General features: G+C 49.4%; 88 protein-coding genes (2 of these 88 only partly in view). 42 read left to right on the top strand and 46 right to left on the bottom strand.

Annotation, left to right across the window (positions count from 1 at the left end; all coding sequences use genetic code 11):
• Positions 1-1,001, bottom strand: the 5' portion of a protein-coding gene (locus BLR73_RS12000; protein WP_091862308.1) for a glutamate synthase subunit beta. The gene continues 406 nt to the left of window position 1, outside the view; 1,001 of the gene's 1,407 nt are visible here — the first part of the coding sequence; its start codon is at positions 999-1,001; the stop codon falls past the left edge of the window.
• A 91-nt stretch (positions 1,002-1,092) separates the two neighbouring features.
• Positions 1,093-5,586: a glutamate synthase large subunit gene (gene gltB / locus BLR73_RS11995; protein WP_091862305.1), complete on the bottom strand. Its 4,494-nt coding sequence runs from the start codon at positions 5,584-5,586 to the stop codon at positions 1,093-1,095.
• Positions 5,587-6,352: 766 nt separating this feature from the next.
• Here gltB and BLR73_RS11990 point away from each other — a divergent pair.
• Both BLR73_RS11990 and BLR73_RS11985 read left to right on the top strand, forming a co-directional pair.
• Positions 6,353-7,981, top strand: coding sequence for a CTP synthase (locus BLR73_RS11990; protein ID WP_091862302.1), 1,629 nt, complete (start codon positions 6,353-6,355; stop codon positions 7,979-7,981).
• Between the two features lie 48 nt (positions 7,982-8,029).
• Positions 8,030-9,778, top strand: coding sequence for an amidophosphoribosyltransferase (locus BLR73_RS11985; RefSeq protein WP_091862299.1), 1,749 nt, complete (start codon positions 8,030-8,032; stop codon positions 9,776-9,778).
• A 14-nt stretch (positions 9,779-9,792) separates the two neighbouring features.
• Here the strand turns inward: BLR73_RS11985 and BLR73_RS11980 are convergent, their stop codons facing one another.
• Positions 9,793-11,025, bottom strand: coding sequence for an LL-diaminopimelate aminotransferase (locus BLR73_RS11980; RefSeq protein ID WP_028907010.1), 1,233 nt, complete (start codon positions 11,023-11,025; stop codon positions 9,793-9,795).
• Positions 11,026-11,339: 314 nt separating this feature from the next.
• Between BLR73_RS11980 and BLR73_RS11975 the strand changes: the two genes are divergently transcribed.
• The 4 genes from BLR73_RS11975 (at position 11,340) to asnB (ending at position 15,571) form a co-directional block, all read left to right on the top strand.
• The gene (locus tag BLR73_RS11975; protein WP_013065263.1) at positions 11,340-11,687 is read left to right on the top strand and encodes a P-II family nitrogen regulator; all 348 of its coding nucleotides are present in this window, start codon (positions 11,340-11,342) and stop codon (positions 11,685-11,687) included.
• A 74-nt stretch (positions 11,688-11,761) separates the two neighbouring features.
• On the top strand, positions 11,762-13,018 hold the full coding sequence (locus BLR73_RS11970; RefSeq protein ID WP_091862296.1) for an ammonium transporter: 1,257 nt from the start codon (positions 11,762-11,764) through the stop codon (positions 13,016-13,018).
• Between the two features lie 93 nt (positions 13,019-13,111).
• Complete coding sequence (locus tag BLR73_RS11965; protein ID WP_091862293.1) at positions 13,112-13,849, top strand: hypothetical protein; 738 nt, start codon at positions 13,112-13,114, stop codon at positions 13,847-13,849.
• A gap of 57 nt (positions 13,850-13,906) precedes the next feature.
• Positions 13,907-15,571: an asparagine synthase B gene (gene asnB / locus BLR73_RS11960; RefSeq protein WP_091862290.1), complete on the top strand. Its 1,665-nt coding sequence runs from the start codon at positions 13,907-13,909 to the stop codon at positions 15,569-15,571.
• Positions 15,572-15,676: 105 nt separating this feature from the next.
• Here the strand turns inward: asnB and BLR73_RS11955 are convergent, their stop codons facing one another.
• The 8 genes from BLR73_RS11955 to BLR73_RS11920 form a co-directional block, all read right to left on the bottom strand.
• Positions 15,677-16,351 carry an ABC transporter ATP-binding protein gene (locus BLR73_RS11955; protein WP_073047159.1) on the bottom strand — a complete coding sequence of 225 codons (675 nt, stop codon included), beginning with the start codon at positions 16,349-16,351 and terminating at the stop codon, positions 15,677-15,679.
• A gap of 39 nt (positions 16,352-16,390) precedes the next feature.
• Positions 16,391-18,748, bottom strand: coding sequence for an ABC transporter permease (locus BLR73_RS11950; RefSeq protein ID WP_091862287.1), 2,358 nt, complete (start codon positions 18,746-18,748; stop codon positions 16,391-16,393).
• 129 nt (positions 18,749-18,877) lie between these two features.
• Complete coding sequence (locus BLR73_RS11945; protein ID WP_091862285.1) at positions 18,878-21,241, bottom strand: ABC transporter permease; 2,364 nt, start codon at positions 21,239-21,241, stop codon at positions 18,878-18,880.
• Between the two features lie 18 nt (positions 21,242-21,259).
• Positions 21,260-21,814, bottom strand: coding sequence for a DUF3836 domain-containing protein (locus tag BLR73_RS11940; RefSeq protein ID WP_041386096.1), 555 nt, complete (start codon positions 21,812-21,814; stop codon positions 21,260-21,262).
• Between the two features lie 154 nt (positions 21,815-21,968).
• On the bottom strand, positions 21,969-24,323 hold the full coding sequence (locus BLR73_RS11935) for an ABC transporter permease (protein WP_091862282.1): 2,355 nt from the start codon (positions 24,321-24,323) through the stop codon (positions 21,969-21,971).
• Positions 24,324-24,336: 13 nt separating this feature from the next.
• On the bottom strand, positions 24,337-26,715 hold the full coding sequence (locus BLR73_RS11930; RefSeq protein ID WP_091862279.1) for an ABC transporter permease: 2,379 nt from the start codon (positions 26,713-26,715) through the stop codon (positions 24,337-24,339).
• Positions 26,716-26,721: 6 nt separating this feature from the next.
• Positions 26,722-27,975 (bottom strand): efflux RND transporter periplasmic adaptor subunit, encoded by a 1,254-nt coding sequence (locus tag BLR73_RS11925; protein WP_033149573.1) that lies wholly within the window; start codon positions 27,973-27,975, stop codon positions 26,722-26,724.
• Complete coding sequence (locus tag BLR73_RS11920) at positions 27,963-29,333, bottom strand: TolC family protein (RefSeq protein WP_091862276.1); 1,371 nt, start codon at positions 29,331-29,333, stop codon at positions 27,963-27,965. Before BLR73_RS11920 ends, BLR73_RS11925 begins: the two co-directional genes overlap by 13 nt.
• A gap of 171 nt (positions 29,334-29,504) precedes the next feature.
• On the opposite strand from BLR73_RS11920, the gene BLR73_RS11915 reads away from it, so the two are divergent.
• Together BLR73_RS11915 and BLR73_RS11910 are read left to right on the top strand one after the other, a co-directional pair.
• The gene (locus BLR73_RS11915; protein WP_028906997.1) at positions 29,505-30,029 is read left to right on the top strand and encodes a response regulator transcription factor; all 525 of its coding nucleotides are present in this window, start codon (positions 29,505-29,507) and stop codon (positions 30,027-30,029) included.
• Between the two features lie 41 nt (positions 30,030-30,070).
• On the top strand, positions 30,071-30,949 hold the full coding sequence (locus BLR73_RS11910; RefSeq protein ID WP_091862273.1) for a sensor histidine kinase: 879 nt from the start codon (positions 30,071-30,073) through the stop codon (positions 30,947-30,949).
• Here the strand turns inward: BLR73_RS11910 and BLR73_RS11905 are convergent.
• Positions 30,919-32,343, bottom strand: coding sequence for an ATP-dependent DNA helicase (locus BLR73_RS11905; RefSeq protein WP_091862270.1), 1,425 nt, complete (start codon positions 32,341-32,343; stop codon positions 30,919-30,921). The two genes, BLR73_RS11910 and BLR73_RS11905, sit on opposite strands and share 31 nt — an antisense overlap.
• A gap of 172 nt (positions 32,344-32,515) precedes the next feature.
• On the opposite strand from BLR73_RS11905, the gene BLR73_RS11900 reads away from it, so the two are divergent.
• Together BLR73_RS11900 and BLR73_RS11895 are read left to right on the top strand one after the other, a co-directional pair.
• A complete protein-coding gene (locus tag BLR73_RS11900) occupies positions 32,516-33,316 on the top strand; it encodes a DUF3822 family protein (protein ID WP_013064599.1) in 801 nt (266 codons plus the stop codon).
• The gene (locus BLR73_RS11895) at positions 33,313-33,864 is read left to right on the top strand and encodes an RsmD family RNA methyltransferase (RefSeq protein ID WP_013065358.1); all 552 of its coding nucleotides are present in this window, start codon (positions 33,313-33,315) and stop codon (positions 33,862-33,864) included. Before BLR73_RS11900 ends, BLR73_RS11895 begins: the two co-directional genes overlap by 4 nt.
• Here BLR73_RS11895 and cls read toward each other — a convergent pair.
• From cls to nadB, 3 genes are read right to left on the bottom strand one after another with little or no spacing between them, the layout of a single operon-like run.
• Positions 33,836-35,254 carry a cardiolipin synthase gene (cls, locus tag BLR73_RS11890; protein WP_073047130.1) on the bottom strand — a complete coding sequence of 473 codons (1,419 nt, stop codon included), beginning with the start codon at positions 35,252-35,254 and terminating at the stop codon, positions 33,836-33,838. The two genes, BLR73_RS11895 and cls, sit on opposite strands and share 29 nt — an antisense overlap.
• A complete protein-coding gene (gene dnaG, locus BLR73_RS11885; protein ID WP_091862267.1) occupies positions 35,251-37,182 on the bottom strand; it encodes a DNA primase in 1,932 nt (643 codons plus the stop codon). Before dnaG ends, cls begins: the two co-directional genes overlap by 4 nt.
• A 1-nt stretch (position 37,183) precedes the next feature.
• Complete coding sequence (nadB, locus tag BLR73_RS11880) at positions 37,184-38,770, bottom strand: L-aspartate oxidase (protein ID WP_013063265.1); 1,587 nt, start codon at positions 38,768-38,770, stop codon at positions 37,184-37,186.
• Positions 38,771-38,891: 121 nt separating this feature from the next.
• Between nadB and BLR73_RS11875 the strand changes: the two genes are divergently transcribed.
• The 4 genes from BLR73_RS11875 to mutY are packed head-to-tail and all read left to right on the top strand — an operon-like array spanning position 38,892 to position 43,663.
• Positions 38,892-40,106, top strand: coding sequence for a carboxypeptidase-like regulatory domain-containing protein (locus BLR73_RS11875; protein WP_091862265.1), 1,215 nt, complete (start codon positions 38,892-38,894; stop codon positions 40,104-40,106).
• A 17-nt stretch (positions 40,107-40,123) separates the two neighbouring features.
• Positions 40,124-41,353, top strand: a complete 1,230-nt coding sequence (gene dacB / locus BLR73_RS11870; RefSeq protein ID WP_091862262.1) for a D-alanyl-D-alanine carboxypeptidase/D-alanyl-D-alanine endopeptidase — start codon at positions 40,124-40,126, stop codon at positions 41,351-41,353.
• 57 nt (positions 41,354-41,410) lie between these two features.
• Positions 41,411-42,640, top strand: a complete 1,230-nt coding sequence (serB, locus tag BLR73_RS11865; RefSeq protein WP_033149564.1) for a phosphoserine phosphatase SerB — start codon at positions 41,411-41,413, stop codon at positions 42,638-42,640.
• Positions 42,641-43,663, top strand: coding sequence for an A/G-specific adenine glycosylase (gene mutY / locus BLR73_RS11860; RefSeq protein ID WP_091862259.1), 1,023 nt, complete (start codon positions 42,641-42,643; stop codon positions 43,661-43,663).
• On the opposite strand, the gene BLR73_RS11855 is transcribed toward mutY, so the two are convergent.
• From BLR73_RS11855 to BLR73_RS11835, 6 genes are all read right to left on the bottom strand, one after another.
• The gene (locus BLR73_RS11855) at positions 43,635-44,114 is read right to left on the bottom strand and encodes a C-GCAxxG-C-C family protein (protein WP_091862256.1); all 480 of its coding nucleotides are present in this window, start codon (positions 44,112-44,114) and stop codon (positions 43,635-43,637) included. The two genes, mutY and BLR73_RS11855, sit on opposite strands and share 29 nt — an antisense overlap.
• Before the next feature lie 71 nt (positions 44,115-44,185).
• Positions 44,186-44,560 carry an A1S_2505 family phage non-structural protein gene (locus BLR73_RS11850; RefSeq protein ID WP_091862253.1) on the bottom strand — a complete coding sequence of 125 codons (375 nt, stop codon included), beginning with the start codon at positions 44,558-44,560 and terminating at the stop codon, positions 44,186-44,188.
• 164 nt (positions 44,561-44,724) lie between these two features.
• On the bottom strand, positions 44,725-45,093 hold the full coding sequence (locus BLR73_RS11845; protein ID WP_091862250.1) for a HepT-like ribonuclease domain-containing protein: 369 nt from the start codon (positions 45,091-45,093) through the stop codon (positions 44,725-44,727).
• Complete coding sequence (locus BLR73_RS11840; RefSeq protein WP_091862247.1) at positions 45,086-45,379, bottom strand: nucleotidyltransferase family protein; 294 nt, start codon at positions 45,377-45,379, stop codon at positions 45,086-45,088. The genes BLR73_RS11845 and BLR73_RS11840 overlap by 8 nt, the downstream gene beginning before the upstream one ends.
• 122 nt (positions 45,380-45,501) lie before the next feature.
• The gene (locus BLR73_RS14400; RefSeq protein ID WP_013064575.1) at positions 45,502-45,603 is read right to left on the bottom strand and encodes a smalltalk protein; all 102 of its coding nucleotides are present in this window, start codon (positions 45,601-45,603) and stop codon (positions 45,502-45,504) included.
• Positions 45,604-45,672: 69 nt separating this feature from the next.
• Entirely contained in the window at positions 45,673-46,224 is a 552-nt protein-coding gene (locus BLR73_RS11835) for an HU family DNA-binding protein (RefSeq protein ID WP_013063062.1), read from the bottom strand.
• 452 nt (positions 46,225-46,676) lie between these two features.
• Here BLR73_RS11835 and BLR73_RS11830 point away from each other — a divergent pair, with 452 nt between their 5' ends.
• From BLR73_RS11830 to BLR73_RS11800, 7 genes are all read left to right on the top strand, one after another.
• A complete protein-coding gene (locus BLR73_RS11830; RefSeq protein WP_091862244.1) occupies positions 46,677-47,567 on the top strand; it encodes a hypothetical protein in 891 nt (296 codons plus the stop codon).
• A 191-nt stretch (positions 47,568-47,758) separates the two neighbouring features.
• The gene (locus BLR73_RS11825) at positions 47,759-48,406 is read left to right on the top strand and encodes a hypothetical protein (protein WP_091862242.1); all 648 of its coding nucleotides are present in this window, start codon (positions 47,759-47,761) and stop codon (positions 48,404-48,406) included.
• A 122-nt stretch (positions 48,407-48,528) separates the two neighbouring features.
• Entirely contained in the window at positions 48,529-48,855 is a 327-nt protein-coding gene (locus BLR73_RS11820) for a hypothetical protein (RefSeq protein ID WP_013064224.1), read from the top strand.
• Positions 48,797-49,132, top strand: a complete 336-nt coding sequence (locus tag BLR73_RS11815) for a hypothetical protein (RefSeq protein WP_143010949.1) — start codon at positions 48,797-48,799, stop codon at positions 49,130-49,132. Before BLR73_RS11820 ends, BLR73_RS11815 begins: the two co-directional genes overlap by 59 nt.
• Positions 49,133-49,139: 7 nt before the next feature.
• The gene (locus BLR73_RS11810) at positions 49,140-49,484 is read left to right on the top strand and encodes a hypothetical protein (protein WP_091862236.1); all 345 of its coding nucleotides are present in this window, start codon (positions 49,140-49,142) and stop codon (positions 49,482-49,484) included.
• 44 nt (positions 49,485-49,528) lie between these two features.
• Complete coding sequence (locus BLR73_RS11805; RefSeq protein WP_176763685.1) at positions 49,529-51,925, top strand: BT4734/BF3469 family protein; 2,397 nt, start codon at positions 49,529-49,531, stop codon at positions 51,923-51,925.
• A gap of 69 nt (positions 51,926-51,994) precedes the next feature.
• On the top strand, positions 51,995-52,447 hold the full coding sequence (locus BLR73_RS11800) for a D-Ala-D-Ala carboxypeptidase family metallohydrolase (protein WP_091862233.1): 453 nt from the start codon (positions 51,995-51,997) through the stop codon (positions 52,445-52,447).
• Here BLR73_RS11800 and BLR73_RS11795 read toward each other — a convergent pair.
• The 5 genes from BLR73_RS11795 to BLR73_RS11775 all read right to left on the bottom strand — a co-directional run bounded on the left by BLR73_RS11795 (position 52,440) and on the right by BLR73_RS11775 (position 57,639).
• On the bottom strand, positions 52,440-53,654 hold the full coding sequence (locus BLR73_RS11795) for an alpha/beta hydrolase (RefSeq protein ID WP_091862230.1): 1,215 nt from the start codon (positions 53,652-53,654) through the stop codon (positions 52,440-52,442). The genes BLR73_RS11800 and BLR73_RS11795 overlap by 8 nt on opposite strands.
• Before the next feature lie 160 nt (positions 53,655-53,814).
• Entirely contained in the window at positions 53,815-55,542 is a 1,728-nt protein-coding gene (locus BLR73_RS11790; protein ID WP_091862227.1) for an acyl-CoA dehydrogenase family protein, read from the bottom strand.
• Between the two features lie 2 nt (positions 55,543-55,544).
• Positions 55,545-55,733, bottom strand: a complete 189-nt coding sequence (locus tag BLR73_RS11785; RefSeq protein ID WP_033149530.1) for a hypothetical protein — start codon at positions 55,731-55,733, stop codon at positions 55,545-55,547.
• A gap of 1 nt (position 55,734) precedes the next feature.
• Positions 55,735-56,760: an electron transfer flavoprotein subunit alpha/FixB family protein gene (locus BLR73_RS11780; RefSeq protein WP_091862225.1), complete on the bottom strand. Its 1,026-nt coding sequence runs from the start codon at positions 56,758-56,760 to the stop codon at positions 55,735-55,737.
• Positions 56,761-56,766: 6 nt separating this feature from the next.
• The gene (locus BLR73_RS11775; protein WP_013064028.1) at positions 56,767-57,639 is read right to left on the bottom strand and encodes an electron transfer flavoprotein subunit beta/FixA family protein; all 873 of its coding nucleotides are present in this window, start codon (positions 57,637-57,639) and stop codon (positions 56,767-56,769) included.
• Between the two features lie 181 nt (positions 57,640-57,820).
• On the opposite strand from BLR73_RS11775, the gene BLR73_RS11770 reads away from it, so the two are divergent.
• Positions 57,821-58,543 (top strand): TorF family putative porin, encoded by a 723-nt coding sequence (locus BLR73_RS11770; protein WP_091862222.1) that lies wholly within the window; start codon positions 57,821-57,823, stop codon positions 58,541-58,543.
• 6 nt (positions 58,544-58,549) lie between these two features.
• Entirely contained in the window at positions 58,550-58,924 is a 375-nt protein-coding gene (locus BLR73_RS11765) for a DMT family protein (RefSeq protein ID WP_013065301.1), read from the top strand.
• 6 nt (positions 58,925-58,930) lie between these two features.
• Here the strand turns inward: BLR73_RS11765 and sprA are convergent, their stop codons facing one another.
• Together sprA and ruvA are read right to left on the bottom strand one after the other, a co-directional pair.
• Positions 58,931-65,776 (bottom strand): T9SS outer membrane translocon Sov/SprA, encoded by a 6,846-nt coding sequence (sprA, locus tag BLR73_RS11760; protein ID WP_091862220.1) that lies wholly within the window; start codon positions 65,774-65,776, stop codon positions 58,931-58,933.
• A gap of 123 nt (positions 65,777-65,899) precedes the next feature.
• Positions 65,900-66,502: a Holliday junction branch migration protein RuvA gene (ruvA, locus tag BLR73_RS11755; RefSeq protein WP_028906969.1), complete on the bottom strand. Its 603-nt coding sequence runs from the start codon at positions 66,500-66,502 to the stop codon at positions 65,900-65,902.
• A gap of 202 nt (positions 66,503-66,704) precedes the next feature.
• Between ruvA and BLR73_RS11750 the strand changes: the two genes are divergently transcribed.
• Entirely contained in the window at positions 66,705-67,604 is a 900-nt protein-coding gene (locus tag BLR73_RS11750; protein ID WP_013064713.1) for a diaminopimelate dehydrogenase, read from the top strand.
• Entirely contained in the window at positions 67,605-68,171 is a 567-nt protein-coding gene (locus tag BLR73_RS11745) for a phosphoribosylglycinamide formyltransferase (RefSeq protein WP_091862218.1), read from the top strand.
• A 17-nt stretch (positions 68,172-68,188) separates the two neighbouring features.
• On the opposite strand, the gene BLR73_RS11740 is transcribed toward BLR73_RS11745, so the two are convergent.
• The 7 genes from BLR73_RS11740 to BLR73_RS11710 form a co-directional block, all read right to left on the bottom strand.
• Positions 68,189-69,442 carry a dihydrolipoyl dehydrogenase family protein gene (locus tag BLR73_RS11740; protein WP_091862215.1) on the bottom strand — a complete coding sequence of 418 codons (1,254 nt, stop codon included), beginning with the start codon at positions 69,440-69,442 and terminating at the stop codon, positions 68,189-68,191.
• A gap of 20 nt (positions 69,443-69,462) precedes the next feature.
• Entirely contained in the window at positions 69,463-70,872 is a 1,410-nt protein-coding gene (gene gcvPB, locus BLR73_RS11735; protein WP_091862212.1) for an aminomethyl-transferring glycine dehydrogenase subunit GcvPB, read from the bottom strand.
• Entirely contained in the window at positions 70,869-72,185 is a 1,317-nt protein-coding gene (gene gcvPA / locus BLR73_RS11730) for an aminomethyl-transferring glycine dehydrogenase subunit GcvPA (RefSeq protein ID WP_091862209.1), read from the bottom strand. The genes gcvPB and gcvPA overlap by 4 nt, the downstream gene beginning before the upstream one ends.
• A gap of 112 nt (positions 72,186-72,297) precedes the next feature.
• Positions 72,298-72,678 (bottom strand): glycine cleavage system protein GcvH, encoded by a 381-nt coding sequence (gene gcvH, locus BLR73_RS11725; protein ID WP_013064567.1) that lies wholly within the window; start codon positions 72,676-72,678, stop codon positions 72,298-72,300.
• Between the two features lie 5 nt (positions 72,679-72,683).
• Entirely contained in the window at positions 72,684-73,793 is a 1,110-nt protein-coding gene (gene gcvT, locus BLR73_RS11720) for a glycine cleavage system aminomethyltransferase GcvT (RefSeq protein ID WP_013063972.1), read from the bottom strand.
• A gap of 14 nt (positions 73,794-73,807) precedes the next feature.
• Positions 73,808-74,497, bottom strand: a complete 690-nt coding sequence (locus BLR73_RS11715; RefSeq protein WP_013064063.1) for a lipoate--protein ligase family protein — start codon at positions 74,495-74,497, stop codon at positions 73,808-73,810.
• A 91-nt stretch (positions 74,498-74,588) separates the two neighbouring features.
• The gene (locus tag BLR73_RS11710; protein ID WP_233456394.1) at positions 74,589-75,551 is read right to left on the bottom strand and encodes a YqiA/YcfP family alpha/beta fold hydrolase; all 963 of its coding nucleotides are present in this window, start codon (positions 75,549-75,551) and stop codon (positions 74,589-74,591) included.
• Positions 75,552-75,661: 110 nt separating this feature from the next.
• Between BLR73_RS11710 and BLR73_RS11705 the strand changes: the two genes are divergently transcribed.
• Together BLR73_RS11705 and BLR73_RS11700 are read left to right on the top strand one after the other, a co-directional pair.
• Positions 75,662-76,336 carry an MIP/aquaporin family protein gene (locus BLR73_RS11705; RefSeq protein ID WP_013064759.1) on the top strand — a complete coding sequence of 225 codons (675 nt, stop codon included), beginning with the start codon at positions 75,662-75,664 and terminating at the stop codon, positions 76,334-76,336.
• Positions 76,337-76,361: 25 nt separating this feature from the next.
• Complete coding sequence (locus BLR73_RS11700) at positions 76,362-77,588, top strand: sugar MFS transporter (protein WP_033149520.1); 1,227 nt, start codon at positions 76,362-76,364, stop codon at positions 77,586-77,588.
• 19 nt (positions 77,589-77,607) lie between these two features.
• Here the strand turns inward: BLR73_RS11700 and BLR73_RS11695 are convergent, their stop codons facing one another.
• From BLR73_RS11695 to BLR73_RS11685, 3 genes are all read right to left on the bottom strand, one after another.
• Complete coding sequence (locus tag BLR73_RS11695; RefSeq protein ID WP_091862203.1) at positions 77,608-79,068, bottom strand: TlpA family protein disulfide reductase; 1,461 nt, start codon at positions 79,066-79,068, stop codon at positions 77,608-77,610.
• Between the two features lie 9 nt (positions 79,069-79,077).
• A complete protein-coding gene (locus BLR73_RS11690; RefSeq protein WP_176763684.1) occupies positions 79,078-79,863 on the bottom strand; it encodes a TlpA family protein disulfide reductase in 786 nt (261 codons plus the stop codon).
• A gap of 163 nt (positions 79,864-80,026) precedes the next feature.
• Complete coding sequence (locus BLR73_RS11685) at positions 80,027-81,121, bottom strand: hypothetical protein (protein WP_143010948.1); 1,095 nt, start codon at positions 81,119-81,121, stop codon at positions 80,027-80,029.
• 450 nt (positions 81,122-81,571) lie between these two features.
• On the opposite strand from BLR73_RS11685, the gene BLR73_RS11680 reads away from it, so the two are divergent.
• From BLR73_RS11680 to tsaA, 11 genes are all read left to right on the top strand, one after another.
• Positions 81,572-83,035 (top strand): hypothetical protein, encoded by a 1,464-nt coding sequence (locus tag BLR73_RS11680; protein WP_143010947.1) that lies wholly within the window; start codon positions 81,572-81,574, stop codon positions 83,033-83,035.
• A 78-nt stretch (positions 83,036-83,113) separates the two neighbouring features.
• Positions 83,114-84,787: a DUF6377 domain-containing protein gene (locus BLR73_RS11675; RefSeq protein WP_013064973.1), complete on the top strand. Its 1,674-nt coding sequence runs from the start codon at positions 83,114-83,116 to the stop codon at positions 84,785-84,787.
• A 149-nt stretch (positions 84,788-84,936) separates the two neighbouring features.
• Positions 84,937-86,268: a TolC family protein gene (locus BLR73_RS11670; protein ID WP_091862191.1), complete on the top strand. Its 1,332-nt coding sequence runs from the start codon at positions 84,937-84,939 to the stop codon at positions 86,266-86,268.
• A 41-nt stretch (positions 86,269-86,309) separates the two neighbouring features.
• Positions 86,310-87,539 (top strand): efflux RND transporter periplasmic adaptor subunit, encoded by a 1,230-nt coding sequence (locus tag BLR73_RS11665; protein ID WP_091862188.1) that lies wholly within the window; start codon positions 86,310-86,312, stop codon positions 87,537-87,539.
• A gap of 5 nt (positions 87,540-87,544) precedes the next feature.
• Positions 87,545-88,300, top strand: coding sequence for an ABC transporter ATP-binding protein (locus BLR73_RS11660; protein ID WP_013064549.1), 756 nt, complete (start codon positions 87,545-87,547; stop codon positions 88,298-88,300).
• A 27-nt stretch (positions 88,301-88,327) separates the two neighbouring features.
• Positions 88,328-89,545: an ABC transporter permease gene (locus BLR73_RS11655; RefSeq protein ID WP_013065353.1), complete on the top strand. Its 1,218-nt coding sequence runs from the start codon at positions 88,328-88,330 to the stop codon at positions 89,543-89,545.
• A complete protein-coding gene (locus BLR73_RS11650; protein WP_041386128.1) occupies positions 89,538-90,560 on the top strand; it encodes a sensor histidine kinase in 1,023 nt (340 codons plus the stop codon). The genes BLR73_RS11655 and BLR73_RS11650 overlap by 8 nt, the downstream gene beginning before the upstream one ends.
• A complete protein-coding gene (locus BLR73_RS11645; protein ID WP_013065081.1) occupies positions 90,557-91,267 on the top strand; it encodes a LytR/AlgR family response regulator transcription factor in 711 nt (236 codons plus the stop codon). The genes BLR73_RS11650 and BLR73_RS11645 overlap by 4 nt, the downstream gene beginning before the upstream one ends.
• Positions 91,268-91,441: 174 nt before the next feature.
• Complete coding sequence (locus BLR73_RS11640) at positions 91,442-92,443, top strand: class II fructose-bisphosphate aldolase (RefSeq protein ID WP_091862186.1); 1,002 nt, start codon at positions 91,442-91,444, stop codon at positions 92,441-92,443.
• Between the two features lie 98 nt (positions 92,444-92,541).
• Positions 92,542-94,206 carry a family 43 glycosylhydrolase gene (locus BLR73_RS11635; RefSeq protein ID WP_091862466.1) on the top strand — a complete coding sequence of 555 codons (1,665 nt, stop codon included), beginning with the start codon at positions 92,542-92,544 and terminating at the stop codon, positions 94,204-94,206.
• A gap of 3 nt (positions 94,207-94,209) precedes the next feature.
• Positions 94,210-94,881, top strand: a complete 672-nt coding sequence (tsaA, locus tag BLR73_RS11630) for a tRNA (N6-threonylcarbamoyladenosine(37)-N6)-methyltransferase TrmO (protein WP_091862182.1) — start codon at positions 94,210-94,212, stop codon at positions 94,879-94,881.
• A gap of 82 nt (positions 94,882-94,963) precedes the next feature.
• Here the strand turns inward: tsaA and BLR73_RS11625 are convergent, their stop codons facing one another.
• Together BLR73_RS11625 and BLR73_RS11620 are read right to left on the bottom strand one after the other, a co-directional pair.
• Positions 94,964-96,472, bottom strand: coding sequence for a C10 family peptidase (locus BLR73_RS11625; RefSeq protein WP_091862179.1), 1,509 nt, complete (start codon positions 96,470-96,472; stop codon positions 94,964-94,966).
• Between the two features lie 14 nt (positions 96,473-96,486).
• A complete protein-coding gene (locus tag BLR73_RS11620) occupies positions 96,487-97,353 on the bottom strand; it encodes a prohibitin family protein (RefSeq protein ID WP_143010946.1) in 867 nt (288 codons plus the stop codon).
• 136 nt (positions 97,354-97,489) lie between these two features.
• On the opposite strand from BLR73_RS11620, the gene ald reads away from it, so the two are divergent.
• From ald to BLR73_RS11600, 4 genes are all read left to right on the top strand, one after another.
• The gene (gene ald / locus BLR73_RS11615; RefSeq protein ID WP_073046990.1) at positions 97,490-98,593 is read left to right on the top strand and encodes an alanine dehydrogenase; all 1,104 of its coding nucleotides are present in this window, start codon (positions 97,490-97,492) and stop codon (positions 98,591-98,593) included.
• 81 nt (positions 98,594-98,674) lie between these two features.
• Positions 98,675-101,665 (top strand): PEP/pyruvate-binding domain-containing protein, encoded by a 2,991-nt coding sequence (locus BLR73_RS11610; RefSeq protein ID WP_091862176.1) that lies wholly within the window; start codon positions 98,675-98,677, stop codon positions 101,663-101,665.
• Between the two features lie 144 nt (positions 101,666-101,809).
• Positions 101,810-103,318, top strand: a complete 1,509-nt coding sequence (locus BLR73_RS11605) for a PDC sensor domain-containing protein (RefSeq protein ID WP_091862173.1) — start codon at positions 101,810-101,812, stop codon at positions 103,316-103,318.
• Entirely contained in the window at positions 103,315-105,231 is a 1,917-nt protein-coding gene (locus BLR73_RS11600) for an ATP-binding protein (RefSeq protein ID WP_233456393.1), read from the top strand. Before BLR73_RS11605 ends, BLR73_RS11600 begins: the two co-directional genes overlap by 4 nt.
• 2 nt (positions 105,232-105,233) lie before the next feature.
• On the opposite strand, the gene BLR73_RS11595 is transcribed toward BLR73_RS11600, so the two are convergent.
• The 6 genes from BLR73_RS11595 to BLR73_RS11570 all read right to left on the bottom strand — a co-directional run.
• Positions 105,234-106,739 (bottom strand): glutamine synthetase family protein, encoded by a 1,506-nt coding sequence (locus BLR73_RS11595; protein ID WP_091862461.1) that lies wholly within the window; start codon positions 106,737-106,739, stop codon positions 105,234-105,236.
• Between the two features lie 151 nt (positions 106,740-106,890).
• Positions 106,891-107,916 (bottom strand): family 43 glycosylhydrolase, encoded by a 1,026-nt coding sequence (locus BLR73_RS11590; protein WP_232221034.1) that lies wholly within the window; start codon positions 107,914-107,916, stop codon positions 106,891-106,893.
• 28 nt (positions 107,917-107,944) lie between these two features.
• Complete coding sequence (locus BLR73_RS11585; RefSeq protein ID WP_091862170.1) at positions 107,945-109,792, bottom strand: RagB/SusD family nutrient uptake outer membrane protein; 1,848 nt, start codon at positions 109,790-109,792, stop codon at positions 107,945-107,947.
• A 22-nt stretch (positions 109,793-109,814) separates the two neighbouring features.
• Positions 109,815-113,129, bottom strand: coding sequence for a SusC/RagA family TonB-linked outer membrane protein (locus tag BLR73_RS11580; RefSeq protein WP_233456392.1), 3,315 nt, complete (start codon positions 113,127-113,129; stop codon positions 109,815-109,817).
• 30 nt (positions 113,130-113,159) lie between these two features.
• The gene (locus BLR73_RS11575; protein WP_091862166.1) at positions 113,160-115,169 is read right to left on the bottom strand and encodes a hypothetical protein; all 2,010 of its coding nucleotides are present in this window, start codon (positions 115,167-115,169) and stop codon (positions 113,160-113,162) included.
• A gap of 33 nt (positions 115,170-115,202) precedes the next feature.
• A protein-coding gene (locus BLR73_RS11570) for a glycoside hydrolase family 43 protein (protein WP_233456391.1) crosses the window boundary here: on the bottom strand, positions 115,203-115,343 show its 3' end. The gene runs 828 nt beyond the window's last position; the window shows 141 of its 969 coding nt (coding positions 829-969); its start codon lies off the right edge, out of view — the gene reads right to left on this strand; its stop codon occupies positions 115,203-115,205.

The following is a 115,343-nucleotide window of genomic DNA, read 5'->3' as shown; positions in this document are numbered from 1 at the left end:
GGCTTAGGCATAATCTCAATCTGGGTAACGCTCTTACAACCCTGACGATGGGCTGTACCAATGCAGTCGCTACCTGTATCACCACCACCTATTACCAGCACGTCCTTGCCTTTGGCTGTTACGCGCTCGTCCTTACTGAACTCCATGCCTGCCAGCACGCGGTTCTGCTGCGACAGCATGTCGAGAGCAAAGTGTACGCCCTTGAGTTCGCGGCCAGGGGCTTTCAGATCGCGGGCTGTTGGAGTACCTGATGCAATCACGATTGCATCAAATTGAGAATTGATAATTGATAATTGAGAATTATCGATGGTAGAGCAATTGTCAATTTTCAATTTTCCATTATCAATTGATACGGCACAGCCGTATACAAACTCGATACCCTCCTGCTCCAGCAGGGCGATACGACGGTCGATAACGGCCTTGTTCAGTTTAAAGTTAGGGATACCGTAGCGCAGCAATCCGCCTGCAGCTTCGTTTTTCTCAAACACGGTAACGGTATATCCCATGTGGTTCAGGTCGTTGGCAGCAGCCAGTCCGGCAGGGCCGGCACCAATCACAGCCACCTTCTTACCGTTGCGAACGATGTCGGTCTTAGGCTGGATAAAGCCCTCCTGAAATGCCATCTCGGTGATGGCAGCCTCGTCCTCACGGTTGGTGGTTGGCTCGTGGTTAAAGCGGTTCAGCACGCAAGCCTTCTCGCACAGTGCAGGACAGATACGACCTGTGAACTCGGGGAAGGGGTTGGTGGTGTTCAGCAACTGATAGGCCAACTCAAAGTCGCCTTTGTACAGGGCGTCGTTCCACTCGGGTGCTTTGTTGCCCAGCGGACAGGCCCAGTGGCAGAAGGGCACGCCGCAATCCATACAGCGGCTGGCCTGCAGTTTGCGTTCGCGAGTGCTGAGCGTCTGCTCTACCTCGCCAAAATCGTGGATTCTATCGTGAATCGGACGGTAACCCGCCTCCTGGCGGTGTATCTCTAAAAATGCTTTTGGATTTCCCATTGTGTAAAATTTAAAAATTTAAGAATTTAAAAATTTAAAAATGAAATGCGACAACTTTTACATTATTACATTTTCTAATTTTTACATTTTACTAATAGTCGCGCTGGATGTCGGCGATTTTTTCGTGCAGGCGCGCCATCTTCTCTTCTTCGAGCACGCGTTTGTACTCGATAGGCACAACCTGGATAAAGTCCTCGATGTAGCGGTGCCAGTCGTCGAGCATACGTCCTGCCTGGGCCGAGCCTGTGTGCAGATAGTGCTCACGAATCAGCTCCAACAGTTCTTTGCGCGATACGCTGTCCTCAACCAGCGAGAGTTCAACCATATCCATGTTGCAGAAGTAGTCGAATGTGTGATCGGGGTCGTAAACATAGGCCACACCACCACTCATACCGGCAGCAAAGTTTCGGCCTGTCTTACCCAGCACTACCACACGTCCGCCAGTCATATACTCGCAGCAGTGGTCGCCGGCACCTTCAATCACAGCGATGGCTCCTGAGTTACGCACTCCGAAGCGCTCGCCTACCTTACCATTTATATAGAGTTCGCCCGATGTAGCACCGTAAAGTCCGGTGTTACCTGCGATAATATTTTCTTCAGCCTTAAAGTCGTCGCTGCGGCGAGCTGGAGGCAGAATAGAGATACGACCACCCGAAAGACCCTTACCAAAGTAGTCGTTGGTCTCACCCTCGAGGCGCAAATCCAGTCCCTTCACGGCAAAGGCACCGAAACTCTGACCAGCCGAGCCCTTGAACTTAATCTTGATGGTTCCGTCGGGCAGTCCTTCCTCGCCGTACTTCTGGGCTATCACACCACTCAGCATGGTACCCACGGCGCGGTCGGTATTCTTGATGGCATAGTCGAGTGTTACCTCTTCCTGGTTCTCGATAGCCTTCTGTGCAGCCTTAATCATCTCCTCGTCCTTCACACCTGTCACCTTGGTGTAGGCACCGCGATCCCAGTACAGAGCCTTGTCGGTTGCAGGCTTGTGCAGCAAGCGGGCAAAGTCGATGGTCTTCTGCTTGTCGGTAGCGTTCTCGGTGTTCACCTCAATCAGTTCGGTGTGTCCGATAATCTCCTTCAGACTCTTCACGCCGATTTCACTCAGGTATTCGCGCACCTGCTCGGCCAGGAAGGTAAAGAAGTTAACCACGTACTCGGCTCTACCCTCAAAGTGCTTACGCAGCTCGGGGTTCTGGGTAGCCACACCCATGGGGCAGGTATTGGTGTTACACTTACGCATCATCACACAGCCCAGAACAATCAGGGGCAGTGTTCCGAACGAGAACTCGTCGGCACCAAGCATAGCCATGATAATCACGTCCTTGGCAGTCTTCAGCTGTCCGTCGGTCTGCAGGCGAACCTGGTTACGCAGGCCGTTCATCACCAGTGTCTGCTGGGTCTCGGCCAGTCCGATCTCAGGACTGATACCTGCAAATCGCATACTTGAAGCAGGGCTGGCACCTGTACCACCCTCGGCACCACTGATAACAATCAGGTCGGCCTTGGCCTTTGCCACACCAGCGGCAATGGTTCCTACACCGCTCTCGGCCACCAGTTTTACGCTGACGGCAGCTGTGGGGTTGATATTCTTCAGGTCGAAGATGAGCTGTGCCAGGTCCTCGATACTGTAGATATCGTGATGAGGTGGAGGCGAGATGAGCGAGATACCGGGGATGGCGTTACGTGTCTTGGCGATAATCTCGTTAACCTTAAAGCCAGGCAGCTGTCCGCCCTCACCAGGTTTTGCTCCTTGTGCCACCTTAATCTGTATCTCCTCGGCATTCACCAGGTACTCGGCGGTTACACCAAAGCGGCCACTGGCAATCTGCTTGGTCTTCGAGCTCAAGCTTACACCGTCAACCTCCGAGTGGTAGCGGGCGTTGTCCTCACCACCCTCACCGGTGTTACTGCGGGCGCCCAGTTTGTTCATGGCCAGTGCCAGTGCCTCGTGGGCCTCGATGCTCAGGGCACCGAAACTCATGGCACCTGTAACAAAATGCTTAACAATGCTCTCTACGCTCTCAACCTCGTCAATTGGGGTTGGCTTAGCAGCCTTCTTGAATCCGAAGAAGTCACGGATAAAGATGGGCGATTCTTTCTCATCGACCAGCCGCGACCACTGCTTGAACTTTTCGTAGTTACCCTGACGGGTAGCCAACTGCAGTTTAGCGATGGTCTCGGGGTTCCAGGCATGCTTGATACCATCCTTGCGCCATGCAAACTGGCCCTGGTTCTGCAGCAGTGTCTGCTCCTTGGCAGCCTCATGTAAGGCAATGGCATCACGGGCAATCTCCTTCAGGCCCACACCACCAATGGTGCTCACCTCGGTACCGAAGTAGCGGCGCAGCAGATCCTCGCTCAGTCCGATGCTCTCAAAGATCTTGGCACCGCGGTAGCTGCGGATGGTGCTGATACCCATCTTACTCATAATCTTCTTCAGACCCTTATCCACGGCCTTGATGTAGTTCTTCTCGGCAGTGGCGTACTCCTCCTGAATCTTGTGGTGCTTCACCAGATCGTCGAGTACCGCAAATGTCATGTATGGGCACAGGGCGCTGGCTCCGTAACCCAGCAGCAGGGCTGCGTGCATTACCTCGCGAATCTCACCGCTCTCAACAATCAGAGCTGTCTGCACACGCTTACCTACGCTAATCAGGTAGTGGTGAACAGCACTAACGGCCAACAGCGATGGGATGGCGGCATGGGTATCGTCCAAGTCGCGGTCGCTCAGGATAATGTAGTTCACACCCTCATCTACACTGGCTTCGGCCTGGTGGCACAGGTCGTCAAGAGCCTGGCGCAAGCCTTCCTCACCCTTGGCCATCTCAAACACGATAGGCAACTTCTTGGTGTTGAAGCCCTTGTAGCGGATGTTACAAAGTATATCAAGTTGTGTGTTGGTTAAAACTGGTTGTGGCAGGCGCACCATCTTACAGTTAGATGCGTCGGGTGTTAGAATGTTGGTGCCTACAGCGCCGATATACTCGGTTAGACTCATCACCAGTTCCTCGCGGATAGGGTCGATGGCAGGGTTGGTAACCTGTGCAAACTGCTGACGGAAGTAGTTGAACAGCACCTGTGGGCGGTCGCTGATAACGGCCAGCGGTGTGTCGTTACCCATGGCAGCTACAGGCTCCTGTCCGGCTGTGGCCATAGGGATAATTGTCTTGTCGATATCCTCCTGACCGAATCCGAAGGTAACCAGCTTCTGCTGCAAGTCGCTCACACCGTTATCCACCTTACGTCCGCTCTTCAGTTTCTCAAGCTGCACGCGGTTCTCGGCCAGCCACTCGCGGTAAGGATGCGCCTTGGCCAGCTTCTCCTTAATCTCGCCATCGTAGTAAATCTTGCCTTCCTGCGTATCAATCAGCAGAATCTTTCCTGGCTGCAGGCGTCCCTTCGAAACCACGTCGCCGGGCTCAAAGTCCATTACGCCAACCTCAGAGGCTACCACCATCATACCTTGCTTGGTGATGGTGTAGCGGCTGGGGCGCAGTCCGTTGCGGTCCAGCATACCGCCTGCGTAGCGACCATCGCTAAACAGCAGTGCGGCAGGACCGTCCCACGGCTCCATCAGGATAGAGTGATATTCGTAGAAGGCTTTCAAATCTTCTGAAATAGGGTTCTTATCGTTAAAGCTCTCGGGCACCAGGATGGCCATGGCCTGTGGCAACGAGAGTCCGCTCATCATCAGGAACTCGAATACGTTGTCCAAGCTGGCCGAGTCGCTCATGCCGTCCTGCACAATCGGGCGCAAGTCCTTGATATCGCCCAGCGCCTCGCTGCTCAGCACACTCTCTCTTGCCTTCATCCAGCCGCGGTTACCACGAATGGTGTTAATCTCACCGTTGTGGGCCAGCAGACGGAAAGGCTGTGCCAGCTTCCATTTTGGGAATGTATTAGTCGAGAAACGCGAGTGAACCAAGGCCAGACCGCTCGTAAAGTAATCGTTCGAAAGATCAGGGAAATAGCGACGCAGCTGTCCGCTGGTAAGCATTCCCTTGTAGATAATATTCTTGCTTGATAGCGAGCACAAGTAGAAGTCCTCATCATCAATGCGGTTCTCGATGCGCTTGCGTACCTTATATAATATACGCTCAAACACGGGCACGTTATCCTCCGACACGCCCGTTACAAATATCTGCTTAATGTCGGGTTCCACCTCGCGGGCAGCCACACCCAGCACCTCGGGGTTGGTGGGCACCGTGCGCAGGTGCATCAGCTGCAGGCCCTCGCGCTCAATCTCCTCAATCATCACGCTCAGAATCTGCTGCTGGGCCTTCTCGTCCTTAGGCAGAAAAACCAGACCTGTGCCGTACTTACCTTTCTCGGGCACAGGGATACCCTGTAACAAAATAAACTCGTGGGGTATCTGTACCATGATACCCGCACCATCACCGGTCTTGTCGCGTGTCTCGGCGCCACGGTGTTCCATGTTCTCAAGCACCTTCAGTGCATTGTCAACCAGATCATGACTTTTTCCGCCGTGTATGTTAACCACCATACCCACGCCGCAAGCATCATGCTCATAGTCAGATTGGTAGAGTCCTTTTTTGGGTTGAGTTTGCTTTCTTTTTGTCATATTATCCTTTGTTAATCTTACATTTTGTCCGATTTCGACCGCAAAGGTATAACGTTTTGCTATCAAACAAGCCAAAACGCTGACGTTTTTATCTACATTTTTATCGAAAATAACAATCTGTAAGCAAATCGCATTGAAATGCTTACAGATTGAAACTAATTTTTCTTTTTCTTATTAACATTTAACGGTGTACTATGCGGAAAGGCTACGCTATAGGCACTGTCGATGGGGGCAAATCGCACGCTACGCGCTACAGTGCTACAGTGCTACAGTTAGAAATCATGCCATCCAACACTCAACGTAAGTCCCTATATTAATATATAATATATATAAATATAGAAGTATTTTTGTGTGTGCGATGGGGCGAAAAACAACTGTAGCGCTGTAGCGCGTAGCAACAGGATGATCCGTTTCTATTAATAGAAGCAATTGTTACCATTAATAGTAGCAACTGTTACCATTAATAGCAGCAACTGTTACCATTAATAGCAGCAACCTGCATAATAAAAACCATGTCCGAACACATCGAGCACTGGGGACAACCAGCTGCATGGGCATGTGAACGAAGCGGCATGGGCATGTGAACGGAGCGGCCATCAATCAATGAGATTGGTGGTCGTTTTTGTTTTAATCTGTAAGCAAAATAAAAGCGATTGCTTTCAGGTTGATAGTTGGAGCCAAAATGAAGATTTAAAATTATGCCCTAATATTGACTGGAAACGGGAAAATGCTTACCTTTGCAGTCCATAAAAAGGATAAGGTTTTTATGGAAACAAAGTACATTTTCGTAACAGGTGGCGTGGTTTCCTCATTAGGCAAGGGAATTATATCGGCCAGCATTGGAAAGTTGCTGCAGGCACGCGGCTACAAAGTAACTATACAGAAATTCGACCCGTACATTAACATCGACCCGGGCACGCTGAACCCCTACGAGCACGGCGAGTGCTACGTAACAGCCGACGGCTTTGAGACCGACCTGGACCTGGGACACTACGAGCGATTTACAGGCATACACACAACACGAAACAACAGCATAACAACAGGACGCATTTATAAAACGGTAATCGACCGTGAGCGTCGCGGCGACTACCTGGGTAAAACGATCCAGGTAGTGCCACACATCACAGATGAGATTAAGCACCGCATGCTTAGAGAAGACCTGAACGAGGGCTTCGACTTTATCATTACCGAGGTGGGCGGCACCATCGGCGACATTGAGAGTGCCCCATTTATGGAGGCTATCCGACAGCTGCGTTACCAGTTGGGCCGCAATGCCGTATGCGTACACCTTACGTACGTACCTTACTTAAAAGCCGCCGACGAGTTGAAGACCAAGCCCACACAGCACAGCGTAAAGGAGCTGCAGGGTATGGGTATTCAGCCCGATATTCTGGTACTGCGCACCGAGCGCCATCTTGACGACGGCATGCGCATGAAGGTGGCATCGTTCTGCAACGTGGATCTGGAGTGCGTGGTGCAGAGCGAGGACCTGCCCAGCATTTACGAGGTGCCCGTGAACATGCAGCACCAGGGACTGGACGCAGCCATTATGCGTAAGATTGGTATCCCCGTAGGCGAGACACCTGCCATGAAGCCCTGGCGCGATTTCCTTGACAAGCAGCGCCGTGCCACCAACGAGGTACACATCGGACTGGTAGGAAAATACGACCTGCAGGATGCTTACAAGAGTATTCGCGAGAGCCTGAACCTGGCTGGTATCTACAACGATGTGAAGGTAAAAATGCACTTTGTGAACAGCGAGGAGATTACCAAAGCCAATGTGGCCGAGAAGCTGAAGGGTCTGGCCGGCATCGTGGTTTGTCCGGGATTCGGTCAGCGTGGCATCGAAGGTAAGATCATTGCCGCCGAATACACCCGCACCAACGATATCCCCACATTCGGTATCTGTCTGGGTATGCAGATGATGGTGATTGAGTTTGCACGCAACGTGCTGGGCTACAAGGATGCCAACAGCATGGAGATGGACGAGAAGACGCCACACAACGTGATAGACATTATGGAGGAGCAGAAGAATATTACCGAGATGGGCGGCACCATGCGCCTGGGCGCTTACGAGTGCGAGCTGGTAAAGGGCAGCCGCGTGTACGAGGCTTACGGCGAGGAAGGGCTACGGGTAGGCGACGGAACGTCGGGGATGACACTCATCAAGGAGCGCCACCGCCACCGCTACGAGTTTAACAACAAGTACCAGGAGGAGTACGAGGCCAAGGGCATGAAGTGCGTAGGTATCAACCCCGATGCCAACCTGGTAGAAATCGTTGAGATTCCCGAGAAGCGCTGGTACATCGGTACCCAGTTCCACCCCGAATACTCATCTACGGTACTGAACCCACACCCACTGTTTATGAGCTTCATTGCAGAATGCAAACATTAAGCATTAAACATTAAACATTAAAGATTAAACATTAAAGATTAAACATTAATGGAGCAACTGAAGCATGAGTGCGGAGTGGCGATGATTCGCCTGCTGAAGCCGCTGGATTACTACGAGAAGAAATACGGTACCTGGGCCTACGGTTTTAACAAGCTGTACCTGATGATGGAGAAACAGCACAACCGCGGACAGGAGGGCGCCGGTATAGCCAGCGTAAACCTGAACAACAAGCCCGGCACCGAGTATATGTTCCGCGAAAAGGCGGAGGGCAAGAATGCCATTACCGAGATATTCAGTCGCGTTACCGAGGAGATGAAGGGCGAGCTGTTGATGGGCCACCTACGCTACTCGACTACCGGCAAGAGCGGGCTGACGTTTGTACATCCCTTCCTGCGCCGAAACAACTGGCGCGCCAAGAACCTCTGCCTTTGCGGTAACTTTAACATGACCAACATCGACGAGGTGTTCGACTTCCTGACCGCCCAGGGACAGAGTCCACGTATCTACGGCGACTCGTATATCACCCTGGAACTGATGGGACACCGACTGGACCGCGAGGTGGAACGCCTGTATCAGGAGGCCACCGCACAGGGTCTGACAGGCATCGACATTACCAACTATATCGACAACCACATTGAGATGGCCAACGTACTGCGCACCACCATGCAGCACTACGACGGCGGTTTTGTGATGTGCGGACTCACGGGTAGTGGCGAGATGTTCAGCGTACGCGACCCCTGGGGCATACGACCCGCATTCTACTACCGCGACGACGAGATTATAGCCCTGGCCAGCGAGCGCCCCGTGCTGCAAACCACATTTGATATTGATAGTAACGACGTGCATGAGCTGCTGCCAGGTCAGGCACTGATAGTACATAAAAACGGCGAAAGCCGACTGGAGCAGATTATGCCTGCCCAGAAACTGAGCGCCTGCTCGTTCGAGCGCATCTACTTTAGTCGCGGTTCCGACTGCGACATCTACCAGGAGCGCAAACGACTGGGCGAACAGCTGACTCAACCCATCTTAAAGGCCATCGACGGCGATGTAACCCATTCAGTTTTTTCCTATATCCCTAACACCGCCGAGGTGGCCTTTTATGGGATGACAGACGGATTCCGTAAGCTGCACGGCGACGTGCGCACCGAGAAGGTGGTGTGGAAGGATATTAAACTGCGCACCTTTATTACCGACAACAGCGAGCGCAACGATCTGGCTGCCCACGTTTACGACATCAGCTACGGCAGCTTGCAGGCCGGTGTGGATAACCTGGTGATTATCGACGACTCGATTGTGCGCGGCACCACCCTGAAGGAGAGCATCTTTAAGATTCTGGACCGCCTGCACCCCAAGAAGATTGTGATGGTATCGAGCTCGCCACAGATCCGTTACCCCGACTACTATGGTATCGACATGGCCCGACTGGAGGAGTTCTGCGCCTTCCGTGCCACCATGGCCCTGATTGAGGAGCGCGGCATGTGGCAGCTGGTAAACGACACTTACCTGGCCTGCAAACGCGAGCTGCAGAAGCCCAAGGAGGAGATGCAGAACTGCGTGCGCGCCGTGTACGAGCCGTTTACAGTAGATGAGATTAATAAGAAAATTGTTGAGATGTTGCGACCAGCCGACATGCAGGCACCCATCGAACTGGTTTTCCAGAGTATCGAGGGCCTGCACAAGGCTTGCCCCAACCACCCAGGCGACTGGTACTTTACAGGCCACTACCCCACTCCGGGTGGCGTAAGACTGGTAAACCAGGCGTTTATAAATTACGTAGACAAGGTAACAAAAAAATAGGTTCCGATTGGAACCTATTTTTTTAACCAATTCTCGATGCGGTGCAGCGCCTCGTCGGTTTGTTCGTGACTGCCGAAGGCAGTGAATCGTACGTAACCTTCGCCCGATGGACCGAAGCCCACACCTGGCGTACAAACCACATGGGCACCGTACAGCATCTCTTCGAAGAACTTCCACGATCCCGAAATACCTGGTGTCTTGGCCCAGATGTAAGGGGCATTCTCGCCACCGTAACACTCAAAGCCTAAGCCACGCAGGGTGGTAAGCATCTTCTTGGCGTTCTGCATGTAGTAGTTGATAGTTTCCTTAACCTGCTGCTTACCCTCGGGGGTATAGATGGCCTCGGCAGCACGCTGCGAAATGTAGCTGGTACCATTAAACTTGGTACACTGGCGACGGTTCCACAGGGGGTTAAGAGGGATGCGCTCGCCATCGAGCGTGGCAGCCGTAACCTCCTTAGGCACGATGGTGTAGCCGCAGCGCACACCGGTAAAGCCTGCCGTCTTGGAGTACGAATGGAACTCGATAGCGCACTTGCGGGCACCACGAATCTCGTAGATGCTATGGGGAATCTCATCGTCCTGGATGTAAGCCTGATAAGCAGCATCGTAGAAGATGAGTGTATCGTTCTTAAGCGCGTAGTTTACCCACTTGCGCAGCTCGGCCTTAGAGATAACGGTACCTGTGGGGTTGTTAGGATAGCACAGGTAGATCACATCAACGCGGCGGTCGGGCAGCTGGGGCACAAAACCGTTCTCGGCATTGCAAGGCATATACAGCACATTAGACCAACGACCATTCTCCTGAACTCCCGCACGACCAATCATCACGTTCGAATCGATGTAAACAGGATAGATAGGATCGGTAACGCCGATAGAGTTATCCCAGCGCACCAGTTCCTGAATGTTACCCGTATCGCTCTTGGCGCCATCGTTGATAAACACCTCGTCGCGATCCAGATGGATACCACGTGGCAGGAAATCGTTCTTCAAGATAGCATCGCGCAAGAAATCGTAGCCCTGCTCAGGTCCGTAGCCACGGAACCCTTGACGGGTGGCCATTTCGTCGGCAGCCTTGTGGATAGCCTCGATAACGGCTGGTGCCAGTGGTTGCGTTACATCGCCTATGCCCAGTGAGATGACATCCACCTTGGGATGCATGGCCTTAAAGGCGTTTACCTTTTTTGCAATGTCGGCGAACAGATAATTGTTCGGCAGCTTCAAGAAGTGGTCGTTTACTAATGCCATATAATATAAACCTATTTAATTTCGGGTGCAAAGGTAGCACTTTTTGAAAGAAAATTCAAAAAATACTTAGCATAATCACCTTCGATTTAATGAAAAGTAACAATTTGTAAGCATTGATAGTTGTTTTGCTTACAATTTAAAAGTAAAACACTGTTAACGCTAACAAAAAGATAACGACACAAAATCTTTTATAACAAAATGAAACGAAAAACACTTGTTTTACTTACAAAATGCATTAACTTTGCACCCAAGAAATGACAAAGTGTCATCAATTTAACAGTTTATTATAATAATTAGGTAAAAGTTTAAGAGGTATGAAAAAGATTGAAGCGATTATCCGAAAGACTAAGTTCGAGGAGGTGAAAGCTGCTTTGCTATCATCCGACATCGACTGGTTTGAGTACCACGACGTTCACGGCATTGGTCAGAGCCGTCAGGAGCGCATCTATCGTGGTGTACAGTACAGTACCGACGTGATCGAGCGTGTGGCCATCACCATTGTGTGCCGCGACATATTCCTCGATCCAACCGTAAAGGTTATTCTGCAGGTAGCTCACACAGGTGAAATCGGCGACGGTCGTATCTTTGTAAGCGATGTGATTGACACTTGGAGCATTCGCACAGGCGAGAACGGCGACACCGTATTGAGAGATAAGAAATAGTTCAATATTAAACATTAAACATTAAACATTAAATATTGAACATTAAAAATTAAACATTAAACATTTTCAGGATTATGAACGAAATTGGAATTTCACTCGATACCGTATGGATGCTATTGGCAGCTATGTTGGTTTTCTGGATGCAGCCAGGTTTTGCGCTGTGTGAAGCTGGATTTACACGCAGTAAGAACACCGCTAACATCCTGATGAAGAACTTTGTAGATTTTATGTTCGGCTCGCTGCTGTTCTTCTTCCTTGGCTTCGGCTTTATGTTTGGTGGCGACGTGCTGGGCGGTTTTATCGGTATGCCTAACTGGGGCGACCTGAGCTTTTACGAGAGCGACCTGCCTGTAGAGGGTTTCCTGATTTTCGAAACCGTATTCTGTGCCACTGCCGCAACCATCGTTAGTGGTGCTATGGCCGAGCGCACAAAGTTCTCGATGTATCTGGTTTACAGTGCAGTTATCTCACTGATTATCTACCCTGTAGAGGGTCACTGGACATGGGGTGGCGGCTGGCTTTGCAACGATGCTGCCGATAGCTTTATGATGACTACCTTTGGTGATGTGTTCCACGACTTTGCCGGTTCGGCTATCGTACACAGCGTAGGTGGTGTGCTGGCCCTGGTAGGTGCTATCGCCCTTGGTCCCCGTGTAGGCAAGTATGGTGAGGACGGCAAGAGCCGCGCTATTCCTGGTCACAACCTGGCCATGGCTGCTCTGGGCGTATTCATCCTGTGGTTGGGATGGTTCGGATTCAACCCCGGTTCACAGCTGGCTGCCAGCGGCGAGGTTAACCGCATTGCCATCAGCCACGTATTCCTTACCACTAACCTGGCTGCTGTAGCTGGTGGAACTGCTACCATGTTCCTTACCTATATCAAGTATGGCAAACCATCACTCTCACTCACCCTTAACGGTGTGCTGGCAGGATTGGTAGGTATCACCGCCGGTTGCGACCTGGTATCACCCTTCGGCGCAGTTGTCATCGGTCTTGTTTGCGGTATCGTACTGGTTTACGCCATCGAGTTTATCGATCACAAGCTGCACATCGACGACCCTGTAGGTGCTTCGTCAGTACACGGTGTTTGCGGTATCCTGGGTACCCTGATGACCGGTCTGCTGTCAACCTCAAACGGTGCTTTCTACGGTCACGGTTTCGGTTTCTTCGGTGCTGAGCTGTTCGGTGTTCTGGTTATCGACCTCTGGGCTGCTGCCTGTGGTGTAGTATTGTTCTACAGCATTAAGAAGATTCACGGTCTGCGTGTTAGCAAGCGTATCGAGGAAGAGGGCTTGGATATCTACGAGCACGGAGAAATGTGCTACAACTAATTGAGAATTGACAATTGAGAATTGACAATTGAGAGAGAAACAAATTAAAGAGAGAGATTTTACCATTAGTTAAAAATTAAAAGAGAACGAATTATGAAAAAGATTGTTTTAATGGCGCTTATGTTCGCCGCAGGAATGGGTGCTTCGGCACAGGATGAAGTTGAAAGGCTACGGGTAGGCGAGCGCAGCTCGGGAATGACAACAGTAGCTGCAGATGTAGTAAGTTCGTATATCTGGCGTGGCCAGGATTGCGGAAGTGCAGCCATCCAGCCTACACTGGGCATTGGCTACAAAGGCCTCTCGCTCACAGCATGGGGCAGCTACGGACTAGTTGACACCAACGATGCCAAGGAGTTCGACCTGACACTGGCCTACACTGCAGGTGGTTTCAACATCGGTTTGACCGACTACTGGTTCAACGCCGGACTGGATCCTGAGGGTCGCTACTTTAAGTACGATGCCCATGGCACCAACCATATCTTCGAGGCAAACATCGGTTACGACTTTGGTGCCGCTAGCATCCAGTGGTTTACCAACCTCTCTGGTAACGACGGTGTGAACAAGGATGGTAAGCGTGCCTACAGCTCGTACGTAGAGCTGGGCGTGCCCTTCAAGGTAGCCGCAGTAGATTGGAGCGCCACCGTAGGTGTTGTGCCTTACGCCACCAGTTTCTATGGTACCGATGGCTTTGCCATCACCAACCTGGCACTCAAAGCTACAAAGGATATTAAAGTAACCGATTCGTTTAGCATCCCAGTGTTCGCCCAGGTGGCTGCTAACCCCTGTGCCCAAAAGGCATACTTCGTCTTTGGATTCACGCTTCAGCCGTGAGTCCAAGGACTCTTTAAAAAAAGCAAACATTCAAAACAACTAAAAAACAATAATATTATGTGTGGAATAGTAGGTATTTTCAACGTAAAAGAGCAGTCGCAGCAAATGCGACAGAAGGCTTTGAAGATGAGTCAGAAAATTCGCCATCGTGGTCCCGATTGGAGTGGTATCTACTGTGGCGGCTCGGCTATCTTAGCCCACGAGCGATTAAGTATTGTTGATCCAGAGTCGGGTGGTCAGCCCCTGTTCTCGCCCGACCACAAACAGGTGCTTGCCGTTAACGGCGAGATTTACAACCATCAGGAGATACGTCGCCGCTATGCCGGTAAGTACGATTTCCAGACGGGTAGCGACTGCGAGGTAATCCTGGCCTTGTACCGCGAAAAAGGTATCGACTTCCTGGAAGACCTGAGCGGTATCTTTGCCTTTGCCCTTTACGACCAAGAAGCCGACGAATTCCTGATTGCTCGCGACCCTATTGGCGTTATCCCACTGTACATTGGTTGCGATGCCGACGGAAAGGTGTACGTAGCCTCGGAGCTGAAAGCCCTCGAGGGCCAGTGCGAGCACTACGAGCCTTTCTTGCCCGGCCATTACTACTGGAGTGCCGACCCAGGACAGAAGCGTTACTACAAGCGCGACTGGATGGAGTACGATGCCGTGAAGGACAACCCCGCATCGGTAGAGGCTATCCACGACGCACTCGAAGGTGCCGTTAAGCGCCAGCTGATGAGCGACGTGCCTTACGGTGTACTGCTGTCGGGCGGACTCGACTCGAGTGTAATCTCGGCCATCGCCGAGAAATACAGCGAGATGCGTATCGAGGACGACTCGAAAACCAAAGCCTACTGGCCCCGCCTGCACTCGTTTGCCGTAGGACTGAAGGGTGCACCCGATCTGGCCAAGGCCAAGCTGGTGGCCGACCACATCGGTACCGTTCACCACGAAATCAACTACACCATACAGGAAGGTCTGGATGCCATCCGCGACGTAATCTACTTTATCGAGACCTACGACGTGACCACCGTACGTGCCTCAACACCTATGTATCTGCTGGCGCGTGTCATCAAGTCGATGGGTATCAAGATGGTGCTGAGCGGCGAAGGTGCCGACGAGATTTTCGGTGGCTACCTGTACTTCCACAAAGCCCCAACGGCCAAGGACTTCCACGAGGAAACCGTTCGTAAGCTCTCTAAGCTGCACCTCTACGACTGCCTGCGTGCCAACAAGAGTCTTTCGGCATGGGGTGTTGAGGGTCGTGTGCCATTCCTCGACAAGGAGTTCCTGGATGTGGCCATGCGCACCAACCCCGAAGCCAAGATGTGCCCAGGCAAAACCGTTGAGAAGAAGATTGTACGCGAGGCCTTTGCCGACATGCTGCCCGAAGCCGTAGCCTGGCGCCAGAAGGAGCAGTTCAGCGATGGTGTAGGCTACTCGTGGATCGACACCCTGAAGCAGATAACCGCCAAGGCCGTTACCGACGAGCAGATGGCCCACGCCGCCGAGCGATTCCCAATAAACCCACCCAAAAATAAAGAGGAGTATTACTACCGCTCTATCTTTGCCGAGCACTTCCCCAGCGATTCAGCTGCCCTGAGTGTGCCCAGCGAGGCCAGCGTAGCATGCTCTACCGCCATCGCCCTGGAATGGGACGAGGCCTTCAAGAACTTAAACGACCCCAGCGGTCGTGCCGTTAAAGGCGTGCATGAGCAGGCCTATTAACGGAACGCCTTCACGTTCCAAAGGCGTGCATGAGCAGGCCTATTAAAAAAAGCGGCCCTTCCTTTTCGGAGGAAGGGTCGTTTTTCTGTTATGACAATGCGGCGCTTACAGCGTAACCTCGGGCACAACCTGACCATCAAGCAGATTAATCACACGCTGGGCATAACCGGCATCGCGCTCCGAGTGGGTTACCATTACCACGGTGGTACCCTCCTGATTCAGCTGGGTAAGAAGCTGCATCACCTCAAGACCGTTCTTTGAGTCGAGGTTACCAGTGGGCTCATCGGCGAGGATAATCTTAGGATTCATCACTACGGCACGGGCGATGGCCACACGCTGTTGCTGACCTCCTGACAACTGCTGGGGGAAGTGGTGGGCACGATGACTGATGGCCATGCGGCGCAGTACCTCCTCGACCCTTGCCTTGCGTTCCTTCTTGGGCACACCCAGATAAGTAAGAGGCAACTCTACATTCTCTTCAACATTCAATTCATCAATCAGGTTAAAGCTCTGGAACACGAAACCAATCTGGCCCTTGCGAACCTTGGTACGCTGACTCTCCTTGAGCGAGCCCACATCCTGACCATCCAGCAGATACTGACCACTGGTAGGATTATCGAGCAAACCCAGAATGTTAAGTAAGGTTGATTTACCACAGCCCGATGGACCCATGATGGCCACGAACTCGCCTTTCTTTACTTCGAGCGATACACCGCCCAATGCAACGGTCTCCACCTCTTCGGTACGGAACACCTTCTGAATGTTTTCTAACTTAATCATAAGCTTATTGTACTATTTGACTATTTACTATTTCACTATTTATTCGTTCTTAAGATAATCAACCGGGTTGCTGCTGGCCACACGATAACAGCCGATGCAAACCACCGAGAGGATAACCACCACTACTGCCAGGGCACAAAGGCCGAAGAGTACTGGCGACAGAACAGCCTTCTCGCTGAACTGCTCTAACCACAAGCGCGACACATACCAGCCACCGATGGCACCGATAACCACTGCAGGCAAGGCCAGGCGCAGAATGTCGGTGATAAACAGCTGCAGCACGTCGATGATATGGGCACCGTTCACCTTGCGCACGGCAATCTCCTTCTGTCGGCGAGCCATCTCACCTGCCAGATAACCAATCAGTCCGATCAGGGCAATAATCAAAGCTACCATTCCACCAATCATCACCGTACTGCGGAAACGCTGCGCGTCGGTATAAAGCTGCGTCATCAACATGGTATAGGGGCGCATGACTACATCGGGATTCTCGGGAATCAGCTCGTGCAAACGCTTGTTGGCGGCATCGAGCGCACCCATATCGTGGAAACGCACGGTGATATGGTGGGTGTATCTCATATGCTGGTCGTAGAAACAGATGCTGGGACGCGTGTCGGGATGGGTGATACTACCGATACGGGGATCGTCGAACACACCCACGATGGTGTAAGGACCTTCGTAAGAGGTACAGATTACCTGCTTGCCAACAGCCTGATCCCAACCAGCCAACTGCTTCATCTTCTCCTCGAACTTACGACTTACCATCGCCTCGCGCATGGTGTCGGTCTGCTGCGTAAAGGTACGACCAGCAATCACGGGTATGCCCATCACCTCGAAGTAATCATCGCCTACATCAAACAGGTCGGCCACATTCATGTATTCCTTGTCATCGCCTGGCAGGAAGATATTATCGCCACTCTGCATCTCAGGCAGGTAGGCATAAGATGTGGTAACACCTTTCACACCCGACAGCTTTTTGAGCTCACTAACCACCAATCGTTTCTGTGTCAACGAGAGCTCGTCGGTATTGAGATCGGCCAGGGTCGAATAGTCGTAACCTGGATTATCGTTCACCATCAGCTGATACTGGCGACCTACCACCAGCAGCAGTACAAAGAGGAAGGTGGCCGAACCGAACTGCAATCCCAGCAACAGTAGCTTCCACACGCGGTGCGAATGATTGTAGTGCTTAAAGGCGGCAGTCATGGGGATGTGGGTATAAGCCCAACCAGGCACCAGACCTGTGATAACCAGCACCACCAAACAAGTAAGGACGATGAACCCGATGTTATGACCTGTAGTAAGGATGACCGGTAGTGGCGTGCCCGTAAGTTCCTGGATGGTATCCTGGAAGATGAACAGCATGCCAGCGGCCAGTGCCAGCGATAACAGCAGGTGCAGCACACTCTCGAACATTACGCGACCGTAGATGTTACATGCCTCGGCACCATAGCAACGGTGTACAGCCATCTCGCGGGCTCGGCGACTAATGCCACCAATCACCAGCAACAGATAGTTCATCACCGCACAGCCAATCAGCACCATGGCCAGCAACGATACAATCCAAATCATGCGACGTGTAGCATCGTCCTGTGTATGATAGTCGGCCAATGGGCGCAGCGAGTAGTCGAGATCCACACCAGCCTTCTTCAGTTCGTCGGCAGGCAGGTTATCATGGCGCATCTTCGCAATCTGTGCTTTCAAATCGTCGGGGGTAACGCCCTTAGCCAATCGCACATAGCCAAAGTAGCGGTCGTTACCCACCCAGTTGTCGCGACCGTCCCAGGTTATCTGGGGCAGTGTAGGCATCGATACCAGCACCTCCAAGTCGTGCAGTCGGGTATTCAGGGGGATATCCTCGTAGATACCGCCAATAGTGAGTGCCAGATTGCCACGCTTATTATAATACACCTTCTTACCAATCACGTCGCCACCCAGTTTCTCGGCTATCGACTGCGGAATCATGCAGTAGTTAGGCTGGCTGAGCGTCTTCTTAGGATTACCTGCCAGAATACGGTAGGGAAACACATCGAAGAAACAGCTATCGGTAAAGAAGAAATTGGTACGTATGCGCTTATCGTCTTCGGTAACTAGTGGCAGGTCCCAACCAAAGCCTGTATAGCGGGTAGCGGCCTCAACCTGCGGGCAGTAGCGCTTCAAGCCGTGAGCGATAGCACCCGAGGTTTGTGAGTAATGCTGATATTCACCATCGCGGATGATATCCTCATAGAGCACATAGATGCGGTCGCTCGTATCAAAGTCCTTATCCCACGACTGTTCGAAACCAGCCTTGCCAATTAATACGATACCCGTAGCCAGACCAACAGCCAGACAGAGAATCTTAATCCAGTTGTGCTGACCACGCTGATTGAGAGATTTGATTACGTTCATGTTCATTATTTGTTGATGTTTACGCTGCAAAGATACGGCTATTAACCTATATCTGCAAGCTTTTTGCACGGCCCGTAGGCGGTATGTCTAAACATTATACGGTTCACTGTATGATTTTTATACACTTGCCACCAGTTACTCGGTTTTAATGCTCTCAACCGGGTTGGTACGCACGGCTTTGATTATCTGGATGCTAACCGAGAGTACAGCTACCAGCAGGGCAAAAGCACAGGTAACGGCGAATATCCAAGGACTCAGGCTGATGCGATAGCTGAAGTTGCTCAACCAGTCGGTCATCACGTACCACGACAGCGGGATGGCGATGACAAACGATACCAGCAATGGTGCACAGAAGGTGCGCAGCATGAGCGTCATCACCTCGTGCGAGGTTGAACCCATAATCTTGCGGATACCAATCTCCTTCTGTCGCTGACGGATAAAGAAGAGCGACATGCCGATGAAGCCCATCACCGAAATTACAATCGCCACAATGGTAAAGAGCGAGATGATTTTCAATGTATTCTGCTGATCCTCGAAGGTGTTGGCAATGTTTTCCTCGAGCGACTGCACATACCACTCCATATCGGCCTCGGGCACACCTTGTTCCTTCAGCATATCAATAAAGGCGGCCTTGGCCTGCTTGTCGCCATTGGTCTTCACCAAGTACGAAGGATAGTTGAATGTATCCGTAATTCGGATGGCGAACGGATCAACACCTTTCAGCACGTTGACACGATGGACATCGTAAAGCACACCCGCGATAGGATTCTTATTCTCTCCGCCCCAGGAAATCTCTTTGGTGCTGTCGGCATATTCCATCTGGCGCATGGTTTCCTCCGTCAGATAGTAACCGTCGCTGGTTAATCCATAGTCTTTTTTCTTCTTAAAGCCATAAAGGTCGTAGGCGGTTTTGTCAAGGTCGATCAGGTAGATGGTGACGAGTTTTTCGTCGCGCCTGATACTGCGCATGCTACTGCTACCACCTGCCAGCGAGGTATGCGAGAACGTACCTATCTTCTCAACAAAAGGCATCTTCTCCAGAAGGTTTCTTACCGTCTGATCCTTACCGTCGGGCGCGTTTATTACAAACATATTCTCAGTATTGTAACCCAGCGGTGCATGAATCAGATGGTTGAGTTGCAACCAAATCACAAGCGCCGAGGTAAGCATCACTACCGTAACTACATTCTGCAGAATGATAAATATTTTGCCCAGCACCATCTTGGAACGGAAACGGAAACTGCCCTTCACGATGTCGATAGGCTGGAAGCGTGAGATCTGCCACGAAGGCATGATGCCCGAGATGATACCCACCAACAGGATGAAAGCGATGCTAACACTAACGGTACCCAGACTGATATCGCCAGCAAGGTCGATCTTACCCTTAAACAAATCGATAGCCTCATCCTGCAAGGCAAAGGCTAAAGCCAGACCGATGGCAAACGATACGGCTACCATCAGGGTTGATTCGGCAATCAGCTTCAGCGAGATATCTTTCTGACTACTACCGAAGAGTTTTCGGGTGGCCATCTCCTTGGCACGGAAGCCCGTATTGGCAACAGTCAGGTTGATATAGTTGCTGATGGCAAAGAACAGGATGGCCAACACGGCAGCAAGCAGGATGTGAAGTCGCGTCTTATCGCCTTTCAGCATGCCCGTGCCATTGTTCTGCGGTGCAAACATCACGTCCTTGAGCGGCGTAAAAGTCAGAGGATTCTCATCCCACTTACCATAGTAATTCTTTGACATATAATCGGCGATGATAGCTTTCTTGCTGTCGAGGTTTGCACCTGGGCGCAGCATCAAGAACACCTTACTACAACCATGGGGGCCGTAGGCCATTGTATAGTTCTCGAGCTTGTAGCCCATCACCTGTGGATAGCGCTGCATGTTAACGATAATCTGCGTTTCGTTAGGCAGTACCGTATGATCAAAGTCCTTTGCTATCGCACTAACGGTATATACCAGTGTACTGTCGTAAGGGTCGTCGTGTCCGATACGTACATGGCGTTCGCCGGTAATCTGCACCGACTCGCCAATGGGGTTCTTATCGCCAAACAGGCGCTTGGCCAGTCGCTCTGTAATCACGCACTTATCGGGTTTATCAAGTGCATAACGCTTGTTACCCTGTGTCAACTCATAGTCGAAGATGTTGAAGAAAGTAGAGTCGGCCAGCATGATCGTACTCTTGTCGTCGCCATCTTCCACCACGCGGTCGCCATACTTGATTTTTCCACTCTGACTCATCACACAGCAAGTCTGCTCCACCTCAGGGCACATCGCTTTGATATCGGTGGCAGCCTGAGGCCACATAAAGAAATTATCCTGACTACCTATCAGAACAATCTGGTCGGCATGCTTGTGCCACGAGTCGATAGTAAACTGGCGCCAGGTGTAGTCGCCCAGCAGGATGATAAACATGAGTGACACTACAAGCCCTACCACATTGATTAATGTGTAGAGCTTGTTGCGTGAGAGGAAACGGAAATAACTCTTCATCTTTTATTCTTTATTTTTTTATTTCTGTGTAAGATAATAATCCATGTTCAGTGTATGACTCTCAACAGGTGCCTGCCACTCCAGTTGCAAATCGGTTTTGCTGCGCTGACGGGTGTAACAAGCCACGCTGGCGATGCTTTCATCGGGCATCAGGGTATAGGTAATCTTACCTACGGGCTCGTCGAAGTCGGCCTTCTTCTTGTTCCAGCGACTATAGGTGGCGGTGTAGAATCCGGCATCCAGCGAGTAGCTGTGGCGACCTGCGCACTGCCACTGGTTCTTGCGCCATACATACTTAGTACGACTGGTAAGCATGCCATCGGCAGCATAGTTGTACTGGTAGCGGTAGATGGGCTTCAGGGTGAAGTTACCCTTGCGCTGGGGCTGTTCCTGATATACCACCATCGTAGCAATCTTACCATCGGCATCACGATCAGCATTGTAAACAAACTCTGCGTCGGAGGCTTGAGAGACTGTGTCGAAAATCTTATCGACTGTTGCAGATGTCATTACTTGTGCATTTGAGGTCAGAGCCATCAGGCACATCATCGAGCTAATCATAAACTTTTTCATAATCGTACTTTTTTATTGTTATTACTTTGTTTTTTAATTTTCACATTGCAAAGTTACGATCATTTTATATGATATGCAAGCTTTTTTGAGTGTCCGGAGGGCGTTCGTCTAATCTTTATACACACTATCGTATGATTTATTTACACCACCCTGATTATTCGGTTTTGATACTCTCAACAGGGTTGGTACGCACAGCCTTCATAATCTGAATGCTGACAGAAAGGACAGCCACCAAAAGGGAGAAAGCACAAGTGGCGACGAATATCCATGGACTGAGACTGATGCGATAACTGAAGTTCGAGAGCCAATCGTTCATCACATACCACGACAGGGGGATGGCCATCACAAACGATACCAGCAACGGCACACAGAAAGTGCGCAGCATCAGCATCATCACCTCGCTTGAGGTGCTACCCATAATTTTACGAATACCGATATCCTTCTGTCGCTGACGGATGAAGAAGAGCGACATGCCGATAAAGCCCAAGACAGACACCACGATGGCAATGAGCGTAAAGAGCGTGATGAGCTTCAGCGTATGTTGTTGATCCTTGAATGTCTCAGCAATGCTTTCCTCAATACTCTGCACTCTATTTTCTGCAGATCCATTCAGTTTTTTCATCATCTCATCAAAGGCAGCCTTTGCCTGCTTATCACCATTTGTTTTTACCAGAAACATTGGGAACTCTTTGTCCTTCTGTACTCGGATAGCAAATGGTTGTATAGGCGAAAGAACATTGACAGAATGGAACTCTTCGAGTACTCCAGCAACCGGTTCTTTTCCCCCATCATACCAACCTAATTCTCGGGCATCGATTTTATTGTCTAACTGCCGTAGTGCCTCTTCATTCAGATAAATACCGTCATTACTGGTTCCATGATTATGCTTGATTTGCAGTCCCAACAATTCGAAAGTAGTCTTGTCCATATCCGTCTCAAACATAGATACAAACTTGTCGTCACGGACAATGATATAAACACCTGTATGAAACTGATTGAATGTGCACCCGTTAAAGGTTCCTATTCTCTCTACAAAAGGCATCTTCTCCAGCTTACTTCTGACAACCTGCTCCTTCCCTTCGGGACTGATGATATAGAAGAGATTTTCTGTATTAAAGCCAAGGGGGGCATGGATAAGATGGTGCAACTGAAGCCAGATAACCAAACTGGCCGTGAGCATCGTAACAGTAATAACATTCTGTAGGATGATGAACACCTTACCAAGTACCATTTTGGAACGAAAGCGGAAATTACCTTTCACGATATCGATGGGCTGATAGCGGGTCATCTGCCATGAGGGCAAAAGACCTGAAACAATACCAACCAGGAAGATACCTCCAAGACAGAGGCTCACACTCACAATATTGATATCATCTGTGATGGCTATCTTACCTTTAAACAGACTGATGGCATCATCCTGGAAGCACAGCGCCAAAGCCAATCCTATAGCAAAAGCAAGTGCTACCATCAATGTCGATTCGGCTATCAGCTTCCACGCAATCATTCGTTGACTACTACCGAAGAGCCGTCGGGTAGCCATTTCTTTGGATCGGAATCCCGTATTGGCTACAGTTAGATTGATATAGTTGGTGATGGCAAAGAATAGCAGAGCAAGCACGGCTGTAATCAAAATATGCAGGCGTGTTTTGTCGCCTTTCTGCAGTCCCTTTCCATCATTCTGAGGTGCAAACATCACTTCTTTGAGCGGCGTTACACTCACCTTATATTCTCCGAAAGGAATGAAATAGTTATTGACTATATAGTTATCAATGGTTTTCTTCTTGTTATCGAGAGTCATCCCTGGACGGAGCATGAAGAACACCTTGCAGGCACCTGCATTACTGAATGCATAGGAGTAGCTAGGAAACTCTGCACTCAGCATCTGTGGATAGCGTTTCATATTAGCGATGATCTGCGTCTCGTTAGGCAGCACTGTATGGTCGAAGTCCTTTGCAACGGCACTGACGGTATATACCAACGTGCTGTCGTAAACGGTATTGCCAGGCTCCACATCATACTCGCCTACAATCTGTACTGATTCGCCAATAGGATTCTTATCTCCAAACATTCGGTGAGCCAGTCGTTCTGTGATGACACATTTATCTGGGGAGTTTAAGGCTGTTTGACGACTTCCTGTCTCCAACTCAAAGTCGAAGAACTGGAAAAAAGTGGAGTCTGCCACCATGATGATGCCATTTTCGTTTTCGCCGTCCTTCACCTCCTGCCGACCATACTTGATTTTTCCCCTCACACTCATCACACAGCATTTCTGCTCTATCTCAGGACACATCTCCTTAATCCTATCTCCAGCCTGAGGCCACATGGAGAAACTTGTCTGGTCCCCCACCAGATAAATACGATCGGCATTCTTGTGCCACGAGTCGATGCTGTACTGGCGCCAGGTGTAGTCGCCCAGCAGGATGATAAACATTAACGACACGACAAGCCCTACCACATTGATTAATGTGTAGAGCTTGTTGCGCGATAGGAAGCGGAAGTAACTTTTCATACGGTTTTATGGTTTATTCGTTCTTAATGTTGTTGATAGGATTCTCGGTTGCGGCGCGCCATCCCTGCAGGGCGGCAGTAAGCACATTTACTACCAGCACGATGATCAGCGAGAGTACCAACGGCGTGAACTGCATCTCTACATGCAAACCTGATATACTGCCTGCCGTAGGTGCCAGCCAGTAAGCCAACGGGATAGCAATGATGGCGGCTACCAGCGACTGTACAAACACCGTTCGTAACAAGTGCAGGGTGATACTGCTTACTTCGGCACCAAACACTCGACGCACAGCAATCTCACGCCTACGCTGACCTACGAAGTAACTGTTCATCGCCATCAGTCCCAGGATAGCTATCAGCAAAGCCACAAACGTAAACACGGTAAGCACACTCAGGAACCGCTCGTAATCCTCGTACCATTCCTGATGTTTCTGACTCAGCGAATGAACCTCGGAAGCCTCATGACCAGTCAGCTCCTGGAACAAGGTTTTCATCTTTGCCTCTACCCGCTCGCGATTACCATGATATTTCACGATTGCCATACGTGGCGAGCCGTACATACGCTGCACAAAACTGGTGGTGTCGTTAACATATTCATCCGTTTTCAACATCATGATAGGTGTGGGATGCATCTCCTCGTTCATCACGGTCTGATAAATAATATCGGGATAAACAGCCGAAATAGTCATATTGAAGTGACCACTGGTGCTCACTATCTCTCGGGTATCATCACTCTTACCAAACTGGCGCAGTAACTGGTGGTTCACACCTACTCCATTATCCGAATAAGTCTTCTCAGGATGCAGGTTCAGGATATTGAAGAAACAGCTGTCGCCCATCAGGTAGCGCATACTTACCACTGTACCATCGTCGGCCTGGGTAGTGTTGTTCTCCAAGAAATCGAGCGGTGTACCATAGCCAAAGCCCACAGCATCAACCTCAGGCAGTTGCAACAGCTGCTGGCGGTAGCTCTGACGCTGTGTCAGACTCAGGTTATGAAGTCCCCAGGTTTCCAGAATATTCTCGTAATCGTAACCCAGAGGCTGATGCATCTTTTCGCGGATATTGCTACTGAGCAACAAGGTTACAGTGAGCATCACGATGGCAAACACAGCCTGAATCACCATCAGCACATGACTCCAGCGCTGGCGCACACGGCGACGGAAGGTGCCACGAACGATATCGATAGGCTGATAGCCACTGAGTATCGAGGCGGGCACAAAACCTGCCAACGCACCTACCACAGCAATGATGAGCACAAAGCCGATGATTGTAACGATGCCAGTATCCTTCAACAGATCCATCGGACAGGCGGCCATCTCGATAGCCTTATCCTGCAGGGCAAGGGCAACCAGATAGGCCACAGCAAAGGCGATAGCAGTAAAGAAGATGCTCTCGCCTATCAGCTTCAGGAACACCTGCAAACGCGAGAGACCTAACAATCGGCGTGTGGCCATCTCCTTCGAACGCTCTGTGGTGAGCGACACACTCAGGTTGACATAATTAAAGATGGCGAACACCAGCACCAACAGAGCTATCACCACATAGAGGTGAGCCATATCGCGATTGCCATGCTCGAGGTCGCCCGACTGGAATGAGCATTCCTTGGCATCGTAATACAGATTGGTCAGCGATGTAAGCACCACCTGCTTTACTGCATCCATACGATAGAGCCAGAAGAAGGTTTTCATGTAGTCGCGCATCGCGTCGGCCTTGCTGCGCAGGTCGCAACCCTCTTTCTCCATCAGAAACAGTACCGTACTGCCGGCATTGGTCATCTCCTCGGTATAAGCCGAATAGTTAAAATGCTTATGACTCTCGAGGTTGACCACACACTCATGACTGCTGGGGATGACAGAGCGGTCGAAATCGTCCATGATGCCGCTGATGGTATAGGTAACATGCCCGTCGGGATCGTTCTTATCACCCAGCACCACCTCCTTACCTACCGCATCGCCCTCGGGCCAATAGCGCTCGGCAAACTTCTTGCTCACCACCATCTGATTGGGGGCTTCGAGCACTTTATGCTTGTCGCCAGTCAGCAACTGGTAGTCGAAGAACTCAAAGAAGTTAGGCGCCACCACCAGGATTTTGGTTTTGGCCTCCATGCCTCGGATATCGAAGGAGGCATCATAACCAGAGACAGAGCACCACGCCTCTATTTCAGGGAAACGGTCCTGCAATTTCTGACCCACACGGAAGTGCGACATGGTGAACTCCTCGTTACCAAGGGCGAAGATACTCTCGCCACGGGTCTGGTAGTTCTCTACTGATGTCTGACGATAGATGAGATCGCCCAACAGCAACAGGAAGGCCATCGACAGGCACAGGCCCACAATATTAATAATGGTAAACAGGCGATGGCGACCCAGGAACTTAAAATAGCTTTTCATAACGCTTTACTTAATCACTAACACTTCGTTATCCTTAAATGCTTCGTAACCACTGGTAACCACGCGCTCGCCTGGCTCCAAACCTTCGAGAATCTCGTAGTACTGAGGGTTCTGGCGACCTACACGGATGTTACGACGATAAGCCTTAGAGCCACTCTTGTCGAGTACAAATATCCACTGTCCACCTGTGGTCTGGAAGAAGGTACCACGAGGAATGATGATGGCCTGCTCGGGCTGACCCAGTTCAAGGTCGATATAATAGGTCTGACCAGAACGGATGTTCTCAGGACGCTCGCCTTTGAATACGAAATCACAACGGAACTTACCATCGCGCACCTCGGGATACACCTTGCGCACCTGCAACTGGTACTGCTTGTCGCCACGGGTAAAGGTAGCCGAAAGACCTGGACGAACGCGGTCGATATAATGCTCGTCGATGCTGGCCTGCACCTTGTAGTCAGAGAGGTCGTTCAACTGACCAATCTTCTGTCCAGGCTGAATGCTCTGTCCTAACTCCACATCCAGCAATCCCAGTTCGCCATCGATAGCCGAACGTATCTCGAGCTTATCCTTACGCTGGCGCACCAGCACCACGTTCTTACGCATGTTCTGCAGGTTGTCCTCCATCTGGTCCATCTGAACAGTGCGATAGATAGAGTCCTGCTTCAGGCGCTTGGTAATGAGCGAGCGCTTCTTGGCAGAGAGCTGGTAATCCTCCTGCGACTTGATGTAATCCTCCTTGCTAATCAGTTTCTCGGCATACAGGCGCTTGTTCTGATCGTAGGTACGCTGTTTGCGATGGGTGTCCATATCCAACTGAGCCTGTTCGGTCTGGTTGTTCAGACGGTCCTGTTGCATAGCCACCTGGGTGTTACGCAGCAGGTTCTGCTTCTCGGCCAGTTCGGCCTCGGCATTCAGAATCTGCAGGTCGAGGTTCGAGTTGCTCAATCGAACAATCACATCGCCCTTGTGCACCATCGTACCTTCCTCAACCACCTTCTCCATCACGATACCACCTTCTTCGGGCGAAATCTGTACTATCTGGATGGGCAGCACCTGTCCGTTGGTACGTACATAGTCCTTAAACTCAGCACGCTGTGCTTCGCTGATGGTCATCTCGTCCTTGCTCACCTTGAGCGTCGAGGCATGGTTGCCAAAAATCAGCCAAGCTAACATAACTAACAACAAGCTACCGCCTGCTGCGTATGGCCAATACTTCTTCAGTTGCTGACTCTTAGTTTTTTCGATTACTCTGTCCATATTGTTTCTCCTTTATAATATCTTACTAATTGTTCCTTTACCATAGCCATGAGCTGACATTGCAGCAGAGTGGCTTTTGAGTTGAGTAGCTGTGCCGATGTAGTGTGCAGATCGATGGCTGTTGCAAGTCCCTCTTCGAACTGTCGACGGGTAAGCTGATAGGCGATGCTATCGGCCTCAACCTTCTTCTCCATCTGTATGGTCTGCTTCTGATAGCCCTGCCAGTCCTGCCAAGCCTCGCTACTCAGTTTGGCCAATTCCAGTTGTTTCTGGTCGTAAGCCTCCTGGGCAATCTTGTAGTTATTCTTGGCCTTGCGGATGCTGGTAAGGGTTTGCAAACGGTTGAACAGGGGGATGTTGACTGATACGCCAAAGTATTCACCCATATTATTCTTCATCTGGTTGCGGAATGTCTCCGCAGCATCGTTATGTAGCGTTTTGTAATAAGTGGTGCTCAGACCCGCACTGAGAGAGAGTGATGGATAAAGAGAAGCGCGAGCCTGATGCCACTCATGTTTCGATGCCTGCATGCGATAACGGGCCACCTGAAGTTCTGGATGGCGCTCGTTATCCAGATTTTTTTCTTGCGTCCCGTTGGTAGCAAGCGGCGAGCCGATTTCCCACGTTGGGAATGAATTGTTCCCACACTGGGAATCAAACATTCCCACGTTGGGAATATATTCCAGGCTCAGACTATCACCCAAGGGATAGTTCATGGCCTTTTTCAGTTCCAATATAGCCGAGGCATAAAGGTTCTGCTGGCGTGTCAGTTCGTAATCGGCCTCAGCCTGTTGCGATTCCACCTGAGCCACATCAGCAGCACTCTTTCGCCCCACCTCTTCAAGCACTTTTACCTGCTTGAGCAACAACAACGTCTCTTCAACTTTCTCCGCGGCCATTTTTACTAATCCATCGTAATAAGCCACGCTGGTATAGGCCTGCAGTACATCGAGTGCCTTCTGATCCTGACGCTGGCGCAGACTGGCGCGTCCCATCAACTCGCTGGCCTTAGCGGCCTTGAGGGCATGCAGACGACTGAATCCGTCGAATACTGGCAACGATGCCGAGAGTTGATAGCCATTATAAAAGGTACTCACATCGGTATAGCCGTTGGTCTCTGGGTCGATGGCACGTCCAAAGTTATACTGGGCACCGATGTATCCATCCACAGAAGGCAGGAAATTACCGATAGCACCGGTCTTCGATGCCTTATAGTTGTCGAGTTCCAACTCGGCCTGTTTCACCTCGTGATTATGCTGCACCGCATACTGCATGCATTGCTGCATGGTCATCTGTTGCGCCTGAACCGAATTCAAACACAGAGATACAGAGATACAGAGGATGATCGACTTTTTCATATCGCGTTATTTTTAAATTTTGGTTCTCGCAATTTTTATTGCAAAGATAGGGTAATAAATATTACCTGCCAAGCAAAAATAGGGCTCCAAAGGCTGATTGTCTAAAATTTATACACCCTTTTGTATGACTTTTATACAATTCTTCGTATCTTTGCACACAAAAATTACATTATGAACAAGTACGGAACCATATTAATCGTTGATGATAACGCGGCCATCCTTACCGCTATGCGTTATCTGCTTGACGGCACTTTCGAACAGGTGCTGACCTCGACCAACCCCGATGACATTCTGAAACTGATGGCCCAGCAAACCATCGACATCGTAGTACTCGACATGAACTTTACCCTTGGTGTAAACAATGGTAACGAGGGCCTTTTCTGGCTTCGCACCATCCGCAAACAACACCCAGAGACACCTGTGGTACTGCTCACAGCCTATGCCGACATTAACCTGGCGGTAAAGGGATTGAAGAACGGCGCCGCCGACTTTATCACCAAGCCTTGGGACAACGACGAACTGCTACGCAAACTGAAGGATGTGCTGGACATGCAGAACGAAATCGTCAGTCTCGACGAGGTAGAACAGGAGCATATCCGTCGCACCATCGACCACTGTCATGGTAATCTCACTCAAGCCGCCCAGTTATTGGGCATCACCCGTCAGACTCTTTACAACAAGATGAAGCGACTTTAGATAATTGACAATTGATAATTGACAATTGATAATTGACAGTTATGGTTACCTTGTGTATTATTATAGGTGTGGTACTGGTAGTGTTGGTGATAGCCATTGTGCACCACCAGCATAAGTTGCGATTGCGTGCCCACCTGATGAAAGAGGCCATACGCAATCAGGACTTCTCGTTTCGCCTGCCCACCAACAATCTGTTACCTGGCGAGCGTGCCATGCAGGAGGCGCTCAACGAGCTAGGCGAGAATATCCGTCAACAGATGAACAAGAACGAGGTAGAATCGTGGGAGCGATTAACCCGTGTGCTTACCCACGAGATGATGAACGCCACTGCACCTATCACCAGCATCAGTCAGTCGTTACTGAGCCGTCCCGACGTAAAGGGCACACTCCTCGAAGATGGTATCAAAGCCATCTACGACACCTCGCGCCATCTGAGCGATTTCGTAACCAATTATCGTAAGATGTCGGAGCTCGAAAAGCCTGTCCTTTCCGAAGTGCCCTTGCGCCCTATGCTGGACGAGCTTTGCAAAACCTATCAGCAGTTGGCTTGGACCATCGATGTGCCTGCCGATACTATCTTAAAAGCCGATAAGGGCATGCTGCGACAGATATTGATGAACCTCATCAAGAACGCCATCGAGGCCGAAGCCACCAAGATTATCATTGAACTCACCAACCAGCCTTCACCTAACACCCAACACCCATCACCTATCACCCTACTTATCGGCAACGATGGCAGTCCTATCCCTGCCGAAAACCGCCAGTCGCTGTTTGTGCCATTCTTTACCACCAAGCGCACAGGTAGCGGTATCGGCTTGTCGTTAAGCCGACGAATGATGATACAACAAGGTGGCATGCTGGATCTGGCAGAAAAGAATCTACCAGGTTGTCATGTTACGTTTGTACTCTCCTCTATCTGAGTGGTAGGCCAGTTTACCAAAAACAGTTTTTCGGTAGCACGTGTAAAAGCGGTGTAAAGCCAGTGGATATAGTCGGGCGTCAACATATCGTCCGTCATATAACCTTGGTCGATATACACATGCGCCCATTGTCCGCCCTGCGCCTTATGACAGGTAACGGCATAGGCAAACTTTATCTGCAGGGCATTAAAGTATTTATCTTTCTTCAGTTGCTTAATGCGGTCGGCCTTCAGGGGAATATCGGCATAATCTTCCATTACCGCATTATACAGTTGTTCCTGTTGTTCACGAGAGAGAGCAGGCGATTCGGTAGTCAGCGAATCAAGAATCACGGTAGCAGTGAGTTCGTAGCTATCGTAATCGGGTAGCGTCATCGTCACATCAGCAAAGCGGAACCCGAACAGTTCTTGTACATTGCGTACACGCTGCACCACAGCGATGTCGCCGTTGGCCAGGAACGATATCTCCTTGGATTGTTCAGTCCAGTAATAGTTGTTCTTCACAATCATCAGTTGGTCGCCACGACACAGTTCGTCTTCGCGATCCAACACCGTATTGCGGATACCCTGATTGTAGATGTTAGCGCGTTTGTTACTACGGGTAATCACCATCGTCTCGTCCATCCCCACTCGACTATAGCTGGTGGCCAACGATTCTATCAGCTCATCGCCTGGCACACGCACAATATCAGCAAAACCCTGGAATCGGATTTTGGGCAGAATCCAATCGTCAATCAGCGTTCTGATACGGGTAGCATTCCAAAGAATACCCGAATCCTCTGATTGTCTCAGCACCTGGTTCAGGTCGCACTCGTACACTTTCATACCGTAGGCACGTAGCACATCGCTCATCAGCGCCGGACTCTCATCCTCGCCCACAGGTGGCAACTGGGCCTTATCACCTACCAGCACCATACGACAGTTCTGTCCACTATACACAAACTGCATCAGGTCGTCCAACAGGCATCCGCTACCAAACGCGCTCTCGCCATAGCCTTGGTTGGCAATCATCGATGCCTCATCTATCATAAACAAGGTATCGCGGTTATTGTTGAAGTTCAGATTAAAGGCCGAGATATCGCCAGCCGATTTCTGACGATAGATACGACGATGGATGGTGTAAGCCGGATGACCAGCGTTGAGTGCAAACACCTTTGCTGCACGGCCTGTTGGGGCCAACAGAATCATCTTCTGTTTCAACACATTCATCGCCCTTACGATGGCACCCGCCAAGGTGGTTTTACCCGTACCTGCCGAACCACGCAGAATCATCACCACGTGGTCGTCGCGGTCGGTCATAAAAAGCGAGAACACGTCGATGGCGTGCTCTTGTTCGGCCGTAGGCACCATGCCCATAGCCTCCCGAATGCGGAATTTAAACTCGTCGCTAATCATTTCGGCCACAAAGTTACACTTTTTTAGGCACGAATTACACGAATTACACGAATTTTTATTAATTTTGCACCCAGATATGCATATCAACAACAAATTAGTGAATATTGTGCTGGCTGTGATAGCTGCGTGCTTGCTTGCGCTGTGCGTGGCCAGTGTGATGAACGTGAAGTAGATGGACGCGAAGACAACAATCATACGCATAGGGCGCAACACGCTCTCATTCACCGCACTCGATGTTGCCAACACCGTGCACCCCATCGACTATCGTCCGTACGTGGTTCGTGGCGGTATCTCGATGTCGGCCAATCTGCGCGAGGCATTCAAGACAGGCGACTATGTAGACGAGGATACTGCCAAGGTTTTTATCATGGTAGATACCCCTTCGTTGCTGGTACCCATCGAGCAGTTCGACGAGAACGATATGGAGGCGCTCTTTTCGTATTCGTACCCTCCTGGTCAGGAAAAGCGTGTAATACTGTACAACGTATTGCCCGACCTGAAGGCCGTTTGCGTCTTCGCCATCAACAAGAATCTGGATACGGTTATCAAGGACCGTTTTGAGAGTGGCTACAACTTTGTGCATGCCCTTACACCTGTTTGGCGCCAACTGCATCAGCGTAGCTTTACTGGTCATCGCAACAAGTTGTATGGCTACTTCAACAGCAAGAAGCTTCATATCTTCAGTTTCCAGCAGAACCGCTTTAAGTTCTGCAACACGTTTGATGCTGCCCATGCACACGATGCTCTTTACTATCTGATGTACGTGTGGAAGCAACTGCGACTGGAACCTGAGCACGACGAACTGCATATCCTAGGCAACATACCCGAAGAAGAGTGGTTGCTGCAGGAGTTAAAGCGATTCCTGCACAACGCCTACCTGATTAATGCTACGGCCGAATTCCCCGATTCGCCCGCTACCGGCATCAAGGGTATGCCCTACGATTTAATAACCTTTATATCACGCGGACGATGAGAATTATTACAGGTATCTATAAGGGGCGACATTTTGATATCCCCCGCTCGTTCAAGGCACGCCCTACCACCGATTTTGCCAAGGAGAACATTTTTAATGTACTGAACAGCTATATCGATTTCGAAGGTATCAACGCCCTCGACCTGTTTTCGGGTACTGGTAGTATCTCGCTCGAGCTGGTATCGCGTGGTTGCGAACATGTGGTAAGCGTTGAGATGGACCGCGACCATCACAAGTTTATTACCGAATGTCTGAAAAAGCTTGATACCGACGTTTGCCTGCCCTTGCGCGGCGATGTGTTCCGCTATATCAAATCGTGCAAACAGCAGTTCGACTTTATTTTTGCCGATCCCCCTTACGCACTCAAGGAACTGCCCACCATCCCTGGACTGATTTTCGAGAAGAACCTGCTGAAGGATGGCGGTATCCTGGTGTTCGAGCATGGTAAGGAGCACGATTTTTCTAACGCCCCACACTTTGTAGAGCATCGCAGCTATGGTAGCGTAAACTTTTCGATTTTCAGAAAAGAGGCGACAGCATCCTTGTAACACTCTCCCACAGGCGTACCAGGAAATTGTTACGCATGCGTTTCTTCAGGTCCTTCAGCAGTACACTCTGCTCAAGGTCGCGTAAGAAAATGGTTTTCATTCGCATAGCCACACCTTCGTCGAAGAAGAAGATGTTGGCTTCGAAGTTATTCTCGAAACTACGGAAATCGAGATTGGTTGATCCACAGGTGGTGATCGCATCATCGCACACCAGCATTTTTGAGTGCAGGAAACCTGCCTCGTACAAGCTAACCTGTACACCTGCCTCAAGTACCTCGCGCAGATAGCTCCTGCTGGCCCACTCCACAAACTTGGCATCGCTGCGACGCGGACAAATCACTCGCACATCCACACCACCCAAAGCGGCTGTTTTCAGAGCAAACAGCACCGAATCGTTTGGCAGGAAATAAGGCGTTTCGAGATACAGATAACGCTTGGCACCTAAGATAATGCGCACATAACCCTGCATAATCTCAGGGTAAGGCGTGGTAGGACCGCTGGTAACCACCTGTGCCAGACAGTTGTTGTTGATATCCTCGCATCGTGGATAGTACTTTTTATCCGACAACAAGGTACGATCCACAAAATACCAGTCAACCAGGAACGCACGCTGTAAGGCATGCACACCACCTCCGCTAACCCTCAGCATGGTGTCGCGCCAAGGCATATCGCCAGTACCTTTTACGTAGCGCTGGGCAATATTCATACCACCGATATAGCCCACCAGACCATCAATCACAATAATCTTGCGGTGGTTACGATAGTTCACCTTACTGGTAAACGACGGGAATCGCACAGGCATAAACGAGCGCACCTCGATACCCGCCTCGCGCATCCGTTCAAAAAAGCGATGGTGCACATTCCAACAACCCACATCATCGTAAATCACCTTTACCTCAACACCCTCACGGGCCTTGTCAATCAAGGCATCAGCCACCAACATGCCCAAGGCATCGTCGGCAAAGATATACATATCCAAATGTATGTGGTCCTTGGCCTTGCCGATATCCTCCATCAGCTCGGCTATAAACTGATAGCCATCGGTACAGATATCCACCAGGTTATCCTTAAAAGGCAGCGACAGGTTCTGGTTAATAAACAAGTCGATCAATGGTTTGTGGCGCTCGGGCAGTCGCAGGTTCTGTTGCTCAGCAAACTCCAGCATCGAACGCTTGGTAAGCTGGTTCATCGAACGTTCGCTCACATAGCGCTCCTTGCGATGGTTAATGCCAAAAAACAAATAAAAGACGATGCCCACCACTGGCACAAAATAAATCACCAGCGCCCAAGCCATCGTCTTTGCAGGTTGACGGTTGTCCATAATCACGTGTACCACCGCCATGATAGCAATGATCTGGTACACTATGAATATGATATTCAGCCAACTCATCGTCCTAATTTCTTTGCTACTTCCTTATATATCAAGTCAACATGTTGATACTCGGCCAGCGTTGCCATCACATCGCCCTCGCCTTTCTTGATAGAGGCCAACAGTTCCTTCACCTTGGCACCCAGGCAGTAATAACGGAAGTCGAGCACAATATGCTCCACATGCGACCGCAAACCGCCCTCACGTTCTTTCAGTTGGAATCCCTTACCCAGCTGATATGAATCCACAGCCATGCTGGCCGCTATCGAACTGATTTCGTAATCGGTATGGCGCGTCAGGTATTCCTCGGCCTTAAAACCTTCTTCGCCGCAATGAGCCACCACCTCTTGCAGAATCTTGTTATATACAGGCTTACTGAAACTCAGTCCGTCCTCGCCCATATCGTAGCTGATAAACTGTGCTACCGAGAGGTTGATGGTTTGCCCGTCTTCGGTCTGAAGGTTTTCGTAGATAATCTTCTCGCCATCGCGAACAATGGTTTTTATCAACAGGTCCTCTACCTGCTGAATCTGGTCGCTGATGGTATGCAGACCGATAGCCATGGGCTTGCCCTGCGCCTCGCGCTCCTGTTGGATGGCGTTCTGTGCCTGCTCGCGATTGTATTCCTTTTCCTTCTCCTCGCGGTCGCGACTAATCATGCCGTTCATCGATTGGAGCAGGGTTTCCTCCTTGATGCCCAATCGACGCGACAACTGGGTCAGATACTCATCGCGCAACAGGTTATCATCTACCACCGAGATACTCTTCACGATACCACCGATAGCCTCCGAACGCTTCACGGGGTCGCTCACGTTCTCAACCGTCAGTTTGGTTTTGAACGAGATAAAGTCCTCGGCATGCTCTTCGATATACGCCTTAAACTCCTGGGCGGTATGCTTACGTGAGAACGAATCCGGGTCGTCGCCATCGGGCAGTAACAGCACTTTTACCTTCAAGCCTTCGGCCAACAGCATATCTGTTCCTCGCATGGCGGCATGGATACCGGCCTCGTCGCCATCATACAGCAGGATGATGTTAGGCGTAAATCGTCGCAGAAGTTTTATCTGATATTTCGAGAGAGCCGTACCACTGTTGGCTACCACATTCTCCAGTCCGCACTGGTGCATGGCAATCACATCGGTATAGCCCTCAACCATATACACACAGTCTTCCTTGGCAATGGCTTTCTTACCTTGGTACAAACCATACAGCTCGCGCTCCTTGTGGTAGATTTCCGAGTCGGGCGAGTTCACGTATTTCTGTTGCACACCCTTGGTACGCGCATCCAGCAGTCGTCCACCAAAGGCCACCACCTTTCCACTTACGTTGAACCAGGGGAAGATAACACGACCCGCATAGCGATCGTACACACCCTTCTCGCCTTTGATACACAAGCCCGTCTTAATCAGGAACTCCTCCTGATAGCCCGCTTTCTTAGCGGCAATATCAAGCGCATCGCGCTTTGAAAGCGAGAAACCCAGGTTGAACTTCTCCACAATATCATCGCGGATACCACGACTACGGAAGTACTGGCGACCGATGGCCACACCGTCGGGATCGTTGTTCAGCACATCCTTAAAGTAGTTCATGGCCCACTCGTTAACAATGAACATCGACTCGCGGTCGCTCTGCTCACGTTTCTCCTCCTCGGTCAGTTCCTTTTCCTGTATCTCGATATTGTATTTCTTGGCCAGCCAGCGCAGAGCCTCGGGATAGGTAATCTGCTCGTGCTTCATCAGGAAGTTAATGGCCGTTCCGCCCTCACCACACGAGAAGCACTTGCATATCTGCTTGGTTGGCGACACCATGAACGATGGCGTTTTATCGTCGTGGAACGGGCACAAGCCTTTATAGTTAACGCCCGATTTTCGCAGCGTTACAAACTCGCCCACCACGTCAACGATGTTCGTGGCATCAAGTATCTTGTCTATCGTTTGTCTGTCAATCATCCTACTTATCGTAAGCGTGTACAGGATAATCAGTAGTATAGTGCAAACCGCGACACTCCTTGCGCTCCAAAGCCCAACGTGTAATCAGATAGCCCACGTTAATCATGTTACGCAATTCGCAGATATCCTTCGAGGCCTTTACACGCTTAAACAGGCGCTCGGTCTCCTCGTAAAGCATATCCAGACGGTCCCAGGCACGATGCAAACGCAGGTCGCTACGCACAATACCTACGTAGTTCGACATAATCAGGTTTACCTCCTTCACGCTCTGGGTAATCAGCACCTTCTCCTCGTTGGTCAGTGTACCCTCGTCGTTCCACTCAGGCACCTTCTCGTTGAAGTCGTAGAAATCCACATGCTCCAGCGAGTGCTTTGCGGCCGTCTCGGCATAAACCACTGCCTCAATCAGCGAGTTGCTGGCCAAGCGGTTACCACCGTGCAAACCAGTGCACGAGCACTCACCAAGGGCATACAGCTGTTCTATGCTGGTTTGTCCGTTCAGGTCCACCTTGATACCACCGCACATATAGTGGGCGGCAGGACGAACGGGGATATAATCGGTAGTGATATCGATACCCATCGACAGGCACTTCTGGTAGATATTGGGGAAGTGCTTGCGTGTCTCGGCGGGATCCTTATGGGTCACATCCAGACATACGTGATCCAAGCCGTGAATCTTCATCTCCTTATCGATGGCACGCGCCACGATATCACGTGGTGCCAGCGACAGACGCTCGTCGTACTTCTCCATAAACGTCTCGCCATTAGGCAACTTCAGTATGCCACCATAACCACGCATAGCCTCGGTAATCAGGAAGGCGGGGTGCGTTTCGTTAGGGTTATGCAGCACGGTGGGGTGGAACTGTACAAACTCCATATCGGCCACCGTACCCTTGGCACGATACACCATAGCAATACCATCGCCTGTAGCAATCACGGGGTTCGATGTGGTCAGATACACAGCACCGCAACCACCGGTACACATCACGGTCATCTTAGCCAGATAGGTATCCACCTTCTGGGTATCAGGATTCAGCACGTAGGCACCATAGCAGTTAATGTATGGCGAACGACGTGTAATTCTGGCACCTAAGTGGTGCTGGGTGATAATCTCCACCGCAAAGTGGTTCTCCTTAATGTCGATATTGGGATTGTTGCGCACAGCCTCCATCAGTCCGCGCTGTATCTCGGCACCCGTATCATCCTTGTGGTGCAGAATACGGAACTCAGAGTGTCCGCCCTCGCGATGCAAATCAAATTTGCCATCGTGGTTCTTATCAAAGTTCACGCCCCAGTTTACCAGTTCTTTAATCTGTTCGGGCGCCATTCTTACTACTTGTTCTACGGCTTTGGGGTCGCTGATGTAGTCGCCCGCAATCATCGTGTCTTCTATGTGTTTCTCGAAGTTATCCAGTTCGAGATTGGTAACCGATGCCACGCCACCCTGAGCAAACGATGTGTTGGCCTCATCCAGCGAGGTCTTGCATATCATACACACCCTACCCTTGTTGGCGCGAGCCACCTTCAGTGCGTAGCTCATACCGGCCACGCCAGCTCCTATCACCAGGAAATCATATTTGTATACCATGTGCTGATGTTATATTTTGTCACAAATCTGCTGCAAAATTACTTAAAATTTCCAATATTCTTTGCATCTTATCAATTTTTTTGTAACTTTGCAGCAAATAGACACCAAACTCATTACAACAATGAAACAACTAGCGCTTATATTCATGCTGATGGTTCCGATGGTGGCACTGGCACAACAGACTACCGTAGGTGGAACCATTATCGACGAGAAATCGGGGCGCCCATTGCCCCAGGTGAGTGTTGCTGCTGGCCGCATCTCTGTGGTCACAAACGAGGATGGTGCCTTCCTTCTAAAACTGGGCGATAAGCCCGCAAACATCACGGTATCGCACTTAGGTTACAAAACCAAGAAGGTGGCATTACGCGCAGGCGAGACCGAGAACCTGAAGATAAAACTTCAACCCACCACCATACAACTGCGCGAGGTGGTGATACGTACTGGTAATCCACGCGACATTGTAGAGATCGCCATCAAGAAGATTCCCGAGAACTACAGTCGCCAGCCCGAGTTGCTCAAGGCGTTCTATCGCGAAACAGCCATGAAGCGCAAGCACTTCATCTATGTGGCCGAGGGCGTGGAGGACATGTACAAAACCAGCTACACACGCGGTGTAGGTCGCGACAGAGTGGCTATCATCAAAGGTCGCCGACTGCTCAGTCAGAAACAGGGCGACACCCTGGGCTTAAAGGTCATGGGCGGTCCGGTACTGCCTGTACAGCTCGATGTGGTAAAGAACACCGAGTTACTGCTCAACCAGGAGGACATGGATGCCTACAGCTACAGCTGGGGCACACCAGAGATGATCAACGACCGCCTGCAGATGGTGGTTCTGATAGAGCCTCTCTTCAGCAAGGAGTATGCGCTGTATCATGGCAAACTGTATATCGACAACGAGCGCCTGGCATTTACCCGCATCGAACTCAGTCTCGACATGAGCGATAAGGAGAAAGCCACCCGTACCATGCTGGTACGCAAGCCGTTCGGTGTGAAGTTCAAGCCACGCGAGCTGTCGTGTGTAGTCGATTATCGCTATACCGACGGTATTACACGCATCAGCTATCTGCGTAACACCTTTAAGTTCAACTGCGACTGGAAGAAACGTCTGTTCAGCACATCGTTTACCGCCACCTGCGAGATGGCTGTCACCGATAGTCAGTCGGAAGGTGTACAGCCCATCGTCAGTCGCAACTCGTTCGACTCGCACGATGCCTATTACGACAAGGTAGAATATTTTATGGATCCAGAATACTGGAACAACTACAACATTATAGAACCCTCAGAATCGCTGGATAAAGCGATACGCAAACTGGTATCAACTTACCAGCGCAATTGATTAGGTAGTAATTTAAAATGAAGCAGAATATAAGGAATTGGATTTTTTCACTCTTATTGGCAGGTACGGTAGGCAGTTTGCAGGCGCAAACGGTCGATACACTCGTAGTAGATACCTGCGCCACAGATACCATCGTTGAACTGCCCTGGCCACAGAACCTGCAGGCCCGGTTAGACACGCTTACCAGCGATAAGATGTTCGACTATACCCAACTGGGCCTGATGGTTTACGATATCACTGCCGACTCAACCCTTTACACTTATGGTGCCAAACAGATACTGCGCCCAGCCTCAACCATGAAGCTGCTCACAGCCATCACCGCACTCGATCAGTTAGGCATTAAGCACAAGTTCCGCACCTCACTGTATTACACTGGCGAGGTAGTGGATAGCGTGCTGGTAGGCGATCTGTATTGTGTGGGCGGTATGGATCCCTTGTTCGACACTACCGATATGCAGGCTTTCTCGGCCAGTGTCAAGGCATTAGGCATCCATACGCTGAAAGGCAAACTGGTAGATGTAAATACCTTTAAGGATCAGGACCTGCTTGGCGAAGGCTGGTGTTGGGATGATGATAACCCATCGCTCAGCTCACTGCTCATCAATGACAAGGACGATTTCATCAGTCAGTTCGCACAACAGCTCGATAAGGACAGCATCTTCCCCGATGGCCCTGCCGAAAATGCAGCCCTGCCAAAGGATGCCGTTCTGCTATGCCAGCGTAGCCACTCGTTAGAGGATGTGCTGGTACCGATGATGAAGGACAGCAACAACCTCTATGCCGAGTCGGTATTCTATCAGCTTGGTGCCGCTACAGGTGCACGCCCAGCCAAGTCGTCGCATGCCCGCAACGCCATCAAGCGCACCCTGCATAAGGCCGGCATCACAGGTTCGCATTATAAGATAGCCGATGGTAGCGGACTCTCGCTTTACAACTATGTAACCCCCGAGTTGCTCACCAAACTGCTGGTTTATGCCTATCGCCACCCCAGCATCTATCGCTACCTGTACGTATCGCTACCCGTAGCAGGCGAGGATGGCACTCTGAAGAAACGCATGAAGGATACCCCTGCACAAATCAGCGTGCGTGCCAAAACGGGTACCCTCACTGGTATATCATCGTTGGCAGGCTATGCTGTAGCCACCAACAACCATGTGTTGGCATTTGCCATCATCAATCAAGGCGTTATGAAGAACGATCAAGGACGTAACTTTCAGGATAAAGTATGCACAGCGATGTGCAAATGACATTAAACATGAAACATTAAAAATTAAAGATTAAACATTAAAAGATTAACGATTATCATGAAGAAAGAACAGATACTAGTTAGAATTACAGGTCAGGATCGCCCAGGCCTTACCGCCTCAGTAATGGGCATCCTCGCAAAATACGATGCACAGATTCTCGACATCGGCCAGGCCGATATCCACTCTACCCTGTCGCTGGGTATCCTCATCCGTATGGACGAGACCAACTCAGGTCAGGTAATGAAGGAGTTGCTTTTCAAGGCCACCGAGCTGGGTGTGCAGATAGGTTTCTCGCCTATTAGCGACAATGAGTATGAGGACTGGGTAGGTCATCAGGGTAAGAACCGTTACATTCTCACCGTGATGGGTCGCCAGTTAGAGGCACGCCAGATTGAGGCCGCAACCTCGGTGATTGCCGAGCAGGGGTTAAATATCGACTCTATCATCCGTCTTACCGGTCGTAAGAGCATCAAGAACCCCGCCAAGCACACCCGTGCCTGCATCGAGTTCTCGCTGCGTGGCGAGCCCAAGGACCGTCAGGAAATGCAGTCGAAACTGATGAAGCTGTCGAGCGAGATGGAGATCGACTTCTCGTTCCAGCTCGATGACATGTTCCGTCGCATGCGCCGTCTGATTTGTTTCGATATGGACTCTACACTGATTCAGACCGAGTGTATCGACGAGCTGGCCGAGCGCAATGGCGTTGGTGCACAGGTACGCGCCATCACCGAGAGTGCCATGCGTGGCGAGATCGACTTTAAGGAGAGTTTCACCCGTCGTGTCAGTCTGCTCAAGGGTCTCGACGTGAGCGTGATGCAGGAGATAGCCGAGAAACTACCTATCACCGAGGGTGTAGATCGTTTGATGACTACCCTGAAACGCTATGGATATAAAATTGCCATTCTCTCAGGAGGATTCACTTACTTTGGCGAATACCTGCAGCGCCGTTATGGTATTGATTATGTATATGCTAACGAACTGGAGATTGGCCCCGATGGCAAGCTCACAGGTCGTTATGTGGGCGAGATAGTAGATGGCCATCGCAAGGCCGAACTGCTGAAGTTGATTGCCCAGGTTGAGAAGGTGAACCTGGCACAGACCATTGCCGTGGGCGATGGTGCCAACGACCTGCCTATGATCTCAGAGGCCGGTCTGGGTATCGCTTTCCACGCCAAGCCCCGTGTGGTGGCCAATGCCGAACAGAGCATTAACACCATCGGTCTTGATGGCGTACTCTATTTCTTAGGATTCAAGGATTCGTATCTTGGCGACCAAGGTGTGATGTAAATGAACGCGGATTTTTCTACTACACTACTTAATTGGTACAAGGAATACGGTCGTGATTTGCCCTGGCGGCAAACTCACGATCCATACGCCATCTGGCTCTCCGAAATCATCCTACAGCAAACGCAGGTAAAGCAGGGCTGGGATTACTGGACCCGCTTTATGCATCGCTGGCCCACCGTAGAGGCGCTGGCGTCGGCTACCGAGGATGAGGTGCTACGCGAGTGGCAGGGTCTGGGCTACTACAGTCGTGCCCGCAACCTGCACTTTGCCGCTAAGCAGATTGTGGCCATGGGGCATTTCCCTGATACGTTAGAGGATATCAAGAAGCTGAAAGGCGTTGGCGATTACACTGCCGCGGCCATTGCCAGCTTTGCCTTCGGCATCCCTGCAGCAGTGGTAGATGGCAACGTTTATCGTGTGCTCGCCCGCCACTTCGGCATCGACACTCCCATCAACACCACCGAAGGCAAAAAGGTGTTTGCAGCGCTGGCCCAGGAGCTACTCCCAACTGTCAATTGTCAATTATCAACTGTCAATTCTGAATATAATCAGGCCATCATGGACTTCGGTGCCATCCAGTGTACCCCCGCATCGCCCAACTGCATGTTTTGTCCGCTCGTAGAGTCGTGTGTTGCCTTCCGTTCAGGTACGGTTGCCGAACTCCCTGTAAAACTCAAAACGCTCAAAGTTACCGAGCGTCATCTGGCCTATGTCTATATCAGTTGCAATGGTCAAACCGCCATCCATCGCCGTGGTCCCGGCGACATCTGGCAAGGGTTGTGGGAACCCTGGCTGGTAGAATCACCAACCCAAATCCCTCATGATACTGTGATACTGCGTAAGAATGTGAAGCACGTGCTGACCCATCGGGTGCTCTATGCCGACTTCTATCTTTTAGAAGTAGATGAGCGCCCGAAGCTACCAGCTGATTATATATGGATAAAAGAATCGGAGCTCGACGATTACGCCAAGCCCCGACTTATTGAGAAACTGCTCAGCAGCCTTTTGCCTTCAGATAATTAGCAAATATCCTTGCTGCACTCTCCACCTTCGCAGCACAAGGACGCGACTTGTAATATTCCGCAGTACGCTCCGAAGCCACATAATTGTTGTGTGCTTTCTCGTAGCCTTTCAGTCCGAGAATCTCCGCACAGATGATACTGCCATTCTCCTCCTTCGATTTGTCCAGCAAATCCTGCACCACCTTGTAGCAGGCGCTCTTGCCCTCGCGGTCGCTACCTTCAGTCTGTCCACAGTCCAGACCTACCAGCATCACAATCCCCGATACGGCACCGCACATCATACGCAGGCGTCCCACGCCACCGCCAAATCCTGCGGCTATCTTCTTAGCCAGGGTATCGTCAAGCCCATACAGGTCGGCAAATGCCGCCACCACACTTTGGCAACAGCCATACCCCTGCATAAAATTATCTACTGCACGATTTACTCTCTCGTCTAATTCTTTATCTGTCATCATTAATATATTGCTTTAAAATTCTTTGTATCCATCAGGTGCTTGTCGGTCATCTTGATGTATTAAAAGTTTTACCACCCTGATGGCAGCACGATGTTCTCCACTTCGTGAGCCTTAGCAAACAGGGGCGATATATCCTCGTTGGTAAAACCTGCGATACCGCACCCCACACGAGTTACCAGGAACGTAAGGTCAGGTCGCGTTTTAGCAAACTCTATGAACTCATCCACATAGGGTTTGATGGCATCTACACCGCCATGCATGGTGGGGATGCCATAGCTCTGTCCTTGTAGACCTACGCCCTGGCCCCAGATGGCACCAAACTTACGATAAGCCAACAAGGCGGCCCCGCCACCATGCGCCCCAGCCAGGTTACTACCAAACACAAACACCTCGTTCTCACCAAGCTCCGTTATCCGCTCCGGCGTCACTCTTTTCTGTTCCATATACTTGTATTTAGAAAGTCATCGCTGCAAAGATACAACTTTTTCTGAAATAGAATATTTTTTTTGTAAAAAAAGTGCATTCCACAAGGCTTGTGGAAAAGAAAAACGCCATCACTCCACTCAGCAGGGAGTAATGGCGTGTATTGTAGAATAATGAAATTCGATTAATATTTCTTCAGTAAATCTTCTATAGCTTCCTTTAATGGTTGCAAGTCATCATTAATTACGGATACGATTATCTCTTCGTCGATGTTAGCATATTCGTGAGATATTATATTACGCAGGCCATAAATGGCGTTCCATGGGATAGAAGGGAAAGAATCCAGTGGTTTATCTTCGCTTTTTAGGAGTTTACCCACATGTTCGCCAATAACCTGGAATCTCATTACGCATGCATTGAATGCCATAACTCCCGTTGATGACTCCATGAAGTCATTTACATTTGTACGACCATTGCTCCATTCTTGGATAAGATTGATGGAGTCCAAGATGTCTTCGAGTCTATCGTGTATCGTTAAGAGATTATCAGACATAAATTACATCTTTTTGGATGTTGGACTTGAATAGGGGACGTAGTGAATCGCGGAATCTTACAAGATCAACCTCGCAATTAAATAGTTGCTTCAGGGCTTCTTTGAGCTCATACATTAACTGCAAAGAGGGCTTCTGAACTTCGACCACAATGTCAATGTCACTATCCTCGGTATTCTCTTTTCTGGCTACAGAACCAAAAATACCGAGTTTTGTTATGCCAAATTTCTGTGCGAATGCACTCTTGAAACCAGCTAACTTGTTAATGCAGTCTTGAAGTTCCAACATCTTAATACAACTTTATTCGTCTGCAAAGATACAACTTTTTCTGGAATATAAACAAAAAAGACAAAAAAAAATCGCAACAGGTTTTTGGCCTATTGCGATTCGTTACGTTGGGGTTAGATTCTCTACGAACCTACACAGCTGGTGGCGCCGAGGGCGGTTACGATGGCTGTAGCGATGGATGCAATCATCTGGACGATGAACTTCAGTGTTTCTTTCTTTGTCATAATGGTTTAGGTTATATGGTTAATACTTTGTGTTTCATGGTAAAAATGGTGGGGCTTGTGCCCCAACCATTAGTCGCCAATGGGCTCGTGGCCACCGCCGCCGGTATTGCCGCCACCGCCAGTGTTTCCACCGCCGCCGGTATTGCCACCCTGAGTGCCGCCACCGGTATTACCTGGCTTATCATCCTCGATAAGCTGGCCAGCAAACGCCTCGGCATTTACAAACTCGGCCTTCTTGATGAACTCACGGCTTGAGATGTTGGTCTCGGCCTCCTGATCGGGCAGGAATCGGATGTGGAGGGCCTTCAGGTTCTTCTGAGGTGAGAAGTCCTCCTTCTTCAGAGCACCACCCTTCTCGTTCTCCAAGGTGGTAAAGAAGATGCCCAGACCGTCGATCTTGACGCGCTTGGAGTTCAGGAGCATCTCCAACAGACAACTACGGAACTTCTCCAGCACTCCGAACACCACGTCGGGAGTGTAGATACTGCCGTGCTCGGCGATGTGGTTGGCCATCTTACGAGTGTTCAGCGTCTCGACGGTCTTGCTGTGGGCAAACCACTTACCGAAAATCTTCGAATTCTTGATGTTGTTTTGCTTCAACAGATAAAAGATCTTTGCCATAATGTGTAAAAGGTTTTAAATGGGTTAATTATTAAGTTTGACGATGCAAAGGTACTACTATAGAATGTAATCTACAAACTTTTTAGGCCTCCACTTAGTTAAACAGTGTTAACAAAAATCAGCTACCACTTCATCGTTCACAATCCGTAACTTCGTGATTTACGATCTAACGGATATCGATGAGATAAGTGCCACCTCGTTCCAGGCACGCAGTATCACAGTAACATAACCGATTTTGCCTATTCTGTAGAAAAACTGGCTATATTGAATATTATATATATTAAATATATATAATATTTATAATACTATAATTATATATATTACTACCTATCGCCGCCTAACCTACTCGCAGTATCGTAATGTTACTGTGATACTGCGTGGAAACAGATACATCAGAACAAAAATTGCGCATAAATCTTGTATATCTAAGAATTTTGCAATACCTTTGCAATATGGAATATTACATATGCCCATTCAGGATAGCAAGCAGCGAGAAATGGTACGCCCAGCCCGATGGGTTTCAACCACAGGAAGTCCTGGCGACAGTGACGCGAGATGACTTCCTACGACAAAACAAAAAATTACTATTCACTGACAAAAGCGGCAACCACATCTATTCGCACAAATACATATACCAACCCAAGGATGGCATAGCCGTACTTAAACTAGCAAATAGGTACGTAGATAGTGATGATGAAGAATTCTGGAGAAAGCGACCTTGGGAAGACCGGTTCTTTACAGTTATCGTCATAGTCAGTAGAAAGGATGGTACTTGTTTCTATGTTGAGGATAACGAGCGTGCATTTGATAGGGTTGAAGACGTGGTGAAGATACTGTGCAGAGGGCTTAACCATAGTCTGTCGAGTCATCAATTATTTATAGGTTCTGATTACAACTTCATCAAGCAAACCGATAACTTTGCCCTGATGTCGGCTTGTGCTATTATCAACCAGCAACTTGAAGACTCACTCAACCTTCAGTTTGGTACATGCGACGCGATGAAACATGAGTATGACGAGAATGCCCTATTAGCAGCACAACTGTTTACCAGCGCCTTAACCGACCAACGTAAAGCCAGCATGGTGATATCGTTGCTCTACGAACTTACCAAAGGCAGGAAAGACAGGAAAGCGCTGATGTGCGGACTACGAGCGGCTATGGATGCAGGGGTGATTATAAGACCAAGCTACAACGATTTTATAACGGTGTTTAACTGTGGCCATCTGGTATCAAAAGAGCAGTATAGCACTTATACCAACCCGAATTATAACGGATACAAGAAATACGAACTCTACAAAAACGCCTACATCAGATTCAAACAAATAAAGGAGTCAGCCATCTAAATACTCCAAAACGCTTAACTTTTCTGAACTTATCACAACTATTCTGGTCAAATCGGCACTCGGCCGAAATAATCAGTTTTTTTATTTGCGCATATCAGCCGGATGCTATATTTTTGCGGCCGCTGAGCACAACAATAATTAAAAACCTGAGACAGGCATGGGCCCATTCTGTTTCTTAAACTTTAACAACAATGAAGCAGAACAACAATGAAGTGCAGTACATTTGGCACGACGGGGCTACTATCCCCGAAGACCTGCTGATTAGCATGGCTAAAACAGCAGGATGTTACGAATCGGCTAAGCCTTATCTATTTTCGTTGATGGCGCATGGCCTTAACCATGGTATCCGCAACTATATATATAAGGTAAACGAGATACGTGATTATTACCACGTGGTACCTATCCCCATAGCCAAGGAGATGGGACAGGCCACTACCTGCAACCAAACCCATCACGCCGATGTGGCAAGAAAGCTATACAAAGCCATGAACCAGGAAGGTCGGGAACTGGTAGTAACCAACAGTCTGAAGCTACTGCTAACCAATCACCGCAACCTATTCTGCTCGAAAACCGATTGGGCGGGTATCTACCTGGTAATCAAGGACAGGCTGAATGGACGAATAAGCAAAACCCGATTTACACGACTGATGATGAACCTTACCCGCGACTGGTGGCCCAAGGAACTGCAGATAGGCGCACGAACACTGAGCAACTTTGGTAGATGTGTGACCTACAAAGACCGACTGGAAGCTTACTACGACATGGAAGAGAACCCATGGAGCGAGCTTTGTGATACCTATTGGAATATACTGATGCAACAGATTCTGACGCATAACTGACGCTGTTTATCGCCCATCGACGCAAATAACGACGCGATTCTGACGCACTGACGCATCAGCCCCACCACCTATTTATTTCATCATATCTTTGCATCGTCAAAAAGAAATTAAAGCAAACAAGTATGAGAAAAATTGAAGAAAAAATCACGGTTACAACCAAGCCCAACGGCTATGCGTTGACAGTAAACGAGAAGGAGTATTTATACTTTAACACGTTAGATCTGGTAAAGGGTGTTTGCATTCACGTGGGATTGGGACGAAAGAGTCCGACCACCAAGTATGGACGCGATGCGATACTGAAGGCTATGGGCGATGGAAGTCTGGAGCGCAAGCTACAGAAAGAGGTAAACGAACTGAAATCACAAGTGTTTAATTTAAAGAACGCGCTGCATGAAAGCAAAGAAGAACAAAAGGGGAATAACGGTCAAGAAGGGCTGTATCTCATGTAAGTGGAAGATGTACGATGGTGAGGGCAACCGCATCTGTACCCTGTTCAGAAACAACGAGAAAGGTTACTGCAACAAATGGCGCATGACCCAAGCCCTAAGGAATGCCGGTACACCATATGGCGACATCCACACCAAGCCCTATCTGCGCTATGCCATGGAGATAGCACAGGACGAGCAAAGGTGGATAGCCCAAGGTTACAACATCACCCCCACCCCGATCGAAGAGATGCAAAATAACTATTTAAAAGAACATAAAACTTATAACATCGATTTTTAACTAACTTATGAAAAAGAAACTTATCAACATTCAGGACATCACCGTAGTTATGAACCGTGCATCGAGAGGCCTTACCATTGAGGGCGTTATGTTTATCGACAAGCACACACACCATCTGACGTTCAAGCCTTACAACCTGGCCAAGTATCAACCCGGCTACTACCAACGAACCAAACCCAAACTGATTAAGAAACTGCCATGGGGAGCACTTAAACAGAGTATTCGCAACAACATTCTACGACTGAGTGTGCCACAGGTGTTGGGAACAGCGCAAACCATAGCCATCTTTAACGACCATGTAGCCCAGGCCAACGATGCGCTGATTGACATGGAGCTGAAAGAGTTTTGCTAGACATTGACCATTGACCATTGAACATTGAACATTGAAAATTAATTATGGGATTTTGTTATCAGAAGAACTTTAGTAATCCTACGTTGCCGGTTGACGAGGCCCAGTTCTGGGCCCTCGTCAGGGCAGAAAAATGGAACGAGAACATTGATAAGTATCGTGAAACTGGTGATGCTGCGTTGAAGCGAAAACTGCCTGCGTTTATCTTCCAGGCTACGTTCGACGAGACCACATCGAAAGCGGGCAAAACGGGTGCCTGGCGCAAACAGGCGGCTACCCAACTAACGGGCTTAGTGGTGATGGATATCGACCATGTCGAAAAACCTCGTGAGGTATTTGACCAATGGGGATTAGGCACGGATGAACACGGCTTTATAAATAAAGACGCGGCTGGGAGAATACTTTTGGTGTATATAACGCCTAGCGGAAAAGGGCTGAAAGTTGTGTTTAAAGCTGATGTGGCAGTAGGCAACCTCATCGACAACCAACATGCCATGGCCAAGGTGCTTGGGGTGGAGGTTGATGAGAGTTGCAAGGATGCCAGTCGTATGAGCTTCATCTGTAAGGAATCGGATATTTTGTATTTAAACAAAGAACTTTTTACGTATGAGAACAAGGAATTTGCTGAGCGATATACTGCTCTATATCGAGACGGTCATAGCCAGGCTACGAGAGAGGATGAATTAGGCACGAATTACGCGAATTTACGCGAAGAAAATAAAATTCGTGATAATTCGTGTAATTCGTGCCAAAAACAATTCAAGGGGGTTGCGTACTCGGAGATTATTGATGAGTGGTGGCGGCAGAATGGAGGGGTGCCACAGGAGGGCGAAAGGAATGTAAAACTGTACCAGTTGGCGGTGAGTTTGAGGGCCATTTGCGACAACAACCGACAGTTGCTGATGGAGATTATGCCACGCCTGGGACTGAGCGAAGAGGAGGTTCGCAGCATTGTGGAGAGTGCCTGCAAGGAAACGCCAAAAGGTCTTTCAAAAGCCATGCGGAGTGTACTGGAGGGGAATAAGAATCCGTCTGAACAATCAGAACACGATATCGACCAATGGCTGTGGGATTGGGGAGAGCAGATAGAGAAATTATTTGACGACTTTCCGATACTACGCGATGTGTGCAAAGGACTTAAACGCAACCAGTATGCTTCGGCCTTGTTTGTGAGTGGTGGATTTATGATGACGTTGATGACGCGATGCCGATACAGCTTTTATCATCGACCAGAAGAATTGCGACGCCTGAACTGCGAGGTGATGGTGATTGGTGATCCTGCCAGCGGAAAGAGTTTTGCTACCCGGTTGTACAAACTGCTGATAGCTCCGATTATCGCCGCCGACCGTATAGGTAAGGATGCCATCAACGCTTATCGCGAACAGATGAAAATCAAGGGTGCCAACAAGGAGAAACCGAAGAAACCCAAAGTGGTGGTACGTGTGCATCCTGCCCGCACCAGTAATGCCCAGTTTATTCAGGACATGGTGAATGCGGTTGAAGAGGTGGATGGCGAGCCCATGCAGTTGCACATGCTCACTTTTGATACTGAGCTGGACAATACCCTCTCGATTCAGAAAGGTGGTAGTTGGATTGACAAGCAATCGCTGGAGTTGAAAGCTTTCCACAACGAGGAGGACGGTCAGGCTTATTCGAACATGGACTCGGTGATTGAGAACTTCTGCGTAACCTGGAACTTTATATATACCGGCACGCCACTGGCCCTGAAGGCAAAAATAAACGAACGCAACTTTGGATCGGGATTGGCCACACGATTAACCTGTATCCCCTTGCCTCCCACTAACTTTGAGATGATGACCCGCGAAAGCGTGGTTGACCGTGAGAGCGACCATCGACTAAAGGAATGGGGTGAGAAGTTGGACCGTATGAAGGGTGTGCTGAGTGTAGAGAAGATTGTGGATGAGCTGTACGACTGGACGGCACGTCGCATGGCCGATGCCAAGGAGAACAACTCGAAAGCCGAAGAGATGCTGCTGAAGCGTTGTGCCTACCACGGACTAAACTTTGCCGCCCCGTTTATTGTGATGCGCCATTGGGAACAGATGCATCAGGATGGTGCCTACTACTGCGGAGAGTTTGAGACCGACGAGGTGGATTGGAAGTTGGCTGAGCTAATCGTCAACATACAGTACGCCTGTCAGCGCCACTTCTTTCTGGCTATGGCTGAGAAATACTTCGACGACCAGCAACGCGATGTTTTAACTACCACTCACCGAAGACAGAAAACGTACGATGGGTTTAACCGATTACCCGAGGAGTTTGCGGTTGACGACGTGATGACTTGCTTTGCCATCTCGAACCCCACGGTGGCACGTGTAAAGATCAGCAGACTGATGAAAGACCATCTGATTGAGAAGACAGACGAGTTTGTCGACAACGGCACCACCAAAGCCATCTACAGAAAGGTTGGTGCCATGTGTTAATCGCAGTATCACAGTAACATTTACATTAAACATTGAACATTAAACATTAAACATTAAACATTAAAGATTATGGAATCTATAGTGCAGCTTAATAGTAAAGCCAAACTCTCCGAGCATTTTGTGCTCGGGGAGTTTACCAGGAGCAAATACCCTGAAGTATATAACATACCCAGTCACGAGGCGATAGCGAACCTCACCAAGCTTTGCCAATGGCTTGAGTTTTTGCGAGAAAGGGCCTTGCGACCTATCATCATCAACTCAGGGTACAGATCACCTCAACTTAATCGAAAGGTTGGCGGGGCGGCGAACTCGAACCATCTAACGGGGTGCGCGGTGGATATACGCACATCGGGCTACGAACAGGCCATACAGTATGCAGCCATATTGATTGACTATGCCAACAAAAACAATCAGCAGTTTGATGAACTGCTGATTGAGAGGAATCGTTATGGGGCCGTATGGTTGCACTTGGCAGTACGTCCCAAGGATAATCGTAGAAAAGTGCTGTTTATGATTACTTAAACAGCAACTGGGCGAACTGGTAGAGGCTGCGGCGCCAGGTTTGCCACTCGTGAGCGGTCTCGGGTGAGATGTATGAGTGGGCGTTGATGCCTATCTTCTTCAGACCCTCGGCGGCATTGATCACACTACCCTCACCTTCGGCCATGCCCTTCTCCTTACCACCGGCACTCATAAAGAGCACCTTGTTGGTTGCCTTGAAATCGGGTACATCGGTGAGCTCGTCGGCACCAATGGTACCACCACTGAAGATACCAACGTAAGCAAAGGTCTTAGGATTGTTGAGGGTGATGCCGTGGGTCTGCATGCCACCCATCGACAAACCTGCCATAGCGCGATGATCGGCATCGGCAATCACACGATAGTTCTTTTCAACCATGGGGATGATATCCTTAATGAGCACCTCTTCGAATGCACCACCCATGCGGCGGGCCATCTTAGCAAAGTCGGCACCGCTCATGCGGGGGCGCTGACCACCTGCTGGACGTGCTCCACCCTGTGGACGTGGACCGCCTGGACGTGGACCACCAAAGCCCATAGGCTGCTCACCTGGCTTGCGGGCATTCAAACCATTGTCCATAAAGATGATGAAAGGCACGGCCTTGCCAGCGGCAATGAGGTTATCCATGATGATACCTGTCTTACCCTGTGCACCCCAACCGGTCTCGTTCTCGCCCATACCATGCTGCAGGTAGAGCACAGGGAACTTCTTAGTGGGGTTGGCATAATACTCGGCGGGCAGATAGATATAGCCGTGACGCATCTGCTGGGTTACTGATGAATAGTAGTAAACCTCGTTGACAGAGCCCTGAGGCACGTTCTTTACCGTGTAGAAGTCCTCGTCGGCGGCAGGGATATCGATACCGCTACCCCAACGGCTGGCTCCGTAATAGTATTTGCTACCTGGATCGGGCACTGAGGCACCATCGATGTTGAGCTGATAGTAGTGGAAGCCCTCGTCCTGTGGAGCCGACTCACCAGTCCACACACCGTTAGCATCCTTCTTCATCTCGTACTTCACACCACCGATGTCGAGCTTTACGCTATTAGCCTCGGGGGCTGAAATCTGGGCGCGAACCATGCGCTGTGAATTTACCATGGGATACTGTTTTCCCTCCTGATTAGTACTTGCAGGCTTAAAGTCTTCAGTTACTTGGGCACTTGCCGATACAGCCACGAAAGCTGCCATTAATAAAATAGTTTTCTTCATAAGTTATGTTATAACAATTGTTAGGTTTATTATGTTACTTGTTTGACACCCGAGAGGGCAAAAAGTAAAATGCCGCCTGCGATAGTTAATGAAGATTAACAAATAAAAAAAGAGCACCCTTATGCAGGATGCTCTATTTATAATAGCGTTTCAGGATTGCTTACTCGGCAGTCTCCTCGTCGTTAGCCTTGAAGTTCTCGAGGTCCTCAACCTGGAAGGCCTTGATGTAAGCAGCCTTACCAAGGATATCCTCTTCGGCCATGCGAACATATACGTTAGCGCTCTTAGCGAACAGCTCAGGAGCCTTAGCAGCATCGCGGAGGATGAGCAGACACATCACGAGCTCGGCTGTCATGTCGTACAGACGGCGAGCCAGGAAGTCGTGAGCATCCTGATTGTCGAGAGCCTTAACAGCGGCGAGAGCCTCCTCGTAAACGGGGATGAGCTTCTCAACACGGGCCTTGAGAGCAGCGTTAGCCTCAGCAGGCAGTGCAGCCAGCATGTCCTTGATGTTGTTGAGCATAGTGCCGTTGGTGATGTAGCGGATAGCAGCTACAACCTGCAACTGAGTGGTCCCCTCGTAGATAGAGAAGATACGTGCGTCGCGGAACAGGCGCTGGCTCTTGTACTCCATGATGAAACCTGAACCACCGTGGATGCTGATAGCATCGTAAGCGTTCTGGTTGGCGTACTCAGAGTTCATACCCTTGGCCAGTGGTGTGAAAGCATCGGCCAGGCGCTGGTACTTCTTGAGCTCCTGCTTCTCCTCGGGAGTAAGCTTGCGGTCGCGCTCGATATCCTCCAAGCACTTGTAGATATCAACGTAAGCGGCTGTCTCGTACAGGAGTGAACGACCAGCATCGAGCTTAGCCTTCATGCGAGAGAGCATATCGTAAACAGCGGGGAAGTTGATGATCTTATCACCGAACTGCTGACGCTCCTTAGCGTAAGCCAGGCCCTCGTTGTAAGCCTCCTGCTCAACACCTACACTCTGTGCAGCGATACCCAGACGGGCACCGTTCATCAGAGCCATCACGTACTTGATCAGACCCAGACGTGTGCTACCGCAGAGCTCGGCCTTAGCGTTCTTATAGGTGAGCTCACAGGTAGGTGAGCCATGGATACCCAGCTTGTGCTCGATGTGACGAACATCAACACCGCCCTGGCGCTTGTCGTAGATGAACATTGACAGACCACGTCCGTCCTTAGTGCCCTCCTCAGAACGGGCCAGCACGAGGTGGATGTCGCTATCACCGTTGGTGATGAAACGCTTCACACCGTTCAGGCGCCAGCAGTTCTCCTTCTCGTCGAAGGTAGCCTTCAGCATGACGCGCTGCAAGTCAGAACCAGCATCAGGCTCAGTCAGGTCCATACTCATACCCTCACCAGCGCAAACGCGTGGGATGTACTTCTGGCGCTGCTCCTCTGAACCGAACTCATACAGAGTGTCGATACAGCTCTGCAAGCTCCAGATGTTCTGGAAACCGGCATCAGCGGCCGAAATCATCTCAGAGAGCATTGAGAACACAGCGTTAGGCAGGTTCAGACCGCCGTAACGGCGAGGCATACTTACACCCCACAGACCAGCCTTACGGGTGGCGTCGAGGTTCTCGTAAGTCTTAGAGGCGTAGATCATACGACCATTCTCGAGGTGTGGACCTTCGAGGTCGACGCTCTCAGAGTTTGGCTCGATGATATTGGCAGCCACGTCGCCGGTGATGTCGAGAATCTGCTTGTAGTTCTCGATGGCATCGCCCAAGTCAACGGGAGCATAGTCATATTCCTTTGCATCAGCAAAGCCTTTTTCCTTCAGCTCAACGATACGAGCCATCAGGGGGTGGTTCAAGTAGAACCCGATCTCAGGATGATCGCTATAATAGTTTGCCATAATTATTCTTTGTTTTCTTGATTCTTCTTATATATTCTACCTCCTATTCTTGCACCAACGGGGATACCGCAAGCATAAGCGCCGATGTTTACTATCGCAGCACCTGCATGCTGGTCGATCGTCATCAGATAATACGATATACCGAGCAGTACGATGGTACAGAGAATGAGGAAATAATCTAAAGCTTTCATCTTACTTTGAGTTCTGCTTGTAGTACTTGATCAACTTTGGAACAACCTCCTCAACGGTGCCAACGATGACGTAGTCGGCAATCTTGTTGATAGGAGCATCGGGATCGCTGTTTACAGAGATGATGATACCAGAATCCTGCATACCAGCGATGTGCTGAATCTGTCCAGAGATACCACAGGCGATGTACACCTTTGGATGAACGGTAACACCAGTCTGACCAATCTGACGGTCGTGATCCAACCAGCCTGCATCCACAGCAGCACGGCTACCACCAACCTCACCATGGAGCACCTTAGCCAGCTCGAACAGCATGTCGAAGTTCTCCTTAGAGCCAACACCATAACCACCAGCAACAACGATAGGTGCACCCTTCAAGTTGTGCTTAGCAGCCTCTACGTGGTGGTCGAGTACCTTAACGACGAAAGCCTCGGGGCTTACATACTTGCTTACCTCTGGGTAAACAACCTCCTTGCGGCACTCGCCATCGTACAGAGCCTTCTGCATTACGCCAGAGCGTACTGTAGCCATCTGTGGACGGTGGTCGGGGTTAACGATAGTTGCAACGATGTTACCACCGAAAGCAGGACGAATCTGATAAAGCAGATTCTCGTAGGTCTTACCAGCCTTCTTATCCTCGAAAGGACCAATCTCCAGCTCTGTGCAGTCGGCAGTCAGACCAGAGGTCAGTGAAGACGATACACGTGGACCGAGGTCACGACCGATAACGGTAGCACCCATCAAACAGATCTGTGGCTGCTCCTCCTTGAAGAGGTTAACCAGAATATCAGTGTGTGGAGCTGAGGTGTAAGGGAACAGGTCCTTAGCATCGAAAACAAACAGCTTATCAACACCGTAAGGCAGAATCTGATCCTCGACCTTACCCTTGATGCCAGTACCGGCAACAATGGCGTGGAGCTCTACGTTCAGTTCATTGGCGAGCTTGCGACCCTTAGTCAACAGCTCCTGAGATACTTCCTGTACCTGAGTACCTTCAATTTCGCAATATACAAATACGTTATTAGCCATATCTCGTTATCCAATGATTTTTTCGTCCAACAATTCTTTGATCATTCCCTCGATATCAGCATCAGAAGCCGTCAAAGTCTTCGACTCCTTAGCCTGGAACACGATGTTCTTGATGGCCTTTACCTTGGTAGGTGAGCCACTCAAACCGCACTGGTTTACATCGCCATCAACATCAGCTACGCTCCACTGGTTCAGTGTCAACTCAGGGCGCTGCTCGTACAGATAGTCGTAGGCAGTACCCTCGGCAGGACGCTCCATAGGACAGGTAGCGCGCTTGTACTTCATCACCAGCTTAGCATTCTGGGGGCGACAAGGAGCAGCGCTTCCGTTAACAGTGATTACAACAGGCAGAGGAGCCTCAACAGTCTCCACACCACCGTCGATCACACGCTTGATGGTAGCCTTACCATCCTTTACTGAGAGAACCTCCTCAGCGTAAGTTACCTGGTTGAGACCCAGCTTCTGAGCCACCTGAGGACCTACCTGAGCGGTATCACCATCGATAGCCTGACGACCACCGATAACGATGTCAACATCGCCAATCTTCTTGATGGCAGTAGCCAGAGCATAAGAAGTAGCGAGGGTATCAGCACCAGCGAAGAGACGATCGGTAAGCAACCAACCTGTATCAGCGCCACGATATAATCCCTGACGGATAATCTCACCTGCACGTGGAGGACCCATCGTGAGGATTCCTACTGTTGAGCCTGGGTTCTGCTCCTTCAGACGAAGGGCCTGCTCCAAGGCGTTCAAATCTTCTGGATTGAAGATGGCGGGAAGGGCTGCACGGTTTACGGTGCCTTCGGCAGTCATTGCATCCTTACCCACATTTCGGGTGTCTGGCACTTGCTTGGCCAGCACAACAATCTTTAAAGCCATATTTATTAATAATGTGAATGAAATTTCAAAATCGGCTGCAAAAATACACTTTTTTGAGCATACAGCCAAATAAAATGCACAAAAATACGCCGAATGTGCACAAATCGAGCAATTTGTGCAATTAAATAAGTACGAAAGATTGCTTAATTATGCCAAAATGTTGTAATTTTGCAGCCGAAAAATGAATATTGAGATGAAAAAGTACATATTTATTGCTTTTGCGTGTCTTTTTGGCAACGCTACCATCCAAGCGCAGGACAAGGTAGAAACAACAGTAGAGGCCGACGTAGTAAGTCAGTATATCTGGCGTGGTATGGACTTGGGACATGTATCGCTACAGCCCACGCTGGCCGTGAGTTACAAGGGATTAACACTCGAAGCATGGGGCAGCGTAGGACTGACCGACAGCAACGACACACGCGAGTTTGACGTGGCCTTGAAATACACCACCGGCAGATTTAACTTCGGCATTGGCGACTACTGGTTTAACGAGGGTCTTGATCCCGAGAACCGCTATTTCCGTTACAATGCACACTCTACCAACCATGTGATTGAGGCTAACGTAGGTTACGACTTCGGTCCGCTGGCATTACAGTGGTACACCAATATTGCGGGTAACGATGGCTTTACCTGTTGCGATCATCGTGCCTACAGCAGTTATGTAGAGGCCACAGCCCCCTTTAAGCTGGGTGGTTGCCAGTGGCAGGCCACAATAGGTGCCGTGCCCTTCTACACCACCTTTTACGATGCCGAGGGCTTTATTATAAATAATGTGACACTGCGTGCCGATCGTGATATCAAGATTACCGACCACTTCAGTCTGCCCGTGTTTGCCCAGATAACAGGCAACCCATCCAGCGAGCACGCTTATTTTGTATTTGGATTTAAGTTAAAAGCATTCTAAAACATTATGACAAACGGAATATATACCATCTTACTGCTCATATTGAGCAATGTGTTTATGACCTTCGCCTGGTACGGTCATCTGCGCCTGCAACAGTCGGGCATTTCGAGCAACTGGCCACTGTATCTGGTGATTGCCTTTTCATGGATGATTGCCTTTTTCGAGTACTGCTGTCAGGTCCCCGCCAACCGCATCGGATTTATCGACAATGGCGGTCCGTTCAACCTGGTACAGCTAAAGGTGATTCAGGAGTGCATATCGCTGGTAGTGTTTGCCGTGATTGCCAACTTCTGTTTCCAGCACGAGCAACTGCACTGGAACCATGCCGCCGCAGCACTCTGCCTGGTGATGGCCGTATATTTTGTATTTATGAAACCGTAAGAAAGTTTATCGGGTTAACGAGAACTTCATAGATAAACCAAAATCATGCGTCGTTGTGGGATAGCTATTGCTTGACAACAACGGCGTATTTGTTTGTGTATCGTAATAAGCCGTGAGGGTGAGCAAACGCGAGAGTGTGTAATCGGCCATAAACGAGAGTTTGAAGGCTGTGTTACCACTGGATGCCGACGACACGCCCGTGGCGATATCGCGGGTGATGGCCGCCTGCTTGCGCAACGAGATATCAAGGCGAAGGTTCAAGTCGTGGTTAACACCGGTCTTTCTAGAGAAGCTAGCCTGTCTGGTGTTGCCAGCGTTGCTGGCATCGCCAGACTTACTGGAACTTCTAGAATTTCTTGGGTTCTGGGCTTTGCTGATGGTGCGGTTGCCCTTGGCACCAAACAGATTAAAATCGCGGATTTTATAAGCCAGACCAACCACCCAGTCCTTACTGAGCGACTCGTTGAGCTGAATGCTGGTCATCGAGAGGTTGAGCACACGGGTGGTGCGGTATTCCAGCTTTGCCGTAAGGTCGTTTTGGAAGGTAGCATCCACACCCAGCAGGGGCGAGAAGGCCTCGTTGATGCTCACGGTAGAGTAGCTGGTGTTGACGTAGCTACCCACACTATAAATGCTCTTATAGGCATGGTTCAGGTTCAGACTCTTCAGATGCTCCTTTACCCAGGCTAGTTTCGACAGTCCGCCATAACGCACACTCCAGTTGGGCAACAGGCGGGCCAGCGACGGGAAGATGGCCAGCGACTTGCCTGCACCCGAGGTATAGGCCGACAGGAAAGCCGGGATAAGCACCTGGGGTGAATACTCCTCGCCTACCCTTTGCTGGAACTCGGGGATGAGCTCGCGGAAATGGTCGAAAGCGGCCGAACGATAGCCGTTGTTGGCATTACCCATACCTGCCAGTGCCCCTCGCAAAGAAATGGTAGTGATATTAAACGTACCACTCAAGGTGGTGGGCATGCCATCGTACATATACTGTACACTCTTGGCGCGGGTATCGGTACGCGAGGCGGTGAGATCGATCTTCAGGTCGCGGATAGGCTCGAGCACAGCCTTTATCTGCAGATCCTTACTGGTGTTGATATTGGCAGGGGTGGATACGCTATCGTTCTGCAACAGCCAGTTGCGACCGAGGGCCTTATCGATATAGCCATCGCCCATCAGTCCGAAAGCAAAATCCAGTCCTGGTGTCAGCAATCCATCAGTACGATTCTGACCCAACATATCGCCCACATTGGGCATAAAGCCAGGCAACAGCATCGAATACTGGGTGCGAAAGCTGATGTTCATACTACGCAGCATCATGAGCACACGTAGGGGCCCCTTGTTGCTCTTGTTGGCCTTTTGCAGAGCGGGGATGTGGTTATAGAGGGTGACGAAATTAAGCGCCACGTTCATGTTTACCTGACGGTTGCTGGTGATGGTGTTACCCAGACTGGTGCCATCCTCTAACTCGGTACCACGCACCCAGGTGTAGCGACCGCTATACGAGGCATCGGCATTCACCCAATCGAAGATGGGCAGTTTGTTGAGCGGGAACTGGTACGAGGCAGTTACCTGTTGCTGGTAATCGAGCGGTGTACCCCAGTTGCGGATGCTCTGTTTTACCGAATCCTTCCAAGCCACATACTGATCGGGATACAGGTCCTTGTTGATCGGCGTATAGGGCTCTTCGATCTCAGCACGGGTGGCCGACTGGAAGGTGAAATGCAGGTTCTTGGTAAAGTCCCATCGCAGGGAGAAATCACGGTTCCACAGGAACTGCTCGGAGAATGTAAGTGGCAGGTTCTGATTCTCCAGACTCTCCAGATCGCGCTCCTGCAGTTCGTAGTAGTTACGCGTCATCTCGGTATTGAACGAGATGCTCTGGGGCAAGTAGTTCAGACCTATCGACTTAGGGAAGTTGAGCCACTTCGACTTACCCTTGAGTTTCTTAAACGGCTCCCAGGTCTTATACACGGGCGAGTAAGCGTAGTTCAGGGCGCCACGCCACTGGTCTTCACGCTCGTAAACGGTGGTCTTACCCGAGGTGTTACGATGGGCATGACTGTACGAGAACGAGAAGTTGGCGGGATCGTAAGGCATAGGATGACGCTTGGTTTTCAATCCCCAGCGCAGGTTCGACAGCGCGAAGTTGGTGTTACGTGTTTTGGTAACAGCAATACTCTCGATGCTGTCGCGCTCGTGCTGGTTGGCGGCACTCTCCAAGGCATCGCTCAGGCGCATATCCGAATCGAGCGGATTATAACGTGGGCGCACCTCCTCGTGACTCACCGAGTAATACAATGGCGCACTTACCTTGGCCTTGTCGGGGAAGAACTTACCCAACTCTAACTGGGCGGTAAACGAGTATTCCTTCTGGGTGTCGGTAGAGCGTTGCATCACACTCTCCTCCAGTCCACCAAAGCCATCGCTGATGTATCGGCCCGAGAGGTTCACGGTACCGAAATCAGACAGTTGCACGTTCATGGTGCCCGATGCCGCCCAACCGCCATTGTTGTTGGCATCCATCAATCGGAGCTCGTTCACCCACACCTCACCCGACTTCACCTGGTCGGAGATGTTACGCACACCAATCATCATCACCTTCACCTCGCCCAGAGTAGGGTTACCCTGCACACGTACCGTGTTGTTGGGTTTGCGAGGGTCGGGCTCGCTATAAACCTGATTAAAGCTACCGATACCCTGTGCCTTGGCCTGGTTACGGGCTTTCTTCAGTTTGGTAAACACATCAAGATTGATATCCAGCATGTTCTCTTCGGGCCACACCATACGGCGATCGGCCGTGGCATACTTACTGTAATCGCTACGGTCGGGGGTGAGCTGAAGGGGTATCTCGTACTCGTAGTAGTTATTCTTATAGTCGCTACCCATACGCACAAACACAGCCAACTGGCCGTTCTGCAACTGGGTGGCATCGGGCACCAGGTGGTTGGCATGCACAAACATCTGCATGTGCTTGTACTGGCGCAGGTCGAGGTTCATGTTACGATAAACGGCCTTCGACTCGCCATGCTGCAAATCCTTCACCACCATATCGAGCGACTGCTCGTTGTTCTCAACCAACTGGGGCTGTGAGGGGTCGGTAACACGACTGATGCCTGGGGGCAACACGTAGTTAACGGGTGTTTTATCGTTGTTCTCCTCGATGTTCACAGCACTCACCTCGATGGTTCCACCCTCGGCACCTGTGCCCAAACTCTGCTTATACACACGCCACTCGCCACGCACCAGGTCGAGCGAACCGAATCGCAGTACGATAGGCTTCTGGAAGCCCGTCATAAACATACGCATAAAGCGCACACTGGTAAAATCGCTGATGCTACCCACCTTGCGCTCGTACTCGGTAAGGGGAATGCGGAACTGATACCAGTTAACGCTGGTGGTATCGCCGTTACGCAACTTAACGCTACTGGTACGCATATCGGTGATAAAGCAATCGGCAGGGGGCACACCATTACGGTAGGCTTCGAGTATCTCGGGACTGATACGCACCTTGTACTGGTAGTAGCGCTCGTACTCGTTCAGGGTGTAGTCCTGGTTGATATCCTCAACATCTGGACCGCTCTTATAGCTGGTATCGTAACTCTCGGTCTGGTCCTCGGTCTCGGGTGAGTTGCCCTGAGGGTTGTTGATACGCTTGTAGCGTTCGAGGATGCTCTTGCGCTCGTTGTCGAAATCGGTGCCACGATAGTAGTGATAATCGTCGCCTGCAGGGTCCTGTCGCCAGGCCTGTAGGGTGCTGTCGTTGGTTACCACACCACTCACAGCATTCAACCAATCGTGGTAGGCACCATACTGTTGCTCCTCTTCATCCGTTAATCCATTGTAACCCACATCCTGCTTTTTACGCGAGCCGGTGGTGGTAGCAAAAGCATAGGTCTGGGTGGCCTGCACGGGTATCTTTCCCCACTGAGTGGTGGTAAAATTGTTACTGCCATCCACGGGCATGCCACTCTCATAGAATTTCTTGCCATCGCGCAGGATATCCTCGGATATCTCGCCCAGATTAAAATACAGGTCGCCCGCATAATCCGAAGCCCTACCCTGCTCGCGGGTATAGATGAACGGATCGAGCAACCAGAACTCGATATACTCGATGTTGGCCTGCTCAAAATCGTTGGTATCAATCTTACGCATCATACCGCCCCACTTGGTTTCGGGCTGTTGCAGGGTACCATCGCTGTTAAGTCCCAACGAGAGGTTGTAAGGACCACGCTCCTGGGGGTAGTAAGCCAGGTTAAGAATGGGCAGTGTTGAGGTGGCGCCGTTATAGGTGCTCTGGTCGCGGTTGGGATACAGTTCCTTGACATACACCTCGCGCACATAGTGGTTGGAGAGCTGATTCAGGTCGCTCTTGATATGGGCAGGAGTAAGCGTAGAACTGCGACGGGTAAAGATGGGATCGACATTATACCAAGCCAACAGGGCACGGTTATAACCACTGGTAACACCCGTTTTATCGCCACTCTCGGGGAACATCGAGGGCACACTCGAGAGTGTCCACTCCTTGGGGTTGCTCATATCCAGATAGCTCTTGGTATTCTCGAAATCATCCACATACGAGGCGTTATCCTGGGTGCCACGGGCACGACCGGCTATCAACTGGGCAAACTCGCCTGTAAACGAGATGTGCGAGGGTTCTTTTACATGCAGGAAAGGTATTTTATTGAGCATGGTAGTGAGCCACTGACTCTCCTGTTTCCAGTTTACGCTCAGACCCCAGATGGTGTTGCTCAAGGGTTCCTCGCCCATGGTCACCTTCGAGGTAAGTGCCTGCTCGCTCAGGTGCATCAGCGTACCACCGATAGTGAGACTCTTGGAGAGTTCGTACTCCCAGTTGACGCCTAACATGGTTTTACGCTGCATACCGTATTCGGTATCCGACTCGAGCGACACGTTCACGTTGGTACCCGCATCGATGATGCTCTGGTTCAGGATGGTTACCTCGCCTGCTGAGTAATCTACCGAATAATCTGAACCTTCGGTCAGCACCATGCCACCTGCCGTAACCACCACCGAGCCGTGAGGCACGTTCATGGCACCTAACGAGATGACATTGGCCGACGAGCCTTTATACTGGCCCACCAGCATGTATTTATCCTTCTCGGCTATCAGCTTGGCCACCGTCTTGGTTGAGTCGTACAGTTCGCTGAACACGTACTTCTCGGCCTCGGATGCGGGCAAACCGTTCTTCTTCAACTGCTGGCGCAGGTAGTCACCAAAGGGTTCGGCAGAAGGCAGGAATACACGACCATCGCTTACGGTGTAGCCCTCAACAAAATCGAAGTAGCCATTAGAATGCAGTTTGTTGTTATTATCCAGACGATCGCAACCCAACATCTTCAGGAGCGTTGTGTTTTTCACACGCTGATCGGGGATATAGGTGAGATACACACCTGCTGTATCGCTCTGGAACTTGATATCCAGACGGAACTTGGTTTTCTCGACCTTCGAAGCCAGATAATACACGTTTTTCATCATCAGTTTCCAGTTGGATTGCGAAGGATTATTCGAGGTATTCTTCAGCGACTTCACAAAGAGTGCCTTGGAGGTCTCGGTAATATCTGCGGCAAACTCGCCCACCTTATAGGTCACGCCACCCGAGGTAAACTCGAAGGCCACGGCCAGCACCTGATCGGTCTGGAGTCCGCTCTTCAGTGAGATATAACCCAAGGCCTTGTTAACGGTGTATTCGGATGAGGTGAGCAAACGGGCACTGGCCAGTTTCTCGTAGTCGCGACCACTCTCAAAATCGGGCATACCAGCCAGCACACTATTGGTCTGGTCGATATCACGCGCATCGGCATACTGGGTAGTCAGGGTGTTATACAGGTTGTTAGCGGCATTATCAGGCACACGCTGCGAACCCTCACCCAAGTCGGCTACAGCCACAATATTACGGGTGTTCGAGGTGGTTCCCGTTTTATTGGTCACCCAAATCTCCACACGAGTAATCTCGATACCGGTAGTGAGGTTTGGCAGGGTGCTCATGGCCTGATCGTAGCGGTTGCGGAAGTAATGCGACAAGAAGAAGTGACGGTTCTCCTCGTAATCGGCCACATCGAGTTCGAAAGCAGTGGTCTGTGTGCCACCTTTCGATGAGACGCTCTTGGATGATGATTTCTTCTGCGAGAGTACGGCCTGGAGTTTCAGTCGTCCGAACTGCATATCGGTACGCACACCAAACAAACTGCTGGCACCTTTTACCAACGAGTTGTTACTGGGGAAGGTGATGTTACCAGCCTCGACCAGTTTGATAATCTCGTCCTCCTTACCCTCGTACTTCAACTTCAGATTCTGGGCATCGAAATCAAACGTGGCATCGGTATTGTAGTTCAGGTTCATGTTCACCTTATCGCCCACCTTTCCGTTCAGGTTCAGATTCACCTTCTCGTCGAAATCAAACGAGGTGGTCTTGCGGTTACGGATGGGCAATGAGGGGTTATCAATCTTCTTGATGTTACCACCAATCTTCAATTCGGCCGTTCCCTGGGTTTTGATACGCACACCACCAGGACCGAAAATCTTCTCGGCCGGTCCCAGGTCGAAGTGCATATCCATCAGGTCGAACTTATCCTTACCGGCGTTCTGGATGTTCTCTTCGTTTTTCTTGTGAAAGAAATCGTGCAAGGCACGTTTCTCAACATACTGACGATACTCCTCGGGTGTCATCAGCGTGGGCACATTCAGGTACGAATCGCCCATCTTCTGTCCGATGTAATAAACGTTCAGCGAATCGTTATACTCCACCGTTTCGCGGATATTTTCGGGTGTCTTCAGGTAGTTCTTCGTCTGCGCATACGCCCCCGCGCACGCGAACAAAGCCACCATCAGTAATCCAACAATCCGCTTCATAACAATTATTTTTGGCACGGATTACGCGGATTACACAGATTTTCCTCGCGGAGAATAAAAATAATCCGTGTTAATTCGTGTAATTCGTGCCTATATTTATCACTTGATTTGCTTAAGGGCGAGTTTTACGACTTCCTCAACAGGGGCATTGGGTTGCGACTGTAGGATTTGAAGCACCACTTTTTGTGTGGGGGCTGGGGCAAAACCAAGCATGGTGAGTGCCGCAATAGCCTCGTCCTTGACCTGATTGTTGACCGGTGCCGCTATCTGTCCACCTGCAGGAATCTCGTCCGAGATACCCAACGTTACTATCTTATCCCTCAGATCAACGATGATACGCTGGGCCGTCATCTTGCCAATGCCCTTAATGCCCTGTATCAACTTGGCATTGCCCGTTGAAATGGCATTACAAAGCTCGGCCACGCTCATGCCCGAGAGCATCATACGCGCTGTGTTGGCACCCACACCACTCACGGTTATCAACAACAGGAACATCTCGCGCTCCTTCTTGTTTACAAAGCCAAACAACACGTGCGCATCCTCGCGAATAGCCTCGTAAACATAGAGTTTTACCTCCTTCTTTCCCTGGATGGCACTGAATGTATTCAGTGATATGTTCAGACCGTAGCCTACACCACATGCCTCGACAGTTGCTAAAGCGGGAGTCAACTCGGTCAGTTCTCCCTTAATGTATTCAATCATAAACTTACTATTTTGTATATATACATCTAAATAAACGTAGAAGCCTTACAATTTATTGTATTTTAAGGCAAGAAAGTTTCAATTCGTCACAAATTGAAAGTTTTTAGATAATTTTCACGTCAAATAGTTACGCGATTTAAGATAAAAGCATTACTTTTGCAACCGCAAACATAGAAATAATCATCAAAAGAATAAATAAAACATGAAGAAAATCAGAGCAGCCGTAGTAGGTTACGGCAACATCGGTAAGTATGCGCTTGAGGCTCTCGAGACCGCTCCCGACTTTGAAGTAGCTGGTATCGTGCGTCGTAATGGCGCTGAGAACAAGCCCGCCGAGTTGGCACAGTATGAGGTTGTGAAGGATATCCGCGACCTGAAGGATGTAGATGTAGCTATCCTCGCTACCCCAACACGTAGCTGTGAGGAGTATGCTAACCAGATTCTGCCATTGGGCATTAACACTGTTGACTCTTTCGATATCCACACACAGATTCGTGGCTATCGTGAGCGTCTGATGAAGCTGAACAAAGAGACAAACACCGTTAGTGTGATTGCCGCAGGATGGGATCCAGGTTCTGATTCAATCGTACGCACCCTGATGCAGAGCTTGGCTCCAAAGGGATTGAGCTACACCAACTTCGGACCTGGTATGTCGATGGGCCACAGTGTATGCGTACGTTCTAAGGAGGGTGTTAAGAATGCACTGAGCATGACTATCCCCTTGGGCGAGGGTATCCACCGCCGTATGGTATATGTAGAGCTGGAAGAGGGCGCTAAGCTCGAAGAGGTAACAAAGGCTATCAAGGCCGATCCTTACTTCGCTTCTGACGAGACTCACGTGTTCCAGGTAGAGAGCGTTGACGACGTTCGCGATATGGGACATGGTGTAAATCTGGTACGCAAGGGTGTGAGCGGTAAGACTCAGAACCAGCGTCTGGAATTCAACATGAGCATTAACAACCCTGCACTCACTGGTCAGGTTCTGGTTAACGTTGCTCGTGCCTCTATGCGTCTGCAACCCGGATGCTACACAATGGTAGAGATTCCTGTCATTGATATGCTGCCTGGTGACCGTGCCGACCTTATTGAGCATCTGGTATAAATGAATATTGCGATTTTCGTATCAGGTGGCGGTACCAACTGCGAAAACCTGATTAAATATTTTACTGGCTCCGAGAACGTGAATTGCGCTCTCGTAGTCAGCAATAAGTTTGATGCCTACGCTCTGGTTCGTGCCGAGCGTTTGAATGTGCCAACAGCTGTAACACCTAAAGCCGAACTGAACGACCCTAAAATAATGCTACCTCTGCTGAAGAAGTACGACATCGATTTTATCGTATTGGCAGGCTTTCTGCCATTGGTTCCCAGTTTTCTGATAGATGCCTATCCACACCGCATTATCAACATCCACCCCGCTCTTTTGCCAAAGTATGGTGGAAAAGGTATGTGGGGGCGCCACGTACACGAGGCGGTGAAAAAGGCTGGCGAGACCGAGACTGGCATGACTGTTCATTGGGTAACGCCTGTATGCGATTCAGGTGAGATTATCGCCCAATACAAGGTTGCCATCTCTCCCAATGACACTGTAGATGACATCGCCGAGAAAGAGCACCAACTGGAAATGAAATACTTCCCCAAGGTTGTTGAGGAAGTATTAAACAATCTGTAAAGTTATAAAGTCCGTTGTTACTCTACAGCGGACTTTAATATTTCTGACAGTGTCGGATGGATATGTACCATATCGGCGAGTTCGGCGATTGTGGTATGTTTGCACATCAGCACGCTCACCTCCTGTACAATATCAGCCGAATGGGCGCCATAGGCATGACAACCTAAGATGGCACCATCATCAGGTGATACAAACAACTTCAGCATGCCTTCGGTTTCGTTCATCGCCATAGCTTTACCATTAGCGCGCCAGAACGACTTTCTGCACTCATAAGCAATACCTTCGGCTTTGAGCTGGTCTTCGGTTGGACCCACACAAGCGGCTTCGGGCTGTGTAAAGATGGCCGCAGGCATGATATCAAAACGGATATTGTCGGGTTTGCCGATAATCTGATTCACCACATGGATGGCCTGCATCTCAGCGGCATGAGCCAGCATCTGCTTGCCATTTACATCGCCAATAGCGAAGATGCCATTAACGGTAGTCTTGAAGTGATCATCTACGGTAACGCCCTTGCGCTCATCGAACTCAATACCAGCATTGGCAAAGTCAGCCTGCACACGAGGTTTTCTACCTGTAGCCATCAGGACAACATCGGCATCGATATCGGCGATATCTTCTACGGCAGTCTTCATCTTAAAGGTGATACCGCCTTTCATTCCCGACGTTCCGTCGCCTACCCGTGGCCTTTCAAGATACTTACGCAGGCGCTTGGCGATATCGCTATCAAGGGCTGGCAAGCACTCCTTCAGATACTCAATCACCGTTACCTCGGTACCAAAGCGATTGAACACCGAGGCGAACTCCATACCTATCACACCAGCACCAATAATAGCCAGGCGCTTGGGCTGGGTTTCGAGATTCAACAAGCCAGTAGAGTCGACTACACGAGGATTATCTTTACCCTTGATGGGAAGCCACTTGGTTTCGGAGCCGGTAGCAATGATGATGTTATCGGCAGTATAATCGCCAACGGTATGAGCATCTGTAAACACACCCTTCTCACGAACCAACGTGATATTGGGATGCGAAAGGATGCCCTCAACACCCTGACGAAGCTGACTAACAACTGTTGCCATGCGTTCGCGAGCCTCAGCAAAGGTAGCACTATGCACATAGGTCTTGGTGGGTATACAACCCACATTCAAACAGGTACCCCCCACCTCTGAGCCTTCGAAGATAACCACCTTTAAGCCTTGCTTAGCGGCATATTCAGCGGCGCGGTAACCACCTGGGCCCGCGCCGATGATAATCAAATCAACCTTAGACATTAAACATTAAAGATTAAACATTAAACATTTTCTGCCTGGAGTTGACGGTAGGTCGTAACAGGATGCTTAGCAGCGAGGACATCGTCGACACGGCCAATAGGCGTATCGTGTGGAGCGCCCTTCACCAGTTCGGGATCGGTCTTAGCCTCCTCGGCAATCTGTCGCATCACGGCAATAAAGCCATCCAGCGTTTCCTTCGACTCGTTCTCCGTAGGCTCGATCATCAAGCTCTCGTGGAACAACAAGGGGAAGTAGATGGTTGGCGCATGATAGCCGTAATCGAGCAATCGCTTAGCCACGTCCATCGTGGTAACACCCGTCGATTTATCCTTCAGTCCGTCGAACACAAACTCATGACAACAGATGGTGTCGATAGGCAGTTCGTACACATCCTTGAGCGACTCCTTGATATAGTTGGCATTCAAGGTGGCTAACGGACCAACCTCCTTGACATGTTCACGACCCAACGAGAGGATGTAAGCATAGGCACGCATCATCACACCATAGTTACCCTGATAGGGCGACACAAATGGGAAGCAATCCTGCAATCCTTCGCGAACACCCACAGGACCAGCGCCAGGACCACCACCGCCATGAGGCGTTGAGAAGGTCTTATGCAGGTTAATATGCATCACATCAAAGCCCATATCACCAGGACGACAAGCGCCCAGCATCGGGTTCAGGTTGGCACCATCATAGTACATCAATCCGCCACAGTCATGAATCAACTGGGCAATCTCAGGAATACGAGTTTCAAACAGTCCGAGGGTATTAGGATTGGTCATCATCATAGCGGCAATCTCAGTTCCCTGCTCAGCTACCAAGCGTTGCAGATCCTCGAAATCAACCTGACCATTAGCCAACGATTTCACCTCAACAATCTCCAAGCCACACACAGCGGCCGAGGCAGGATTGGTACCATGGGCGCTATCGGGCACAATCACCTTTTTGCGCGCCATATCACCACGACTACGATGATAATTGTCGATAGTCATCAGTCCCGTTAACTCACCATGGGCACCAGCATAGGGCTTAAAGGTGAAGTGAGCCAGACCTGTGAGTGCGCAGAGCGACTTTTCCAACAGGGTTACCAAAGCCTGCGCACCACGTACCGTTTCGACAGGTTGCTCAGGGTGCAGATTCTGGAACTGGGGCAGAGCGGACATCTCCTCGTTGATTTTGGGATTGTACTTCATGGTACATGAACCCAGCGGATAGAAGCCCGTATCAACACCAAAGTTATTATTAGAGAGGTTGGTATAATGGCGCACCACGGTGAGTTCGTCGCACTCAGGCAACTGAGCCTCTTCGGCACGTTTCATCTCTGCAGGTATCTCGTAACTGCCAAAATGATTCTTAGGCAGACTATAGCCTTTGCGGCCCTCCTTTGAGAGCTCAAAGATCAGATTTCCATATAATCGGTTGTTCATAGGGCAGCAATGTTTACGAGGTTATCAATTTCTTCCTTGGTACGCTTCTCGGTAACGGCAAACAGAATGCCATCACCCAGCTTTACGCCACCCAATATACCTGCATCCAGCAAGTGCTTAGAGAGAGTATCAACATTGCCATCATACTTTACGAAGAACTCATTAAAGAATGGTTTGTCGAAAGCCAGATGGAACTTACCAGTTTTAACCAGTTCGTCGCACAGATAATGTGCACCGGCATACGAGAGCTCTGCGGCCTCTTTCACTCCCTGCTTACCCATCAACGACAGATACATGGTAACAAAGAGCGCCATCAGACTCTGGTTAGAACAGATGTTTGAAGTGGCTTTCTGACGACGGATATGCTGTTCGCGAGCCTGCAGGGTGAGCACAAATGCTCGCTGCCCTCGGTTATCCTTGGTCATACCCACAATGCGTCCTGGCATCTTACGAATCAACTTCTCGGTGCAACACATATAGCCTACGTAAGGACCACCAAACTGCATGGGGATACCCAAGCTCTGACCATCGCCCACGGCAATATCAGCACCCCACTCGCCTGGTGTCTTCAGCACAGCCAAGTCGGCAATCACACTGTTCATGACAAACAGAGCCTTCTGCTCATGACAAGCCTCAGCAAAACCGGTAAAGTCTTCAACAATACCATACACGTTAGGCTGTTGCACAATAGCACCAGCCACACCACCATTTGCGAGTTGAGATTTGAGCATTGAGAGATCGGTAGCACCATCCTTCAGAGGGATGGTTTCGAGTTCGATTCCTTGATGCAGGGCATAGGTATCGAGCACCTCGCGGGTCTTGGGATTCAGACCTGCTGATACCAGCACCTTGTTCTGTTTCTTACCTGCGGCAACAGCCATCATCATAGCCTCGGCAGTAGCGGTAGTACCATCGTACATCGAAGCGTTAGAGATGTCCATACCTGTCAGTTCGGCCATCATGCTCTGATACTCAAAGATATAGTGCAAAGTGCCCTGTGATATCTCAGCCTGGTACGGGGTGTACGAGGTAAGGAACTCTGAACGTTGCAGCAAACTTGGGATAACAGATGGCATATAGTGATCGTAAACACCATAGCCAGCAAAGCAGGTAAGCTGTTGGTTCTGCGAACCCAACTTATCAAACAGTTGGCGCACTTCCAACTCGCTCATCTCCGAGGGCAACTGGTAGTCGCCCTTAAAGCGGATGGCATCGGGTATCTGGGCATACAGACCATCCAAGTCTGTCACCCCCACCTTCTCCATCATCGCCTGCAAGTCGGTTTCTGTATGTGGAAAATACTTGTAATCCATAGATAGTATATTTTTGGCACGGATTAACACGGCTCTCTTTAGAGAGGCACTGCTTTTTTTTGTAAAGAGCCGCGTCTTTATTTATAAAGCCGTGTTAATCCGTGCCTAATAATTATTTTTCGCAGAAAGCAGCGTAGGCCTTGGCATCCATCAGGTTTTCAACCTCAGAAGGATCGCTGAGCTGTACTTTGATAATCCAGTTCTCAAAGGCATCCTGGTTGATGAGTTCAGGCTGGTCGTCGAGAGCTTCGTTAACCTCTACAACGGTGCCACTAACGGGCGAAATCAGATCCGATGCAGCCTTTACGCTTTCAACGGCACCAAACTCCTCACCTGCTTCAACTTCGTCGTCAACATCAGGCATATCTACATAAACCACATTGCCCAGCGCATTCTGAGCATAGTCGGTAATACCTACAAAACCAAAATCACCTTCTACTCTAACAAATTCGTGAGACTCTGAGTAGTAGAGTCCTTCAATTACTTTAGCCATAATATTTATTTCTTATAATTTTTAGTATAGAATTGCTTTTTTACCACCTTGCCAGGGAATACCTTTTTGCGAATCTGAATCTGCACTTCGGTATCCAGTTTGGCGTATGCGGCATCGATGAGTGCCATACACACGCTCTTATCAGTAGATAAGGTGTGATAGCCAGTTGTTACCTCACCGATAGGTTCGCCTGCCATATTCAGCACGGTGTAACCATGACGGGGGATGGCCTTATCCATCAGTTCGATACCCACCAGTTTCTTAGCAGGACCTTCGGCCTTTTGCTTGGCCAGTGCCTCCTTACCAATAAACTCGGTCTTATCCAACTTAACGAACATGCCCAAGCCAGCCATGATAGGTGTGATATCCTCCGAGAGTTCGTCGCCATAAAGTGGCAAGCCCACCTCGAAACGCAGGGTATCGCGACAACCCAGTCCACAAGCCTGAACACCTGCTGCAATCAGCTTGTCCCAGCACTCACGGATATAGTCGTGATTGGCATAAATTTCAAATCCATCCTCGCCCGTATAACCTGTACGAGAGATGATAACATCGCCAATAGTCTTACAAGTATAGAACACCAGTTCGGCACAAGGCAAGCCCAATACCGTTTCAACGATATGCTCGCTCTCAGGACCCTGAACGGCTATCTGACCATAGAAGTCGGAACGGTTCTGCAGGTCGATATCAAAGCCCTCGGCATTCTGTTGCATCCAGGCCCAGTCCTTATCGATGTTAGCGGCATTGATGACCAGGAAGAAATCGTTCTCGCCCATCTTATACACCAACAGATCGTCAACCGTACCTCCATTCTCGTAGCACATCATACCATAGTAGATCTTGCCCACAGGAGCACCAGCGATATCGTTGGTAAAAATGTGCTGCACATAACGCTCGGCATCAGGACCTTTTACGGTTACCTCGCCCATGTGCGAAACATCAAACAAGCCCACATGCTCGCGAACGGCCGTATGCTCGGGAGCAATACCAGCCATCTGATAAAGCAAGGGCATGTCAAAACCACCAAACGTTACCATGGTGGCACCAAGCTGTAGATGCTTGTCGTACAAGCAAGTACGCTTTTCTTTCTTTTCTAGTTCTTGTTTTATTGCCATAGATTATTGTATTTTTAATTATTGTATTTTAATGATTCTATTTGTTCAATGTCCTTAATTTGTTGGTTTGTGAGCATCACCTCGCCATCACACAGGGTTTGCCGTATCATTGTTTTTATCTCATCGAGCGATAACGTGGTGTGGTCTTTTAAAAAGGTGATGCGTTGCCGCACGCTCTGTATGCCTTTCTTCTCTAACTTCTCCGGCCCTGGCGTGATGGCATTCAGCATGTGCTCCATATTGGTGTCGTAGAGCATGGTGCTATGAACGATGCTGCGCCCAGGCAACTGATAGAAAGCCGTGCCGCACACTTTTTTATCACCTATCATAATATCGTTATGCGTGGTGCTGGTGGCTTCGACGCCCATCTTATGTAGCACCAGTTGCACCATCGTTACAAAACGGTTAAAGGTAAAACCTACATTGTCGCCATCCGTAATCATCGAGAGCATCAGGTTGTCCATATCGGCATACACACATCCACCACCACTCTTACGGTGATACACCTGGATGCCGTGCTCGCGACAATAGGCCAAGTTTACCTCGTTCTCAACCACCTGGTTGCGACCATAGATAACACTGGGCTCTACTTGCCACATAAAAAAGCAGTCGGGTTCGTTCAGATTTCGCGCTACATACTCCTCCATCGCCAGATAGAAACTTAGGCGACGGGGTTCGTTAGTAGGTAAGGCGATATATTTCATCTGTAAAGTATAGTCATTAAAACTTTCTGCAAAAATATGAAGATTTTATGTAACCACCAAATTCTTTCCTCTAAATAATGCTAAATCTTATTTATTGTCCGCCCAGACGTTCAAAGTAGGGTATCACATCATCCCATGTCTTAAAGGTATCGCTACCAAACTCTATCAGCGTAGCCATGCCATCAACCTTCTGTGTATCAATCAGATAATCGCCATAGAGCAGTTGTTTCTGGTTGGTAAAAATGGTATGCCCGTAGGCAGGCACGTTGATGTATTCGTACAGCCAGGCATTCACGTCGGCATAATCCTTAGCATCTACCGTAGCAGGAGCCACAAAGTAGAGTTGATAGGTTTCGAGCAACTGACGGATGGCTTTCTGCGACGAACTGCGTGGTTTGCCATACTGATCAATCAGCGTGTTGGTGCAGATATACACAATGGGACGCTCCCTACCCTCCTGTTTATCGCTCACCCAACGGATGACAGGCACCACCGAGTGCATAAACGAGCCATCGTTCATACGGTGCTCGCCATGAAAACGCACAGCCTGCTGATAGTGCTCGCGAAACAGGTCGTAGGTGTTCACCGTCGTATCCTCGTCGCCAAAGAGGCCCCAGACATGCTGCTGCTCGGCTTCGCTGGTATCGGCAAAGCACTTCTCGGTGATATCCTTATACTCCTTTACCAGGGCCTTGGTGACGATAAAATCCTGCACGCCATCCTGTCGTGGGTTCTGAAAGTGCTGGGCACCAATCATACCGTGCTCTTTCATTGTATCGCCCATCTGCATGGCAGGGTTCACCAATATGCGGTCATAGCCATGCAGCATCTCGGCATACATGCCACCCATCGAAGTGCCGATAATCAGATCGGGCTTCTCGGTTTCACATATCTTATATAATAGAGCCATCGCCTCCTCGGGGTGGATGGGCAGGTCGGGGGCAATCACCTCGGCCTCGGTCAACATCTCACGGATACGAGTTACAGTGCCACTCTGCCCCGACGAGGCAAAGCCATGCACATACATTACTTTTTTACCTTTAAATAAATCCATCATGGTGCAAAATTACAAAAATACCGCGAAAAAATTTGCACGGAACGAAATAATTTGTATCTTTGCAAGCAAAAATCTACATATCAATCAACATTTTAAACTTCTATGTTATGAAAAAGTATTTAGCAGAAATGGTGGGCACTATGGTGCTCGTGTTGATGGGCTGCGGTGTAGCAGTTAGTTTGGGTTGCGACCCAGTAAACAACATCCCCGCTGTGGTAGGTACGGCATTTGCCTTTGGCTTATCGGTGGTGGCAATGGCCTATACCATCGGTGGCATCAGTGGTTGCCACATTAATCCTGCCATCACCTTAGGATGCTTCCTGAGCGGTCGTATCAGTGGCAAGGATTGTGGCATGTACATGCTGTTCCAGGTGATTGGTGCTTTCATCGGCTCTCTGCTATTGTATATACTTACCGAGAATGTACCAGGTTTGGAGGGTACTGGCGCCAACGATCTGCAGGCTAACGTAAGCGTGCTGGGCGGACTGCTGGCCGAGATTATCTTTACTTGTGTATTTGTGCTCGTAGTGCTGGGCGCTACTGCCAAGACCAATGGTGCTACCAACAACTTTGCCGGACTGGCTATCGGTCTGTCGCTTATTCTGGTTCACTTGGTTTGCATCCGCTATACAGGCACATCGGTAAATCCTGCCCGTTCTATCGCTCCTGCCATCTTCGAGGGCGGCACAGCTTTGTCTAATCTCTGGATTTTCATTGTTGGTCCTTTTGTTGGTGGTGCATGTGCAGCAGGTATCTGGAAACTGATTGATTCAGATAAATAAATATATAAAAAGGAAATTAACTACAGTGAAACAAAACAACGGACTTTTTAGGGCAAACGGCGCCAACTATTTGGTGCCGTTTGTATTGATTACAACTCTCTTTTTCTTGTGGGGATTTGCCCGTGCCATTCTCGATGTGCTTAACAAACACTTCCAGAACGAGATGCACATCAGCATCACCCAGTCGAGCCTCATCCAGGTAACCACCTATATGGGCTACTTCCTGATGGCTATCCCTGCAGGTTTGTTTATTAACCGCTTCGGCTATCGTCGTGGCGTAGTATTCGGATTGCTACTGTTTGGTCTGGGCTCATGGTTGTTTGTGCCTTGTACCGAGGCTGGTACCTTAGATGCCTACCTGTTTGCGCTGTTCATCATCAGCGTGGGCCTGGTATTCCTGGAGACTGCTGCCAACCCTTACGTCACAGAACTAGGCGGCAAGGAAACGGCCTCCAGCAGATTAAACCTCTCGCAGTCGTTCAATGGTCTGGGTTGCCTGTTTGCCACCTTTGCCGTGGGCCAGTTCCTGTTCAGCGATGATGGTGGCAACATCGCGATACCTTATGTCATCTTAGGTGCAGTGGTGTTAGTGATAGCCTGCATTTTTGCGCGTGTAAAACTGCCTGAAATCAAGCACAACGACGGATTGGAAGAGAAAGCCAAGTATGGTCGCGAGCCATTGAAGCGCATCTGGAGTCATAAGTATTTTGTCTATGGTCTCATCGCCTTACTGTCTTACGAGGTAGCCGAGATTTCTATCAACAGCTATTTCATCAACTATGTTACGGGCATGGGGTGGATGGACGACCGCACGGCCTCGATGGTGCTGACGGGTGCCCTGGCATTCTTCATGGTGGGCCGTTTTGTAGGCAGTTTTATCATGCGCTGGCTGCCAGCCGAACACATGCTGCTTATCTGCGGTTGCGGTTGCGTGCTGTGCATCATGGCAGTGCTCATGAATTTCGGCCGCCTGTCGCTGATAGGTCTGCTGGGCAACTATCTGTTCGAAGCCATTATGTTCCCCACCATTTTCTCACTCGCAGTTCGCGGATTAGGTTCACTCACCAAGAGTGCTTCCAGCATTCTGATGATGACGCCTGTGGGCGGATGTGGCTTCCTGCTGGTAGGTATCATAGCCGATGCCACCGACATGGTGGTGCCCTTCATCATCCCTCTACTCTGTTATATCGTGGTAGCTCTCTACGGCTTCGGCCTCAGCGTCCACCGCGAAGAAAAAGGCTTGCTCGATTAATTCGAGCAAGCTTCTTTTTTTACAGACTAATATTGCGGATGACGAAAGCTCCTTCGCCGTCGCCTTCCTTGAAGTCGAATGTTTGGGGAATGGTTTCGAAGGGTTCGAAAGAAAGCGTGAATTCAGAATAGTTCAAGCCACTTTGAAAGCCATTGGTAGCATCTGTTGCTTTTACAGCGGGATAGTTGTTCTCATCAAGAGTTATCCCATCGGCTGTCATTAGCCTATATCTCTTGCCATTGGCTTCAAGATAGGATTCCTTTACGATGCGGAACCAATAGTCTTTATGACCATAATAGCGGAACTTGATGGTGGTGCCGTTGGCGTTGGTATTTATCTGGCGGACGCTGAAATGGTAATTGGCACTGTTGTCTTGCTTGATTCTGAGTCCGTTTACGACGTCGGCTATACCTAAGAACCATCCCGGATTATAACCCATGGCTTTCCAGACGATGCGTTTATCAGGCGTGATCAACACATAATAAGGTATGGCTCCCATATCGCAATATATACTGTTGACGCTGCTTCCCCTCATGCCGTCGTTCCAGTTCTTCCAAATAATGCTCTTGCTGAAATCGCTATTTTTCCAAGTAGAAACATCATCCTCATTAATACCAATGATTTCAAGCTTTCCTTTCATTCTCTCATAGACCTCTCTCATCTCTGGTTCAGACATTCTGCACGGGCCACATCCGATTCCCCAGAAATCTAGCAATACATAGCGCCCATCGGCGAAGGCATCAAACAAATGATGTTTTTTTCCCTGCATATCGAAGAGCTCTGCATCAACGGTTTCATCGCCCAACTGTAGGACTTTTGGGGGATAAATATAGGTGTGTATCTCTGCCAGCTGAGCTTCAAATCCTTTCGGCGAGCGAGCAGCAAAAGTCTTCTCAAGATTCTTCAATTGCTCCATATATGGAAAGTCTTTCATATTTTTCGGCATCCTGGCTATGTTACTAAGTTTGCTGATTGAGGCAACATCCACAGGTAATGAGGAAAGAATGTCAAGCTCTTGCTTCATTAATACCAAGTTGATAGAGTCGAACTTTGCCATATCTCTGTTCTGTTCTATTTTGATAAAATCTACGATAGTTTCACGACAATAATCTCTTATGCGGTTTAACGTCTGCTGTTCAGGAATCGGGCTTTCTACTTTCCATAGAGGAAAGAGGCAATCTGTGCCCGATACTGTCACCGTCACTCCAGGCTTCAGCATCAGGTTTAAAGTAAAATTAGGGAGACCTTCGCCAATACAAGACATACCACCAACAGAGAGTTCTTCTACAGGAACAGTCAGGCTGAAATGTCCAGCCCTAACACTGTCTACAATTTCCCATGAAGTGCCAGCACCACCAATAACCAATGTGCCTTCTTTCAGAGCGGGTGAATAACCTGTGATAGTTGCAGTCTTTGTCTGTGCCTGCCCCGCCATTGTGACGAGTGCGAGCATCATCGTAATAATACTTTTCTTGTTCATAATTGGTTATTATACTGAAACATTTCGGATAACAAAGTCGTCCTCGCCGTCACCTGTCTTGAAGTCGAAGGTGGTGGGGATGGTGTTGAACGGTTCGAAGGTAAGGGTGAAGTCGCAATAGTTAATGTCGGCTCCGTATTTCGCCCTGACGGTGTAGGCTTTGGTTTGGGGCGTGTTATCCTCGTCGAGCTTGATGCCGTCGGCTGATGTCAGTTTGTATTTCTTGCCGTTGGCGGTGAGGTGAGAATCGTGGGCAATGCTGAACCAGAAATCTTTTTGTGTATAATAGCGGAAACCGATGGTGGTGCCGTTGGCGTTGGTATCGATTTTCCTGATGGCAAGATTTGGATTGGCATAATTGTCTTGCTTGGGACCATTCAAAGCCTCGGCAATTCCAAGGAAACAACCTGTGCCATAACCTGCCATCTCCCACAGAATACGGCCATCAGGCGACAATAATACGTAGAAAGGTACGGCATTAAAATCGTAATAGTGGCTCTTGATACCTCCTTGCTTGAACTTCTTGCCGTCATTCCAGTTCTTCCAAACAATCTTCTTGCTCCATTCGTGCGCTTGCCACTCTGAGATAGAATCCAAGTTAATGGCAACGATTTCAAGTCGGCCTTTCATCCGGTCATAGACCTCCAGCAACTCCGACTCTGCCTTTCGGCACGCTCCACAATGAAGATTCCAAAAGTCGAACAGCACATAGCGGTTATCGGCGAAAGCTTCAAACAGACGATGCTTGTTGCCTTGCATGTCGAATAGTTCTGCATCAACGGCTTTTTCTCCCACCTGCAGGATATGCAAAGTATCGACCGCCTCCAGTTCAGATCTTTTTTGGGAGTCCTTCGTGTTTTTGGATGTTTGCGTACAACCACAAATGAGTAATATACCAACGATTGAGATAATTGTAACCTGTATATATTTTTTGTTCATAACTTGGCTCATTAGATATTTATTTCAGGAAACTTAAATCGTATGAGTAAATATAAGGCTCAGTTTCGTCATCGATAAAATCAGAATAAAGGTAAAGGGTCTTACCATCCTGGGATAACATAATCTCTTGTCCAAACTTATCAAGATGAATGATGTGTTGCTTGACGCCATCCCAGTTATACACCTCGACGGTATTACCCCACGGGAAGGGTTCCTTCATATCATATTCCTCCATGATTTCACCCTTGCGGTTGGAATGCTTATAAAGCAGATAAATTCTGTCATTATCTGTGCAACAATGTATTCGTTCGGTTGATGGCGTTTTAGCAATCCCAGGGATTGGGAGGGGGTCTGAATAAATAGAGTTCAAAATATTCGTTTTTGTGCCATCAATAGTAAAGATGAAAGCGAGCTTTCCCGAATCATCCCAATACAGGAATCTGTCTTTACCATTCCCTTTGATTCCACTACCATGGGTATATACCATCAGTTTCTCATCATCTAAAACCTCTGGCGTACTATCGTTGGGCCAATAGTCAAGCGGAGTTACTGTCTGGTTCTTAAAGTTGATGACAGAGAAAATATGGTGTATATCGTCTTGGGGTGTTCCTACCGTAAGAATAGTGGAGTCGGACAAGACTTCGAACTGATCGCCACACAACCAAAAAGGCATTTTCGAAAGGTCATACTTCTCCCAATTATCCGGGTTCTTGATTGCGGCAATATTGTCAGTTTGTTTAATTTTCGTCAGAGAGGCCATCGCCAGACTACCCATGTCACCTTCAAAAGGATGATCAATAACATATAATGCCTCAACATTATCTTTCGATAAGACCACATCACCAAACTCATTCTGCCCATGTCCATGGACCAATACTTTCTCTGCTTTCTGCCATTCTGTACTTGTCAGTTTACTTGAATAAATACTTCTGTCATGATCTATTGCATAGATATTGTCCCCAAACATCCATTTTGGCCATTTGCCCTTATTCACGTCTGTCTTTACAAGTTGTCCCTCTAGAGACACTTCAAATTCCGCACTGCTTTTGTCTGAACACGACACGAATGATGTTATACCGACCAGACATAAAAATAAGATACTTTTCTTCTTCATAATCGTTTTGTATTTTAATGATTTGTTTAACTTAATCCGATGGCAAAGATAGGATGAATATATGAACCGCGCAAGGTTTTGAGGGGGAAATTGCCATAGGGGGTGTTGCATGCTTTTTGAAGATAATTGATTGATAATAAACAAGATAAATAAAAACAAACAAAGAAAAAAGTGGCTGAGAGGAACGGGCGAAAGAGGGAAAAACCATAAAAAAGACTTGCATATATAATGAAATAGCCGTAATTTTGCAGCAAAATAATCATTAATATGAAGAAACTATTCATCATACTGGCAGTCATGGCTGTCGTGTTTGGATGCACTGAACAGCAACATCCTCTACTAAGGCAGGTCTGGGGTCTGATAGAAGTTAATCCTGAATCGGCCAAAGTCGTTTTGGCGAAGGTGCATACAAACTCCCTGTCGGAGCAAGACAAGGCTGAATACGGACTATTGAAGACAATACTGATCTCCAAGACGCATGGTATGTATATGGTTTATGGAATGATTGACAACGACTCGCTCATATCCGCCAGCATAGCATATTACAACCAGCACGGTGACGAATGGCACCGTGGCCGTGCCTATTTTTATCGTGGTGCCATCAGAATGTCGAAACTCGGCAATATGCCTGGTGCCGTCAAAGACTTCAAAGTGGCGGAGATAATATCGGAGGATGCTGACGATGAGGAATTGAAAAACCTCGTCTATAACAGCCTGCATTATGTGAACATCATCATCGATAATCAATCGCAAACCTTAAAATACGCGCATAAGTGGCTCGACAGTAGTATCGAACTCAAGGATAGTATGAAGATACTAAGAGGTCTCTTTAATTGTGCTACAGCCTATGCCGACATGGATCAGAAGGACAGTGCATACACTTACATGTCGAAATGCCTTCAACTGAAGAAATATGCAAGCCAAGACTTGCTGGCCAATATCTACAGCATCATGGCATTGATATATGAGGAGAAGGGAGAGTTTGCAAAGGCAGAGGAATACATTAAGAAGTGGGAAGAAAATGGCGGCTATGTCAATGTATATTTCCCGTCAAGCGATGGAGGATGGATGGAAACTCACAGCAATTTAGGCCACCTGACATTGGCCCGCATACGAAAAGCACAAAGGCAATATGAGAAGGCCATCATACTGGCGGAAGCAGAGGTGGGTATGGCTGGTAATGACCAGAAGACCCGCATGAAAGGCTTGGAACTTCTCTCCGAACTCTATGAACTGACAGGCAGACAGGAACAGGCATTAGAGGCCGGAAGAAAAGTGAAGGCATATAATGACTCCATGAGATATGTGAATCAGACCATACAGATGGCAGATTGGCAGCAGAAGTTTGACGAAGTGCAGCAGACGAAGGATTTCTACCGCCGAACGTCATGGATGCAAGGACTGATAATTGCCTTGATTGCGATGGTTGCGCTGGGCATCGTAATTGGTATGTGGTGGCATCGCAGGAAGGTACGCAAGTTAAGTTTCCGACTGGACGAAGATACCAGACGTATCAGCGAACTACGCACGAATATTGAACAACTGGAAAAGAGTGGAGCTGAGAACGGGCAGGAAATGGAGCGTATGAAAAAGGAACTGGAGAACCGCATGGAGCGAATCTCAGGAACACTGCTGATTGGCACGCAGATGTTCAGCCAATTGCAGCAACGCCAGTGCATCGCCGAGGCCACCGCTAAGGAACAACAATGCTTAGTAGATTACTTCACCCAACTGCGCCCGAAGCGCTGGCAGGAGTGGAACCGTCAATACAGCAATCTTTCAACTGCACAATACGTATTTCTTATTATGCAAGACGACCTACACTACGACGACGAGGCCATTGCTAATGCCTTGAATGTAAAGCGTACATCGGTAAGAAGCATGCGTTCGAGGATTAAGAGCCGGGAGAGGTAAGAATAAACTTTTTTGGCAAATTACTTGGTCTTTAAAATAAAAATAGGTATATTTGCAGCCAAAACAATTAACTAAAAGATGAGGAAAGAACTACTTCTATGCTTATTGCTGGCTATAACCAACACGATGCTGGCCGATGAGAAACTGAATCTGGAGGCTTACTGCCAGCAGATTGACCATGCTATAGCACACTCTGCCGACTATGTGGCAGCACACGAGAAAAAAATTAGCGAGACCAAAAGGGCACTGGCATTCGAAACAACACCCAAAAACAAATATCAGATAAACTTTCAGCTTTACGAGTTGTACCGTGCTTTTGTAAGCGACTCGGCCATGTACCACCTGACGGAGTGTATAAAACTGGCCGACCAGTTGGGCGATGCATCGGGTGCCGTAAAATGCCGTGCGCTGATGGCTATCAGATGTTCGAACATCGGAATGTATGATGAAGCACTGAACACACTCGACTCGATACATCCCGTGGGTATCGACACACTCTCGCTGGGTATTTACTACGAGGCATATAATAATGTATATAGCGAGCTGGCCTACTACACTCGTTTGGAGCACATGCGACAGACGTACCAGGCCAAAGCCGACCATTACAAACAATTGATGATGGACATTCTGCCCCCCACCTACGAAACCCGTTTTCTGAGATTGGAACAGGCTGCGCAGGGCGAAGGCCGACTGGACGATGCGATGAAGATTAACGATGCATGGCTAAAAACCGTTGAGCCAGGCAGTCACCCCTACGCAATGGTGGCTCTATACCGTTATATAGAATATAAATTGAGAGGCGACAAGCCCCAAATGATGCACTGGCTGGTTGAATCGGTGTTAGCCGATATACGTAATGCTGCCATGGACCAGGGATCGATGTGGGAACTGGCCAACGAACTGATGCTGAACGGTGATATCGACAAGGCATCGAGCTACATCAGCTTTACCAGCGACTGCGCCAACCGCTACGGATCGCGCCAACGCAACTGGCAGATAGCCCCGCTCCTGACTACGATTGCCAAGAACTACAAAACCAAGAGCGAACATACCACAAACCAGCTACGCATGCTGTTGGTTGCCATCAGCCTGTTGCTGTTACTGCTGTTAGGCGTACTGTTCTTCCTGCGCCGCCGCAACCTGCAGTTGGATGCTGCCCGTATGGCTCTGAAAGGCAAGAACGACGAACTGGCCACAGCCAACAGTCAGTTAGCCACACAAACCGAAGAGTTGTCAACGCTTAACTCTCAATTATCATCTCTCAACTCTCAATTATCCGAGAGTAACCGCGTAAAAGAGGAGTATATCGGCCGATTCATGAGTCTGTGTTCGCAGTATATCGACAAATTGGACGACTATCGAAAGATGGTGAACAAGAAGATGAAGAACAAGGAGTTGGAGGATCTGTTCCGTATGTCGAAATCTACCGAACTCAAGGAGAAAGAGCTGGAAGAGTTGTATCAGAACTTCGACTCGGTATTTCTGCACCTGTTCCCCAATTTCGTGAACGACTTTAACGCCCTGCTACAGGACGATATGCAGGTACACCCCAAGGAGGAGAACCGACTGACCACAGAAATAAGAATTTTCGCCCTGATACGACTGGGAATCGAAGACTCGTCGAAGATTGCCGAATTCCTGCATTACAGTGTAAATACCATATATAATTATCGTGCGCGTATCAAGAACGGTGCATTAGACAATCGCGAGAGTTTCGAACGGCGTATCAAGCAGTTAGGTAACATACAATAGCATCTTACAGTTAACAAAATATTATAAAAATATTGAAATAATCCACTAATTGGCGGTTAAAATCTACTAACCGTCAATTTTTTGTCTATTTTATTTGGAAGTTATCGATAAACTTATTACCTTTGCCGACGAAATCAAATATGATTGGGATGAAAAAAAGATTAGTTGTATTAAGTATGTTGATGCTGACGCTGACGATATCAGCTCAGAAGAAATGGACTATGCAGGAGTGCATCGACTATGCTATGGCCAACAACATAACTCTGCAGAAGTCAAAACTGCAGAAGCAGAGTGCAACCGAAGACCTGAAGGGTTCGAAGGCTGCATTGCTGCCTACTCTTAACGCATCTACCAACCAGAGCGTGGGTTACCAGCCCTGGAAGGATTCAGGTGTATCTACTGTTACCAATGGCATGGTAAACACCAAGGTTGACAAGACGTATTATAATGGTTCGTATGCCGTTAACGCCCAATGGACAGTTTGGAACGGCAACCGGAATACCAATACCATCAAGTTAAACAAGATAACCGAAGACGAAGCCGAACTGCAAAGCAAGGAAACGGCCAACAGCATTCAGGAGCGTATTGCCCAACTCTACACCCAGATTCTGTATCTGGATGAGAACGTGAAGGTGAACGAGCAGATGCTGGAAACCGCTAAGAAAAACGAGGAGCGCGGACAGGAGATGGTAAACGTGGGTAAGATGAGCAAGGCCGACCTGGCCCAGCTGAGTGCCCAGCGAGCCACCGACGAGTATAACATTGTAGAGACTCGCAGTCAGCTGTTGAACTATAAACTGCAACTGAAGCAGTTGTTGGAGATTACCGACGAGACAGAGTTTGACGTGGCTATCCCTGAGATTACCGACACGATGGTACTGAAAGAGGTGCCCACCCTGCAGGGTGTTTACGAGCAGGCACTGCTGAACCGTCCTGAGATTGAGCGCTCTAAGTTAGCCATCAAGAGCAGCGACGTGAACCTCTCGGTAGCAAAGGCCGGTTGGCTTCCCACCGTTAGTATGACAGGTAGCTTCGGCACCAGCACCAACTCGCTGAGTTCGAACGGCTGGGGCAAGCAGATGAAAACCAACTTTGATGCGATGGCAGGTGTTTCGGTTAGTGTACCCATCTTTGATGGCAGATCTACCAAGACATCGGTTAACAAGGCTAAGATACAGCAGTTGTCGGCACAGCTCGACCTGCTAGACCAGCAGAAGACCCTCTACTCTACCATTCAGGAGTACTGGCTGAATGCTCAAACCAACCAGCAGAAGTACAAGGCTGCCTGCGCTACCGTTGAGAGCGAACAGCAGAGTTTCGATCTGCTGCAGGAGCAGTTCCGTCTGGGACTGAAGAACATCGTGGAACTGATGACTGGTAAGGACAACCTGCTCTCGGCTCAGCAGAACCAGTTGCAGTCGAAGTATCAGACCATCTACAACCAGCAGATGCTGAAGTTCTACGAAACGGGAGAGATGTAATAATTGACAATTTACAATTGAGAATTGAGAATTTTAGAGATATGAAAAAGATCGGTAAGAAAGGATGGATTGGTATCGGCGTTGTGGCCGTTATCGTAATTTTTGCCCTGGTAAAATGCACAGGTGGCAAAAAAGAAGAGAAGATTAGCTTTGATACCGCAAAGGTTGAGAAAACAAATATCCAGACCAGCATTACAGCTACTGGCACCATCGAGCCTGTAACCAGCGTAACCGTTGGTACCCAGGTGAGTGGTATTGTAAGTCATCTGTATGTAGATTACAACAGCGTGGTAAAGAAGGGACAGGTGATTGCCGAGTTGGACCGCACCAACCTGATTAGCGAACTGAACACAGCCAAGGCTAACCTGAGCAGTGCCCAGAGCTCGCTTAACTACCAGCAGAGTAATTATAATAGGTATAAGGAACTGTACAACAAGGGACTAGTAAGCGCCGATGAGTACGAAAGCGCCCGTTTGCAGTATCTGCAGGCCAAGGAGCAGGTAAACACATCGAAGGAGAACGTACAGAAGGCTCAGACTAACCTGGGCTATGCCACTATCACATCGCCTATCGATGGTGTCATCCTGTCGAAATCAGTTGAAGAAGGTCAGACCGTAGCCGCCTCGTTCAACACCCCAGAGCTGTTTGTGATTGCTCAGGACCTGACCGACATGCGTGTGATTGCCGATATCGACGAGGCCGACATAGGTGGTGTTAAGGAGGGACAGCGTGTAAGCTTTACCGTAGATGCTTTCCCCGATGATCAGTTCGAGGGTCGCGTAACACAGGTTCGCCAGCAGGCAACCACCGAGAGCAATGTGGTAACCTACGAGGTAGTAATTTCGGCTCCTAACAACGACCTGAAGCTGAAGCCTGGCTTGACAGCCAACGTAACCATTTTTACCTTAGAGAAGAACGACGTACTGGCTGTACCTGCCAAGGCATTGCGATTCCACCCCAACGAGGCACTGTTGCAGAAGGGTGAGACCATCGAGGATTGCGAGGGCGACCACAAGTTGTGGACCAAGGAAGGAACTGTATTCAAGGCTCATAAGGTTGAGGTTGGTACCAGCAACGGTATCATGACCGAGATTACCGGCGGCATAAAGGTTGGCACAGAGATTCTTACCGACTTTAACATCAGTGGCGGAGCAGGCGAGGCTGAACAGCAGCAGGCCGGCAACCCATTCATGCCACGTCCAGGTGGAAACAGAAATAACAACAATAACAAGCAAGGCGGACAAGCTGGCGGTGGTGCACCACAAAGATAAGCATTATGGAAGAAGAGAAGAAAGTAGTTATTGAACTGCAGAACGTAAAGCGCTACTTCCAGGTGGGCAGTGAGACGGTGAAAGCCTTGCGAGGTGTCTCGTTCAAGATTTACGAGGGCGAGTTTGTTACCATCCAAGGTACATCGGGCTCAGGTAAGAGTACGCTGCTTAACCAGTTGGGCTGTCTCGACACGCCTACCAGCGGCGAGTATCTGCTGGATGGCATTGCCGTGCGCACCATGTCGAAGACCCAGCGCGCCAAACTGCGCAACCGCAAGATTGGCTTTGTGTTCCAGAATTACAATCTGCTGGCCAAGACCACAGCTTTGGAAAATGTGGAACTGCCATTGATGTACAACTCTGAGATTTCGGCCTCAGAGCGTCGTCGCAAAGCCATGGAAGCCCTGAAGGCTGTGGGACTTGAAGACCGTATGTATCACAAGTCGAACCAGATGTCGGGTGGCCAGATGCAGCGTGTAGCCATCGCCCGTGCGCTGGTTAACGATCCCGCTGTGCTGTTGGCCGACGAGGCAACAGGTAACCTTGATACACGAACATCGTTCGAAATGCTGGTACTGTTCCAGGAGCTCTACAAGCAGGGCCACACTATTATCTTTGTGACCCACAACCCTGAGATTGCCGAGTATTCGAGTCGAAATATCAACCTGCGCGATGGTAAGATTCGCGAGGATACCATCAATACCAATATCAAGTCGGCAGCCGAGGCACTGGCACAGTTGCCTGCTCCGCAGGATGATTAAACATTAAACATGAAACATTAAAGATTAATGAATATACTGAATCTGTTTAAAGTAAGTCTGAAGGCCGTAGCGAATAATAAGATGCGCTCGTTCCTGTCGATGCTGGGTATCATCATCGGCGTAGCAGCGGTGATTATTATGATGAGCATCGGTCAGGGCTCGAAAGAGAGCATCCGTGCCGAACTCTCGACAATGGGTACCAACCTGCTCACAATCCGTCCTGGTGCCGATATGCGAGGTGGCGTACGACAGGATCCGTCGAGCATGCAGACGCTGAAGATGGCCGACTACGAGCGTATTGTTCGTGAGAAGCGTTTTGTTACCAAGGTATCGCCCGAGGTAACAGCCAGCGGTCAGGCCATCTATGGCAGCAAGAACACCAACGCCTCGATGTATGGCGAATCGATAGATTATCTGGACATCCGACTGTGGACCATCGAAGAGGGCGAGTGCTTTACCGAGGAGGACATCAAAAAAGCCTCGAAGGTGTGCGTGGTTGGTGCTACCATCGTTAAGGAGCTGTTTGGCGAAGGTGCCGAGTGTATCGGTAAGACCATCCGCTTCAAGAGTATCCCCATGCGTATTGTGGGCGTACTGAAATCTAAGGGCTACAACTCGTGGGGTATGGACCAGGACAACGTGATTATCGCTCCCTACACCACAGTGATGAAGCGTATTGCTGCCCAGACCTATTTCTCAAGTATTGTCTGCTCGGCTGTAACCGAGGAGCTGAGTGATGCTGCCATCGAGGAGCTCACACAGATACTACGCGACAACCACAAGCTGAAGGAGGATGCCGACGACGACTTTACCATCCGCTCGCAGGCCGAGATGATGGAGACCATGTCGAGTACGATGGACACCGTTACCATCATTCTGGTAGTGGCTGCAGCCTTCTCGCTGTTGGTAGCTGGTATTGGTATTATGAACATTATGCTGGTAAGTGTAACCGAGCGCACCAAGGAGATTGGACTGCGCATGGCGGTAGGTGCTACCGGACCCGTTATATCGCTACAGTTCCTGATAGAGAGTGTGCTGATATCCTTTACAGGCGGACTGATAGGCGTGATAGTGGGCGTTGGCGCCAGCACGTTCTTAGCATCGTTCGGCATGCCATCAAGCGTACCCGCCTGGAGTATCTACGTATCGTTCCTGGTATGTGTGTTTATCGGTGTACTATTCGGTTACATTCCTGCACAGAAAGCAGCAAATATGGATCCTATAGAAGCTATAAGACATGAATAAACATTTAGCAGGCCTATGCCACGTGGCCCTTTGGGCATTTATGTTCCTGTCGCCTCTTACATTCTGGCGAGGCACAGGAATCAAGTTTATGCAGTACCTGATGTACTGCATGCAGCCAGCAATGCTGATGATAGTGTTCTATCTCAATTATCTGTATCTGGCTCCCAAGCTCTTCGTGGCAGGTAAGCATCGCTACGACCTGCTCATCAACTTGGCAATGATTTCGGTATTCAGTATCACCCTTCACTACTGGACCGATTTTACCAACGATCTCTTCGGTGTACGCCAGCGTTTCGACGACACGATTAACGACGTAACCAACATTCTGCGCGAGGGACTGAACTTCTGCATTTTCGCAGGTGGTTCTACCGCTTTAGCCCTGGCACGCAAATGGGTAACTGCCGAACAGAAGCTGAGAGAATCTGAGACTGCACGCATCCAGAGCGAGCTGAAAAACTTACGATCGCAGATCAACCCTCACTTCCTGCTCAACACACTGAATAACATCTATGCGCTCACGGCTATCGACCAGACACGCGCCCAGAATGCCATCCAACAGCTGTCAAAAATGCTGCGGCATCTGCTATACGATAATCAGGAACGCGAGGTAACGCTCACGGATGAGATGCAGTTTATCGAGAACTACATTGCGCTGATGAAGATCCGCTTGTCGCAGAACGTGGATGTAACGTTCCATCGACAGGTGGCTCTGCCTGGTATTAAGGTGGCACCGCTTATCTTCATCTCGCTGATTGAGAATGCCTTTAAACATGGCGTAAGTCCTGTTGAGCCCAGTTTTGTACACATCAGCATTACCGCCACAGAACACGACATTACCTGCCAGATTGAGAACTCGAACCACCCCAAGTCGCACGACGACCGTAGTGGCCATGGCATCGGTCTCAGTCAGGTGCAGCGCCGCTTAGAGTTGTCCTATCCCGGACGTTACACCTGGGAAAAGGGCGTTAATAAAGAAGGAAATATTTACACATCAACAATACATATCCAGTTATGACAATTACTTGTGCTATCATCGACGATGAGCCTCTGGCAGCAGGTCTGCTTGAGAGCTATGCCAAAAAAACTCCTTACCTGAGTTTGCAGGGAACCTACAACAGTGCCGTACAGGCCATGAAGGATCTTCGTGAGAACCCCGTACAGCTGTTGTTCTTAGACATTCAGATGCCCGAACTGTCAGGCATCGAGTTTGCCAAGATTCTCCCCAAAGACACAAAGGTAATCTTTACTACCGCATTCCCTCAGTATGCTATCGAGGGCTTTAAAGTTAATGGTTTGGATTATCTGCTGAAACCCATTTCGTACGACGACTTCATTAAGGCTACCGACAAGGCCATCGAGTGGTTTACCGTTGCCTTGCGTCAGGACGTTTACCGCCGCGACCGCTTTATGTTCGTAAAGAGCGACTACAAGCTGCAGCGTGTTAACCTCGACGACATCCTGTATGTCGAGGGATTAAAGGACTACGTACGCTTCTACCTGAAGAATGGCGATAAGATTATGTCGCTGATGTCGATGAAGAAACTCGAGGAATATCTGCCTAAGCCAGAGTTCCTTCGTACCCACCGTTCATTCATCGTACATATGAAGGAGACACCACTCGTGGATAAGTTCCGCATTGTGTTCGACGACGTGATGATTCCTATCTCCGACAACTACAAGGAAGAGGTTCAGAAGTACTTCGACGAGCATACGCTGGTGTAAGATTGCAAACTGCGTTTTACAAAAGGTAAAAAAGTAAAAGGGTAGAAAAGTAAAAAAGTGATAATTTAAGAAATCATTAATAACTTTTACCCTTTTACTTCTTTTCCTTTTTACTTTTTTTTGTACCTTTGCAGGCGTTAAAGCGACAATTATTAATTTAAATTTAAAGATATTATGGTTAATTACAAGGAATTAGGACTCGTGAATACTCGCGAGATGTTCAAGAAGGCAGTAGCTGGTGGCTACGCTATCCCCGCTTTCAACTTCAACACAATGGAGCAGATGCAGGCTATCGTACAGGCTGCTGTTGAGACCAAGTCACCTGTTATCATGCAGGTTTCAAAGGGTGCTCGTAACTATGCTAACGGTACCATCCTGCGTAACCTCGCTAAGGGTGCTGTAGAGTATGCTAAGGAGCTGGGTTGCGAGAAGCCCGAGATCGTTCTTCACCTCGACCACGGTGATAGCTTCGAGCTCTGCAAGGACTGCATCGACAACGGTTTCTCAAGCGTTATGATCGACGGTTCTTCACTGCCTTACGAGGATAACATCGCCCTGACAAAGCAGGTTGTTGAGTACGCTCATCAGTTCGACGTAACTGTTGAGGCTGAGCTCGGCGTTCTCGCTGGTGTTGAGGATGAGGTAGTAGCTGAGGAGAGCCACTACACAAAGCCTGAGGAGGTTATCGACTTCGCTACACGTACAGGTTGCGACTCACTGGCTATCTCAATCGGTACTTCTCACGGTGCTTACAAGTTCAAGCCCGAGCAGTGCACACGCGATCCTAAGACTGGCAAGCTCGTTCCTCCCCCACTCGCATTCGACGTTCTGCACGAGATCGAGAAGAAGCTTCCTGGATTCCCCATCGTTCTCCACGGTTCTTCTTCAGTTCCTCAGGACGAGGTTGACACTATCAACAAGTTCGGTGGTAACCTGCCCGACGCTGTAGGTATCCCCGAGGAGCAGCTCCGCGAGGCTTCTAAGAGCGCTGTTTGCAAGATCAACATCGACTCTGACTCTCGTCTGGCTATGACTGCTGCTATCCGTAAGTACCTGGCTGAGCACCCCGATCACTTCGATCCTCGCCAGTACCTGAAGCCCGCTCGTGAGAACATGAAGAAGATGTACATCCACAAGATTGTGAACGTACTCGGTTCAGACGGCAAGCTCGGATAATCCAAGCATCACATTATAAAAAAAGTCCGAAAGTATCATGCTTTCGGATTTTTTTTGTATATTTGCAGCCTGATAATAAACCTAACAATACAAAGAAGATGAAGACGAACGTTCTTAAACTTAGTATCGCAGCTTTATGTTGCATGGGTCTGGCTGCATCGTGCGCCCAAAAGGCTGCAGTTGTAGAAAGTCAGGAACTTACAACACTCAACACCGTTGGAAACCCCTATCTGCCCTTGTGGGAGCATATTCCTGATGGCGAGCCCTACGTGTTCGACGACCCTGATAATCCAGGTAAGCAGCGTGTGTACATCTATGGTTCGCACGATAACCTGAAGGATGCCTATTGTGGTCGCGACCAAGTGGTATGGTCGGCTCCAACCGACGATCTGAGTCACTGGCGTTACGATGGCATCATCCTCACCGTAAACCGAAATGCCCGAGGCGAGGTATTCGACTCAGCAGCTACAGCCGACGTGCTGTATGCACCCGATATCACTTTTGTAACCGATAGCATAGGCAAAAAGACATATTATCTGTTCCCCAACGACCAGACAGGCTACCGCAATGCACTGATTGCCAAGAGCGACCGTCCGGATGGGCCTTTCGAAGTATGCAACTGGAGCAAGAAGAACCCCAACCAGGTTGAGGGAATCTATGGTTTCGACCCCGCTGTGTTTGTCGACGATGATGGTCGTGTGTATGGCTATTGGGGCTTTGAGCACTCATACGCCGCAGAGATTGATCCTGCCACCATGTGTACCGTTAAACCTGGCACGGAGATGATTGATGGCATGGTATCAGGCCGCAACGAAGAGGGTATCTTCAGTTTCTTCGAGGCATCGAGCATCCGTAAAATCAAAGATAAATATGTGTTTATCTACAGTCGCTTTACCAAGGATGGCGAGTTTGGTTTGCCCACTAGCAACTACAACTTAGCCTATGCCTATAGCGACCAGCCATTAGGTCCTTGGACCTATGGTGGTACCATTATCGATGCGCGTGGTCGCGAGATTAACGAGAAGGGCGACACCATAGCATCGGCTGTTCCAGATGGCAACACCCATGGCAGTATCTGCGAGATTAACGGACAGTGGTATGTGTTCTATCACCGCCAGACAGGCACCAACGAGTATGCACGCCAGGCCATGGTGGCTCCTATCAAAGTGACTGTCGAGGAAGGCGAAGGTGGTAAGGTAGAGATTACCGAGGGCGAATATAACTCCGAGGGTTTTGCACTCGCTGGTTTGAATCCATTCGAGCGCCACTCAGCTGGTATCGCTTGCTGGCTTACTGGTCCTACACCTGCCGTTCACGAGTGGCCAAACAACAAGTTCTCGGGTTCGTATGTCGAGGTATCGTATGGTAACGATAAGAACTTCGACGATCCTTATGCCCTGGCCTGCAATACCAACCGTGTGGTTAACAATACCGATGGTTCAATCGTAGGCTACAAGTACTTTAACCTCAACGAGAGCAAGGGCAAGAATAATCTGAAGCTGTCGTTGAATCTCATCCCTACAGGTATCGATGGTACTATTCAGCTGATGCTCGATCGGCCTTGGACATCGCAGAAAGAAAAGCTTCTTGGTAGCTTCGAACTCAAGGCCGACATGCCACAGGAGGCAACCGAAGCTGTTTTCGACCTGCCTGAGTTGGCCAAGCTTTCAGGTAAGCACGCCATCTACTTTGTATTCAAGTCGAATACCAAGCAGAAGTCGTTGTGCACCCTGTTGGATTTCGCATTTCAATACTCAGAGTAATACATGGAGATACAACCCATAGCATGGTTTGAATCACCATTCCCCACCAAGTTTGGTATTCCTCGTCAGAGCGGGTTGGTGCCCGACCTGACGGGGTGTATCGTGTTTGCACCAGAGTACCGACAGATGGAGGCCGTTCGCGGACTTGAAGCATTCGATTACCTGTGGATTATCTGGGAGTTCTCAGCCAATCGCGATGCCGAAACGAGCTTGACTGTTCGTCCGCCCCGTTTAGGCGGCAATCAGCGTATGGGTGTGTTTGCCACCCGTTCGCCATTCCGTCCAAACAATCTCGGATTGTCGTGTGTGCGTATCGATCGCATTGAGCACGATGCCAAATTAGGTCCCGTCATCTATGTAAAAGGTGCCGACCTGATGCACCAAACACCCATCTACGACATCAAGCCCTATGTGGCCTATGCCGATGCCCACCCCGATGCCCGTAGTGGCTTTGTGGACAACACCGAGTGGGAACCTTTAAAAGTGGAACTCCCAAAAGAGTTGGAAAACAAAATCCCAACTGATCAGGTAGCATCCTTAATTGCCACCCTGCAGCAAGACCCCCGTCCCCGTTATCACAACGATCCCAACCGCATCTACGGCATGCCGTTCCTCACCTTCGACATCCGTTTTAAGGTAGCAGATAATGTATTAACAGTGGTAGAGATAAAGTAAAATTTGCAAAGTACCTAGAGAAATTTTGCACTCTAAGTACTTTGCAATTGAAAAGTCCTTAGGAATTTTTGAGGTGCCTCTTTTATTTCACTTCTACCCATTTGCCGTTGCGCTTTACTGCTTTTACTTTGCGTACGCGGCGAATGCCTATTTGGTTGAAGTTTTTTGGATCAATAGCTGGATGGGCAATCTGGCCTAACTGTTCCTGAGCACGCTTGGTGAGGCCAACAATCTTGCCATCACGAAAGGCAAACTCCATGTTGGCTGGGTCGATAATTACCTCGCGAAGATTAGGACAACCTTTCACAAGATCGACACCTATCTGATGAGTAGAAGCTGGAATATAGAGGCGCTCCAGCAGGGTGCAGTTTTCAAATACTCCAGCTCCCAGCGTGTCGATAGATTCTGGTAACGTCACTTCGGTAAGGTTCTTACATCCACAGAATGTACCACTCAGAATATTACGCACACCCTCAGGGATGTGGATACTCAACAGATTGGGACAAAAATTGAATGCCCCCTTACGTATACGCCATACCGACGAGGGAATGTCGACTTCATTAAGCATTATACAAGTATTAAACGCATCACGCCCTATCTGCTTGAGCTTCTTAGGCAGACGGACATAGAACAGCGTCTGCGTAGCGCATAATGCGGAATCGGGCAGATATTCCACCTCGGCATCTCTCAGATCGAGTGTGTGCAGGTCGCCTCCCTTGCCGACAAAACGATCCATTTGTGCCATCTGCTGCAATACCTTGAAGTCGCTCTTGTCGAGTGGTCCGCTAACGCGCAGATGTCGAATCTGTTTCCACTCGTTCTGTGGCAGCAGCTCGGCCAACTGTCCGGCATGCTCGGTCTTTACCACCTTAGACTCTGGCACATAGTCGGCCTTACCTATTCCTATAATTGCAGATTGGTTAATGTTGAATCCCCCAAGATCGTCGAGCGCATAATAACCGTCGCCTTTACCATCCCAGCCGAAGTTCACGTGTACACGCGAGCCACGCACGCCATCAATAATAAATATGTGGCCTAGATTTTTGTCTCCATTCAGAAGTGAGCCTATCATCATGACCGGTCGGCCGCCCTGCAATTCGTCCATAATCAACCTTCGCCAAAGCCTTCTGCCTTCATCGCCAGGATATTGTTCGCGCATGATGATATAGATGTACGGATTTAATCCGAAGCACTTCTTCATCGCACAAAGCACGTTGAAGGGATTGGTTCCACTGCTGTTTTTGCCGTACGCAGTAAAAGCATTGACGCCACAATCGGTAACCAATCGAGCGATAGCACGTGCCTCTTCAGGTGTAGACGGGCGCTGAGGCATCAAGTCCCACTGATATTTCTCGCCCTTGGGCGATACTGACGGCTCTTGCAGGTAGCGCATAACCTGTGCCATAGCGAGAGCGCCGCAGCCTGCAAGACTATTAGGACCTGCCAGCGACTCCTTAGGGCAGAACATATTATAAGGTGCGGCTTGTCCCCATTGGGTTTGTATCAGTGGCAGAATTTCTTGCGCCTGCATAGAAGCGCAGGCTATAACAGAGAATGTTAAGCCAGTAAAGTATCTTAATATGTGATGCATTAAATATTCATTATTTATTTCTTGGCACCGATGACTTTCGAGATGTCCATCATCATGCCGCCGTTACCGGTCATGATCTGAGGCATCTTGCCATCCCACTTCTCAATCATGTCTTCCTGAACAATCATGGGCGAGAGTGATGCGGCGATGGTGCGGTTGTAGTAGGCCTCGGCATCGGCCTTAATCTTCATGGCCTTGGCATTACCCTCGGCTTTAGCTACAGCAATCTTGGCATTAGCCTCTGCCTCTTTCACCTCGTTCTCAGCCTTCAGGGCACTCTGGATGGCGGTGTTCTTGGCATCGATCATCGAGAGGAGCGATGATGGTGGGGTAATCTTTGAGGTGAACTCCTCAACCAGGAAGCCCTCGCTCATGAGCGACTTCTCCAAACGGGCACGCACATCGCGCTCGAAATTGGCACGGTTAGACATGAGTGAATCAGAGGTGTACTGGTTAGCACAGGTACGATAGGCCTCGTAGATACATGTGCGGATATAGCCCTCCTCGAGTTCCTTAACACCCACACGATACTTGGTGAATATATCGCAGGCCTTGTCGGGATTGATGCGGTAGGCAATGGTAGGATCCATCTCGAAGAGCGAAGCATCCTTGGCATTTACCGAGAAGGTTTCGTACTGCTTACGCTGGGTGAACGTAGGATAGGTAAACACGTTGGTGGTGATGGGGTTATAGAACACCCAACCCTTACAAGTGCCCTCAACGCCACCATAGTCCTGCTCGTTGAGCGACCATTTGTGGAAACGGATACCCACCTCACCTGAATCAACTACTGTACAGCAGGTGGTAAACAGAATCAGAATAAACACAAAGCCTCCCAATCCGTAGGCCAGCAGACGATAATACGGTTTCAATGAATTCATAACTTATAGCTTTTTTATTGTTGCATGATTGATATCGGTTGCAAAAATACAAAAAAAGTTGGAAAGACTGCACCACCAAACAGATTTTTTCGTATATTCGCACCATAAAACATGTATTACTAAAAACCTTGAGCTTATGAAAGTAGGAATTCCAAAAGAGATTAAGAACAATGAGAACCGTGTTGGTATGACGCCTGCGGGTGTGGCCGAACTCACACGTCGCGGTCATGAGGTAAGTGTGCAGCATACGGCTGGCGAAGGTAGCGGATTCAGCGACGACGACTATGTGAAAGCTGGTGCGCGCATACTGCCTAGCATCGAGGCTGTGTATCGTGAATGCGACATGATTGTGAAGGTAAAAGAGCCCATTGAGCCCGAGTATGAACTGGTTCGCGAGGGACAGTTGCTATTTACCTATTTCCACTTTGCCTGCGAAAAGGAGCTTACAGAGGCGATGCTGAAGAGCAAAGCAGTTTGTCTGGCTTACGAAACAGTACAACTGCCTAACGGTTCGCTCCCCCTGTTGCAGCCTATGAGCGAGGTGGCCGGACGCATGGCCACACTGAATGGTGCCTATTATCTGCAGAAAACCAAAGGCGGAAAGGGTAAACTGATTAGTGGTGTGCCAGGTGTGAGTCCGGCTAAGGTGCTGGTACTTGGTGGCGGTGTGGTTGGCGAGGCAGCAGCCTTGATGGCCGCAGGACTGGGGGCCGACGTGACTATCGCCGATATCTCGCTGCCACGTTTGCGCCAACTAGATATTGAGACACCAGCCAACGTGCATACCCTGTATTCGTCGGAGCATAACATCCGACAGATGTTGCCAACAGTTGATATTGTGGTAGGTAGTGTGTTAGTGCCAGGCGATAAGACACCACACCTGATTACACGTGAGATGCTGAGACTGATGGAGCCAGGAACGGTGCTGGTTGATGTGGCTATCGACCAGGGTGGCTGTTTCGAGACATCACACCCCACCACGCATAGCGAACCCGTTTATACCGAGGAGGGCATTGTACACTATTGCGTGGCCAACATTCCTGGTGCGGTACCTAACACCTCTACCCTCGCCCTCACCAATGCTACGTTGCGATATGCCATTGCACTGGCAGATAAGGGCTGGCAGCAGGCATGCAAGGACGACCCGGCACTGGCTAAGGGACTGAACATTGTAGAAGGAAAGGTAACCTACAAGGCTGTGGCTGATGTATTCGGTCTGCCTTACGAGAAGATTATCTAAGTAGGTAAAATCCCACAAAAATAAAATTTCCCCAAAAGCACAACGCTCTTTGGGGAAAATTTTATAACTTTGTCGCCGAATATGGAAGAAGTAAGCAAGATACCACAGGAGTGGAACAAATTCTACTTGAAGGATGTGTCGTTCGTGAACCTGATGACACGACGCATCTTTAATGTGCTGATTGTGGCCAATCCCTACGATGCGTTTATGCTCGAAGACGACGGTCGTGTGGATGAGAAGATCTTCGACGAGTATATGGAGCTGGGTATGCGATACCCACCCACGTTCCGACAGGTGTCGACAACCGAGGAGGCACACGAAGTGCTACACAACACGGATATCGACCTGGTAATCTGTATGCCTGGTAATGCGGATAACGACGCCTTTACCGTGGCACGCGAAATCAAGGCCGAGCATCCCAACATTCCTTGCGTGGTGCTTACCCCCTTCTCGCATGGTATCACCAAACGTATTCAGGACGAGGATATGTCGGTGTTCGACTACGTGTTCTGCTGGTTGGGTAACACCAACCTCATCATGAGCATCATCAAGCTGATTGAGGACAAGATGAACATCGAGCACGACATCAAGGAGGCTGGCGTACAGATGATTATGCTGGTTGAGGATAACATCCGCTTCTACTCGAGTGTGCTGCCAAACCTCTATAACTATATTCTGGCTCAGAGTAAGCGTTTCTCGACCGAGGCGCTGAACCCGCATGCTGCAGCCCAGCGTAAACGCGGACGCCCCAAAGTGGTACTGGCTACCACCTACGAGGAGGCCATGCAGCTGTACGAGAAGTATCACGAGAACACCTTAGGTGTTATTAGTGATACCCGATTCCCCATGCAAGTACACGAGGGCCGACTGAGCCACGTAGAGGATGGCGACCCAGAGGCAGGATTGAAACTGCTGAGGGAGATTCGCCGTCGCGACGAGTACGTGCCCCTGATTCTCGACTCTTCGGAGATAACCAACAAAGAAAAAGCCGAGGCTGAGGGATTCCACTTTATAGATAAGAACTCGACCAAGATGAATGTGGACCTGCACCACCTGATGGAGGAACACATGGGGTTTGGCGACTTTATATTCCGCGATCCGAAAACCAAGGAAGAGGTGTTCCGCGTATCATCGCTGAAGGAACTGCAGGACAACATTTTCAAGATTCCTTACGACTCGATGCTCTACCACGTGAGTCGCAACCACATGAGTCGCTGGCTTACAGCACGTGCCATCTTCCCTGTTTCGGCCTTCTTGAAGCATGTTACCTGGCATAAGCTGCAGGACGTGGATGCCCACCGACAGATTATCTTTGATGCCATCGTACAGTACCGAAGGATGAAGAATATTGGTGTGGTAGCTGTGTTCGACCGATTGAAGTTCGACCGCTATGCCCACTTTGCCCGTATCGGTGAAGGTTCTTTGGGCGGTAAAGGTCGTGGTCTGGCATTCCTTGATAACATTATCAAGCGCCACCCCGAGCTGAACCAGTTTGAACAGGCCAAGGTATCGATTCCCAAAACGGTGGTATTGTGTACCGATTTCTTCGACGAGTTTATGGAGAAGAACAACCTGTGGACAATTGCCCTGAGCGATGCCAGCGACGAGGAGATTCTGCAGCACTTTATGCGTGCCCAGTTGCCCGACTCGCTGATAGCCGACTTCTTTACCTTCTTTGATGCCGTAAAGAGTCCTATCGCCATCCGTTCAAGTTCGTTGCTCGAGGATTCGCACTACCAGCCCTTTGCAGGTATCTACTCTACCTACATGATTCCATATCTGGATGATAAGTACGAGATGCTGCGCATGTTGGCCTGTGCCATCAAGGGTGTGTATGCCTCGGTTTACTATAAGGACTCGAAGGCCTACATGCTGGCCACACAGAATGTTATCGACCAGGAGAAGATGGCTGTGATTCTGCAGGAGGTAGTGGGCAAGCAGTATGGCGACCTGTACTACCCCAACTTCAGTGGTGTGCTACGTTCGTTGAACTACTACCCCATCGGCGACGAGACTGCCGAAGAGGGTATTGCATCGCTGGCTGTAGGATTAGGCAAATATATCGTAGATGGCGGTCAAACCCTGCGCGTGTCGCCCTATCACCCCAAGCAGGTGCTGCAGACATCGGAGATGGAGACTGCCCTGAGCGAGACCCAAACCCGATTCTACGCCTTGGACATGGCCCATGTAGGCGACGACTTTAAGGTTGACGACGGCTTTAACATCAAGAAGGTACGTGTAAAGCAGGCAGCCGAAGATGGAGCCCTGACCTATCTGGCCTCGACCTACGACCCCGTAGATCAGATTATCCGCGATGGTATCTACGAGGGCGGCCGAAAGGTAATCTCGTTCTGCGGTGTGCTGCAGCACGATGTATTCCCATTACCCGAGCTGTTGCAGATGGCACAGAAGCTGGGTGCCGACGAGATGAAGCGCCCCGTAGAGATTGAGTTTGCCTGCAACCTGAACGACGACCGTACAGGCGAGTTCTACCTGCTGCAGATACGTCCTATCGTAGATGCCAAGCAGGTGCTGGATGAAGACCTGCAACAGATACCCGATAGCGACTGCTTGCTGCGCTCGAACAACTCACTGGGGCATGGTATTTCCGAGGATGTGGTGGATGTGGTATATGTAAAGACCGACGACGATTTTACCGCAGTCAACAATCCCACTATCGCCAGCGAGATTGAGGAGATTAACCGCAAGTTCCTACAGGCCGACAAGAACTACGTACTGATTGGTCCGGGCCGCTGGGGTTCGAGCGATTACTGGCTGGGCATTCCCGTAAAATGGCCTCACATATCAGCAGCAAGGGTAATTGTTGAGGTTGGTTTGAAGAACTATCGTGTGGATCCTTCGCAGGGCACACACTTCTTCCAGAATCTCACCTCGTTTGGTGTGGGCTACTTCACCATCAACACCTATACAGGCGATGGGGTATTCCAGAAGGAGTTGCTCGACCAGATGCCCGCTGTAGAAGAAACCCAGTTCGTACGTCACGTGCGCTTCGACCATCCGCTGAAAATCATGATGGATGGTAAGAAACAAACAGGCGTAGTACTGCGATGAGATACAGGCCCTGCTGCAATAATCAGATTGCTAGCAGGGCTTTTTACTAAATAAACAAAAAATTAAACAGAAAACTTGGTTTGAAAAATTTTTTTTCATACCTTTGCACAAGTGCAATTCCAATCTATTAACATAGTCCAAAACATGTCGAAACTAGCTGCAAAGATTAAACGTGATTTGCCATTACGCATCAGTCTGATGATAGTGCTTGCCATGGCGCTGCTGTTAACAGTAACACTGCTTGTCATGCTTCATTCTTCGCGTAACTCTATGAAAGATGATGCGCTGAATAGAGCCACCTATACACTCGATCGCGCCACCAACAACATCGATAACATCCTGCTGAGCGTAGAGGAAACGGCTGGCAACATATATTTCAACATGAAGTTTGATGATCCGGAACGGATGTACACCTATGCCCATAAGATTGTAGAAACCAACCCATACGTGTCGGGCTGCGTCATCGCCTTTAAGCCCGGATACTTTAAGGGGCACGACCTGTTTATGGTATATGCACATAGTACTGATAGTACCCATCAGGATCAATCCACTGCCAACATTGTTCACAGTAACAGTTTCGGCACCAAGCCCTATACCGAACAGATATGGTTTAATCGTCCGATAGGTAAGAACAGAGCCATGTGGATGAACCCGCTACTCGGCATGAAGTCGGACATAGAGCCACTCACCTCGTTCTGTGCGCCTATACTCGACGCTAATCACAGTCCGATAGGTGTTATCAGCGTACATGTGCCACTACAACTGCTTTCAAGCATTATCTCAGCCGCCAGGCCTTCGCCCAACTCCTATTGTGCGCTGTTAGATAACGACGGATCGTTTATTGTTGATCCCACTGTCAGCTATCTCTCAAAAACAAAGGCTTTCAACCTGCCAGGCAACTCAGTTCAGGAGGCCGTAAAAACAATGACGTCGGGTAATAAAGGCTATCTGCCATTCGAACTCAACGGACACAAGTTTTATCTGTTCTACCAACCATTCAGGATGGCCCAAGTGCCCTATCGCACCTTGATAACCAATCCTGGCTGGAGTATCGGCGTAGCATTCTCAGAAAACGACATCTTTGGCGAGTACAATGCACTATTCAATTTTGTAATCATCATCGCCATCGTGGGCATGGTACTGATGTATCTGCACACCCGTCTGATTATCCGTCACCGCTTAAAGCCACTCAGGATGCTTACAGAACTTACGGATCGCATTGCCCATGGACATTATAACGAGCCCCTACCCTCACGCCATCGGAATAAGGACGAGATAGGTATGCTGCAAGGCCATTTCCAGCAGATGCAACGCTCGGTGGCAGCCAACATCAACGAACTGCACGAACTGACCCAAACCATACAGGAACGCAGTAAAGAGTTACATGAGGCTTACGAGCAAGCTCAGAAGGCCGACCGAATGAAGACGGCTTTCCTGCATAACATGACCGACCAGATGTTGGCCCCATCGTTTGCCATCGACGAGGATGTGTCGGCATTAAGTCATTTTGATAAAAAAACAAGCACCCAGACGGTGAGCCAGTTAGTGGAGGACATCCAGCAAAACGGCGACACCATTACGCAGATACTGAATAATCTGATCAACCTCTCGGAGAAAGAAGAAGACCTGGAGGAGAAAGGAGGTAAGTTATGATGAGTATTCGTCGTTCATTCTCGGCAAAGGTCATCATGTGGGTTCTGCTGTTAGCAGTACCAGTTTTCCTGGCATCGGTAGGTGTACTGTTCTGGCAGTCGCACAAACTGATACGTGCCGAGGCTGTTGATAAAGCCAGCAATGTACTGGCTTGTGCCATGCACCGTATTAACCGTTATCTGATAACGACCAAGACGGCAAGTCATACTAATGCCTGGATAGTTGAGCAATCACTATACCCCGACTCGATACAGGCCATAACCAACCGCATAGCAACCACCAATCCCTATACCGATGGTTGTGCCATCAGTACCGAGCCAGGTGTTATCCCCCAGTATCCCGATGGATTCATGTCGGTTTCGTTCAATACCAAAGACAGCGTCAATACCTTTATTGAGCCCGACCACAGCTACTTCCAGGAACGTTGGTACAGTATTCCTCGTACACAGCGCAAACCAACCTGGGTGGTGTTTAACGACAAGAACAGGGAACAGGAAACCGACGAAGATGCTACGATAGCCGCCTATACGCAACCCTTGTTCAACAAGAAAGGTAAGTTTGTTGGCGTTATTTCAATCTGGCTCTCATTGCAGCACATCTCCAATATTATGGCCGAGGTACGACCCTATCCGCACTCGTACTATGTGATGATTGACGAGAAAGGACGTTATGTGGGTCATCCCGATTCTACCCGCCTATTCAACCAAACTATCTTCAGCGTGGCCGACCCACAACATCAGGCCGACCTGATAGCCTTAGGTTACGAGATGACCAAGGGTAATAAAGGTAGCATGTCGGTAAAAATCAATGGCAAAAAATCGCTGGTATGTTATATGCCCGTTGAAGGCACTCCATGGAGCCTGGCTATTGTTTGTCCGCATAGCGATATCTTGAGAGGATTCTACCGTCTTACCTACATTGTAGTGGCACTACTGATTGTAGGTTTGCTGCTCATCTTTATCAACTGTCATAAGGCGGTAACCGTTTCGCTCAGTCCGCTACAGCAACTGCTTGAAAAAACCAAAGCTGTTAGCAACGGCCATTTAGATGTGGATATAGCCCATACCAAGCGAACAGATGTGATAGGCGGATTACAGAACAGCTTTGCCACCATGTTGGAGTCGCTCAACTATTATATCAACAGCGTGCGTACCGCTACCGATCAGACCAAGCGTTATAACCGTGAGCTGGAGCATACCACCCAACTTGCAGTAGAGGCCCAACGCCAGAAAACTGTTTTCATCCAGAACGTTACGCACCAGATACGCACACCGCTTAATATCATTATGGGCTTTGCACAGATACTGAATTGCCCTACCGACGACACATCGCTGAGCGAAGAGTTAGGACAGGATGAGATTAAGAGTATTGCCAGCACCATGACGCACAACAGTCGACTGCTTATACGTATGGTGATGATGCTGTTCGACAGCTCTGATAACGGCAAGGCCGAGACTGCCAATTGCGATAAACGCGAGATGGTGGCATGCAACGATGTGTGCCGGGTTGCACTGAAATTCACAACCAAGTACAATCCCGAAGTACCTGTTGAGTTCAAGACCGAGTTGGCCGACGACTTCTGCATCCATACCAACTACCGTTACCTGGAATACAGTCTGGAAGAGTTACTCAGCAATGCCGTACGCTATTCCGACCAGCAGCACATCTCGCTGCACGTAACACGTAACAAGGAGTTTGTACGTTTCGTAGTACAGGATACGGGTAAGGGTATTGCCGAGGCCGACCGTGAGCACATTTTTAAGTTCTTTACCAAGGTGGACGACTTTAGCGAGGGCTTAGGCCTGGGCCTGCCCCTTACTAAACGTCATGCAGAAACATTGGGTGGAAACCTGATACTCGACACCACCTACCATGAGGGTAGCCGGTTTATCTTCGAGATACCCGTGGCATAGCATCAGCCACAATGGAAATACTTAGTAACCAACTTCTGGATTTCCTCTGGATAATTCTCTATCGTAAGACGGAGGTTCTTATCGTCGAAGGCACGAAGCTGTTCGATGATACCATCTATCATGGCAGGCGAGAACACGCCATACTCCTCGTAGGCCCTACGCTGACGGTTCAGACAATCGGCAGAAGCTACACATGAGTCGGGCAGCTGTGCCAGATTAGCCAGACGATCGGCATTCTCGGCAGCATGGATGTTTACATTCACGTAAGTTTTCTCGGCCAGTTTAAGCGCGCCATCCAGCTCAAAGCCATAACGGCAGGCTACACACAAACCAGCCAACAACTGATAGAGATCGGCAGAGCCATCAGGTGAACGCATCTCAACGGTCTGCTTGATGCTGGTATCATAGTGAGTTTGTGGCTCCAACGGATTCGCAGCATGGCACATATCCACATCTGCAGCCCAGCCTAATGGCACACGTACCAATACGCTGCGGTTTCTGTCGCCCCAACAAACATTGGTAGGTGCCTCCTGATGGGGAACCAGACGGAAGTAGCTGGTAGGATTCTTATTTCCAAAAGCGGTAATCGAAGGTGCCAGCACCATCATACCTGCTATCATCTTACGGGCAGCCTCGCTCAGTACACCATTCTCCAGCATCTGGTTCTTACCATCCTTCATCATACGCATGTGAATATGCAAACCAGAGCCAGCCTTACCTGTGGTAATCTTAGGAGCAAAGGTTACATCATAACCCAACTCATAAGCCAGATTGCGGATGACCCACTTGGCAATCATCAACTGGTCGGCAGCCTGCTCAACAGCCACAGGCAGGAACTCAATCTCGTTCTGCTCGTAGTTCTTACCATCCAGACTGAAGTTACCCACCTCAGAGTGTCCATACTTAATCTGACCACCAGCTTGGGCAATATACTTCATACAACGGGTGCGGAACTCATTGGCCTTGGCATAAGGTGCCGACTCGTGGTAGCCACGCTGATCCTGAGCAGGGAACATGCCCTCGTCGTTGCTAATCACATAATACTCTAACTCGCCCATGGCCTGGAACTCCATACCTGTTACCTGACGGAAAGCCTCAGCAGCCTTGTGGAGTGTGTGCTCGGGCGATGACTCCAACGGATTGCCATCCTTATCGAAGAACGAGCAGAGCAATGATACGGTTGGAATCTCGGCAAACGGATCGACAAAAGCCGTACGGTAGCGTGGCAACACATACAAATCGCTGCTGCCAGCCTGAATAAACGAGAACAAGCTACTGCCATCCACACGCTCGCCACAAGTAAGTATGGTATCAAGATAAGCCAGATCGTTAATTACAAAATTAAGTGTTTTTAATCTGCCGTCGCCGCCTGGATACATAAAGTTAACCATGCGGATATCGTTGTTCACAATGTAATCAATAATGTCGGCTTTAGTAAACTCTGCCGCGGGTTTCTGAAGTGCCTCTACAATAGGGTTGGCATTCAACATCAGCTTGTCGTTGTTCATCATGATCCTTTATCGTATAATTGTTTACGTTATATTTCGGGCAAAGATAAGCATTTTTATTGGGTGTATGGTATTATTTTGAGGTTTTTTATAATTTTTGCACAAATATACATAAAAATGGGAGACCGGTTAAAGTCTCCCATCCAACCAATTACTTACAATTAAACGTCGGATAACTACTTTCTACCGACGACTGGCTGCCTGCTATCAAAGGCCAGCCATTAACCCATTCAACACGATCCATCAACACCTGTCGGCCAGCATCAGGATCGCTCCTCATGTAACCATGATATATCATCCAGTCCTGACCGGCATCATCGGTAACAAACTCGGCATTATGCCCAGGGCCTGCCACGTTGTTACTGCCATGCAACAGCACATCGAATGCACCATCTAACATACGCTTGCCATCCTTGGTAACATACGGTCCGAACAGATTCTCAGAGCGTCCGTAGATAACCTGATAGGTACTGTTGTTGCCCTCGCAGCACGAGCCGTTTGATCCAAACAGATAGTAATAGCCATCGCGATGGTGGATATAGGTAGCCTCCATCTGGTTGCCAGCTATCTGTACAGGCTTGGCACCGGGCTTAAGCGTGAGTCCGTCGGCACTCAACTCTACACCATAGATACCATGGAACGAGCCCCAGAACAGATACTTCTTACCATCATCCTCGATATAGAAGGGATCGATACAGTTCTGTATGCCGATATCCTCGCTGATAAACAGTGCACCATGATCGGTGTAAGGTCCCTGCGGTTGGGTGGCCGAAGCAACACCTAAACCGCAAGTCCACTCACCACCCCAAGTCGACTTAGAGTAATAGAGCATATATTTACCATCAACATAATTTATATCGGGTGCCCAGATACCACCACCAGGATTCCACTTGGGGCGACTCTCATCAGTAAAAGCCGTACCCACATACTGCCACTTCAGCAAATCGGTAGAACGATAGATGGGCAGGTTGCGGATATCCTCGGTAGCAAAGAGATAGAACACGCCATCGGGCGACTTTACTATAGAGGGATCGGGCAACGAGGTTGCAATGATAGGATTACGATACTTCTGAACAACAGGGATAGGTTTGTTATCCTGAGAGTGCCCACCGTCGTCCGACGATGAGCAACCCAGAATAGGCATAAAGCCAACAATTATACTAACTATAGAAAACATGTAACTTCTTTTATTCTTTACTAACATATTACCAACCAGGATTTTGTGTGAGATTAGGATTACGCTCCAGTTCGCCCTGTGGCACAGCAAACAGTTTTACGTGCTCGCCAATATAGTTATTGGTGTAGCGCTTGGTACCCCAGATTTCGGTCATACCATTAGCACCATTCAGCTGTGAAGGATCGCTAACCAGTGCGCGGTTGGTGCCCAACTTACGATCGAGCCATGTATCCCAACGCAGCTGCTTCCAGTAGAGCTGGCCCTCGCCACAAAGCTCCCAGCCATACTCATTACGGATACGCTCACGCATGTTGTCCTGACCAGTTACCTTGGTGTACTCGTTGCTATTAAGCAGAGCCAATCCTGGAATACGGGCACGAACCATATTGATGTATTTCACGGCCTCATCGGTCTTTCCCTGCTCGTTCAGAGCCTCAGCCAAAGAGATGAGTGCACCGGCATAACGGAAGATAGGTGTATCGATATCGCTGTTCAAGCCGTTCTTGGTTTCACGACCCTCGGGCACAAACTTACGCCACAGGTAGTAGAAGCGGTCGTTGGTATCGGTACGCAGGTCGTAAGGAGCAGCATTATCCGATCCAATGTAAGGCCAACGCAGGGTATAATCCCAGCAGTCGGCAGTTGAACCACCTTTATAAGTAGAGTACGGGGTGATGAAGTTCATCAGCATACGTGGGTCGCGGTTCTGATAGATAGCCAGAATGCGGGCCTCGTTACCATCCATATCGTACTGACTCATGTCGGCACCGTAGGTTACCATCTGCTGGTAGCCGGCCTTCAGCTTATCGCTGGCAGCATTTGGATCAAGACCATCGCGCAGGAAGTAAACCGAACGGGCCTTAGGATCCATCTTTGAGTAACCAGGGAACACCTCATCCATATTAAATGGCTTACCATCGGCATACTCGTAAGAATCTACAAAGTAAGGATTAGGAATCAGGTTGTTCCAGCAACCAAAACCATCGGCGGTATAAGTATTGCGGTTACCATGTGTACGACCTAACAGCGAGCCCATACCCTCCTCGTCGGTGTACTGATACTGGAAGATATACTCATCGTTGCGCTCATTGGCAGCCTTGAACATATTCTTATAGTCGGGGAACAGCTGGAACCCCATGGTGGTGATAGCCGCAAAATCAGCCTCAGCCTTGCTCCAATCCTTCAGCCACATGTAAACCTGACCACGCAGATAGTAAGCACAAGCCTTGGTTACACGACCGTAGTTCTTATCAGAGGTGGCGTACTTATTTGGCAGACTGGGCTCGTTGATAGCCTCAGAGCAATCCTTGATAATCTGCTGCCATACCTCATCGGCAGTGTTACGGGGCTTGGTGTCCTCACCATACTCAACAGGTTCGGTGTAGATGGGCACACCACGCCACAGCACGTTGGCACGATAGTAAGCCCAGGCACGCAGGAACTTGCACTCGGCAATATCACGGGCACGCTCGCTGGCCGCCATGGCCTCGCATCTATCCAGATTATTAATCACGTTGCTGGTACGATAAATCTCCTCATACAAGCGCTTCCACCAGTCGTTGAATCCCCAGTAACCGGCATTACAACGGCCACGGGCCCAATCGTAACCACCCCAGTTAGCATCCAGGTCGCAAACATCGGTAGCAGCATCAAAGTTCTGCCAGTCGGGGCATTCGCCCTGCTGCTCCCAGTAGAAACGTTCGTAGGCGCCATTCACCACGGCATCAGCCATGTTATAGGTACTCCATACCAAGTCGGTACCTACACGGTCGGAAGGTTGAGTATCCAGGAAATCGGCATTACAAGCCGTGAGTGCGATACTCGATGCAGCCAGAATAAGACTGCGACACATATTATTAATTATTTTCTTTTCCATATTGGTTATTCATTGTTGATGGTTAAAATGTTACATTCAGTCCGAATGAGAGCTGACGCATGGTAGCATAACCCTCACCAGAGCGCATCTCAGGATCAAGTCCGGGGAAGCTGGTGATAGTCCACAGGTTCTCGCCCGAGAAGTAAACACGCAGGTTCTCGGCATAGATCTTTCTGCTGATGCTCTTTGGCAATGTGTAACCGATAGTAAGGTTACGCAGCTTCAGGTAATCGCAGCTATAGAGATGGAATGTATTGTCGAGGGCATCACTCATACTTGGATTCTCGAGCGACATACGTGGATTCTTCGAAGTGATGTTGGTACGAGGATCGTTGGGGTTATTGGGATCATAGAAGTAGTGATCGTCGGCAATCCACTGTGGGATGCTCAAACCAAATACCACGTTTGATGAGTTCTGACCAATCTCACGCCAGTAGGTTGAGAAACCTGTGGCTCCACCCCAGTTCATCGAGAGGTCGATACCCTTCCACTCTGCATGCATCTGCATTCCGAAGGTGAACTTAGGCACATTCGACTCGCCCATGAACTGCTGGTCGTGACTGCCACCATAAACCTTATCGCCATTGGTATCGGCATAGATATACTCACCATACCAGATAGCATTCTGGGTAACAGCGTGCTGTGGCTCGAACGAGTAGCCGGCAGCAATCATATCCTGTACCCACTTCAGGTCTTCGGGCGTACGGATCATACCATCGCGTGGACCACCATTGGGGTTAACCACACCGTTGGCATCGTAATAGGTTCCGTTACCGCTATAGATAGGATATACATAGAACTCGTTCATCATGTGTCCCTCAACCAGGCGCTGGGTACCACCCGACGAAACCTCACCAAGGTTAGAGTAATACACGTTAGGATCGGGATTGTTAGGATCGGCACCCCATCCCTGAATGATGCCACCCTTATAGTCGGTTACCTTGTTCTTGTTGAACGAGCCGTTAACAGCCACACCATAGGTTACATCGCCAATCTTATCCTCCCAACGGAAGGTCATCTCCAAACCGCGGTTGCTAACACCAGCCAGGTTCTGCAATGGAGCCACCTTATCACCGAAGATCAGTCCGATAGACGGACGGTAGAGGATACCAGAAGTCTGCTTGTCGTAGTAGTCGATAACACCCGACAGACGACCACCGAGGATACTGAAGTCGAGACCCAGGTTGAAGGTCTTGGTAGTCTCCCAAGTTACGTTCATGTTAGGCAGGTTCTTCAGGTAGAAACGGGGCACCTTCTTGCCACCCATGGTGGTGTAACCTGTTTCGTACCACGACTGATAAGCATAGTTATCAACCGATGAGTTTCCCAGCTTACCATAAGAGGCGCGCAGCTTCAGGTTATCGAATACGCTGAGGAATGAGTTCTTGGCAAAAGCCTCCTCGCTGATACGCCAGCCTGCCGATGCAGAGGGGAAGAAGCCCCAACGGTTATCGGGTGAGAAACGCGACGAGCCATCATAACGGAAGTTAGCCTCTAACAGGTAACGTGAATCGTAGGCATAGTTCAAACGACCGAACCAAGAACGATAGGTATAACCGGTAAAGTTACCACGTGTGTACTCCTCCGAGGTCAGGGTATTCAGGTCGGTCAGTGTGGCATCAATCATACCCATCTTCTTCACATCGGTATTACCATCGCTGTTCTTACCTTCCTCGAAACCTACCAACGCACCTACATCGTGCTTCTGGGCAAAAGTGTGAGCCCAGTTCAGGGTGTTGGTAATCTTCCAGTTATAGTAGTGGTGATAGTACATATAGCTTGAGAGGGCCTCGAGTGCAGCAGGCGATGCCACCACCTCGTTACGACTGAAGCTATAGCTCTCGTTCTGTCCGTCGGTGTACTTATGACGGGCATTGTAGTAGTCGTAACCAAAGGTTGACTTGAAGGTAAAATCCTTCAGGAACTTCACCTGAGCATAGGCGGTACTGTAAGCGTGGGTAGTCTTATAGTAACTGTCGCCATCGCCATTCAACAGTTGCATGGGGTTGTGGGCAGCACCATCCTCAACCGAAGTCTCGATACCACCAAACTTACCATCGTAATAAGGATAGATACCTGGCACGGTCTTCAGAAACTCCCAGCTCGATAGGGCATCCACGTTGTTACGGTCGCGATCGCTGTGTGTACCCCATACCTGAGCACCCAGCTGTAACCAGTTAGTTACATCCGAAATCAGCTTCAGGTTGATAGAGTACTTCTGCTCGCCCGAACGAACAATCATACCAGGGTTATCAAGGTAGGTTAATCCAAGGTTATAACGTGTGCGGGTGTCCTTACCCGACAAAGAGATAGCGTGCTCCTGCATTACCTTGGTCTGGTAAATTTCATCATACCAGTCGGTATTAGGATAAGCCACGTAGTTGGGATAGCCCGACTCGGCAATGCCATTAGGATTAGCCTCAGCCTGACGCCACTGGTCAATCACGCTTTGTGGATATTTGCCGGCTGTACCGATATTCTCGCTGGCCTCGTTCACCATCTCCATATAGTCGGCATAGTTCGACATAAAGCGAACCAGCCTTGACGGTTTATTGATCGACAACCTTCCGGTATAGGTTACATTCACCTTACCCTCGGTACCACTCTTGGTAGTAACCAGGATAACACCGTTAGCACCACGGTTACCATAGATGGCACACGATGCAGCATCCTTCAGGATCGAGATACTCTCGATATCCATGGGGTTCACATCCGAGAGACTCATCTCCATACCATCTACCAATACCAGCGGACTGGCATCGTTCATGGTTCCCACACCACGGATGTTTACCGAGAAGTTCTCGGCGCCGGGCTTACCTGAGCCCTGCAGGATATCAAGACCGGCAGCCATGCCCTGCAATGCCTGGGCCACAGTGGTAACAGGACGCGAGTTGGCTTCCTTCTCAAGATTTACCGATACCACCGAACCTGTCAGGTTCACCTTTTTCTGGGTACCGTAACCTACTACTACTATCTCGTTCAGTTCGTTGCGGTCTTCCTTCATGGTTACTACCATGTTATCGGTTGCACGAGCAGTCACATCTACGTAACCGATATAGGTAAACACCACTTGTGCATCGCTCTTACTGAGCTGCAGTTTAAAACGTCCGTCCATATCGGTAACAGCGGCATTCTGCGTCCCCTGTTCCTTAACGGTAACGCCAATCAGGGGTTCACCCTGTGCATCAACCACCGTACCAGTAACAGTACGTTGCTGCTGAGTGGCTGCTACAGTACTGGAATGAACCGATAAGGCCAGATTTCGTTCGGCTAAAGCTGGCGAAGCTGCCATCAGCATAGCTGCGCCTACCAACGAGGTAATTAATCTTTTTTCCATTTCTTGATGTTTAGGTTTAATTGTTTTTGTTTATTTCTTCAGAAAATCATCTGTTCGTGTTGGTGAATACATTTCCCAGAGCGAGGCGATAGTCCAGCCTGGTGCAAAGAGGTTATTATAGAATCCCTTACCATTCATACCATAATCCCAAGTGGTGTGCTGTACTACCTCGGGATAGAATCCGGGTACTGAGATACCACAAAGGCGCTCGGGTGTAGGCATCAGCTGTGAGAGCGAGTTAAAGATCACATCGTGCATCTGCAGAAAACGCTGGTTACCCTTCTGCTGGCCCAACCACTTTACAATGTGTGGCAACTCGAATACAAACACATCAATATGGTTGTTCTCTACCGACACGTTACTCCAGCCACGGGTCTTCAAACCTAAGTCGCCCAGCATCTGACCCTGTGCAAAGGGTACATCCCACATGTAATACCACGACAAGGCAAAGTAAGCAGCCTTTTCACACAGGTCGATATAACGCTGGCGCTCCTTACCCTTGGTTACAGCTGCCAGGTAATAGGTAGCAGTAACAGCAGCAATGGCAGCCTCTTTATCCTCGCAGTTAGCATCGAGGGTTGATGAGAAGTAATCGCTCTTTGAGATGATATTCTGCTCCAGATAGTCAACAGTGCGACGGGCAGCCTCCAGGTACTGTTTCTTACCGAAGTAGCGGTAACCCATCACCAAGGCTGAGGTAGACGATGGTGTGCTACCACCAGTGCCATCCACGTCGGTACCATTGTCGTGATACTTACGGGCAAAGCTGCCATCGGCCTTCTGCAGTTTCAGGAATCCATCCAGGATACCCTTTATACGTGCCTCCCACTGGGGATGGCGACGACCGTGTGCCTTCTCGTACTTGAGATATAACAGAATGGCATAAACACCCTCTGACTGCTGACGGATAGAGTGTACTACCTTATCATCGCTTGGAAAACCACGTGTAAAGTTCACGTTATCGTAGAAGTAACCTGCACTGGTAAGACCATGCTGCAGATAGCTCTCCAGAATCTCATTACCCATGGTTACGAGATCCTGCTCGCCATGCTGTTCGCCGTACTCGATAGCATTGAAGGCATTCAGCAGCACACGACCACAGAAACCTACCTGTGCCTCGGGGAAAGGCTTACAATCGCTGGTAAGCAAGGTGTGACCCGAGTTGTACTTCAAGGGATAGTTGCTTACATACGATTGACGGAAATAGTTAGTCAGTCCCTTCTTCATCTCCTCAGGCGTAAAGAGTGGCTTCAATGCCTGTGGCTTCAGGTTATCGAAGCAGCGCTGCCACATCAGTGTTACGTGCTCGCCAAAGTCCTTGGCCTCGGTCTCACTGATGCGCCACTGGATAGTCTTGGTCTCGCCTTTCTCGATCTTTGCAAAAGCAAATACGGGGGCAGCCAAGGTAAGCTTACGGATGTAGCGCTTAGGGGTCTCGATATAAGGATAGCCGAAGGTAAGCTTGGCCTCCTGCTGCTCGCAATCAAGACCCAGGTAACCCAGAGAAGTTTCGCCACTCAGGATAATCTCGCCTGCCTGATGGGTAGTCATACACTCCTGTGGGGTGTCAAGCTGACGGATAACAGCCACCGACTTACCATTAGCCTCATCATAGACACTGGTCATAGGCGACGACAGACGATCCTCGCGGAAGTTCCAACTTTTTGAAGTGTGGAAAGCCGGCGCCTGCTTGGGCGAGCGCAGGTTGCGGTGATACCAGAAACCTGGCAGATAGAACTCACTATCGGCCGACTTGATGCCTGTGGCAAGCTGCGCACCGAAGTTGTAATACGTAGTGGCATCGGCCTTGATGGTAACGGTATAGACCTGATCGTTGCCATCGTTTGCCAACTGCGCACTTATGTGTAAAGGCAATGCCTTACCATCGGCAGGCTTTAGCTGATTGCCATCAGCCTGCAGTTGGATAACTTTTGCCTCGTTGCCTGGCTGCTTGATACTAATCTGCGTTTGGATGTTGATAGCAGAAGCATTCATCGATAAAGCAGCAAAGACTGTTAATAAAAAAGTTTTGTTGAACATATAATAAAAGTTTTTGTTGGTTGCTTGCGTGGGTTACTCTTTATATAAGTAATGGAACGTGCCATTGGTAACAGCAAAACCTTGACTGGTCTGTGATAATCCTACAACGGCAGTTTTTCGGGGTCTCACCTCGGTAAAGCTGTTATGGGTATGGAACACGTAGTTCCACTGGCC

The sequence above is a fragment of the Prevotella sp. khp1 genome, assembly GCF_900102205.1.
Taxonomy (GTDB): Bacteria; Bacteroidota; Bacteroidia; order Bacteroidales; family Bacteroidaceae; genus Prevotella; species Prevotella ruminicola.
This window is presented reverse-complemented; position numbering and strand designations above follow the sequence as displayed.

Coding starts and splice junctions, on each gene's coding strand:
- BLR73_RS11970 (WP_091862296.1), top strand. CDS start 11,762: ATGAACGAAATTGGAATTTCACTCGATACCGTATGGATGCTATTGGCA.
- BLR73_RS11840 (WP_091862247.1), bottom strand. CDS start 45,379: ATGTTGGAACTTCAAGACTGCATTAACAAGTTAGCTGGTTTCAAGAGT.
- ruvA (WP_028906969.1), bottom strand. CDS start 66,502: ATGATTGAATACATTAAGGGAGAACTGACCGAGTTGACTCCCGCTTTA.
- BLR73_RS11790 (WP_091862227.1), bottom strand. CDS start 55,542: ATGGCAAACTATTATAGCGATCATCCTGAGATCGGGTTCTACTTGAAC.
- BLR73_RS11935 (WP_091862282.1), bottom strand. CDS start 24,323: ATGAAAAGTTACTTCCGCTTCCTATCGCGCAACAAGCTCTACACATTA.
- BLR73_RS11805 (WP_176763685.1), top strand. CDS start 49,529: ATGGGATTTTGTTATCAGAAGAACTTTAGTAATCCTACGTTGCCGGTT.
- BLR73_RS11905 (WP_091862270.1), bottom strand. CDS start 32,343: ATGATTAGCGACGAGTTTAAATTCCGCATTCGGGAGGCTATGGGCATG.
- BLR73_RS11675 (WP_013064973.1), top strand. CDS start 83,114: ATGAGGAAAGAACTACTTCTATGCTTATTGCTGGCTATAACCAACACG.
- BLR73_RS14400 (WP_013064575.1), bottom strand. CDS start 45,603: ATGACAAAGAAAGAAACACTGAAGTTCATCGTCCAGATGATTGCATCC.
- BLR73_RS11705 (WP_013064759.1), top strand. CDS start 75,662: ATGAAAAAGTATTTAGCAGAAATGGTGGGCACTATGGTGCTCGTGTTG.
- BLR73_RS11775 (WP_013064028.1), bottom strand. CDS start 57,639: ATGGCTTTAAAGATTGTTGTGCTGGCCAAGCAAGTGCCAGACACCCGA.
- BLR73_RS11590 (WP_232221034.1), bottom strand. CDS start 107,916: ATGTTTTCTATAGTTAGTATAATTGTTGGCTTTATGCCTATTCTGGGT.
- BLR73_RS11765 (WP_013065301.1), top strand. CDS start 58,550: ATGACAAACGGAATATATACCATCTTACTGCTCATATTGAGCAATGTG.
- BLR73_RS11600 (WP_233456393.1), top strand. CDS start 103,315: ATGATGAGTATTCGTCGTTCATTCTCGGCAAAGGTCATCATGTGGGTT.
- asnB (WP_091862290.1), top strand. CDS start 13,907: ATGTGTGGAATAGTAGGTATTTTCAACGTAAAAGAGCAGTCGCAGCAA.
- BLR73_RS11655 (WP_013065353.1), top strand. CDS start 88,328: ATGAATATACTGAATCTGTTTAAAGTAAGTCTGAAGGCCGTAGCGAAT.
- gcvPA (WP_091862209.1), bottom strand. CDS start 72,185: ATGGATTACAAGTATTTTCCACATACAGAAACCGACTTGCAGGCGATG.
- BLR73_RS11980 (WP_028907010.1), bottom strand. CDS start 11,025: ATGGCATTAGTAAACGACCACTTCTTGAAGCTGCCGAACAATTATCTG.
- BLR73_RS11845 (WP_091862250.1), bottom strand. CDS start 45,093: ATGTCTGATAATCTCTTAACGATACACGATAGACTCGAAGACATCTTG.
- BLR73_RS11945 (WP_091862285.1), bottom strand. CDS start 21,241: ATGAAGAGTTATTTCCGTTTCCTCTCACGCAACAAGCTCTACACATTA.
- BLR73_RS11585 (WP_091862170.1), bottom strand. CDS start 109,792: ATGGAAAAGAAAATAATTAATAATATGTGTCGCAGTCTTATTCTGGCT.
- BLR73_RS11780 (WP_091862225.1), bottom strand. CDS start 56,760: ATGGCTAATAACGTATTTGTATATTGCGAAATTGAAGGTACTCAGGTA.
- BLR73_RS11625 (WP_091862179.1), bottom strand. CDS start 96,472: ATGCATCACATATTAAGATACTTTACTGGCTTAACATTCTCTGTTATA.
- BLR73_RS11785 (WP_033149530.1), bottom strand. CDS start 55,733: ATGAAAGCTTTAGATTATTTCCTCATTCTCTGTACCATCGTACTGCTC.
- BLR73_RS11650 (WP_041386128.1), top strand. CDS start 89,538: ATGAATAAACATTTAGCAGGCCTATGCCACGTGGCCCTTTGGGCATTT.
- BLR73_RS11715 (WP_013064063.1), bottom strand. CDS start 74,497: ATGAAATATATCGCCTTACCTACTAACGAACCCCGTCGCCTAAGTTTC.
- tsaA (WP_091862182.1), top strand. CDS start 94,210: ATGGAGATACAACCCATAGCATGGTTTGAATCACCATTCCCCACCAAG.
- BLR73_RS11875 (WP_091862265.1), top strand. CDS start 38,892: ATGAAACAACTAGCGCTTATATTCATGCTGATGGTTCCGATGGTGGCA.
- BLR73_RS11685 (WP_143010948.1), bottom strand. CDS start 81,121: ATGAAGAAGAAAAGTATCTTATTTTTATGTCTGGTCGGTATAACATCA.
- BLR73_RS11800 (WP_091862233.1), top strand. CDS start 51,995: ATGGAATCTATAGTGCAGCTTAATAGTAAAGCCAAACTCTCCGAGCAT.
- BLR73_RS11645 (WP_013065081.1), top strand. CDS start 90,557: ATGACAATTACTTGTGCTATCATCGACGATGAGCCTCTGGCAGCAGGT.
- BLR73_RS11620 (WP_143010946.1), bottom strand. CDS start 97,353: ATGAATTCATTGAAACCGTATTATCGTCTGCTGGCCTACGGATTGGGA.
- BLR73_RS11670 (WP_091862191.1), top strand. CDS start 84,937: ATGAAAAAAAGATTAGTTGTATTAAGTATGTTGATGCTGACGCTGACG.
- BLR73_RS11660 (WP_013064549.1), top strand. CDS start 87,545: ATGGAAGAAGAGAAGAAAGTAGTTATTGAACTGCAGAACGTAAAGCGC.
- gltB (WP_091862305.1), bottom strand. CDS start 5,586: ATGACAAAAAGAAAGCAAACTCAACCCAAAAAAGGACTCTACCAATCT.
- BLR73_RS11635 (WP_091862466.1), top strand. CDS start 92,542: ATGAAGACGAACGTTCTTAAACTTAGTATCGCAGCTTTATGTTGCATG.
- BLR73_RS11920 (WP_091862276.1), bottom strand. CDS start 29,333: ATGAAAAAGTCGATCATCCTCTGTATCTCTGTATCTCTGTGTTTGAAT.
- cls (WP_073047130.1), bottom strand. CDS start 35,254: ATGAGTTGGCTGAATATCATATTCATAGTGTACCAGATCATTGCTATC.
- sprA (WP_091862220.1), bottom strand. CDS start 65,776: ATGGTGGCTTTGTTCGCGTGCGCGGGGGCGTATGCGCAGACGAAGAAC.
- BLR73_RS11820 (WP_013064224.1), top strand. CDS start 48,529: ATGAGAAAAATTGAAGAAAAAATCACGGTTACAACCAAGCCCAACGGC.
- BLR73_RS11895 (WP_013065358.1), top strand. CDS start 33,313: ATGAGAATTATTACAGGTATCTATAAGGGGCGACATTTTGATATCCCC.
- dacB (WP_091862262.1), top strand. CDS start 40,124: ATGAAGCAGAATATAAGGAATTGGATTTTTTCACTCTTATTGGCAGGT.
- BLR73_RS11855 (WP_091862256.1), bottom strand. CDS start 44,114: ATGACAGATAAAGAATTAGACGAGAGAGTAAATCGTGCAGTAGATAAT.
- BLR73_RS11695 (WP_091862203.1), bottom strand. CDS start 79,068: ATGAACAAGAAAAGTATTATTACGATGATGCTCGCACTCGTCACAATG.
- ald (WP_073046990.1), top strand. CDS start 97,490: ATGAAAGTAGGAATTCCAAAAGAGATTAAGAACAATGAGAACCGTGTT.
- BLR73_RS11770 (WP_091862222.1), top strand. CDS start 57,821: ATGAATATTGAGATGAAAAAGTACATATTTATTGCTTTTGCGTGTCTT.
- mutY (WP_091862259.1), top strand. CDS start 42,641: ATGAACGCGGATTTTTCTACTACACTACTTAATTGGTACAAGGAATAC.
- BLR73_RS11950 (WP_091862287.1), bottom strand. CDS start 18,748: ATGAACATGAACGTAATCAAATCTCTCAATCAGCGTGGTCAGCACAAC.
- gcvPB (WP_091862212.1), bottom strand. CDS start 70,872: ATGAACAACCGATTATATGGAAATCTGATCTTTGAGCTCTCAAAGGAG.
- serB (WP_033149564.1), top strand. CDS start 41,411: ATGAAGAAAGAACAGATACTAGTTAGAATTACAGGTCAGGATCGCCCA.
- BLR73_RS11665 (WP_091862188.1), top strand. CDS start 86,310: ATGAAAAAGATCGGTAAGAAAGGATGGATTGGTATCGGCGTTGTGGCC.
- BLR73_RS11955 (WP_073047159.1), bottom strand. CDS start 16,351: ATGATTAAGTTAGAAAACATTCAGAAGGTGTTCCGTACCGAAGAGGTG.
- BLR73_RS11610 (WP_091862176.1), top strand. CDS start 98,675: ATGGAAGAAGTAAGCAAGATACCACAGGAGTGGAACAAATTCTACTTG.
- BLR73_RS11975 (WP_013065263.1), top strand. CDS start 11,340: ATGAAAAAGATTGAAGCGATTATCCGAAAGACTAAGTTCGAGGAGGTG.
- BLR73_RS11795 (WP_091862230.1), bottom strand. CDS start 53,654: ATGAAGAAAACTATTTTATTAATGGCAGCTTTCGTGGCTGTATCGGCA.
- BLR73_RS11930 (WP_091862279.1), bottom strand. CDS start 26,715: ATGAAAAGCTATTTTAAGTTCCTGGGTCGCCATCGCCTGTTTACCATT.
- gcvT (WP_013063972.1), bottom strand. CDS start 73,793: ATGGCAATAAAACAAGAACTAGAAAAGAAAGAAAAGCGTACTTGCTTG.
- BLR73_RS11900 (WP_013064599.1), top strand. CDS start 32,516: ATGGACGCGAAGACAACAATCATACGCATAGGGCGCAACACGCTCTCA.
- BLR73_RS11640 (WP_091862186.1), top strand. CDS start 91,442: ATGGTTAATTACAAGGAATTAGGACTCGTGAATACTCGCGAGATGTTC.
- BLR73_RS11710 (WP_233456394.1), bottom strand. CDS start 75,551: ATGGATTTATTTAAAGGTAAAAAAGTAATGTATGTGCATGGCTTTGCC.
- BLR73_RS11815 (WP_143010949.1), top strand. CDS start 48,797: ATGAAAGCAAAGAAGAACAAAAGGGGAATAACGGTCAAGAAGGGCTGT.
- nadB (WP_013063265.1), bottom strand. CDS start 38,770: ATGGTATACAAATATGATTTCCTGGTGATAGGAGCTGGCGTGGCCGGT.
- BLR73_RS11830 (WP_091862244.1), top strand. CDS start 46,677: ATGGAATATTACATATGCCCATTCAGGATAGCAAGCAGCGAGAAATGG.
- BLR73_RS11740 (WP_091862215.1), bottom strand. CDS start 69,442: ATGTCTAAGGTTGATTTGATTATCATCGGCGCGGGCCCAGGTGGTTAC.
- BLR73_RS11575 (WP_091862166.1), bottom strand. CDS start 115,169: ATGTTCAACAAAACTTTTTTATTAACAGTCTTTGCTGCTTTATCGATG.
- BLR73_RS11750 (WP_013064713.1), top strand. CDS start 66,705: ATGAAGAAAATCAGAGCAGCCGTAGTAGGTTACGGCAACATCGGTAAG.
- BLR73_RS11850 (WP_091862253.1), bottom strand. CDS start 44,560: ATGGAACAGAAAAGAGTGACGCCGGAGCGGATAACGGAGCTTGGTGAG.
- BLR73_RS11985 (WP_091862299.1), top strand. CDS start 8,030: ATGGAGCAACTGAAGCATGAGTGCGGAGTGGCGATGATTCGCCTGCTG.
- gcvH (WP_013064567.1), bottom strand. CDS start 72,678: ATGGCTAAAGTAATTGAAGGACTCTACTACTCAGAGTCTCACGAATTT.
- BLR73_RS11595 (WP_091862461.1), bottom strand. CDS start 106,739: ATGAACAACGACAAGCTGATGTTGAATGCCAACCCTATTGTAGAGGCA.
- BLR73_RS11990 (WP_091862302.1), top strand. CDS start 6,353: ATGGAAACAAAGTACATTTTCGTAACAGGTGGCGTGGTTTCCTCATTA.
- BLR73_RS11835 (WP_013063062.1), bottom strand. CDS start 46,224: ATGGCAAAGATCTTTTATCTGTTGAAGCAAAACAACATCAAGAATTCG.
- BLR73_RS11605 (WP_091862173.1), top strand. CDS start 101,810: ATGTCGAAACTAGCTGCAAAGATTAAACGTGATTTGCCATTACGCATC.
- BLR73_RS11925 (WP_033149573.1), bottom strand. CDS start 27,975: ATGGACAGAGTAATCGAAAAAACTAAGAGTCAGCAACTGAAGAAGTAT.
- BLR73_RS11910 (WP_091862273.1), top strand. CDS start 30,071: ATGGTTACCTTGTGTATTATTATAGGTGTGGTACTGGTAGTGTTGGTG.
- BLR73_RS11580 (WP_233456392.1), bottom strand. CDS start 113,129: ATGGAAAAAAGATTAATTACCTCGTTGGTAGGCGCAGCTATGCTGATG.
- BLR73_RS11965 (WP_091862293.1), top strand. CDS start 13,112: ATGAAAAAGATTGTTTTAATGGCGCTTATGTTCGCCGCAGGAATGGGT.
- BLR73_RS11825 (WP_091862242.1), top strand. CDS start 47,759: ATGAAGCAGAACAACAATGAAGTGCAGTACATTTGGCACGACGGGGCT.
- dnaG (WP_091862267.1), bottom strand. CDS start 37,182: ATGATTGACAGACAAACGATAGACAAGATACTTGATGCCACGAACATC.
- BLR73_RS11915 (WP_028906997.1), top strand. CDS start 29,505: ATGAACAAGTACGGAACCATATTAATCGTTGATGATAACGCGGCCATC.
- BLR73_RS11745 (WP_091862218.1), top strand. CDS start 67,605: ATGAATATTGCGATTTTCGTATCAGGTGGCGGTACCAACTGCGAAAAC.
- BLR73_RS11810 (WP_091862236.1), top strand. CDS start 49,140: ATGAAAAAGAAACTTATCAACATTCAGGACATCACCGTAGTTATGAAC.
- BLR73_RS11940 (WP_041386096.1), bottom strand. CDS start 21,814: ATGAAAAAGTTTATGATTAGCTCGATGATGTGCCTGATGGCTCTGACC.